Source organism: Sphingomonas sp. PP-CE-1G-424 (assembly GCF_004341085.1).
Classification (GTDB): Bacteria; Pseudomonadota; Alphaproteobacteria; order Sphingomonadales; family Sphingomonadaceae; genus Sphingomonas.
In genome coordinates this window covers 914,053-1,024,541 of record NZ_SLXW01000001.1, presented here as the reverse complement: position 1 = coordinate 1,024,541, position 110,489 = coordinate 914,053, and the positions used below count along the sequence as shown (strand labels likewise).

The following is a 110,489-nucleotide window of genomic DNA, read 5'->3' as shown; positions in this document are numbered from 1 at the left end:
TCTGTGGTTCTCGAACATTGGGGACCATTACAGAGTGCCGGACAGCTGCTTCGCCGACCGCGTCGGCGATCTCATCGACCTGTCGATGAACGAGAAGGCTGCGTTAGCGCGGTTGGAGGAGCGCCCGCGGGACTTGCGTCGCGGTGCCGTCCTCGTGCGCGAAAATGATCCGCAGGCCGAACTCTTCATCCTGCAGCGCGGCATGGCGATGAGCTATGTGCTGCTCGACGACGGCAGCCGCCAGATTCTGCGCTTCCTCTATGCCGGTGACATGCTGGCGGTCTCGGCGCTGGTGTACCGCGACTCCCCCGAAACGGTGGTCGCGCTGACCGACTGCACGGTGTGTTCGTTCGATCGCTCGGCGATGACCGGGCTCGTCACCGATCACCCGCGCCTGTCGGCGCTGATCATGGTGATGAACCAGATGGAGAAGGTCGCGCTCACCGACCGTCTCGCCGCACTCGGTCGCACCTCGGCCAAGGCGCGGATCGCGGCTTTGCTGCTCGAGATGCGCAACCGATTGCGGATGCGCGATCGCGCGATGGGGGACAGCTTCATGCTCGGCCTGACGCAGGAGGAGATCGGCGACGCCACCGGGCTTACCGCGGTCCACGTCAACCGCATGCTTCGGCAGTTGGAGGAAGACGGTCTGATTCGGCGGGAGACGGGCCGGGTTACGCTGCTCAACGAGGTGCAACTCGCGCAAGCCGCAAATTACATCGACCGGTTCGACGGGCTTGACCTGCGCTGGTTGCCGCCCGCGCGGTAAGAACGCCCTCTAATCCTCCCCCGCCAGGGGGAGGTGGCTGGCTCTTGCCAGACGGAGGGGGAGGACACGGAACCCAGGTTGGCGCAAGCCTCCCCCTCCGTCACCTTCGGTGCCACCTCCCCCTTGCGGGGGAGGATCAGCTTAGAGTGGGACGCTCACGCCTTCTCGAGCGTGCACTGTAGCGGGTGCTGGTTCTGCTTGGCGAAATCCATCACTTGGCTCACCTTGGTCTCCGCCACCTCGTAGCTGAACGTGCCACACACCCCGACGCCCTTCTGATGGACGTGCAGCATCACGCGAGTCGCGGCCTCCATGTCCATCCGGAAGAAGCGCTGGAGACACAGCACGACGAACTCCATCGGGGTATAATCGTCGTTGAGCATCAGCACACGGTACGGCGTCGGCTGTTTGGTCTTCGCGCGCGTCTTGGTCGCGATGCCGGCGCCGGTGCCGCCATTGCCATCCTCGCCACCATCGTCGCGGCGCTCGGCCATCTGCTCGCCCGTCCGCCGGGGAGTCGTCATTTCAGGGGTCAAAAGCATGCCGTCGAAATATGGCATGCCGGGGGGCAAGAGCAAGGGGGGCGCCCGCAAACCTCGCGCGAAATCCGCAACGCAAAAGGGGCGACCATCGCGTGACGGCCGCCCCTTTCGTGTCGCATCGCCCGAAGGCGGCGCTATCGACTTATGCCGAGATCTTCATCTTGTCGGTCGCGACCGCAACGCGGTTCGAGATCGGCTGCGCGAACTCGCCGAACATCTTCAGCAGACGCTCGGTCGAGCGCGAGCCCTCGGCGATCATCGTGTCGAACGCAGTACGCGCATAATCCCCCTGGAGCTTCATGAACTCGGTCGGCGACTTGGCGGCCGCGAGCGTCTTGGCGGCTTCGGTCGCACTCTCGAACGAGGTCTTGGCGTACTCGGCAGCTTCGTGGCCGAGCGCCTCGACGTTCTTCGCGGCGATCTTCGACGATTCGACCAGCGCCTCGATGTTGCCCTTGCCGAATGCGGTCATGTCCTCGACCATCTTCGCCGACTTCTCCATCGCGCCCTTGGCCTGCTCGCTGAATTCGCTGGTGGTGGTGCCGCTGAACCCATTGGTGAACAGGGCCTTGGTCTTCTCGGTGATGCTCTGGATCGTGTCCATCGTGGCGTCCTTTGTGTCGCTAGCTGGGATCCCCGTTGGCACGGTGGCCATAATCGGGGCGGGAGAGTCCGGTTGCGGCGATACAAAAGCAGCCGCGGGAGGTGTGTCGATCGCCGGCGTCTTTGCAACCGGCTTGGGTGCCGGTTGTGCCGGCTTGGCGACGGTCCGAGGAGCCTTCGCGGTGGCGACAGGCTTCGAACCGGCCTTGGCCGTCCGTTTCACGATATCCACCATCCACGCACCTCTCTTCGGAGTTATGTCGCGGCCCTTCTACACGATTCGCGGCGGCGCACAATGAATTTGTGCACTGCACCATGACGTTTACGTAAGGTAGCGCTACCGGGTTTTGACATACTCGCCGGGCGCATCGCCCAGCGCCGCGAGGGCCCCCTTTCCGGCATGCCTAACCCCTTTGGCTGCAACGGTTTTCGGATCGATTGCGCGGACCCATTCGACCCAGTCCGGCCACCAGCTTCCCTTGGTCTCGGTCGCCCCCTCGACGAAGTCCTCGAGCGTCGTATGCGGCGAGGGATTGGTCCAAAACTGATACTTGCCCGCGGCCGGCGGGTTCACGACTCCGGCAATGTGCCCCGATCCTGCCAGCACGAATTTCAACGGTCCCGCGAACAGCTGGGTAAGCTTCCATACGCTTTCCGCCGGCGCGATATGATCCTCGCGCCCCGCCTGGATATAGCTCGGCGTCGTCACCTTGGTCAGGTCGATCGGCGTGCCGTCCACCGTCATCGTCCCCGTCACCAGCAGGTTGTCGCGGTACAGGTCGGTCAGATAGCTCAGATGCCATTTCGCGGGCAGGTTGGTCGTGTCGCCGTTCCAGTGGAGCAGGTCGAACGGCACATAGTCCTGCCCCAGCAGGTAGTTCTGCGTGACGTAGTTCCAGATCAGGTCGCGCCCGCGCAAAAGGTTGAATGTCGTCGCCATGTAGCGTCCGTCGAGGACCCCCTCGGGCGACAGCGACGCTACCATCTTCAGCTGCTCGTCGTCGATGAAATGCTGCAGTTCGCCGGCCTGCGCGAAATCGACCTGGGCTGTGAAGAACGTCGCGCTAGCGACCTTCGCCTCCTCACCCCGCGCCGCCAGCAGCGCGAGCGTGGCGGCAAGCGTCGTGCCCGCCACGCAATACCCGATCGTATGCACCGCCGACACCTTCAGCGCAGTCCGCACCGTATCGATCGCCTCGACCTGCGCGCCGACATAGTCGTCCCAGACCACGTCCTTCATGCTCGAATCGGCCGACTTCCACGACACCATGAACACGGTGATGCCCTGCTCGACTGCCCAGCGGATGAAGCTCTTCTCGGGCGTCAGGTCGAGGATGTAGAACCGGTTGATCCACGGCGGGAAAATTAGGAGCGGCGTCGCGAGTACGCGGTCGGTGGTCGGGCTGTACTGGATCAGTTCGTAGAGCGACGTGCGTTTCACCACCTTGCCCGGCGTCATCGCCAGGTTGCGCCCGAGTTCGAACGCACCGTCGGGCGTATGCGTCACCTGCCCTCGGGCAAGATCCGCCATCATGTTCTGCAGGCCCTTCAGCAGATTCTCGCCGCGGGTCTCGATCGTCTTCTCGATCACCTGCGGGTTGGTCAGCGCGAAATTGGTCGGGCTCATCGCGTCGACGAACCCCTTGGTGGCGAACCGCAACTGCTCCTTCTGCTTGGGGTCGAGTCCGTCGACCGCCTCGACGCCGCGCAGCATGTGGTCGCCGATCAGCTCGTAACTCTGCCGGATCAGGTCGAACACCGGCTCGCGCCACTGCGGCGCCTTGAAGCGCTTGTCGGTGACGGGCACGGGATCGGGCGCCTTGGCCGGATCGAGAAACCGCTGCCACAACGTCAGGCTCTCGGCCCAGAAATCGCGCGCGCGCTCCAGCGTGGCGGGGTCGGTGAAGCCGGGAATCGCCGGGATTCCCTCGGGCTTGGCCTGCATCGCGGCGAGCCCCTGCTCCATCATCATCTGCTGCGCACGCCCCATCACCCACGTCCAATGCTGGAGATCGGGGAGGGTCGGAGCTTCGGGAGGAGTATCGGCCATGGCATCCTCTGCTTTTTCGGGAGCTTAACGCAGACACCGGTTCGGCGGAAGGACGTGTCGATTCAAGCGGGCCGCCCGCAACATTCCCACCCGTCATCCTGACGAAAGTCAGGACCCAGAGCCGCAAACGCCACTGCCCGTAACCCTGGGTCCTGACTTTCGTCAGGATGACGGAGGATGTGTGGGTAGCGGACCGTACACAAACTCCGTCACCCCAGCGAAAGCTGGGGTATCCCAATTGTCGAAGGGGGCGGCACGAACCGGGAGACCCCAGCTTTCGCTGGGGTGACGGCAATCGGGGATTGGGGTGACGCCCCCGCTCGCCTGCGGTACAGCACCCGCTCCTCCAGCTAGAGGCTGATCATGTCCGAAGACTTCTACCGCATCAAACGCTTACCCCCCTATGTCATCGCCGAAGTGAACGCGATGCGGGCGGCGGCGCGCGCGGGCGGGGAGGACATCATCGATCTCGGCATGGGCAATCCCGACCTGCCGCCGCCCGAGCACGTCATCGAGAAGCTCGTCGAAGTCGCGCGCAAGCCCAGCGCGCACGGCTATTCGCAGTCGAAGGGCATCCCCGGCTTGCGGAAAGCTCAGGCGAATTACTACGGCCGCCGGTTCGGGGTCGACGTCGATCCCGAGACCGAGGTCGTCGTGACGATGGGCTCGAAGGAAGGCCTCGCGAGTCTGGCCACCGCGATCACCGCGCCCGGCGACGTCGTGCTCGCGCCCAACCCGTCCTATCCGATCCACACCTTCGGCTTCATTATCGCCGGCGCGACGATCCGCGCGGTGCCGACCACCCCCGACGAAGCGTATTTCGAGAGCCTGGAGCGCGCGATGGCGTTCACCGTGCCCGCGCCGTCGGTGCTGGTGATGGGCTATCCTTCGAACCCGACCGCCGAAGTCGTCGACCTCGCCTTCTACGAGCGCGTCGTCGCGTTCGCGAAGAATCACAAGCTCTGGGTAATCTCCGACCTCGCTTATTCGGAGCTGTATTTCGACGGCAAGCCCACGCCCTCGATCCTCCAGGTGCCGGGCGCGAAGGACGTCGCGATCGAGTTCACCTCGCTCAGCAAGACCTATTCGATGGCCGGTTGGCGGATGGGCTTCGGGGTCGGCAACAAGACGCTGATCGCGGCGATGACGCGCGTGAAGTCGTACCTCGATTACGGCGCGTTCACGCCGATCCAGGCCGCCGCCTGCGCCGCGCTCAACGGCCCGCAGGACATCGTCGAGCGCAACCGCCAGCTCTATCACAAGCGGCGCGACGTACTCGTCGAGAGCTTCAGCCGCGCCGGCTGGGACATCCCCTCACCTCGCGCGAGCATGTTCGCCTGGGCCCCGCTCCCGCCCGCGCTCGCGCACTTAGGTAGCCTTGAGTTCACCAAACAATTGCTGACTCACGCGCACGTCGCGGTGGCCCCAGGGGTTGGCTACGGCGAAAACGGCGAGGGCTATGTGAGGATCGCGATGGTCGAGAACGAACAGCGGCTCCGCCAGGCGGCGCGCAACGTGAAGAAATATCTCCAGTCGATGGGCGTCAACACGCCCGCGCGTGGCGCTGGCTGACCTTCGCCAGCGTGGATATCAATCCGTTATATTCGGTGGCCGGCGTGCTCGTCGGCCTCATCGTCGGGCTGACGGGTGTCGGCGGCGGGTCGCTGATGACGCCGCTGCTGGTGCTCGTCTTCGGCTTCCACCCCGCCACCGCGGTCGGCACCGACCTGCTCTACGCCTCGGCGACCAAGACGGTCGGCACGACGGTCCACGGCTGGCGCGGTACAGTCGACTGGCAGGTCGTCCGCCGCCTCGCCACCGGCAGCGTCCCCGCGGCGATCGCGACATTGCTCGTGCTCAACCATCTCGGCGAGAAATCGTCCGACACCGGCCATGCGATCACCGTTGTGCTCGGCGTCACGCTGATCCTGTCGGCGGTTGCGACCTTCTTCCGCGGCAAGATCGTCGCGTGGCTGACCCCGCGGATCGGCGCGGTCGGCGGCGAGCGGCAGGCGATGCTGACGATCCTGCTCGGCGCAGTCTTGGGCGTGCTCGTTTCGCTCACCTCGGTCGGCGCCGGCGCGCTGGGCATGACCGCACTGCTGATCCTGTACCCGACGCTGCCGATCAACCGGCTGGTTGGCTCCGACATCGCCCACGCCGTGCCGCTGACGTTGCTCGGCGGGATCGGCCACTGGATCCTCGGCTCGGTGGACGTCGACCTGCTCGTGTCGCTGCTGATCGGGTCGATACCGGGCATCATCGTCGGCAGCCTGATCGCGACGCGCGTCTCCGACCGCGTGCTGGTCCCCGTCCTCGCGACCGTGCTGGCGCTGGTCGGCGTGAAGCTGATCTTCTGACATGCGGTCAGGGTTCGCCTTCTCGACCAGGTTCCGCGTGCGCTATGCCGAGATCGACGGCCAGCGCATCGTCTTCAACTCGCGCTATCTCGAATATGCCGACGTCGCGGTGACCGAGTTCTGGGAATGGACCGGGATCGCGGAGGCTCTGCCTGATCTGTGGCCGACCACCGAGTTCAACGTCCGCCGGACCGAGATCGATTACCTCAAGCCGTTCCGTCTCGGGGATGCGATCGAGGCGTTCGTGCGGATCGAGAAGCTCGGCACGACGAGCCTGACCAAGCGGTTCGAGCTCGCGCATGCAGAGACGGGGGAATTGCACACCGTCATCACTATGGTCAGCGTGCACGTCGACCTGGAGACCGGCCGCCCGGTGGCACTCCCAAATGCAATCCGCACGGTGCTAGAAACGCTACCGTCCTAACCTGACCTACCGCCGTCATCCTGACGAAAGTCAGGATCCAGAGCCATAAATGGCCGGCGTCCGTAACCCTGGATCCTGACTTTCGTCAGGATGACGAAACTTTACTCCGCCGCCTCAGCCTCCACCCCATCCCCCGCGACTTCTCCCGGAAGCGCCCAGATCAAATCCCCCTTCCCCAACACGCGCCCGTCATGCGACCGCACCGAGACCGGCTGCAACGGCCGCCGATCGCGTTCGTCGACCAAGATCGGGAACGCCGGAACGCACGTCTCCCATCGCTCGCCCCATTGCCTGAGCGCAATCATCGTCGGCAACAGCGCAAAGCCCTTGTCGGTCAGACCGTAGGCGATCTTCCGCCGATCCTCCGGGATAGGCTGCCGCTCCAGAATTCCATGCTCGACCAGCCGCGCCAGCCGGTTCGCCAGGATATTGCGTGCAATCCCCAGTTCCGACTGGAATTCCTCGAAATGATGCAGGCCGTTGAAGGCGGCACGCAGGATCAGGAACGACCAGCGCTCGCCCATCGCCTCCAACGCGGCGGGCAGGCTGCATTCCAGCAATGGTTCGCGTAATTTGCCCATCACGTCATCCTCGTCCGTCGGCGAGCGTACCGCATAACCCGCCGAAGCGAAACGCCCCGCTTATCCTGCGTTATGCCCCCCGCCCGCGAACGACTGACGCAGCCACTAGATCACAGTGATGCGACGCTTTTTGTTGCCAAAAGTCCCCGCCCGGCCCCATCTACGGTCCGTGCTGCGCCAATATGAACTGGTCGATCGCGTCCTCGACTACGATCCCGACGCCGACGAGGCGATGCTGAACCGCGCCTATGTCTTCTCGATGCAGGCGCACGGGTCGCAGAAGCGCGCGAGCGGCGATCCGTATTTCAGCCACCCGATAGAAGTGGCGGGTATTCTCACCGACCTGCACCTCGACGCGGAGACGATTGCCACCGCGATCCTCCACGACACGATCGAGGATACGGTTGCCACGCCCGAGGAGATCGAGCGACTGTTCGGCGCTTCGGTCGCGCGCCTCGTCGATGGTGTGACGAAGCTCAGCAAGATCGAAGCGCAGACCGAGAACGAGCGCGCCGCCGAAAATCTGCGCAAGTTCCTGCTTGCGATGTCCGACGACATCCGCGTGCTGCTGGTGAAGCTCGCTGACCGCCTGCACAACATGCGGACGCTCCATCACATCTCGAAGCCCGAGAAGCGCCGTCGCATCGCCAAGGAGACGATGGACATCTACGCGCCGCTCGCCGAGCGGATCGGCATGTACGAGTTCATGCGCGAGATGCAGTCGCTGGCGTTCGAACAGCTCGAGCCCGAAGCGTCCGAATCGATCAATCGCCGCCTCGAACAGCTTAAGCAGGGCGACGGCGACCGCATCGCCAAGATCGCGTCAGGCCTGAAACTGGTGCTGTCGCGCGCTGGGGTCGAGGCAGAGATTTCGGGGCGCGAAAAGCATCCCTATTCGATCTTCCGGAAGATGTCGGAGCGGCACATCAGCTTCGAGCAGTTGTCCGACGTGATGGCGTTCCGCGCGATCGTGCCGACCGAAGAGGATTGCTACCGCGTGCTCGGGATCATCCACCAGCGCTGGCCGATGGTGCCGGGCCGGTTCAAGGATTACATCTCGACGCCCAAGCGCAACGGCTATCGCTCGCTGCACACCTCGGTGATCCACGCCGACAGCGCGCGGATCGAGATCCAGATCCGTACCGCCGACATGCACGCACAGGCCGAGTTCGGGCTGGCGGCGCACTGGGCTTACAAGCAGCAGATCAACGGCAGCGACCGCCAGGTCAGCTGGATCCGCGATCTCGTCGAGATCCTCGATACCGCCGAGAGCCCGGAAGAGCTGCTCGAACACACGCGGATGGCGATGTACACCGATCGCATCTTCGCGTTCACGCCGAAGGGCGAGCTGATCCAGCTGCCCAAGGGCGCGACCTCGATCGACTTCGCGTACGCGGTGCACACCGATCTCGGCGACCAGGCCGTCGGCGCGAAGGTGAATGGCCGGGTCGTGCCGCTGTCGACGGTGATCGAGAACGGCGATCAGGTCCAGATCCTGCGATCGAAGGGCCAGTCGCCGCAGCCGCAATGGCTCAACGTCGCGACCACCGGCAAGGCGCTTGCCGCGATCCGCCGCCACCTCCGCCAGAAGGAGCGCGTCGAGCAGATCGCGCTCGGCCAGACCCTGTACGAGGATATCGTCACCCGCCTGCCCGCGCAGATCGGCACCGATGCACTCAGCCACGCGCTGAAACGGCTGAAGCTGCCCGACGATGCGTCGCTGATGGTCGCGATCGCGCGGCGAACCCTGTCCGATGCCGCGGTGATGGAGGCGCTGATGCCGGGCTCGGCCGGTGCGGACGTGACGCATGCGCTGGCCCCGCAATCGAGCGCGATCTCGATCAAGGGACTCACGCCGGGCGTCGCCTACGATCTCGCGACGTGCTGCCATCCGGTGCCGGGCGACCGCATCGTCGGGTTGCGCCGGCCCGATGCCGGGATCGAGGTCCACGCGATCGACTGCAAGGTCCTCGCCGAACTCGCCGAGCGATCGGAAAACGAGACCGACTGGGTCGACGTGGCCTGGGGCGACGAAACCGAGGGTGCGGTCGCACGCATATCGGTGATGGTGAAGAACGAGCCGGGTTCGCTCGGCATCGTCTCGACGATCATCGGCGGGCACAAGGCGAACATCATCAATCTGCGGCTCGATACGCGCGACAAGAGCTTCCACACCAACGAGATCGACGTCGAGGTGCATGACGTGCAGCAATTGATGCGGCTGATGGCGGGCCTTCGCGCGGCGGATGCGGTGCACACCGTGGAGCGGGTGTAGAAACATCCGACGATGACGGCGGGCGCGGTGGGCGCTAGACGGGGGCGATGAACCGTCCGTCCCTTTCGATTGTCGTCCCCTGCTATAACGAGGCGGCGTGCCTCGACATCCTGCATGCACGCATTTCCGGCGCGGCCAAGGTCGCGGTCGGCGACGATTACGAGATCGTCCTGATCAACGACGGCTCGCGCGACGACAGCTGGCCCGTGATGCAGCGCCTCACCGCCGCCGACCCGCGGCTGGTCGCGATCAACCTCTCGCGCAACCACGGCCATCAGCTCGCACTCACCGCCGGCCTGGACCTGTGCGCCGGCGAGCAGATCCTGATCATCGACGCCGATCTCCAGGACCCACCCGAACTCCTGTCCGACATGCGCGCGGCGATGGCGGCAAGCCATGCCGACGTGGTCTACGCGGTACGCCGCCAGCGCGCGGGCGAAACGGTGTTCAAGAAAGCCACCGCCGCCGCCTTCTACCGCCTGCTGACGCGGATGACCGAAACCCCGATCCCGCTCGACACCGGAGACTTCCGCCTGATGAGCCGGCGCGCGCTGGATGCGTTCCTGTCGCTCCCCGAGCAGGCCCGCTTCATCCGCGGGATGGTCGCCTGGATCGGCTTCAAGCAGGTGCCCTTCCCCTACGATCGCGCCGAGCGTCTCGCGGGCGAGACGAACTACCCGCTGGCGAAGATGATCCGCCTCGCGTTCGACGCCGTCACCGGCTTCTCGACCGCACCGCTGCGCTTCGCCAGCCACGCGGGGCTGGCACTGACCGGCGTGTCGCTGCTGCTGTTCGTCTACATCGCGATCGGCTGGCTCTCGGGCAGCGCGGTGCAGGGCTGGACCTCGACGATGCTCGTCACCGTGTTCCTGGGCGCGGTGCAGATGTTCGTGTTGGGGATGATCGGCGAGTATCTCGGTCGGCTGTACGTCGAGTCGAAGCGCCGGCCGTTGTATATCGTCGCCGATGTGGCGGGCCCGATCCAGGGGAAGGCGACGCTCGGGTTTCGTGCGGAGCCGGTCGACGTGGTGCGGTTGCCTGACGCGTCCCTTCCCATCCGCACAGACTGACGAACACCGCTCACCCCGATTCTCGCACCACCCCAATCCTCGAACCACCCCAATCCTCGAACCACCCCGGCAGAGGCCGGGGCCCAATTGGAAAGGTCGCAGTAACGAAGCGCAGGCTTCAGTTGGCGACGTCCCCCAATTGGACCCCGGCCTTCGCCGGGGTGGTGGTTGGAGGGGCCCTGCCTCCTCCCTCCGTTCGTGCTGAGCGAAGTCGAAGCACCTGCGCGCGAGGCCTGTCCTTCGACTTCGCTCAGGACGAACGGGTTAGGAAAAGGGAATATCGCGAAGCAAGCTTACCGCGGCACCGCCAGCGTCACGATCGAGACGCCCGGGGTCATCGGCATGCGACCGACCATGTGGCGTTCCAGGCGGAAGATCTTCTCGAACAGCGCGTTCACCAGCTTGGGTGGCGGGGAGTCGTCGCTGTCGTCGCGACCCGAAAGGCGTCCGACGATCCGGGCCACCGCCGCCAGCGGGAAGAGCAGCGAGTTGAAATAGCCGAGCTTTTCCGGCTTCAGGCCCGCCGTCTCGATCGCGGTCTTGAGCGTGGCCTTCGAATAGCGGCGGTGGTGGTGGTTCACGGTGTCGTGTGCGCTCCACATCCACTGGTGCGCCGGCACCGCGATCAGGATCTTGCCGCCGGGTGCGAGGCAGTCCGCCATCGCCTTCAGCGCGGCGACGTCGTCCTCGATATGCTCGACCACGTCGAGCACCGCGATCAGGTCGTAGTGCGCGCGGGGCACGCCAGGGAGTTCGGGCAACGGGGCCGCGCCGACCGGCTTGCCGAGGCGCTCGCTGGCGATCTCGCGCGCGGCCGGGTCGATCTCGATCGCGTCGATGCTGCCGAACGCGGCGAGCATCGGCAAATTGTGGCCGGTGCCGCAGCCGATCTCGAGGATCTTCGCATCCTTCGGCAACGCGCCGTAGCGGGTCAGGTAATCGGCGAGGATGTCGCGGCGCGCGCGGTACCACCAGTGGGTGGAGTCGTGGGCGGCCATCCGGTCGTAGACGATGCGGTCCATCAGTAAGTCGTCCAGTTCGTTGGCAGCATCAGTTGAAAACCCAGAGACGGTTGAGCACGAAACTCACGATCGCCGCGAGGAGCACGGCGGGGACGAGCGGGATCCACGGGTGCAGGTGGAACACCGCAGTGCCGACCCACGTGATCAGCGCGTTGAGCGCCAGACCTGCGCCCTGGACGATCACGAACTTCACATGCCGCCCGGCGCCCGGCTCCTTGGCGTGCCCCTTGAAGCTCCAGCGGCTGTGCAGGAAGAATCCGACCACGACGGCGACCACGAAGGCGAACGGCACCGCCGCCACCGCCTGGCGCGGCGGAAAGACATACGCGGTCAGCGGCAGGTAGACGAGCGAATACACCACGCTGGAAATCCCGCCGGCGATTCCGAAGCGCACGAGCTGGCCGAGCACGCCGCTCGCCCGCATCTGCTCCATCTGTCGCCAAATCGCCTGCATGCCCGCCTTGTTCTTTACCCTCCGGCGATCGCGCCGGTGCCTTGTTCTTTACGGACACCGCGATAGAGCGACGCTTGAGATACGCCCGCGCATCTAGAGTGCGTGCGGGCTGGAGGAAAGCGTTTTGGATCAGGCACCACTTCAGCGGCGGACGCTGCTGGACGAACTCGACCGGCATTGGATCGCGCTGACTCTGCTCGCCTGGGTGGCGGTGGCGGCGTGGTCGATGTTCGATCGCTGGGGCCAGATCCGCTGGCTGTCGCTCGGCGATACCGACGACAACATGCGGCTGATGCAGGTCCGTGCGCTGCTCGACGGGCAGGGCTGGTACGATCTGCGCAATTACCGGATGAACCCGCCGGTCGGGTTCGACATCCACTGGAGCCGCATCGTCGACCTGCCGATCGCCGGGCTGATCCTGTTCTTCCGCCTGTTCACCAGCAACAGCTGGGCGGAGCGGCTGGCCTGCGGGATCGCGCCGTTGCTGCCGCTGTCAATCGCGATGCTGGGGATCGGCGCGACCGTACGACGGCTGATCAGCCCTTACGCTTGGCCCCTCGCAGTCGTGATCATGGTCGGCGCGACCGGCACCATGCTGATGTTCATGCCCGAGCGGATCGATCATCACGGCTGGCAGCTCGCCATGCTGAGCCTGACGGTCGCGGGGCTATGCGATACGAACGGTCGACGTGGTGGCGCGATGGTCGGGCTCGCCAGCGCGGTGTCGTTGTCGATCGGGCTCGAGCTGCTGCCGTATGCGGCGATGGCGGGGGCGATCATCGCGCTGCGCTGGGTATGGGATCGGTCGGAGGCCGAGCGGTTGTCGATCTATGCGCTGACGCTCGGCGGGGGCAGCACGCTGGGGTTCGCGCTGTTCGCGTCGAACGCCAATCAGGCGATGCGCTGCGATGCGCTGACGCCGGTGTGGTTGAGCGTGATGATCGCGGCGGGGATGCTGCTGTTCCTGCTGGCGCGGTTCGGTCCGGCGTCGCGGGGCGCTCGGCTGGCGCTGGCGGTGGTCGCGGGTGCGGCGATCGTCGCGGGGTTCGCGCTGGTGTTCCCGCAATGCCTGGGGCGGCCCGAGGGCATTTCGCCCGAACTGCAGCGCAACTGGCTGGACAACGTCCGCGAGGCCAAGCCGATCTACAAGCACAGCTTCCGCGTCGGGTTCGCGCTGGCGACGCTGCCGATCATCGGCCTGATCGGGGCGATCCTTGCCGCCTGGCGCGCGCGTCGCGACGACCGGGCCGTGGGCTGGGCGGCGGTGGCGCTGTTCACCGCGTTCGCCTGCGCGATGCTGTTGTGGCAGGTTCGCGCCGGACCGGCGGCGCAGTTGCTGGCGATTCCGGGGGCGACCGCGCTCGGGTGGCTGATCCTGCCGCGGCTGCTCGGCAACCGGTCGGTGGCGGTGCGCGTGCTGGGGACGGTCGGTGCATTCCTGATCGTGTCGGGACTGTTTGCCGGAATGGTGATCCAGTATTTCCCGATCGACCGGCCGAAGCCGTATGAAAAGCGCGTCAACATGGCGACGGGCAACTGCCTGCGCACGACCGTGCTGCTCGCGCTGAACAAATACCCCGCGCAGACGATCTTCACTTTCGTCGACATGGGGCCGCGGCTGATCACGATCACGCATCACGACGCGATCGCGGGGCCGTATCACCGCAACGGCGACGCGATCCTCGACGTCCAGCATGCGTTCGGGGGGACGCCCGACCAGGCGCATGCGATCATCAAGCGGCATGGCGCGACGATGCTGCTGCTGTGCCCGAATGCGGCGGAGTCGACGAACTACAAGGCGCGCAGTCCCAAGGGGTTTTATGCGCAGATGGCGAATAACGAGGTGCCGGCGTGGCTGACGTCGCTCCCGCTGCCGGCGAAGTCGCCGTTGCGGTTGTTCAAGGTGGACTGAACCGCACCGCCGTCATCCCCGCGGAGGCGGGGACCCATATCCTCTGAAATCAGTGATAGATCGCACGGTCAGCCAGTATGGGTCCCCGCCTTCGCGGGGATGACGACTGGAGTTACGGCCGAGCTAGCGCAGCACCTCGGTCAGGCCGTCGATCACGAACTGCACCGCCAGCGCGGCCAGCAGCACGCCGAGCAACCGTGTGATCACCGCCTCGATCTTCGCGCCGAGGATCCGCATGATCGGGCCGGCGGCGAGCAGCGCGACCAAGGTCAGCAGCAGGATCGTCACCATCGCGCCGAGCACCACGGCCGAGCGCTCGAGCCCGCTGTTGCGGCTCATCAACAGCATCACAGACGCGATCGAGCCGGGGCCAGCGATCATCGGCATCGCCATCGGGAAGATCGAGACGTCCTCGACCTCGGGATCGCTCGCGACCTTGGCGGCACGGTCCTCGCGGCGCTCGGTGCGCTTTTCGAATACCATTTCGAGCGCGATCAGGAACAGCATGATGCCGCCGGCGATGCGGAAGCTGGCGAGGCTGATGCCGAGACCCTTGAGCAGCGCCTCGCCGAACAGCGCGAACACGAACAGGATCGCCGCCGCCACGCCGACTGCGCGCATCGCCATCGCGCGCTTCTGCACGGTCGAGGCACCGGCCGACAGCCCGGCGTAGATCGGTGCGCAGCCCGGCGGATCGATGACCACGAAGAACGTGATCAGCGACGAGATGTAGAGCTCGATCACAGGCCCGTCCGATCCAGTGCGGCCTCGTCGATGGCGACGCCTTCGCGACGGCCTGCGGAAACCAGCGTGTTGCGGAGCAGGCAGGCGATCGTCATCGGCCCGACACCGCCCGGCACCGGCGTGATCGCACCCGCGACCTCGACCGCGCTCGCGAAATCGACGTCGCCGACGAGGCCGGCATCGGTGCGGTTGATGCCGACGTCGATGACGGTCGCGCCGGGCTTCAGCCAGTCGCCCTTGATCATCTGCGGGATGCCGACTGCGGCGACGACAATGTCCGCGCGGCGGATGTGCGCGGGGACGTCCTGCGTCCGGCTATGGACGACGGTGACGGTGCAGCTTTCGCGGAGGAGCAATTGCGCCATCGGCTTGCCAACGATGTTGGAGCGGCCGACGACGACGGCTTCGAGCCCGCTCAACGACGGCAGCACGCTTTTCAATAGCATCACGCAGCCGAACGGCGTGCAGGGGACGAAGCCGGGCAACCCTGTCGCGAGGCGCCCGGCGTTGATCGGGTGGAAGCCGTCGACGTCCTTGTCGGGGTCGATCGCGGCGATGACCGCCTGCTCGTCGATATGCTTCGGCAGGGGCAACTGGACGAGGATACCGTCGATCGTCGGGTCAGCGTTGAGCGTTGCGATCAGCGCGAGCAGGTCTTCGGCGGGAACGTCGGCGGGGAGCCGGTGCTCGATGCTCTCCATCCCGGCCTCGCGCGTCGCCTTGCCCTTCGAACGGACATAGACGTTGGAGGCGGGGTCCTCGCCGACCAGCACGACGGCCAAGCCGGGCGCGCGGCCTGCCTCTGCTCGAAAGGCGGTGACGCCGTCTGCGATACGGGCCCGGAGGCCGGCGGCGAAGGCCTTGCCGTCGATGATGGTCGCGCTCATGCCCGCGGCCCATAGAGCGCGGACGCGATTTCCGCCAGTACAGTGGAGTCGCCGGCGATGTGCAGGCGCTTCAGGCGCGCGGTTTCGCCGGAGATGATGGTGACGGCGCTCTTGGAGACGCCGAATGTCTTGGCGACGAGGGCGACCAGTCCGGCGTTCGCGGCGCCATCGACGGGGGCGGCTGCCAGTCGCGCGGCGAAATGCTCGGGCGTTCCGGCGGCGAGTGCGTCGCGACCACCCCGCGGCGTTACCCGGACGGCGATCGTGAGGCCGTCATCGACCGACCGCCAGGCTGTCGGCCCGATCAATAGGCTGCGACGAGGTAGTTCTGCGCGATGTTCGGGATGACGATATTGGTCAGGATGTAGAGGATCAGCAGCACGACCAACGGCGACAGATCGAGCGCGCCGAAATCGGGGAGCACGCGGCGGATCGGGCGATAGAGCGGCTCGGTGATCTTCTGCAGCGCGTTCCACACCGTGCGGACGAAATCGCTGTGCGTGTTGATGACGTTGAACGCGATCAGCCACGACAGCACCGCCTGGATGACGATGACCCACCAGACGAGGTTGAGCAGCAACTGGACGATCTGAAGAAGGGCGATCAAGGCAAGGGTCTCCGCTGGTGTGGTCCGGATATAAGGTGGCCGAGGGAGAACGAGAAGGCCTGTGGTGTCGCTGGCCTGCGCCCGATGATTCGAGCCGCGTTGGACGCCCTCCGCCCCCGTCATCCTGGGCTTGACCCAGGATCCAGAGCCACGAAGGCTACCCTGTGTGACTCTGGGTCCTGACTTTCGTCAGGATGACGGGCGTGGGGGGCGACCTCCTACCGTGAGCGTCCGTTGGCGCTGACCAGCGTGCCTGCACCCTGCTTGGTGAAGATCTCCAGCAGCATCGCGTGGGGCACGCGGCCGTCGATGATGACTGCGGCGTCGACACCCGATTCGACCGCTGCGACGCAGGTGTCGAGCTTCGGGATCATGCCGCCGGTCACCGTGCCGTCGGCGCGCAGTTCGGCGATGCGCGCAGGGTCGAGGTCGGTGAGCAGTTCGCCCTGCTTGTCGAGCACGCCGACGATATCGGTCAGCAGGAAGAAGCGCGCCGCGCCCATCGCGGCGGCGATCGCGCCCGCCATCGTGTCGGCGTTGATGTTGTACGTGTGGCCGTCGGCGCCGATGCCGATCGGTGCGATCACCGGGATGATGTCGGCGGCGATCAGCGTGTCGAGGATCGTCCGGTCGACCGCGATCGGTTCGCCGACGAAGCCCAGGTCGACGTGGCGCTCGATCCCCTGAAGCTTGTCGGGCTCGCGGCCGTGGCCGACTTTCTGCGCGAGGACGAGGCCGGCGTCCTTGCCCGAGATTCCGACCGCGCGGCCGCCCGCCTGGCCGATCCAGCCGACGATTTCCTTGTTGATCGAGCCTGCCAGGACCATCTCGGCGATCTGTGCGGTCTCCGCATCGGTGACGCGCAAGCCGTCGACGAATCGCGATTCGACGCCCAGACGCTTGAGCATCGCGCCGATCTGTGGCCCGCCACCGTGGACCACCACCGGGTTGATGCCGACTGCCTTGAGCAGCACCATGTCCTCGGCGAAATCGCGCTGCAATTCCGGGTCGCCCATCGCGTGGCCGCCGTATTTCACGACGAACGTCTTGCCGGCATAGCGCTGCAGATACGGCAGCGCCTCGGTGAGCGTTTCCGCCTTGGCGAGCAGGGCGGGATCGGGCGTGTGATCGGTCAACTGACTTCCGTTCGTCTCGAGTAGCCATCGAGCACTCGTCGAGATGGCGTATCGAGAGACCTGTACCTCGATACGAGCCCTCGACAGGCTCGGTCTCTACTCGGCACGAACGGAAAAATCTAACATTATGCCCGGTCCAACCGCCGTCCCAATTTCACGAAGAAGGTGATCATGAACGGCACCAGCACGATCGACAGTATGACCTTGGTCAGCATCTGCCCCTCCATCAGCGCGACGATCGGCCGTTCGCCGAGGAACGAGATGGTGATGAACAGGATCGTGTCGATGATCTGCGAGATGATGCTCGCGATCATGCCGCGCAGCCACACCAGCTTGCCCTCGCCGCTGCCGACCTGTCCCGACAGCTTCGAGAAGATCAGCACGTTGAGCGTCTGCGAGATCCCGTACGAGATCAGCCCCGCGATCATCATCCGCGAGCTTTGCCCGACGACGATCGGAAACGCGTCGACCGCGGGCGGGTACATCCCCGGATCGTGTGGCAGGGCGAGCACCAGGTGAATCAGCGCGGCCGACACCAGCAGCGGGATAAAGCCGAGACGCACCAGGAACGTCGCAGTCTTCTGGCCGTGCAGCTCGGCGATCGCGCTGCTCAGCACTACGAGCAGCAGGAACCCGAAGATCCCTGCCTCGACCGCGAGCGGGCCGAGCGCGACCTGCTTCACCCCCAACACGCCGGCGATGCACACCATGCCGCCGTACAGGACCGAAAAAACGAAGAGCGAACGCGGAAACGCGGGAATAGGCTTATCCATCGCCGGGGACGCTAGCGAAAACGCGCGCGCCGTCAAATGACTAGCGCGCTTCAAATAACTGGCGAGCGCGCCGCTCGCGTGTCATGTCGGTCACTTGTGCCGCCGGGGGGCGGCGCGTGTCATCGCAAGAAAACGCAGGGCGTCCATGGAAAGACTCTTCATCGGTTTGGCGGGCATCGCCGTCATCCTGGGCATTGCCGTGCTGTTGTCGAGCGACCGCCGTGCGATCCGCTTGCGTATCGTCGGCGCCGCGTTCGCGTTGCAGGCTGGGATCGCGGTGCTCGTGCTGTATTCAAGCTTCGGCAAGGTCGTGCTCGGCGAGATGTCTGGCGGCGTCGCCAACCTGCTCGGCTATTCGCAGAAGGGCACCGAATTCCTGTTCGGCAAGATGGCGACGCCCGAGATCGGCGGCCAGAGCTTTGCGATCGCCGCGCTGCCGGTGATCATCTTCTTCGCTAGCCTCGTCTCGATCCTCTATTATCTCGGCATCATGCAGCTGGTGGTGCGCTGGGTCGGCGGCGGCATCGAGAGGGTCATCGGCGTCTCGAAGGTCGAATCGCTGTGTGCGGCGGCGAACATCTTCGTCGGCCAGAGCGAATCGCCGCTGGTGATCCGGCCGTATCTCGCAGGCCTCACCCCGGCGCAGCTGTTCACCGTGATGACCAGCGGCATGGCCGGCGTCGCGGGCACGATCCTCGCGGCGTACGCGTCGATGGGGATCCGGATCGATTACCTGCTCGCGGCGAGCTTCATGGCGGCGCCGGGCGGAATCCTGATGGCGAAGATCATCATGCCCGACCGCGTGATGCCACCCGAAGGCGAACTCGCGCTCGGCGACCTGCCCGGTGAATCGTCCGCGGGCGAACCGATGCCGCAGGCCACGCATGACGAAGAGAAGCCTGCCAATTTGATTATGGCGGCGGCGCAGGGCGCGCAGACCGGCGTGCGGCTGGCGGTTGCGGTCGGTGCGATGGTGCTGGCGTTTGTCGCGCTGGTGGCGCTGGCGAACGGCCTGCTCGGCGGGCTCGGCAACATGATCGGGCTGCCGGGGCTGAGCTTTCAGGGGCTGCTCGGCTATGTCTTCGCGCCGATCATGTTCCTGCTCAACGTGCCGTGGAGCGAGGCGGGAATCGCCGGCGGACTGTTCGGGCAGAAGATCGTGCTGAACGAGTTCGTCGCCTACATCTCACTCGGCACGCAGCAGGGGCTGAGCCCGCGGACGATCGCGGTCATCACCTTCTCGCTGTGTGGGTTCGCCAACTTCTCGTCGATCGCGATCCAGATGGCGGTGACCGGTAGCCTCGCGCCGAACCAGCGGCCGATGATCGCCAAGCTCGGTCTGCGGGCGCTGGCGGCGGGGAGTCTGGCGAACCTGATGTCGGCCGCGCTTGCGGGCCTGTTGATCGGCTGAACCTTCCCCTTTCGGCGTCATCCTGACGAAAGTCAGGACCCAGGGTAACAAGCGCTGCCCTTCGTGGCTCTGGGTCCTGACTTTCGTCAGGATGACGGAGGGGGTGAGATGACGGGACTGGGGCGACGGCGCCCAAACGCAATCGGGCCCGTCACCTCTCGGCAACGGGCCCGACAGAACCGCCTCGCAGGGGAACGCGAGGCAGCTATCTCTCGGCATCGCCGATTACGGCAGCATCACCGTGTCGACGACGTGGATCACGCCGTTCGACTGCATGACGTTGGCGATCGTGATGCGGCCCTTGTGGCCCTTGCCGTCCATGATGCCCCAGCCGGTGCCGACCTTCTTGAACATCAGCGGCTCGCCCTGCACCGTCGTGTAGGTCGCGGTGCCGCCATTGGCCTTCGCCTTGGCGGCGATGTCGGCGGCGGTGATCGTGCCGGGGACGACGTGATAGGTCAGGACGCTGGCGAGCTGCGCCTTGTTCTCGGGCTTGAGCAGCGTGTCGACGGTGCCGGCCGGCAGCTTCTTGAACGCCGCGTTGGTCGGCGCGAACACGGTGAACGGACCCGGGCCCGACAGCGTCTCGACCAGGCCGGCGGCCTTGACCGCGGCGACCAGCGTCGTGTGATCCTTCGAATTGACCGCGTTCTCGACGATCGTCTTGGTCGGATACATCGCGGCGCCGCCGACCATCGGGTTGGTCTGCGCTGCGACGATGGCGCTGCCGCTGACGGCAACGGCGGCCGCGACGATCGCGGTACGAATGAAGTGGTTCATGGCTTCTCTCCTGCGTGCGGAGCCGGTGTGCGGCGCCACTGCGGGGAGATACGCGCGCGCCGCGAGCGCGGACGCAGCCGGCGTTCAGATCGTCGCGAGAAGTCCCGCCCAGGCCGCGATCTCATCGTCGTGACGCCGCGTGACGACCAGGTCGCTCGCGGTTGCAGTGTCGAGATCGACCTCGATCGTGCCGGTCCACTCGAACGTCGCATTGCCCGACAGCGTCACCATCGCCGCCTCGCTCGCCTCGGCACGGACCAGACCGCCCTTGTTGAAGACAGTGGTTGGCGTGTCGTACGCGATCCGCCCGGTCAGGCACGCGGCATAGGTCGAGGCCGCCATCGCGCTGCCACAACTGTCGGTCAGGCCGACGCCGCGCTCGAACGTCCGCACGAACAGGTCGTGGCCACGGACCTCGACGAAACTGACGTTCGCGCGATTGGGCAGCCAGTCGGGCGCGGCCTCGCACGCCTCGCCGACGCGGACGAGCTCGGCCTCGTCGATGGCATCCACGAACGTCACGAGATGGGGGTTGGGCATCGCCACCGCCGTGAAGGCGCGGTCCGTGGGCAAGGGCGCGATCGGCGTATCGACGATGCGATCGGTCCCGACATGGATTGGCCACGCCGTGGCATCCAGAGATGCGGGGCCGGCGATCTCGCGAACGGTGAACACGCCCTCGGCAATATCCGCATCGCGCTGAACGGCCGCGTTGCTCGTCTTCAGCAGCGCCATAGCAGTCTCGGCACCCGTGGCCGCGAACCCCGCGCGCGCGACGCAGCGCAGGCCGTTGAGGCACGTCTCAGACTCGCTGCCATCCGAATTGAACATCCGCATGCCGAACGCATGGGTCGCGTCGCCGCCGGTCAGCAGCAAGAGCCCGTCACCACCAACCGGCCCGTTGCGATCCGCCAGCGCACGCGAGACGGCAGCCCAAGCCGCATCGCCGAGCGTCGACGCACGCGCGTCGATCAGCGGAAAGTCGTTACCGGAACCGTGGCATTTGATGAGGTCGAAGCGCATGCTCGACACTTAGTGCCACCCGCGCACCAATGCGAGCGCCTAACCGATCCCGTAATGCGCGGCCAACCGATCGAGCGCGAGCGTCAGCACGACCCGCCCCGCGCGCGCCGGCCATTGCAACGCCTTCTCGGCCACCGGCAGCCCCTCCCCCGCGCAAACCACCCGCCAAAGAATATCCGCCAGCCCCGGCCCCGCAGCCGCCAGCGCTTCGTCGAACCGACGCTTCGCCGCGATCTGCGCCGACGTCGGATCGAGCCCATCATGGCCTCCCCCATCGACGCGCTCCGCCCAGCGCATCGTCACGCTGGGCGCAATCGACGCGCGTTCGTAGTCCGCGCGCAACCGCTCCCCCGCCTCGAACTGCCTCGCGTCGATCAGCGCGCGCGACCGCAGCCACCCGAGCGGCGACTCCGCGAGGTTCACGGTGACGGTACGGCCGCGACGCGTGCCGGTCTGCTGTGGAACACCCTCCGAATCGACCGTCCGCTCTACCAGTTCGCGCATCCGCCATCTCCCGTTGCGCTTGGCGGTTGCCATATCTGCATGGTTGTAGGACAGAAGAATAACCCATCTGGTTTGGAGTCGTTCGATGATCGCATTGCAATGATCACCGCCATCCGCGAAGTCCGGCGCGCCAAGGGGCTGACGCTGGAGGACGTCTCCAGGCGTTGCGATCCACCGACCACGGCGCAGACTATCGGGCGGCTGGAGACCGGCACGCGCACCGTCTCGATCGGCTGGCTCAACCGGATCGCCGCGGCGCTGGGCGTCGAGGCGAGCGATCTCGTGACCTTGCCGGACCGTACCGACCCGCCCGTTGCCGCGATCCTGGACGACCGCGGCGCCCACGCACCGCGTCGCACCACGACGGTACCACCGCCTCAGGTCGCGCCGGGCCAGATCGCGATCACCGTCGCGGGCGGGGTCGGCGACTATCGCACCGGTGACGTGATCTGGTGCGCGATGCTGGCCCCCGCCGATTTCGCAACGGCGCTCAATCGCGACGTCCTCGTCCCGCAACCCGCAGGCCGGTTCGCGTTCGGCAGACTGGTCGCCGTCGGTGGCGCGGTGACGCTGTTACCGCCGAATACCGGTTCGCAATCCCTGAAGATCGAAGATCCCGGCTGGCTCGCAGTCGCAGTGCGACTGATCCGCGATCTTTGAGGGCGGTGGGCGATGGCCCTGCACGCGGGCCCGAGGAACAGCCTCGCCTTCTTAGAAATGGCGATTCAGTGCTTCTGGTTGCCTCTTGTGCGATCGGCTGCCTCCCTTGCCAGAACGGCCTGCCGCAATAAGCGGGATTTAGCGCTCGCCCGCACCGGCGTCGCATTGGTCCGCCTGCGTCTGGGGGAACGCGAAGGGGTCGTAAGGTTCCTCGCAGACAGCGTCGCGGGGCAAAGACCGCGCTCCGCTCCGCCCTCCGATGAATGGCCGAAGCGCCGGCCCCACCTCGACCAGATCAGACACGACACTGTTCCAGGCGTCCACCGATCGATAAGTTGCGGCATATCGCCACGACCTGCACGCCTGACAGGATCGGGAGTATCGTTTCGGCTAGCGCCGATCGGCAGCCGTCAGCTGACCGCGATCCTCTCGATTGTGGCGAAGGCCGGTCCCTGCGTTGGCGCGGCGACCAGCTCCGCTACGCTCGCCGCTGAGCGTTACTGGTGATTACAAATGCTCGGGTGGACGCCGATATCGTTTTTCAGGCGTTTGGCTATCGACGACCCCGACGACGAGAGCCCGATGACAGACGCCGCAGACATTCTCAACGACATGATACTGGAGCAAACCCGCGAGCCGATGACTCGGGCAGATGCAGAGGAGCTGGCCGATCGATGGTATGAGGTCGCTATCGGCAACGGTTCAAGCGCCGCAGAAATGGACGACGCTGCCGGAATGCCGGTCCCCGACTATATTCTGCAAACGTTCGGAGAAGCAGGTCAGGAACTGATACTGTAGTGCGCGCGAGACCCGCTCGACGTCGCACCGAAGCTCGGTGACCAAGTAGGTATCGATATCCCATCGCGTTGCCCGGCACCGCGCGCGCCGCCACCTTAGTCGTGAAGGTGATCTCGTTGCGGATGATCGCGTTGGCGGCGTTCGCCGCGTTGAACGTAAGCGTCCCGACCCTTCGAGACGGCAAACTCGCTTTGGCCCGGCGTCCGCACGAAGAGGATCGAGGCCCGGCCGACCGCGACCAACGGTAAAAATTCGCCGGAGTTCGTGTTGCCGGCCCATGCCGGCACTGACAGCGCAGCATGGTCAAAGGAAAAGGATGGTGGGCGATGACGGGCTCGAACCGCCGACATTCTCGGTGTAAACGAGACGCTCTACCAACTGAGCTAATCGCCCCTCTCGGGTGAATGTCCGATGCCAAAGCCGGGCGGCGGGGGCAAGCTAAAAGGGCGCGGACCGTCACGGAATCCGCAGGTCGGCGCCTCTGGTGGCCAGGATATACCCGCGCATCGCCTCGCTCGCGCGGTCCGACAGCACCATGAACGCGCGCCGCCGGTCGTGCAGGTCGGGGCGGCGTTCGAACAGCCCGGTGTCGGTCATCCGCGCGATCCAGCGCAACGCGGTGGTCGGCGCGACCGCGGCGGCGATGCACAAGCTGGAGACCGATACGCGTCCCCGCTCCAGTTCGGCGGCGTAGAGATCGAGCAGCATGTCCCAGCCCGGATCCTCGAACAATGCGGTGCCGAAGAACTGATCGCGCAGCCGCCGCGCCCGGATCGCCCGCCGGACATCGGCGGCGCTCGGCTCGGCCAGCGACGGTGGCGCGCCGTAGCGGTTCGTCCGATCGCCGACGATCGGCGCTGTGGAGGCATCGCCCTCGATCTCCGCGCGCGTCAGTCGTGCCAGCGCCTCTGCTATCCGTGCCACCTCGGTGTTAAGCCGTTCCAGCCGCGTCCCATCGGTCTCGCGCCCGACATCGAATACGCCCGCGGGACTGCGCACGCGCTCGGCGGCGACGACGATCGCCGCGACGCAGTCCGCCACGTTCGGATCGACCAGCAGGATCGTCCCGCCGCCGAGCGTCGCCGCCGCGACCGCGTCGATCTGGTCGCTCCCCATCGCGACCACCAGCCCCGCCTCCAGCACCGCGGCGCGTTCGACGATCCGCGGCAGGTGTTCGGCGAGGACCGTGACGTCCACCCCCGCGGTCTCGACCACGACGACCTGCGGTGTGGCGTGCAGGCCGAACGGCGCCTGCCAGTCGATCCTGCCGACCACGCGCCCCTCCATCGCGGCGAGTGCGGCGGCGAACCGGTCGGGCGCGTCCGCACTCGCGACAAGGACCGCGGCGATCCCGGTATCGTAACGCGTGTCGGCAGGATCTCCGCCCGGTAGGATCATGATCATCTCCGCTGTATCGCAAAGACTAACCTCGATCATCCTCAAAGCTACACGCGAACTGGGTCGAGTTTCGTTGGACTTTCACGCCTGCCCAGCAAGGTCGCGTTCGACCTAGTCGAGCGCCTTGACGATATCTTCGACCATCTTCTTGGCATCGGCGAGCAGCATCATCGTATTGTCGCGGTAGAACAGCTCGTTATCGACGCCTGCATAGCCGACGCCGCCCATCGAGCGCTTGATGAACAATACCGTCTTGGCCTTCTCGACGTCGAGCACGGGCATGCCGTAGATCGGCGAGGACTTGTCGGTCTTGGCGGCAGGGTTGGTCACGTCGTTCGCGCCGATCACGAACGCGACGTCGGTCTGTGCGAACTCGCTGTTGATGTCCTCGAGCTCGAACACGTCGTCATAAGGCACGTTTGCTTCGGCCAGCAGCACGTTCATGTGCCCCGGCATGCGCCCCGCGACGGGGTGGATCGCGTATTTCACGCGGACGCCCTCGGCCTTCAGCTTGTCGCCCATCTCGCGCAGGACGTGCTGCGCTTGGGCTACGGCCATGCCGTAGCCGGGGACGATGATGACCTGTTCGGCCTGGCTTATCAGGAACGCCGCGTCCTCCGCCGAACCGCGCTTCCACGGCCGATCGACGGCTGAGCCGCCACTTCCCGCGCCTGCATCGCTCGTACCGAAACCGCCGGCGATCACGCTGATGAAGCTGCGGTTCATCGCGCGGCACATGATGTAGCTGAGGATCGCGCCCGAACTGCCGACCAGCGCGCCGGTGATGATCATCGCGCTGTTGTGGAGCGTGAAGCCCATCGCCGCCGCCGCCCAGCCCGAATAACTGTTCAGCATGCTGACCACCACCGGCATGTCGGCGCCCCCGATCGGCACGATCAGCAGGAAGCCGATGACGAAGCTCAGGATCACGACCGTCCAGAAGATCCACGGTGCCTGGTCGGTGACGAAGTAGGCGATCAGGCCGAGGATGGCAGCGAGTAGCGCGAGGTTGATGACGTGGCGGCCGGGCAGCATGATCGGCTTGCCGCCCATGTTGCCGTTGAGCTTGAGGAACGCGATGACCGAGCCGGAGAAGGTGATTGCACCGATCGCGACGCCTAGCCCGAGTTCGATCCGGCTGACCGGATGGATGACCGCGAACGGCTGGCCGATCAGCGGAATGACGAGGTCGGAGATGCCGAACGCTTGCGGGTTGAGGTACGCGGCGACGCCGACCAGCACCGCGGCGAGACCGACGAGCGAATGGAAGGCGGCCACGAGCTGCGGCATCGCGGTCATCGCGATCCGTCGTGCGGTGACGAGGCCGATGACGGCGCCCACGCCGATGGCGGCGAGGATTTCGACGACTGTTATCAAATCCACCACGGGACGGTCCAGAATTGCACAACGACCGATACCGAGCGGGCAGCCGTTCATCCGCATCGGCACATGCGTCACCAGCGTCGTCACGACCGCGATCGTCATGCCGATGATGCCGAAGCGGTTGCCGCGCTGGCTCGACGCCGGGCTCGACAGCCCGCGCAGCGCGAGGATGAAACACACCCCCGCGACCAGATAGGCGAGCGATGCCCAGGGGCTGACCGTCAGTTCATGCATCGCGCGTTCCCCTCACGTCCGTATCGCTCACTTGCTCGTGGCAGGCGCGACCGGCCGTTCCTTTTTCTTGTACATCGCCAGCATCCGCGCGGTGACCGCGAAACCGCCGAAGATATTGATGCTCGCCAGCACGACCGCGAGCAGCCCGAGCGCCTTGGCGACGCCCGATCCGGCGCCGATGCCGGCCGCCGCTGCGGCGATCAGCGCGCCGACGATGATGACCGAGGAGATCGCATTGGTCACCGCCATCAACGGCGTGTGCAACGCAGGCGTCACCGCCCAGACGACGAAATACCCGACGAAACATGCCAGCACGAAGATCGACAGGATCGCGATAAAGTCCATTTAGTCCTCCCCGGCACGGGGAGGGGGACCGGCCGCAGGCTGGTGGAGGGGGCGGGCCGCGGACGATACGATCATCGTCACCACGGCCTCGATATCCCTCAGCACGTCGCCTGCTGCCACTCGCAGCACCCGGTGGCCATTCTGTTCGAAAAATTGATCGCGATCGGCGTCGCGTTGGGGACGGTCGCCGCGTCCGTGGAACTCGCCATCTACTTCGACCGCGAGCCTGGCGGCGGCGCAGTAGAAGTCGCAGACGTATGGACCGATGGGATGCTGGTGGCGGAACTTGACGCCGGTTTTCTTCCCCCGGAGGTGCTCCCATAGAAGCACTTCCGGGAGGCTCATTTCGCGCCGCAATTTGCGCGCTAGCGACACTTCCGAGCGTAGCGTGTGCGGGACGCCCCCTCCACCGGCTGCGCCGGTCCCCCTCCCCGTGCCGGGGAGGATTATCATGCCAGCAGCCTTGGGGTCACGATCTTGCCGCCTTGCGTCAGCCGGATCGCATCGCCGATCTCGGCGTCGAGCACGGGTCGCCCAGCCTCCTTGTCCCAGAAGGCGTTGAGGAAATTGTAGAGGTTGCGGCTGAACAACGCGCTGGCGTCGGCGGCGAGACGCGACGGTACGTTGCGGTGGCCGACGATCTTGACGCCGTTCACGACAACGACTTCGCCTGCGACCGAGCCCTCGACGTTGCCACCCTGCTCGACCGCAAGATCGACGATCACCGAGCCCGGCTTCATGCTTGCGACCTGCGCCGCCGAGATCAGACGCGGTGCGGCGCGTCCCGGGATCAGCGCGGTGGTGATGACGATGTCCTGCTTGGCGATATGCCCCGAGACGAGCTCGGCCTGCGCAGCCTGATATTCGGGCGACATCTCGCCGGCATACCCGCCCGTTCCCTCGCCCTCGATCCCGGCAACATTCTCGACGAAGATCGGCTTCGCACCCAGCGACTGGATCTGCTCGCGAGTTGCCGCGCGCACGTCGGTTGCCGACACCTGAGCGCCGAGCCGCCGTGCGGTCGCGATTGCCTGGAGTCCGGCGACGCCGACGCCCATCACGAACGCCTTCGCCGCGGAAATCGTCCCCGCCGCGGTCATCATCATCGGAAACGCGCGGTCATATTCGGCGGCGGCATCGAGCACCGCCTTGTAGCCCGACAGGTTCGACTGCGACGACAGGATATCCATCGACTGCGCGCGCGTGATCCGCGGCATGAACTCCATCGCCAGCGCCTCGTAGCCCGCCGCGGCATAGGCGTCGACGCGGGCGCGCTCTGCAAAGGGATTGAGGCTCGCGACGATCCACACCCCCGGGGCGACCCCGTCCAGCGTTGCAGGATCAGGTCCCTGCACCCCGAGCACGATCTCCGCACCCGCCAGCGTCGCCGCACGATCGCCGACCGATGCGCCCGCATCGGCGTACGCGGTATCGGCGATCGACGCCGCCTCGCCCGCCCCCGTCTCGACCGCCAGCGTCGCGCCCAGCGCGATGAACTTCTTGACCGTTTCCGGCGTCGCGGAAACCCGCCGCTCGCCGTCCGCTTGTTCTTTCAGGACGGCGATCTTCATGGGCTTAGTGGATCAGCCAGATGACGAGCGCGACGACCAGCGCGCATCCGACCGCGCCCCATTTCATCATCCCCGTCACGCTCGAATAGGTCGCCGCATGCGCCTTCATGTCCCCGTTGCCGGCCATGGTTCGTGCCCCAATCCTGTGAGTGTCATCCTCTATGAGCGCGACCTTAACCTGCACGACTGCTATCGCCAAGCCCGGCCGCGCAGTGCTTTTAAGTCGCTCTTTACCCGGCTGCGCTATTGCACGTGCCGGAACGGGACAGGATTCGCCATGACGCGCAACGGGCAGCGCCTTCTACTGCTGATCGACGAAGAGCCTGCGCAGCGACGGCTGGTGGCGGCGCTTGCCACGCGTGGCGGCTGGCGCGCGATCTTCGCGACCGACGGCGAGATGGCGATCGCGACGCTCGGAACGCAGGACGGGATGCAGCTCGACGCGATCGTCCTCGATCACTCGGCACCCGATGCCGACGCGACGGGTCTCATCGCCGCGTTGCGCGAACGTCGGCCGGCACTGCCGATCCTGATGCTGACCGCCAACGGATCGGTGTCTCACGCCGTCGCTGCGATGCGCGCGGGCGCCACCGACTTCCTGGTCAAGCCGCTCGCGCCCGACCGCTTTCTCGCCGCGCTCGATACCGCCGTCGGCGCCACGTCGACCGGCGAACTCCGTCCCCTTACCGAAAAGATACCTGCGCTGCTCGGGTTCGACGAGATCGTCGGATCGTCGCCGGATTTCCGTGCCGCGCTGGCCATCGCCGCCAAGGCTGCGCGGGCACGCGTCTCGGTGTTGCTGGAAGGCGAGATCGGCGTGGGCAAGGACGTCATCGCCGAAGCCATCCACGCCGCCTCGCCCCGCGCCAAGAAGCCGATGATGAGCGTCAATTGCGGTGAGGTCTCGGCCAACCTCGTCGAATCGGAGCTGTTCGGCCACGAAATGGGTGCGTTCACCGGTGCGTTCGAGCGCAAGACCGGCCGCTTCCGGGAGGCCGACGGCGGGACGCTGTTCCTCGACGAGATCAGCGAAATGCCGCTCGAGGCGCAGGCCAAGCTGCTCCACGTCCTCCAGACCGGCGAGGTCCACGCGATCGGCGCGCGCCATCCGCACGACGTCGATGTCCGGGTCATCGCCGCCAGCAACACGCCTTTGCTCGACGAAGTCGAGGCCGGCCGGTTCCGCGAAGACCTGTATTACCGGCTCAACGTGGTCCAGGTCATGATCCCGCCGTTGCGCGAGCGGACCGGCGACATTCCTGCCCTGGCACGCCATCTGCTCGCGCGGATCGCCGAACAGCCAGGGTTGCGGTCGCTGGGCATTACCGATTCCGCGCTGGCGCTGCTGGTTCAGTACGACTGGCCGGGCAATGTTCGGCAGTTGCAGAACGCACTTTTCCGCGCAGCCGTGCTCTGCGAGGACGCTGCGCTGACCGAAGACGATTTCCCGCAGATCGCCGCGCTGGGCAATCGGCGCCGTATTCCCGCGACGGTTGCGGCGGGCGGCGGCGGCGTGACGCTCTTCCGCGCCGACGGCAACCTTCGCGCGCTCGAGGAGATCGAGGCCGACGTGATCCGTCTGGCGATCGGCCATTATCGCGGTCGGATGACCGAAGTCGCACGACGGCTCGGGATCGGACGATCGACACTGTATCGCAAGCTTGGCGAACTGGGCATCGACAACGCCGCCTGACGTGCGCCTCGTCTTGGCAGGACGCTGTCGCCAGTCTCGGTGCGTCTCGCGCGCCGCATCCGAGGCACTTCGAGATTTGGCGGCGCCCGCTTAGGCCGCAAATGTACGTCGGTGCATGCCTGCGAAGAGCGTTACCAGAGCACGCCCTTGTCAGGCGTCAGCGGCTCGGGCGCTGGATCGCCGATCGCCTGGAGCAGGTCGATCTCGATAGTCCGGCACATCGCGTTCAGCGGCACGTCGTGGATCGTGTCCGCGAACGGATCGACCAGATCGTCGCCGATCTGCAGCACGGCGAGGAACATCAGTCCGGCGATCGTCGAGCCGACCGGCGTCGCATAGCCCAGCGTCTCCACCAGGCCGATCGGCAGCAATACGCAGAACAGTCGCGTGAACAGGCTCGGGAAGAAGCGGTACTGATTGGGCAGCGGCGTGTTCTTGATCCGCTCCATGCCGCCCTGCGCATTGGCGATATCGACGAGAATGGACTCGAACTGCATCTGCTGGATGGTGTCGATCCAGCCGTTGCGGCGCGCGATGTCGATCCGGCGGCCCGTGCCGTCGAGCAGGCCGTTGGCGATATTGGTGCGCTCTAGCGCGAACGACGCCTCCTCCTTCGACAGGAAGCGCAGGACCTCGGGCGGTGCGGGCTGTTTGCGCAACTGGCAGCGTAGCGCGTTCACATACGCGATCTGGCGGAGCACGATCGTCCGCTTCATGTCGTGGCCCTCGGGCTCGGGCAGCATGTTGCGCGCCATACGCGCGAGGTTGCGCGAGGCGTTGATCATCAGGCCCCAGAGACCGCGGCTTTCCCACCAGCGCTGATACGCCGAATTGTCGCGGAAGCCGAGGAACAGCGCGAGTGCGGTGCCGAAGAGGGTCAGGGGCAGCGCGGGCGCGTGGAACGGCAGGACGTAATAGGTGATCGTGACGATCACATCCCAGACGAACAGGCCGAGCAGTGGGCGCCAGACTTCGCTCAGGATCTGACTGAAGCGCGGTGTTGCAGTGACGATCAAACGAAAGCTCCCTTGTTTACAGGGCTTTTAATGCGCGAAGAGACGTTTCGCTGCAATGCAGCGACGATCAGCCGCCCCGCTTAGCCGCCAACGAGCGATTGATCGCGCAGGCCACGCCAGATCTTCACCGCCTGCACCATTTCGGCGACGTCGTGGACGCGGAGAATCTGGACGCCGGCTTCCGCCCCTTTCAGCGCCAGGGCGAGCGAGCCGGCGAGGCGCTGGTCGACTGGTGCTTCGTTCGAGAGCGCGCCGATCAACCGCTTGCGGCTGGCGCCGAGCATGATCGGGCAGCCGAGCCCGTGGAAGATCGCGAGGCCGTTGAGCAGCGCGAGGTTCTCGGCGAGCGTCTTGCCGAAGCCGATGCCGGGATCGACGATGATCCGCGATCGGTCGACACCGCCGGCGACTACCGCGGCGATGCGGGTTTCGAGCCAGTCGAAGACATCGGTCAGGACGTTGCCGTACCCTCCATCGCCGTGGCCGCCTTTCTTGGGGTCGGGTGAGTGCATCAGGACGACGGGGCAGCCACTTTTTGCGACCACATCGAGCGTACGATCGTCCCAGAGGAGTGCGGCGACGTCGTTGACGATGTGCGCGCCGGCGGCGAGCGTGGCTTCCATGACGGCGGCTTTGCGCGTGTCGACCGAGACGATCGCGCCGGCGCGCGCGAGGCGTTCGACGACGGGGACCAGGCGCGCGATCTCGTCGCCTTCCCATACTGCGGGAGCGCCGGGGCGGGTGGACTCGCCGCCGACGTCGATCAGCGTCGCGCCGGCGGCGGCCATGTCGATGCCGGCGGCGGCCGCTGCGGCGGGGTCGTCGACGTGCTTGCCGCCGTCGGAGAAGCTGTCGGGGGTGACGTTGAGTATGCCGGCGACGATCGGCTGGTCGAAGCGGAGCGTGCGTTCGCCGAGCTGGAGGGGGGGGCGAACGGCGGTGATGGCGGCGTGGAGGTGCGCGGCGTGCTCGCCGAGCGTCGCGATTTCGGCGACGGGGATGGTGCGGCGGGTGCGGGCTTCGATCACCTCGTAGGCGGCGAACCACTGCAGGCCGCCAGCCAGGCGCGCGACGCTGCCGTCTGCGTGGTCGATCGGGGTGTCGACGAACTGGACGGGGCGGAGGTGGAGGCTGGTCATGATCCTCTTTTCCTCAAATCCACCGTACGTTCAAACCCACCCCGTTCGTCCCGAACAGGCATCGAGCTTGTCGAGATGGCGTATCGAAGGACCTGTACCTCGATACGAGCCCTCGACTACGCTCGGTCTCTACTCGGCACGAACGGGACTTTGCTCAGACAGTCGTCGCCAGCAGGTACGTCTGGCGGAGGTCGTCGATCGGCTTCAGGCCCTTGTCGCTTTCGTAATGCCAGAAGCTCCAGCCGTTGCAGGCGGGGGCGTTCTGGAGCGTCGAGCCGAGCTTGTGGATTGAGCCGATCGTGCCGCAGTCGCTGAGCAGCGAGCCATCCGCGCGGACCGTCGCGCGCCAGCGGCGCTTCGAGTCGGTCAGCACCGCGCCGGGGGCGAGATACGCGTTCTCGACCAGCACGCCGAACGCGACCTTGGGCTGCGTGCGGGGGCTCATCATCGTCGCAAGTGCCGACTCATCGAGCGGCAGTGCAGCCTCGATGCGTTCCTGCGCGGCTTCGATGTAATCGCCTTCACGGTCGATTCCGATCCAGCTGCGGCCGAGACGCTTGGCGACCGCGCCGGTGGTGCCGGTGCCGAAGAACGGGTCGAGCACGACGTCGCCGGGCTTCGTGCACGCGAGCAGGATGCGGTAGAGCAGCGCCTCGGGCTTCTGCGTCGGATGCACCTTGGTGCCGTTCTTCTTCAGCCGCTCGCCGCCGCCGCAGGTCGGGAATTCCCAGTCGCTGCGCATCTGGAGCTCGTCGTTGAGCGTCTTCATCGCGCGGTAGTTGAAGTGGTATTTCGCCTTCTCGCCCTTCGATGCCCAGATCAGCGTCTCGTGCGCGTTGGTGAAGCGGGTGCCGCGGAAGTTGGGCATCGGGTTGGTCTTGCGCCAGACGATGTCGTTGAGGATCCAGTAGCCGAGATCCTGCACGGCGGCGCCAACGCGGAAGATGTTGTGATAGCTGCCGATGACCCAGAGCGCGCCGTCGTCCTTGAGGATGCGGCGTGCTTCCTTGAGCCAAGCGCGGGTGAAGCGGTCATAGGCGGCGAAGGTGTCGAACTTATCCCAGTCGTCGGTGACCGCGTCGACGTGGCTGCCGTCGGGGCGATAGAGTTCGCCGCCGAGCTGGAGGTTGTAGGGCGGGTCGGCGAAGATCATGTCGATCGAGTTCGACGGGAGCGCCTTCATGTGCTCGATGCAGTCGCCACGCAGGATCTGGTCGAGTGGAAGGACGGCTTGAACCGCCGGCTCCACTGTCTTTTTCGCACGCGGCCGTGCGATCGTGTCGATCAAACCCATGTTTTCCGCCCCTTATCGACGCCCATAGCGGCGGAATTGTCCGACTCCGTCAAGCAAACATTCGTTAACGGCGTTTTCGCGAGAATCCGCGGCTGCGACCAATCGAGTCGCCGTTGCCCAGATGTTGAGTCGTGGGAGACTCGCGGCTCAAGCCCTTGGGGTGTGGCGCGAAAGACTCAGCTCGTCGTTTCCTGTGCGAAAAGTCCCTCGCGCGCCAGATAGGCGGCGGCGACGGGCGCGAAACTGCGGCGGTGAATCGGCGTGGGGCCGTGATCGCGGAGCGCCTTCATGTGATGCGCGCAGCCATAGCCCTTGTTCGAATGCCAGTTATATTCGGGATGCACGTCGGCGGCGGCGATCATGATGAGGTCGCGCGTGTGCTTGGCGACGATCGAGGCGGCGGCGATCGACAGCGATTTTGCGTCGCCGCCGACGAGGGGGGTCGCGGGGTAAGTCCAGCGGGGCAAGCGGTTGCCGTCGACGAGGACGTGGCCGGGCGCGTGGCCGAGTTCGACCGCCAGCGCGTCGACGGCGAGCGTCATCGCCTTCATCGTCGCCCAGTAGATATTGAGCGTGTCGATCTCTTCCGGCTGGACGATGCCGATGCCGACGATCGCGCAGCCTTTGAGGCGGGCGCAGAGCCGTTCGCGCTCGGAGGCGGAGAGCTTCTTCGAGTCGTCGATGCCGCGGGGGACGCCCTTTGCGGGCAGGATCACGGCGGCGGCTACAACCGGTCCTGCGAGCGGACCGCGACCGGCTTCGTCGACACCAGCGACCGGGCCGACGCAGAGCTTTTCGTGTTTCATGCCGGGCATCAGAGGTCTTTCAACTGGTCGAACGGGCTGTTGCCGAGGGCGTGCCCCATTGGGCCGTGGCCTGCGCCTAGCCCGGGTGCGTTGGCAAGCGCGGCGCGGACGAACGTGATGGCGCGCTCGATTGCGGCGTCGAGCGGCAGGCCTTGGGCAAGCCCGGTCGCGATGCCGCTGGCGAGCGTGCAGCCGGTGCCGTGGGCGTGGCGGGTTTCGATGCGGGGGTTGGTCCAGCGGGTTTCGCTGGCGTCGGTGACGAGGCGGTCGGTGATGTGGGGGCCTTCGGCGTGGCCGCCTTTTACGAGGACGGCTGGGCCTAGTGCGCGAATTGCGAATTCCCCGCCGAGTGCTGCGAGTTCGGGGAGGTTGGGGGTTACGAGCGTGGCGATCCGCATGAGGCGGGTGAAGGCGGCGATGGTGTCGCTGTCCGCGAGAACGGAGCCGGAGGTTGCGATCATCACCGGGTCGAAGATGATGGGGATGCGTGCCGAGTGATGGTGCCCTGCCCTTCCTTGTTCTCCCGCGAAGGCGGGAGTCCAGTCTGGGCTCCCGCCTTCGCGGGAGAACAAGGAGGTCAGGTAGTCAGCTACGGCATTGGCGGTGTCCGCCGAGCCGATCATGCCGATCTTTACGGCGTCTACACCGATGTCCGAGACGACCGAGTCTATCTGCGCGAGGACCATGTCGGTCGGGACCGGGTAGACCGCCTGCACGCCGAGCGTGTTCTGTGCGGTGATCGCGGTAACGGCGGTCATCGCGTGGCCGCCGAGCATGGTTACCGTCTTGATATCCGCCTGAATTCCTGCGCCGCCGCCCGAGTCGGAGCCGGCTATTATGAGAACCCGCGCTGTCATAAAGTGTCCGAAATCGGGGCGAAGTGCACGAAGTGCAGACGCTGGCGCGGGTCTGCACTTTGCCTGAGGCGGGGTTGGACTGGGGATGCCGGACTGGGGTTGGCGCGGTTGGCGGTCATATGGTGGGCTATGTCATGATCGGTAGGATGTAGGACAGGGATACGCTCTCCTCTCACCACCCCGGCGGAGGCCGGGGCCCAGTTGGGGGACGTTGCTGACTGAGGGTTGCGATCTGTTACCTGGACCTTTCCAACTGGGCCCCGGCCTCCGCCGGGGTGGTAGAAGGGTTGGGGTGGTAGAAGTGGTTGGGTGGCGCTTACTCGCACCGTTCCTCTCGAACCGCGCCTAGTGCCGTCTGCCCGCTGCCGGCTTTTGCGGCGGCGCCTCGCCCAGCCTTGTCGGGCGATCCAACAATTCGCCACCGCAGTTCGGACACCGCTCGTCGAGCGCGTCGGCGCATTCCGCGCAGAAGGTGCATTCGAACGAGCAGATGAACGCGCCGGGTGCATCGGCGGGCAAGTCGGTCGTGCAGCGTTCGCAGGCGCGGCGCATCTCCAACATCAGGCGGCGGCCTTTCGTACGGCGTCGCAGATCCGGTCGACGATCTGTTCGACTTGGGCAAGATCGTCGCCCTCCGCCATCACGCGGATCACCGGTTCGGTGCCCGATGGGCGGATGACGAGCCGTCCCTTGCCGGCGAGTTCGGCTTCGGCTTCGGCGATCACCGCCTTGACCGCGTCGTGATCGAGCGGCTTGCCGCCGGCGAAGCGGACGTTCTTGAGCAACTGCGGCAGGGGCTCGAAGCGGTGGAGCACTTCGCTGGCCGGGGCGCCCGAGCGCTTGACCTCGGCGAGGATCTGCAACGCCGCGACGAGACCGTCGCCGGTGGTCGCATAGTCGCTGAGGATGATGTGGCCCGACTGTTCGCCGCCGACATTATAGCCGCTGGAGCGCATCTTCTCGAGCACGTGGCGATCGCCGACCGCGGTGCGGACGAGGCCCAGCCCTTGCGCCGCGAGATGGCGTTCGAGGCCGAGGTTAGACATCACCGTCGCGACCAGACCGCCGCCGGCGAGCCGCCCCTGGCGTGCCCAGCTGGCGGCGATCGTCGCCATCAGCTGGTCGCCGTCGACGATCGTGCCGGTCTCGTCGACCACGATTAGCCGGTCGGCGTCGCCGTCGAGCGCGATGCCGATGTCCGCGCCGCTGGCGACCACCGTCTCGGCAAGCGCCTGCGGGGCGGTCGAGCCGACGCCGTCGTTGATGTTGGTGCCGTTGGGCGTGACGCCGATCGCGACGACGTCCGCGCCGAGTTCCCACAAGGCCGACGGTGCGACCTTGTAGGCGGCACCGTTCGCGCAATCGAGCACCACGCGCATCCCGTCGAGGCGGAGATTCTCCGGGAAGGTCGATTTGGCGAAATGGATGTAGCGGCCCTGCGCATCCTCGATCCGGCGCGCGCGGCCGATCTGGCCCGAGGGGACGAGCGGTATCTCACCGTCGATCAGCGCCTCGATCGCTGCCTCGGCCTCGTCCGACAGCTTGTAGCCGTCGGGGCCGAACAGCTTAATGCCGTTATCCGCGTACGGATTATGGCTGGCGGAGATCATCACGCCGATGTCGGCGCGCATCGACTGGGTGAGCATAGCGACTGCAGGCGTCGGCATCGGACCGACCATGACGACGTCCATGCCGACGCTGGTAAAGCCCGCGACCAACGCCGATTCGAGCATGTAGCCCGACAGCCGCGTGTCCTTGCCGATGACGACGCGGTGGCGGTGATCGCCGCGCTGGAAATACGCGCCGGCGGCCATGCCGACCTTCATCGCCATTGCCGCGGTCATCGGCGAGACGTTGGTGGCACCACGAATGCCGTCGGTGCCGAAATATTTTCTTGCCATCGCGCGTGCTTTCCGTCCCGTATCGGTGTCCGATCCGTTTGATAGCGCGGTACATCACGAAGGGCGAGCATGTCGCAGACTACACGGATTCTAGCGGCCCTGATCGGCGGCATCGCGATGGGCATCGCCGCGGCGGCCTGGTCGCCGGCGAACGCGATCGCGGCGACGGCGGTGACCCAGCCGATTGGCTCTGCATGGCTGCACGGGTTGCAGATGGTGATCGTGCCGCTGGTCGTCGGGCTGCTCGTGACCGGGATCGGCGCGACCACCGAGGCGGCGCGCGCCGGGCGGATTACCGTGCGCGCGATGGTGATGATCGTCGTCATCCTGTGGAGCACGACGATCATGTCCGCGCTGGTCATGCCGTTGATCCTCGATGCCTTTCCGTTGCCGCACGCGCTCGGCGCCGCGCTGCGGGCCGCATTGACGGGCGCCGCGCCGGTCGGGCCGGTGCCGGGGATCGGCGCGTTCTTCGATACGATCGTGCCGACCAACATCGTCGCCGCAGCCTCCAGCGACTCGTTCCTGCCGCTCACGGTCTTCGCGCTGACCTTCGCCTTTGCCGTGACGAAGCTGCCCGACGATCGTCGCCGCATACTGACCGGCTTCTTCCAGGCGGTCGTCGACGCGCTGTTGATCATCATCAAATGGGTGCTGAAGCTCGCACCGATCGGCATCTTCGCGCTCGCCTACGGGGTCGGTGCGCGCACCGGTACGGCGGCGTTCGGCGCGCTGCTCCACTATATCGTCTGCGTTTCGGCGATCGGCTTCATCGTCCTGCTGTCCGCCTATCCGATCGGGATGATCGGCGGGCGGGTCGGCTTTGGCCGGTTCGCGCGCGCGGTCGCGCCGGCGCAGGCGGTGGCGATCAGCACGCAGTCGTCGCTCGCCTCGCTGCCGGCGATGCTGAAGGCCTCGACCGATCTCGGTGCGTCGCCCGCCACCGCCGGAATCGTCCTGCCGCTGTCGGTCGCGGTGTTCCGCGCGACCAGCCCGGCGATGAACCTAGCCGTGGCGCTGTACGTCGCGCACTGGCTGGGGCTGCCGATCGGGCCGGGGCAGATGGCGGCGGGCGTGGCGACCGCGGCGATCACGACGATGGGGTCGATCTCGCTGCCCGGTACGATCAGCTTCGTCGCGTCGGTCGCGCCGGTGGCGCTGGCGATGGGCATCCCGCTCGAGGTCCTGGGTCTGCTCATCGCAGTCGAGACCATACCCGACCTGTTTCGCACCGTCGGGAACGTGACGATGGACACCGCCGTTACCATCTCCGTCGCAGCGCGGTCCGATCGCGTCGGCGCTCAGGAGAACACCCATGAAGTATCGCACGCTCGGCCCTGATTTCGAGGTTTCCGCGCTGGGTCTCGGCTGCATGCCGATGGCCGGCATCGGCAAGGGCATGTACGGCGAGGCGAACGCCGACGAGAGCATCGCCACGATCCACCGCGCGATCGAGCTCGGCGTGACGCTGTTCGACACCGCCGAGATCTATGGTCCGCTGGTCAACGAGGAACTGCTCGGCAAGGCGATCCGCGGCAAGCGCGACGGCGTCGTGATCGCGACCAAGTTCGGCTTCCGCTACGACGAGAATGGGATGACGGGGGTCGATTCCACGCCGGCCAATGTGCGGCGGGCGTGCGAGGGATCGCTGAAGCGGCTCGGGGTCGAGACGATCGACTTGCTGTACCAGCACCGCGTCGATCCGGGCGTGCCGATCGAGGATACGGTCGGCGCGATGGCGGACCTCGTTCGCGAGGGCAAGGTGCGGCATCTCGGGCTGTCGGAGGCTGGGCTCGATACGATTCGGCGAGCGGCGGCGACGCATCCGATCGCGGCTTTGCAGAGCGAATATTCGCTTTGGGAGCGGGACGTGGAGGACGCGATCCTGCCGCTGTGTCGTGAGCTTGGGATCGGGTTCGTGCCGTATTCGCCGTTGGGGCGGGGCTTCCTGACGGGGCAGATTACCGCGCGGTCGGACCTGCCCGAGGGCGATTACCGGCGGAATGACCCTCGCTATTCGGAGGAGAACTTCGCCAAGAACATGGAGATGGTGGCGGTGGTAAAGGCCATCGCCGACACGCATGGGGCTTCGCCTGCGCAGGTGGCGCTCGCGTGGTTGCTGGCGCAGGGCGCCGACATCGTGCCGATCCCGGGGTCGAAGCGTCGGGTTACGCTGGAGGACAGCATGAAGGCGGCGGATATCGCGCTGTCCGCGGACGATCTGGCGAAGCTGGATGCGGCCGCGCCGCGTGGTGGGACGGCTGGGCCGCGCTACGGCGAGAAGGCGCTGTCGATGACTCGGATTTAACTGCTCCCCTCCCGTTTACGGGAGGGGTCGGGGGAGGGGCGTGCCTCATAGACCGGACGCCGGTACGTACGTCGCGCCCTCCCCTAACCCCTCCCGCAAGCGGGAGGGGAATTTCTGCGTCAGCCTCGCGGTACCTGCTCGCCGCGGGTGTCGAGGCCGGCAGCGCCCGGCTCGCCGAGTTCGTTCTGGCCGGCCATCGCGTGATCGACCGCGCCCATCTGGTCGAGATGCATCAGCTTGGTCACGAACGGCGCGAGCACCAGCACGACCACGCCGACGCCGATCGCGAACCAGCCGATCCGACCGTACACTTCGAGCACCCGCCCGACGCCAGCCCCCTCGCCGCCGGTCGCCTGCGCGATCAGGCCGGCGAGGAAATTGCCGCCTGCAGTCGCCAGGAACCACGTGCCCATCATCAGCCCGGTCATGCTCGGCACCGACAGCCGCGTCATCGACGACAGGCCGATCGGCGAGAAGCAGAGCTCGGCCATCGAATGCAGCATGTAGAGCAGTACGACGAAGATCGCCGGGGTCAGGCCCTGGGCCGGCGCACCGAGCGTCAGCACGAAGAAGCCCGCGCCGACCAGGATCAGGCCGATGCCGAACTTGAACGGCGCGCTCGGCTCTAGCCCCGACTTGCCGAGCCTGGTCCAGATCGCCGCGAACACCGGCGCCAGCGTGATGATGAAGAACGGGTTGACCGACTGGAACACCGAGGCGGGGATAGTCCAGCCGAACACGACGCGGTCGACCGACTGATCGGTGTAGACGTTGAGCGACGACCCGGTCTGCTCGAACAGCGCCCAGAACAGCGGCGCCAGCGCGATCAGGAACAGCGCGGCGAAGATCCGGTCGCGGTCGACGCGCGGCAGCTTGGCGACCGCGGTCCACAGGATGTAGCCGACGGTGACGAGCGACGCGACGATCAGCGCGGTGCCGACGACGCCCTGGCTGCGCACCAGCCACCACGAGACGGCGACGCCGACGATCCCGCCGAGATAGATCAGCCATTCGATCGACAGCCCGGCAACCGGCTTCGATGCGAGCACGGCAGCGTCGGGCGCCTCGCCGACACCGTGCAGTTCGCGCTGGAACAGGATGAACATGATCAGCCCGAGCGCCATGCCGATGCCCGCGGCGCCGAAACCGTACGACCAGCCGACCGTCTCGCCGAGGATGCCGACCGCGATCGGGCCGACGAACGCGCCGGTGTTGATCCCCATGTAGAAGATCGAGAACGCCCCATCGCGCCGCATGTCCTCGCGGGCGTAGAGCTTGCCGACGAGCACCGAGATGTTCGCCTTCAGGAAGCCGGTGCCGACGATGATGAAGGCGAGACCGAGATAGAAGCCGTTGAGTGCGGCGCCGTGCACGCCCTGCGGCGCCTCGACGATCGCCAGCAGCAGATGGCCGAGCGTGATGAAGATGCCGCCCGCGAGCACCGCTTTGCGCGGCCCCAGGAAGCGGTCGGACAGGTAGCCGCCGATGATCGGCGTGATGTACACCATTGAGGTATACGCGCCGTAGATCGCGTAGGACGGCTCATCGCCAAACAGGAAATGCTTGGTGAGATACAGCACCAGGATCGCCCGCATGCCGTAGAACGAAAAGCGCTCCCACAGCTCGACGAAGAACAGCATGAACAGCCCGCGCGGGTGCCCGAAAAACGTCTTCGCATCGGCAGGAACGCCGCTGCCCCTGATCGCGTGGGGATTGGCCATGTGGTGATGAAGCTCCTTGGTGCGCTGCTGACGGGCGCTCGATCGCGCGCAACTTAACGACAAAGCCCGGACTGTAAATATCGCACATCAGGGCCTATCTGCCGGAGCATGCTCAACGATCGCTCCACGCCGCTCTCGCTGCTCGCCACCCGCCGTTCGGGCAAACCGCGCGATTTGATCGCGCCCGGCCCCGATTCCTACCAGCTGGCGACGATCCTCGAGATCGCGGCGCGGACGCCCGATCACGGCAAGCTCGCGCCGTGGCGGTTCGTCGTCGTGGGTGACGAACACCGCGCGGCGCTGTCGACGCTGATTACAGACGCGTATCTGGCGGAGCGGCCTGCGGCGTCGCGGACCGAACTCGAATCGCTCGACCAGTTCGCGCACCAGGCGCCGACGCTGGTGGTCGTGCTGTCGTCGCCGAAGGAGAGCAAGATTCCGCTTTGGGAACAGGAGCTTTCGGCGGGGGCGGCGTGCATGAACCTGCTTCACGCGGTGCATGCGGAGGGGTTTGCGGGCGGTTGGCTGACGGGGTGGCCGGCCTATTCGGACTTGGTGCGCGATGCGTTCGGGACGGCGGCGGAGCGGATCGCGGGGTTCATGTTCATCGGCACGCCGTCGCGGGCGCTCGACGAACGGCCTCGCCCGGATATGGCACGGCTCGTAAGCCATTGGGCCTCGTAAGGCTCGACTTTGGAGCTAATTGCTGTATTAGAACAGCATGACAGCGCTCAGCAGCGACGACAGCCCCGTATATATCCGCCTCCGCAGCACGATCGCCGCGGGGATACTTCGCGGCGACTATCGCGCGGGCGACCAACTGCCGTCGGTCCGCGCGTTCGCCGCCGAGCAGGGCGCGAACCCGCTGACGGTCGCCAAGGCGTATCAGAGCTTCCAGGACGACGGCTATGTCGAGGTGCGACGCGGCGTCGGGATGTTCGTGATGCCGGGTGCTGCGGAAGCTTTGCGTGTAGCGGAGCGCGAGAATTTCGTGACGACGCAGTGGCCCAGGATCTTGGGGCATATCGATCTGTTGGGGCTGGATGCGCATGATCTGCTGGAGCGGGAGCGGGCGTAAGTCGCTGCGAGCGAATTCCTTCGCCTCCCCTGCCCCTTGCGTTTGTCCTCACCCTCTCTCGTTCGTACTCCCCCTCCCCCGTTCGTCCTAAGTAGTCATCGAGTAGTGGCGAAGCCGCGTATCGAGAGGACGTATCGAAGGACAGGTTGGCGCGTGGAACCCAAGCTTCGATACGCACCCTCGATACGCTCCTGACGGAGCTACTCGGTCGCTACTCAGCACGAACGGAGTGGATTGAACTTCAGAACAATCCGAGCGCGGCGACATCCTCGACGCTCAGGTCGATCCCGAACAACAGGCTCATGCGGATGCGGTAGACGCGCGGATCGGTGATCTCGCCGACGGTCGTATCGGTCCCCGAACGTCGGCGGTAGTTGCGGCCGATCAGCGATGCGAAGCCATTGGGCAGGACGATGCTGGCGATCGGCGTGTGCGTGAAGCGGCTGGACGGCGCGGTCGAGGTCCAGTGGTTCGACAGCGCCAGATCTGCGTCGAACACCTGCGCGAGCGTGAAGCTGTATTGCGGCTGGAATCCCTCGCCGATCCCGCGACCGTCGGTCGTCATCGGATCGCCGTCGCGGAGCAGCATCCAGCCGCTTTCGGTCGCTTCGAGGCGGAAACGGGCGCCGTCGGGGGCGGTGCCCTCCGCACCATCGGCTAGCGGAAGGACGGGCGTGTAGCTGCCGCCGAAACCGGTATCGGCGATCCAGTCCTGGCCGTCGATCGTCACCAGCGCGAAGGTGTGCGTGAGCGGTGGCGGCAGGTCGGTCGCGGCGTACCAGACGCGCGCGAGCAGCGGGCGGGCGGTGAAGCCGAGATCCGCAAGCGCGTCGAGGAAGAGGCGGTTGTGCTCGAAGCAATAGCCGCCGCGCCGTGCGGTGACGAGCTTGGCGAACACCGATGTGGTGTCGATCGCGATGCCGCGGCCGAGGACGACGTCGAGATCCTCGAACGGAATCGAGAGACGGTGCGCGTGTTGCAGGCGGCCGAGACCGATCGAGTCAAGCGTCGGGCGCGCGGGCATGGCGACACGGAGGAGATAGGCGTCGAGGTCGAACATCGGTCGGGCTTTCAGAGATTTCCGCCTACCCATACCGTTCGTTGCGCGGGGCCGTCGAGTGGTTGGGAACCAGATGTTGCGAGCGATGCAGCGCGCCCCTCCCCCGTTCGTGCTGAGCGAAGTCGAAGCGCTTATGAATTGGGCATGCCCTTCGACTACGCTCAGGGCGAACGGACAAGGGGCGCCATCCCTGCTTGTTCCGTCACCCCGGGCTTGTTCCGGGGACCAACGTTCCGCGTTCTCATTTCCCTCGGATCTGCGGAAGGGTGGATGCCGGAACGAGCCTGGCATGACGGCGTGGTTTGGCTGTCGTGACCAGTGGCGTCCCTCGCGATCCTCCCCCGCAAGGGGGAGGTGGCTGGCGCTTGCCAGACGGAGGGGGCGGTAAGGCATCACTGCCGTTGCGTAGCCCTCCCCCTCCGTCACCTTCGGTGCCACCTCCCCCTTGCGGGGGAGGATCAAGGGGGGACGGCGCGTTTGCACGAATGGGCAGGAGGCCGGCATTCCAATTTCGTCATCCTGGGCTCGACCCAGGATCCAGAGCCAAAGGGGCTAACGTGCTTGGCTCTGGATCCTGACTTTCGTCAGGATGACGGGGGAGTGAGGACAAGATCAGGCCGCGAACAGGTCCGCTTCGATCGAGTACAAGACGGCCGCGCTCGCGTTGGCGGCGGCGTTGAGGCCCATCGCCTCGGGGACGATCTGGTCGAGGTAGAAGCGCACCGCCGCGGTCTTCATCCGGCCGAAATCGTCACTGCCCGCGACGCCGCCCTGCCGCTCCATCAGCCAGCCGCAGGTGGCGACCGACAGCATGGTGAGGAACGGGTAGCTTGCCGCCAGCTTGTCGTCGGCGTCCGCGGTGGCGAGCTTACGCCCGATCGCTTCGCACGCGTCGACCAGTGCCAAGAGCCGATCGTCCTTCGCCTCCGCGCGAATGTCGGCGATCAGCGCGGCGAACGCGCCGCCATTGTCGAGACCGAGTTTCCGCCCGACCAGATCCGCCGCCTGGATGCCGTTGGTGCCCTCGTAGATCGGAGTGATGCGGGCATCGCGGAAATACTGCGCGGCGCCGGTTTCCTCGACATAGCCCATGCCGCCATAGACCTGGATGCCGAGCGACGCGACCTCGTTGCCGAGATCGGTGCCGTGCGCCTTGGCCAATGGCGTGACGAGTTCGAGGCGGTTGCGCGCGGCATGGTCGCCGAGATTGGCGCGATCGACCTGCCCTGCCGCGTAGTAGACGAGCGCGCGTGCGGCCTGGGTCTGCGCCTTCATCCGCATCAGCATGCGACGGACGTCGGGATGCTCGACGATCTTGACCGAGTCCTTGTTCGGCGAACCGGCGCGCGCCGACTGGACGCGGTCGAGCGCATAGGCGACCGCGCCTTGCGTCGCACCTTCGGCGACCTGGACGCCCTGGAGGCCGACGTTCAACCGCGCGTTGTTCATCATCGTGAACATCGCGCGAATGCCGCCGAGCTCCGCGCCGATCAGCTCGCCGATGCAGTCGTCATTGTCGCCGAAGCTCAGCACGCAGGTGGGGGACGCGTGGAGGCCCATCTTGTGCTCGATCGAGACGACGCGGACGTCGTTGAAGTCGCCCGGCGTACCGTCTTCCTGAAGGCGGAACTTGGGGACGAGGAACAGCGAGATGCCCTTCGTGCCTGCCGGTGCGCCCGGTGTCCGCGCGAGGACGAGGTGGACGATGTTCGGCGCCATGTCGTGATCGCCGAACGAGATGTAGATCTTGGTGCCCTTGATGCTCCATTTGCCGTCGCCGAGTGGCGTGGCGGTCGCACGCAGCGCACCGACGTCGGAGCCCGCCTGCGGCTCAGTGAGGTTCATCGTGCCGGTCCATTCGCCGGTCGCGAGATGGGGGAGGTAGAGCGCCTGCTGCTCAGGGCTGCCGTGATGCTGGAGCGCCTCGATCGCGCCGACGGTCAGCGTCGGGCAGAGCGCGAAGCCCATGTTGGCCGAGCCCAATGTGTCGAGCACCGCGGTCTGGATCGCGAACGGCAGGCCCTGCCCGCCCCATTCTTCCTCGACGCCGATTCCGCCCCAGCCGCCCTCGACATAATCCTTGTACGCCTGCGCGAAGCCGTCGGGCATGACCACGCCGTCCGGGGTCCATTTCGCGCCGACGGTGTCGCCGGTGCGGTTGAGCGGGGCCCATTCGCCTGACGCCAATTGCCCGACGCCTTCGAGGACCGCATCGACGACGTCGTCGCTGGCGGCGGCATAGCGTTCGGTCGCGGCGATCTCGCCGATCCGCACGACATGGTCGAGCACGAAACGCTGTTCGGTGGTTGCTGGAGTGAAGGCCATCGCATCCTCTTATCGCTACGGTTTGGACCCGCTATACGCCTGTGGAATGACCCGTCCACACCCTCGGATTTTACCCTACGGCACGGCCGCGATCGCCGAGGCGGCTGCGCTGATTCGCGACGGCGGTATCGTCGCGGTGCCGACCGAGACGGTGTACGGGCTGGCGGCGGACGCGACCAATGCGGAGGCGGTGGCGCGGATTTATGCGGCCAAGGGGCGGCCGAGTTTCAATCCGCTGATCGTGCATGTGGCGGACTTGGCGGCGGCGGAGCGGATCGCGGTGTTCGATGCGGAGGCTCGGGCGCTGGCCGAGGCGTTTTGGCCGGGGCCTTTGACTCTGGTGTTGCCGGTAAGGGAGGATTCGGGGATCGCTTCGCTGGTGACGGCGGGGTTGGATACGATCGCGGTTCGGGTGCCGCGGCATCGGGCTATGCAGGCGTTGATCGTGGCGTCGGGGCGGCCTTTGGCGGCACCTTCGGCCAATGCGAGCGGGGGGATTTCACCGACTACCGCGGCGCATGTTGCGGGAAGTCTGGGGGGGAACGTGCCGTTGATTATCGACGATGGGGCTACCGAGGCGGGGTTGGAGTCGACGATCGTGGCTGGGCGGATAGTGCTGCGGCCGGGGCCCGTTACGGCTGAAGCGATCCGCCAGCACCTCCAACACCCCCCCGGCGAAGGCCGGGGCCCAATTGGAACGTCGGATGTAACCGGGCGCAGCGCTGATCCCGAGCGTCCCCCAATTGGGCCCCGGCCTTCGCCGGGGGGGAGTGAGCTTGGGGTTACCGCGCCGGGGCAGCTGGAGAGCCATTATGCGCCGAGCAAGGCACTCCGGTTGAATGCGACCGAAGCTGCCGTGGGCGAGTGGTTGATCGGGTTTGGTGACGTCGGGGGAGACGTCACGCTATCTGGCACAAACAACCTAGTCGAAGCCGCGGCGAAGCTGTTCGACCTGCTTCACGCCGCCGATGCGAACGATCACCCAAGGATCGCGATCGCGCCGATTCCATTCGACGGCATCGGCGAAGCGATCAACGACCGCCTTCGCCGTGCTGCGCATCGTTAGAATAAGACTAGTTCACGCGAAGGCGCAAAAGCGCGAAGAGATTTTCAATCTTTCGATAGGCCGGAACGGGCATATCAGCTCTCATCACCTTTGCGCCTTCGCGGGAACCCATTCTGTCTTACGCGTTAACCGCCGCCTTCGACCGCGCGGCGAAGCTCTTGCGCAGCTTCTGCAGCTTCGGCGGGATCACCGCCATGCAATACGGGTTCGAGCGGCCGGAGGTTTCCCAGTAATCCTGGTGATAGCCCTCGGCCTCGTACCACGTGTCCATCGGCTCGATCGTCGTGACGATCGGCTTGGGCGAATCCGCCTGCGCCCGCTCCAACGCCGCCTCCATCTCCGCCTTCTGCGCATCGTCCGCCGGGAACATCGCCGAGCGATACTGCGTGCCGACGTCGTTGCCCTGCCGGTTGAGCGTCGTCGCGTCGTGCGTCGCGAAGAAGATGTCGAGCAGGTCGCCGAGCTTCAGCTGCTCCGGATCGAAGCCGATGCGGATCGCCTCGGCATGGCCGGTGTCGCCACCGCACACCTGCTTGTAGCTCGGGTTCGGCACGTGGCCGCCGATATAGCCGCTCTCGGCGCTCTTCACGCCGATCACGTCCTTGAATACCGCCTCGGTGCACCAGAAGCAGCCGCCGGCGAGCGTTACATAATCCGTCATCACGATCTCCTTTCTCCCAAGATAGGAAGTCGCTACCGCGCAACAAAGAGGAGACGCGTATGATCGACGGTAAGGTTATGGTCACCGGCGGCGCCGGGTATATCGGCAGCCACGCGGTGCTGGCGCTGCTCGACGCGGGATATGACGTCGTCGTGCTCGACAATCTGGTCACCGGGTTCGACTGGGCGGTCGACGCCCGCGCCGCACTCGTCGAGGCGAACGTCGCCGACGATGCGAAGGTCCGCGCGGCGATCCGCGAGCATAACGTCAAGGCAATCATGCATTTCGCCGGCTCGGTCGTCGTCCCCGAGTCGGTGAGCGATCCGCTCAAATATTACCGCAATAACACCGCCGCGAGCCGCGCACTGATCGAGAGCGCGGTGGTCAAGGGCGTGCCACACTTCATCTTCTCGTCGACCGCCGCGACCTATGGCACGCCCGAGAAGGTGCCCGTCGCCGAGGGCGATCCGACCGTGCCGATCAACCCGTACGGCATGTCGAAGCTGATGACCGAGGCGATGCTGCGCGATGTCGCCGCGGCGCACCCGATGAACTATGCGGCGCTGCGCTATTTCAACGTCGCCGGCGCGGATCCGCAGGGGCGTAGCGGCCAGTCGACGGTCGGCGCGACGCACCTGATCAAGATCGCGGTCGAAGCCGCGACCGGCAAGCGTGACGCGGTCGGCGTCTACGGTACCGATTTCGACACGCCCGACGGCACCGGGGTGCGCGACTACATCCACGTCACCGACCTTGCCGCCGCGCATGTCGCTGCGCTCGACGTGCTGATCGCCGAACCGACCAAGAGCCACACGCTCAACGCGGGCTATGGCAAGGGCTTCTCGGTGCTCGAGGTGCTCGATGCGGTCGACAAGGTCACCAACCGGACGATCGAGCGTCGTCTCGAAGGGCGTCGCGCGGGCGATCCGGCGATGCTGATCTCGGACAATCGCGCGATCCTCGAGACGCTCGACTGGACGCCGCGGCACGCCGATCTCGACGGGATCGTCCGCGATGCGCTGGCGTGGGAGCGCGCGCTCGCCGAGAAGGGGCGGTGAGACTCCGCTCTCTGCTGTTCGTGCCGGGCGACCGGCCCGAGCGGATGGTCAAGGCGCTCGGGCTCGGGGCGGACGCGCTGATCCTCGACCTGGAGGATTCAGTTGCGCCCGCCGGTAAGGTGGCAGCACGCGAACATGTGGCGACGTTCCTCGCCGAGCCTCGGACGGTGCCGCTGTTCGTGCGGATCAACCCGCTCGACTCCGGGCTGTCGGACGACGACCTCGCGGCGGTGCTTCCCGGCAAGCCCGATGGCATCGTGCTGCCCAAGGCAGAGGGCGGCGCATCACTAGCCGCGCTCGACGCCAAGCTGGGCGACGACATCGCGATCCTGCCGATCGCGACCGAGACGCCCGCGGCGATGTTCGCGCTAGGGACCTATGGCGGCGTCACGGACCGGCTGGTCGGGCTGACCTGGGGTGCCGAGGATCTGCCCGCGGCGATCGGTGCGGCGACGTCGCGCGAGGCGGACGGATCGTACACCGCGCCGTACCACCTTGCCCGGTCGCTGACGCTGTTCGGCGCGCATGCGGCGGGGGTGGCGGCGATCGAGACGGTGTATCCCGATTTCCGCGATCTGGACGGGCTTGCCGCCTATGCCGCACGCGGGCGGCGCGACGGGTTCACGGGGATGATGGCGATCCACCCGAGCCAGGTTGCGGTGATCAACGCGGCCTTCACACCGTCTCCCGAAGAGCGCGCCAAGGCGCAGGCGATCGTCGACCTGTTCGCTGCCAATCCGGGTGCGGGTGCGCTCCAGTTGGAGGGCAGGATGGTCGACGCGCCGCACTTGAAGGCGGCGAAGGCGCTGCTAGCGCTCGCCGCCGATTGATTCGCGCACGCGCGCGGTGGCGAGCCACCAGGCGAGCGCCCAGAGCGTGCCGAAGCTCCACCCGGCCAACACGTCGCTTGGCCAGTGGACGCCGAGATAGACGCGGCTGCAACCGATCGCGCCGACCAGCAGGATCGCGACGATCAGCAGATAGCGCCGGGTCGCGCGGTTCTCCGTCACCTGCGAGGCGAGGCCGGCGAGCGTGAGATAGACGATCGCGCTGTTGGCCGAATGCCCGCTGGGGAAGCTCATGTTGGTGACGGTGACGAGGTGCTCGACGATGTCGGGGCGCGGGCGGTTGACCTGCGCCTTGACGAAATCGACGATCAGCCCGCCGGTGATGCTGGCGGCCAGCGTCGCCAGTGCGGTCAGCCATAGCCGCTGGACGATCAGCAGACCGGTGACGACGACCACCACGATCGTCAGCACGATGCCGCCGCCGAGCGCGGTGACGTCGATCGCGACGTTCGGCAGCCAGGACGGCCCGTGCCATGCGCGCAAGCCGAGGATGATCGCGCGATCGAATGCGAACGGCCAATGATCTACCGCGAGACCGACCAGCAGGATGAAGATGATGCCGACGGCCGCGACCGATGCGCCCGCGAGAATCGCCGGGACATGCCGCCGCCTGCTCGGCGCAACGCCCGAGGCATCGATGGTGGGTCCGCCGGGGCTCGAACCCGGGACCTCTCGATTAAAAGTCGCTTGCTCTACCAACTGAGCTACGGACCCCCGCCATCGTGGACCGCGCACCTAATCGCGTGGCCGCTTTCGGTCAACCGATTGCGCCAATTGCCGGATCGTTCGTCCGGTCAGCGGATCGCGCCATTGCGGGATCAGGCTGGCGAGGGGGCCGAGGACGAAGCTGCGGGTGCGGAACGCGGCATGGGGAACGGTGAGCCCGGGTGACGACCACGCGCCCCCCGACCAGAGGATGATGTCGAGGTCGATGACGCGGCTGCCCCAGCGGCGACCGGGGCGGCGGCCGAACGTGCGCTCGATGTGTTTGAGGCGGACGAGCAATGCGGCGGGGTCCTCCTGCGTTTCGATCAGCGCGACGGCGTTGGCGTAGCGGCGGTTCGAGGGGCCTAATGGTGCGCTGGCGACGGTCGGCGATCGTGCGACGACAGTGCCGAGGGTTTCCAAAGCGGCGGCGATCTCGTGTTCGGGGCTCCCGTTACGGCCGCGTCGGTTGGAGCCGAGCGCGATCGCGTAGGTGGTCGCGGCCTGCGCGATCGGCGGGAGCGGGGTTGCAGGCGACATTTGGTCCGCCTAGCGCAATCCCATGGATTCCACACCTTACACCTCCGAGCTTCCCGAAACCCTCGAAGAGACCGGCGAAGTCGACGTCACGACCGTCTTCGCGCCTGTCTCCGCGCTGCCCGAGACCGAGCCGCCGCATGACTGCCCGCTCTGCCCTCGCCTCGTCGCCGTGCGCGAGCAGTTGCGGACCGAGTTCCCGACCTGGTGGAACGCGCCGGTTCCCGCCTTTGGCGATCCGGCTGCTTGGCTCGGCATCATCGGCCTCGCGCCTGGCAAGCATGGCGCGAACCGCACGGGCCGCGCGTTCACCGGCGATTATGCGGGGCAGTTCCTGTACGACACGCTTGGGCGGTTCGGGCTTGCGACCGGGACTTATGGTGCGAAGGCCGAGGACGGGCTGGCGCTGGACGGCGCGATCATCCTCAACGCCGTGAAATGCCTGCCGCCCGAGAACAAGCCGACGCCGGAGGAAATCCGCACCTGCCGGCCGTTCCTCGAGACGCAGGCGGATGCGGTGCCGACCGCACGGGTGTTCGTGGCATTGGGGCATATCGCGCATCAGTCTGCGGTGAAGATGCTCGGGGGGCGGTTGCCCAAGGCTCGGTTCGCACATGGCGCGGAGCATGTGATGCCCGATGGCCGCGTGCTGATCGATAGCTTCCATTGCTCGCGGTACAACGTGAATACGGGCGTGCTGACGGCGGAGATGTTCGACGCGGTGTTCAAGCGGGCGCTGGAGTTGCGCGGGGCGGTTTGAAACGCTCACTTAAATCCCGGGACCGCAACACGTCAGTGCCTCTCGCAGTAGAAAGACGCACCTCCCCGGCGGAGGCCGGGGTCCAGTTGGTGAGGCCGTAGTAACGGGACGCAGTGGTTAATTAGCGGTGTTTCCCAACTGGACCCCGGCCTCCGCCGGGGAGGTGCAAACGGTGGGTTCCTGTGTAACTCCGGGGATTGGGCGCTACTCGATCACCCAGGGCTCGCCGGCCTCTGGCGTACGGAAGCGGTTGGCGCGAATGTGTTCGCGGATCAGAGCGGCGCGGAGATGCTCGGGTGGTTCGTTGATACCCTCTGACGTCAGCTCGAACGTGCCCCAGTGGACGCCGATCGCGTACGCCGCGCCGAGCTGTTCGAACGCGGTCACCGCCTGGTCCGGGCCGATGTGGTTGTCGGTCTCGTGCCCCGCGAAATGATACGCGCCGATCGGCAGGATCGCGAGGCGGACCGGGCCGGCTGCGCGCGCCTCTGTTGCCCAGCGCATGTCGCCCGGTCCGGTGTCGCCCGCGAAATACAGGTTCCCACCGGGTAGCGTCACAGTGAAGCCCGCCCAGAGCGTCTTGTCGCGGTCGCCGGGGTCGTATTCGCTCCAGTGATGCGCGCGGTCGACGATCACGTCGATGCCCGGACGCAACGTCACGCGCCCGCCCCAGTCTCGCGCGACCGCACGGACGCCGCTGCGCGCGAGGATCTGGTCGTTGCCGAGGCCGGTCACGATCAGCGGTTTGTCGCGGTGCCAGAGCGTTCGCATCGCACGCATGTCGAGATGGTCGCGGTGGTCGTGGCTGAGCAGGATCAGGTCGATATTGGGCAGGTCCGCAAGCCGCACGCCCGGTTGGCGGACTCGCTTCACGCCGAGCAACTGGACCGGCGACGAGCGCTCGAGCCACATCGGATCGGTGAGGATGTTGAGTCCTTCCGTCTGCACCAGCACGGTCGAATGGCCGATCCAGGTGACGCGCATCGTCTGGCCCTCGACACGGGCCGGAGGCCGCGTCGGGGTAACGGGTACCTTGGGCCAGCTTCGGTAGGGCGGCTTTACCAGATTGCGGAGCAGCGCGACCGGGCCCTGCTTCTGCTCGCCGGTACTGCCCTGCACGCCGTCGGGGTTGAAGAAGCGCGTTCCGTTGAAGTGATCGCTTGGTGGAATGGTCTTCACCGACGGCGTTGCGCAGCCGGCGAGGAGCGTGAAAGCTAGCAGTATAGAGCGAGGGCGGATCATGACGCGCTGACGAATATGTCACTCGATCATCAGGGTCCAGTCACGCGCGGAGGGCCAGAGCAACGAGCATGGACGATGATTTCGAAGTGCGCGGGTTGCATGAGCAGCTATCGGAGGAACGCGCGGCCGGCGGGGAAGCGTTCGACCAGCGGATCGCTTTGTTCACCGCGATCCTGGCGACGCTGGCGGCGGTGACCAGCTTCCTCGGCGGGCATACGCAGAACGAGGCGCTGCTCCACAAGAACGAGGCGGTGCTGATCAAGGCTCAAGCGTCCGATGCGTGGGGCTATTACCAGGCGGAAGACCTGAAGCGGCATATCGCGCAGATGGAGGTCGACCTCGCGCCGCCCGGGTTCGGTGCGACGCAGATGGCGACGCACCGGGCGGATATCGCGCGGTACAAGGCGCGGGGGACGGCGTTGAAGCGGGAGGCGGAGACGCTCGATCGACGCTCGGCGGCGGCGGATGGGGAGTCGGATGAGGCTCTGCGGCCGCATACGAAGCTGGCGCTGGCGGTGACCGCGATTCAGGTGGCGATCGCGCTGGCGTCGATCACGGCGCTGACCGGGCGGCGGTGGTTGCTTTGGGTTGCGGGCGCGGCTGCGCTGGTGGGGGCGGTGTTGGCGGGGTCGGCTTGGTTCTGAGCTCTCGATCCTCCCCCGCCAGGGGGAGGTGTCGCCGAAGGTGACGGAGGGGGAGGACACGGAACCTCGGTCACCCTTTCCTCCCCCTCCGTCTGGCAAGCGCCAGCCACCTCCCCCTGGCGGGGGAGGATCGAGAGGTCAGATGTCCTGGACCAGACGGCCGTACAGGTCGGGGCGACGGTCGCGGAAGAAGCCGAACGCGGCGCGGTGGCGCTTGACGATGTCGAGGTCGATCGTCGCGGTGATCACGCCCTCGTCGTCGCGGCCTAGCTCCGCCAGGATGTCGCCGCGCTCGTCGGCGATGAAGCTGGTGCCGTAGAAGGTCTGGCCGTGCTCGACGCCGACGCGGTTGGCGGCCACGATCGGGACGACGTTGCTGACCGCGTGGCCGACCATGGCGCGGCGCCACAGTCGCGCGGTGTCGAGCGACGTGTCGTGCGGCTCGCTGCCGATCGCGGTCGGGTAGAACAGAATTTCCGCGCCCATCAGCATCATCGCGCGCGCCGTCTCCGGGTACCACTGGTCCCAGCAGACGCCGACGCCGAGCGTCGTCCGCCCGGCCTCCGACGCATGCGGCCAGACCTTGAAGCCGGTGTTGCCGGGGCGGAAGTAGAACTTCTCCTCGTAGCCGGGGCCGTCGGGGATGTGGCTCTTGCGGTAGACGCCCTGCACGTTGCCGTCGGGGCCGATCATCGCGAGGCTGTTGTAATGGTGCGGGCCGTCCGCCTCGAAGAAGCTGGTCGGGATGGTGACCTTGAGCGCCTCGGCGAGCCCCTGCATCGCGAGCACCGCCTTGTGCTCGCCTACGGGTGCGGCGTTGGCGAAGAGCCCCTCGTCCTCGACGCGGCAGAAATACTCGCCTTCGAACAGCTCGGGCGGCAGGATGACCTGCGCGCCCTTCGCGGCGGCCTCGTGGACGAGGCGCGAGACGTTGGCGATGTTGCGGTCGATGTTGGGCGTGAAGCCCAGCTGCAGCGCGGCGACGGTGATCTCGGTCATGGGCGCTCACATAATGGGGCGAGGCGCGTTGTGCGAGCCCTTGGCGTGAGACCGGCTCATTCCTCCGTCATCCCAGCGAACGCTGGGATCCAGAGCCAAACGGACGGCGTTCGCGGCTCTGGATCCTGGGTCGAGCCCAGGATGACGGCTTTGGGGCAACGGCGATTGACACTGCCCTGCCCTGTCCGACATGCGGCGGGGATGATCGATCATACGCTCCCCGCAAGCTGGCAGGCGCTCACCGCCGAGTTCGACGCGCCGTACATGCGGGCGCTGGGTGCCTTTCTGGACGCCGAGCGGGCGGCGGGGGCTCGGGTGTTTCCGGAGGATGCGGATCGGTTTCGCGCGTTGGAGCTGACGCCGCTAGATCAGGTGCGGGTCGTGATCCTGGGGCAGGATCCGTACCACGGCGACGGGCAGGCACACGGCCTCAGCTTCTCGGTGCGGAAGGGCGTGCGGACGCCGCCTAGCCTGGTGAATATCTACAAGGAGCTGGAGGCGGATCTCGGGATCCCGCGGGCCCGCCACGGCATGCTCGATCACTGGGCCGCGCAGGGCGTGCTGTTGCTCAACGCGGTGCTGAGCGTACGGATGGGGGAGGCTGCGTCGCACCAGAAGCGGGGGTGGGAGCGGTTTACCGATGCGGTGATCGCGGCGGTGAACGCGCAGGACAAACCGGTCGTGTTCCTGCTGTGGGGGGCGTATGCGCAAAAGAAGGCGGCGTTCGTCGATGACGTAGCGAAGGGCGGGCGACATCTGGTGATCCAGTCCGCGCACCCGTCGCCGCTGGCGGCACGGACCGGGTTCTTCGGATCGCGGCCGTTCAGCCGGGCCAATGACTTTCTCGAAACCAAGGGCCGCACCCCGATCGACTGGGCGCTGCCGGAGACCGACCGATGAGCGACGAATATGTGTACGACGAAGCGACCGGCGAATGGGTTGCGGGCGATGCTGCGACCGCGGTTGCAGCGGATGACGGCGCGGTGGTGGTGCGCGATTCGGTCGGCAACGTGCTGGCGGACGGCGACCAGGTGACGCTGATCAAGGACCTGACCGTGAAGGGCGCGGGGCAGACCTTGAAGCGCGGCACGCTGATCAAGTCGATCCGGCTAACCGGCGACGCACAGGAGATCGACTGCCGGTACGAGGGAATCAAGGGACTGGTGCTGCGCGCGGAGTTCGTTCGGAAGCGGTGAGTCGTGGTAAAACCCTATCTCGAGCCCTTGCGTTAGCGCCCCTGCTGTATTCGCGTGGCGTATGCGCTGTTGATGTAGCTCGACTTCAAAGATTCGGTTCAATATGACTGAAGTAGATTTCGACAATATGTACTGATTCATCAGCCGCATACTATGCGGTATACGCAAGGCGTTCCTAATAACCCTCGAATCGGAGCAGTCTTAAGGGGGCGGCGGTTTGCCAACCTTTCTTGATCCTGCGCCTAATCGAATCGCGGCGCGGGATCGAGTGTTCCTATCCAGACAAGCCCGCATGCAAAGCAGCGCGCTATCCGGTGTCGATAGATCCAGCCTGATCAAGACGCGCGGCATTTTGGAGAGGGAGCAAGACCGTCATGCTACGCATCGAAATCGACATGTTTTCGGGTCGGCCTAACCCGACCTGGCTCGTCACCGAGGACGAGGAGGTGAAACGAGTACTGGGCTTGGCCAGTGAAGCCCGGGGCGCCGTCACGGAGCCTGGCGAGGGCTATACAGGACTGGGGTTTCGCGAAGTCCGCATCGCGACGATGTTGGACGACGCCGACTCCGGCCGCGAGCTTACGATGCCCTTCGCGCTCGGATCATCGGGGGCGAGCGATACCAAGGTCAGTGGCGAGATCGCGCGAAAACTGATCGAAGCGATGCCGATCCGTTCCGAAGTCCGCCTGCTTGAGCACGCATTGACCCCGCTCGATGCCAAGCTGCGCGACGTCGCGCTCGAATGGATGGACCTGACCGCGCGCATGCCGGCGCCTCCGGAATCGCTCCCCTCACCGCCGCCCGCGCCGCCAAAGCCCGGATCGAACCCGTTGATCAGCACGATCCACGATCCGAAATGCGATAAATGCGAGTATGAGGTCAGCAAGTTCAATCCCGCGTTCTGGAACACAAGCGCGACCCAGCCCTACAACAACTGTTATAATTACGCGCGCAACTGGCGCACCAACACGTTCGCGCAACCAGGGCGTGCGCACGGCGCGATGACGTCGACAATGGCGTGCAACACCGTCACCACCGCGGCGATGGCGGATGGCCTGAAGCATCGTTGCGAGTGTTTGCCGGCCACCCAGTTCCCTCGCCGCCTGATGGCGCTGGTGATCGCGCCGGGCTGGGATTACCACTGGTATCGGCATCAGCGCGAAGGGTTCTGGGCCCACAAGCCGGGCGGTACCGCCGCGCGCAACTTCGACAGCAACGGCGTCGTGATCACCAATCCGGAAACCTGCGCGCGGGGCCCCTACACCAATTTCTGCAGCTACTTCTATGCCGGCAAGTCCGTCGTCATAAACTAAAGCTAGGCCTGCAGCATGCGCGTCGAGCTCGACATCTTCAGCGGCCGGCCAAACCCGGTCTGGGAGCTCGACGCGCCTGGTTCTACGGCCCTGGTGACACGGCTGGCCTCGTTAAGCGAGCACGCGCCACGGGTCGTCGATCTCCCGGATCTCGGCTATCGCGGTTTCGTCTTTCATGCCGAGACGCAGACGGGCCGGGCCTGGCGTGGTTTCATCGATACGAACGGCAGGACCCTGTACGACCCGACGTTCGCGGTCGAGCGGCTATTGGCGTCGTATCTGCCCGACATTTGGCAAGAAGTACGAACGATCGTCGAGCACATCTTGCTCGGCAGCGCGTGATCCTGCGGGGTACGGATTTGCCCCGCAGAATACGCATCACTCCGCTGGCAGGTAGATTTCGCTGCCCTTTTCGCGGAAGCGCTCGCTCATGTCGGCCATGCCCTTTTCCGCATCGGCATGGCTGCCCTTGGCGAAAATCGCTCGGTCTGTGTCGGTCTGATCGACGTCCGCCGCGAGGAACGTATCCGCCGGCGCATTCTGCTTTGCCGCGAAGTCCCTCACCTCTTGCGTGATCTTCATCGAGCAGAATTTTGGGCCGCACATCGAGCAGAAGTGGGCGGTCTTGGCGCCTTCGGCTGGGAGCGTCTGGTCGTGGTAGTGTTCGGCGGTGTCGGGGTCGAGGGAGAGGTTGAACTGGTCTCTCCAGCGGAACTCGAAGCGGGCGCGGCTCAGGGCGTCGTCGCGCATCTGGGCGGCGGGGTGGCCTTTGGCGAGATCGGCGGCGTGGGCGGCTAGTTTGTAGGTTACTACGCCGACTTTCACGTCGTCGCGGTCGGGGAGGCCTAGATGCTCCTTCGGCGTGACGTAGCAGAGCATCGCGGTGCCGTACCAGCCGATCATCGCGGCGCCGATGCCGCTGGTGATGTGGTCGTAGCCGGGAGCGATGTCCGTCGTCAGTGGCCCCAGCGTGTAGAAGGGGGCTTCGCCGCAGACTTCGAGTTGCTTGTCCATGTTCTCCTTGATCTTGTGCATCGGCACGTGGCCGGGGCCTTCGATCATGACCTGGACGTCGCTCTTCCACGCGCGGTGGGTGAGTTCGCCTAGCGTGTAGAGTTCGCTGAACTGCGCTTCATCGTTGGCGTCGGCGATGCTGCCGGGGCGCAGGCCGTCGCCGAGGCTGTAGGCGATGTCGTACGCCTTCATGATCTCGGTGATCTCGTCGAAGCGCTCGTAGAGGAAGCTCTCCTTGTGGTGGCTGAGGCACCATTTCGCCATGATCGAGCCGCCGCGCGAGACGATGCCGGTGACGCGTTTCGCGGTCATCGGGATGTAGGCGAGGCGCACGCCGGCGTGGATCGTGAAGTAATCGACGCCCTGCTCGGCCTGCTCGATCAGCGTGTCGCGGAAGATCTCCCAGGTGAGGTCCTCGGCGACGCCGCCGACCTTTTCGAGCGCCTGATAGATGGGGACGGTGCCGATCGGGACGGGCGAGTTGCGGAGGATCCATTCGCGGGTGTCGTGGATGTTGCGGCCGGTGCTGAGGTCCATCACCGTGTCCGCGCCCCAGCGGATCGACCAGACAAGCTTGTCGACTTCGGCGGCGACGTTGCTGGCGACCGCGGAGTTGCCGATGTTGGCGTTGATCTTGACGAGGAAGTTGCGGCCGATCGCCATCGGTTCGGATTCGGGGTGGTTGATGTTGTTGGGGATGATCGCGCGGCCGCGGGCGATCTCGTCGCGGACGAATTCGGGGGTTACGAAGTCGGGGATGCTGGCGCCGAAGGATTCGCCGTCGCGCCTGTAGTCTTTGAGCATGGCGCGGCCGAGGTTTTCTCGGGTGGCGACGTATTCCATTTCGGGGGTGATTATCCCACGTCGCGCGTAGTGCATCTGGCTGACGTTGGCGCCGTCGCGCGCGCGGAGGGGGCGTTTGATGGTGGCGGGGAACTGGGGGACGCCGCCGGAACGGTCGGGGCCTAGCTGGCCGTTGTCTTCGGGGCGGAGTTCTCGGGCTTCGTAGGATTCCACGTCGCCTCTGGCTTCGATCCAGGCACGGCGGAGCTGGGGGAGGCCGGCGTTGATGTCGATTTGCGCGCGGGGGTCGGTGTAGGGGCCGCTGGTGTCGTAGACGCGTAACGGGGGCTCGCTGCACGACGGGTCGAGGACGATCTCGCGCATGGCGACGCGGACGTCGGGGCTGGTCGGGACCGCGACGTGGATTTTCCGGGAGCCTCGGATTGGGCCGGTGGTTACGCCGATGTCGGTCGTGGGTTGCGTATCGATGGCCATGCGCTTGCTCCTATGGGTCTCGGAGCAAAGGCTTACGGTTCTGTGGCGACCGCTCCCTCCCTCCGCCGGTATCAACCGGATCAGGTTCAGCGGGTCGAAGGCTCCTGCCTTCCTCTCAAGCGCGGATAAGCGCTCCCCCGGGGTGGGGTGAGCATAGGCGGCTGGGAGTGGGGTGCAATGGGGAATTTGGTGGTGGGGGTGCGCGGGCGTGATGGGGTCGGCGCGATCTCGTGCAGTTCGCGTGCGCCACCCCGGCGGAGGCCGGGGCCCAATTGGCAAGGTGGATATGACGAAGGACCGTCTATCGTTACCGCCGTCCCCCAATTGGGCCCCGGCCTTCGCCGGGGTGGTGTTTGTTGCTGGGGTGGGAGGCTCTAACGAGAAAGGCCGCTGCCCTGGGTGGAGCAACGGCCTTTCCTGTTACTCCGCGCGCCGTCAGTCGTAGCAAAGCTACGCCTTGTGGCGTGCTGTGCTGCGCTGGCCGCGCTTGGGCGAGTCTTGCGCCAGCTTGGCGCAAGCCGCCCTACGCGTTTGCCGCAGACGTTCGGATCGAGCCGTTGACGCCGGCGGGGAAGAAGCCGCCGAGCGAGACCGCGGCCTTGCTGAGATAGACGATGTTGAGCACCTGGCCGGTCGACCGGCTGTAGGCGAGGCCGTTGGCGTCGGTCGGGACGATGTTCGAGATCGTCGCGTCCGACCCGGTGATGCCCTGGTCGTCGTCGCCGATCACGCCGGTCGTCGCGTTGGTGACGGTGCCGTCGAGGCTGTCGCGCGCGTCGCTGATCTTGTTGGCGCCGGTGATCAGTGCAGTGATCGGGTTCGGCGTCTGCAGACCCTTGCGGTAGAGGATCGTGCGGATCAGGCCGGCATGATAGGCCTCGGCGGCGAGGATGCCGGCAGCGGCCTCGAGATAGGTCTTGTTGCTGATCAGCGGGGCCGCGCCCTTGTAGGCCGAGACGCCGACGTCCTCGAAGATGTACGCGCCGAGCAGGAAGCTGTTGTCGTCCGCATAGGGATCGAACACGCCGGTGTTCGCATCGACCACGCCTGCCGCGCGGGCCGCGAGGCTGAACGCGCCAGGGGCGGCGGCGGTGCCGCCCGAGATGTTGATCGCGGGCTGGGCGGCGGCCGATGCACCGAGCGCACTGCGCAGGAACGCGACGTGCGCGACTTCGTCGATCGCGATCTCACGCGCGTATTGCTGGACGACGACGTCCTGGAAGGCGACCTGGCGCGGGAAGCCGGCACCGGTGCCGGTGACGACCGCGCCCTGCGTGCCGACGCCGGTCAGCAGGCTGGCGTTGAGGCCGACGCCGAACGCGGCATAGGCGTAGAACTGCGCTTCGAGATATTCCAGGTTGAGCGCGAAGTTCAGCACGTCCGGGTCGGTCACGCCGGTCGCCGGGGTCGGCGTGGGGGTCGGCGCCGGCGTCACGCTGTCGTTGTCGTCACCACCGCAGGCGGCGAGCAGCGAGGCGCCGCCGAGCGCGACCGCGCTGCCGCCGGCGAACCGGAGGAAGCTGCGGCGTTCGTTGCGGCGGGTTTCGATCGCGTCGAAGATCTCGAGCGTATTCTTGATGTCGGTCATTGGGTTAATCCCCTGAATAGCGAAGAAAGCGAAGGGCGTTGGGCTGGATCAGCTCGCCGCGACGCTCGTCTTGATGTTGCCGTTCATGCCCGACGGGTAGAACCCGCCTGCCGAGGCCGCACCGCTGTTGAGATACACGATGTTCAGCACCTGGCTGGTCGAGCGGCTGTACGCGATGCCGTTCGCATCGAGCGGCACGATGTTCGACGTCGTGACGGCGGCCTGCGTCGTCGCGAGGTTGGTCGGCGTCTGGCTGTAGGGCGAGATGCCCTGATCGAGATCGCCGGCGCCGAACATCATCGTGTTCGCGCCACCGCCGTCGAGGCTGTCGCGCGCCTTCGAGATCGCATCCGCCGAGGTGCGCAGCGCCGGCGTGTCGATACCCTTGCCGTAGAGCGTCGTGCGGACGATCGCGGCGTGATACGCCTCGACCGCGAGCAGGCCGGCGGCAGCCTCGAGATACGCCTTGCTGGTCAGCAGCGGGGCGGCGCCCTTGTAGGCGGTCACGCCGACGTCCTCGAAGATGAACGCGCCGAGCAGGAAGTTCTCGTCGGAGAAATAGGGGTCGAACGCGGTACCGGCGGGGACGAGACCCGCAGCCTGCGCGGCGGTCGAGAACGCGCTGGTCGGCGAGACGCTGACGTCGATCGCGGGCTGCGCGACGGCGGCGGTGCCGAGCGCCGAGCGGAGGAACTTGACGTGGGCGATCTCGTCCTGCGCGATCTCACGCGCATATTGCTGGACGATCGGGTCGGTGAAGGTGACCTGACGACCGCCGAGAACCGCGCCCTGCTGGCCGGTGCCGGACAACAGGCTGTTGTCGAGACCGGTGCCATAGGCCGCGTACGAGTAGAACTGCGCCTCGAGATATTCGAGGTTCAGCGCGAAGTTCAGGACGTCCGCGTCGGTGATCGTCTGTGCCGATGCCGAACTGGAGAAGGACAGCGCGGTCGCGCCGGCCGCGGTGATCGCCGCCGCGCCGAGCGCGTTCTTGAAGAAATCCCGCCGCTCGCTGCGTCGCTCTGCGCGAGCATCGAGGGCTTCGATCAGGTGCACGCTCTCGGTCATGTCAGGGTCCTCCCCTTGTGGGTGATACGGTCGGGTATCGTATTGTTCTTATTGACTTAATCGCGACGTATGACGGTTTAAGGTCGGTAATCGCAAAGTCCAGTCCACAACGAGGTACGCACGAAAAACCCGCCCGGATGCGCCGGGCGGGTGATTTATTCGCAAGACCTGCGAGCCTGTCGAAACAGACCGGCGGGCGTGGAGGGATCAGAAGGTGTAGGTCAGTCCAACCGCGCCCAGCCACTGATCGGCATCGCCGACGTCGGCGACGATCGGGGTGTCCTTGTACTTGCCGACCATGCGACCGTAGAGCACGCCCGCGCCGACGCCGAGGCCGTGGCGGAGATCGCCCGACAGGCTCTGCACCACGAACAGCGACGCGTTGACGCGGCGGAAACCACTGTCGTTGACATCATAGGTGCGCAGGCCGCTGTTCAACGAGCCGATCGGCGTCACTGCCGCATAGGTCCGGCCGAAGCCCTTGCCGGCATAATCCGCCGACACGCCGAGCGAGACGAGCGTCCGCACCGACAGCGGCGTGGTGTAGTTCACCTGCGGCGTGACGACGTAGCTGTCATAGGTGCCCGAAACGTCGTGGACGTAGGCGACGCGCGCGGTGAGCGTGTCGTAGTCGCTGGTGATGACGCCGGTCCGGGCGATGCCGACATAGCCGCCGAGCTCATAGGCGGTATCGATCTTGCCGAGCGCGCGCACCTGGCGGTTGTCGATATCGCCGGTACGATCGCGACGGATGCCGCCGATGACGCCGAGTTCGAAATTGGTGCCGACTGCACCGGTGTTCGGGATCAGGTTGAAGTACAGCTGCGTCCCGCGCAGGAAGAAATCATGGCCGCGCACCGTGCCGACAACGGCACCGGCGGGCGTGAAGGAATTGCTGTCCGCGCCTTCGTAATCGGGCATCGACACCACACCGAGCGCGACCGTGACACGGTTGTTGTCGGCAGGATTGGTGATCGGCGGCGACGGGTTGGGATCGGTCTGTGCGAGAGCGGGAGTGGCGGTCGCGAGTACCGCGGATGCGGCAGACAGAAACAGAGTGAATGCGCGCAAGGACGTGCTCCGGACAAAAAGGTTCCACGGCGAAACGCGGGGAAACCAATTTCGGTCCGTTACGATTCGTCAGAAGATGTAACGCATTTTCACCTGTTGCATATCGGCATCACCGGCGAGCGTAAACTCGGCGGCGGAAAAGCGCGGCGGGCCGAACCGGACCGCGGCGTTGCGCGAGAAGCCATAGCCCTCGCGCGGGATGCCGGCGATCGTATCGAGCTTGGCGTTGTTGTTCTCGTCGTGGATGATCGCGAGCGCATAGGCGCGTTGCGGCAGACCGGGGAAGCTGGTCGCATGGACGCTGGCCGGGATCGACCGGGTCATCGCGTTGGCATCGTCGACACAGGCCGGGAAATTATCGGGATCCGCGGTGAGGCAGATCCGGATCGTGCCCTTCGCCGAGCGCAGATTGTCGACTTCGACATCGAGCCGCGTGACCGGCGCGGTCGCGGCCAGCATCATCCACACCGCGCCGAGACCCGCCGCGCCGTACAGCCGCCGCGGCATGGTCCGCCCAGTCTTCAACACCGCGTTCGCCGGTGTCGCAGAGCCGATCCCAGGTTCGGAAATGATGGCCATGTTTGCACCCGTATCGTTCATGATGTCGCCGATGGCGACCGACCGTGATCGGCCGTATCCCCATTGCTCTCCGCCACATGAACCGCGGGAAAACCTCCCGCACCACATGATAGCCTCCGCCCATACCCGTCGCGACCGCCATCGCCAAACCTGGCATGCCGACGGCGATCGGAATTGCCGGGACCCGTAGCGCAAGTACCACAGCTTCCGTTGGCAGTCGGTCGGGAGCGGGTCGCCTGGATCAGGGCGGCGAACAGCGCGTGCCCTCCGGCGCGAGGTGCGTCCTCGGCCCGGTCGGCACTCATACCGATCGGACATAGTCACGCGTTCCGACGCCGTCACTCCCGCCGCTTGCTCTCCCGCGAAGGCGGGAGCCCAGTCTGGGTCCCCGCCTTCGCGGGGAAACAAGGCTTTAAGTCGAGAGGGGCAACCGCCGAATTTCCGGCATGAAAGAGCAATTTCGGCACTGTCATGAGTCCCGAGCGCCGAATGTTGATACGTCGCTAGTTTGCTAAACCGGGCGCAATTCCGGGCCGCAGGAAGCGGAGTTGCGGGACATTATGACTATCGCCAAGGTGACGGGCTTGAACCACGCGGTTTAGGCGCAGTCCCAAGAGAATCCGTTGGCGTTGCAATAGGCTCTATGCAGTGGGTCGAATCCTGATAGCTTCCTTCCCCAGAGCAGGATGACCTGCCAATTCGGAGAGTGATGCATGGCAAACCATAGCGCCGCGCGCGGGGATACGGGGCGAAACATTGGCCGCGATACGGGCAAGGACCACAAAAAGCTGATCTACGTGATCGCCGGCAGCATCCTGGCCTTGGGGCTGGTGTTGATGACGTTCTATGACCGGGCGGGCGATCCGATGCCGATCGCATCGGTGCAGACGCCGGTCGTCACCGCACAGAAATAGCGCCGGGCGCGGTGCGGTCGAGGATCAGGATCGGCGCGTCTCGGTACGTGCCCGTCGTGCGCAGGCGGTAGCCGAGGCGCTCGGCGAGCCGGATCGAGGGGGCGTTGGCGGGGTCGATGATGCACGTCGTCGCGGGTATGCGCGCGTCGGTCCAGGCGAGGATCGCGGCGAGCGCTTCGGAGGCGTAGCCCTTGCCTTGCGCGTCGCCGGTGAGCGTCCAGCCGACTTCGGGCGTCGCGTCGATCGAGGGCGCGATTGCGCGGCGGGCCTCGATCAGGCCCAGTTCGCCGATCAGGTTGCCTGTGGCGGTGTCGCGGGCGATCCAGCTGCCGTAGCCGAACAGCGTCCATTGGCCGATCGAACGGAGGAGGCGGATCCAGACGTCCTCGCGGGTGCGCGGCTGGCCGGTAAGCATTGCATAGACGCGGGGGTCGGCCGCCATCGCTGCGCAGTCCTCGAGATCGGCGGCGGTGTGGGCGGTTAGCGTGAGGCGCGCGGTGGTGAGCGTGGGGGCGGATGTGGGCGCGGGCATCCGTGCTGTCTAAGGGTGATTGTGATCGAGGGGTATCCGTTGCTGGACCCGCTCCCCTTTTTGGAGGGAGGGGTATCGTTGCCACGTACTCCCCCTCCCTGGAAGGGCGGGTATCTGTTCCGCGTGCTCTCCCCTCCCTGGAAGGGAGGGGTCGGGGGTGGGTCGGCTAGCTTGAGCCACTCGCGTGCGGGTATGCCGACGCCGACTCACCCCCAGCCCCTCCCTTCCAGGGAGGGGGGCAAGAGCGGCTTTCTTCCTTCGCACGGCGCGAACGGCGCGATTCTCGATCGCTCGATCCTCCCGCGCCTTGGGGAGGTGACGGAGGGGGAGGATGCGGAACCTCGGTTTCCCTGTCCTCCCCCTCCGTCAGGCAAGCGCCTGCCACCTCCCCCTTGCGGGGAGGATCGGTAGGTTAGCCTTTCCTGTCTGCCGCCCCGCCTCCCTCGCCTCCCCCATGCTCCCGGCAACGCAGGTTGTCTTCGGCCGCGATTGCTTCGGAAAGCCTGTTTTCGTGCTCGCTCCTTTGCGCTAGTCCGAGCGGATGGCATCGACGATCTCCTGCGACGTCGCGATCGTCGGCGCGGGCCTGGCCGGCGGGATGATCGCGCTGGCGCTCAAGGCCAGGCACCCGGCGCTCGACGTGCGGCTGATCGACTCCGCAACGGTCGTCGGCGGCAATCATCTCTGGTCGTTCTTCGGCAGCGACGTGGCTCAAGGGGATCGCTGGATCGTCGCGCCGCTCGTGGTGCATGCCTGGCGTGGGTACGACGTGCGGTTTCCGGCGCATGCGCGGACGATCGACGCGACCTATTATTCGATCGAGAGCGAGCGGCTCGACCGTGAAGTGCGCCGCGCGCTGCCGCCGCATGCGCTGATGCTCGGGCGGAAAGTGTCGGGCGCGAGTCCGACCGCCGTGGTGCTGGCGGATGGCGACCGGATCGAAGCCAAGGGCGTGATCGACGTGCGGGGCCCGGGCGACCTGTCGCTGCTCGATCTGGCGTGGCAGAAGTTCGTCGGGCGCGAACTGGTGCTGAAGGCGCCGCACGGCAGCCCGACGCCGATCGTGATGGACGCGACCGTGCCGCAGATCGACGGCTATCGCTTCGTCTATTGCCTGCCGCTCGCCGCCGACCGGATGTTCGTCGAGGACACCTATTACAGCGACACCCCCGAGCTGGACGTCGAGACGCTCACGACCCGCGTCCATGATTATGCCGAGGCGCGCGGCTGGGCGGTGGCGCAGGCGGCGCGCGTGGAATCGGGCGTGCTGCCGGTCGCGATGGGTGGCGATTTCGAGGCGTATTGGCGCTCGGGTGGCGCGCATGTCGCCAAGGCCGGGATGCGCGCGGGGATGTTCCATCCGACCACGGGGTACTCGCTGCCCGATGCGGTGCGGACCGCTTCGATGCTGGCGGGCCTCGGCGATTTCTCGGGCGCGAAACTCCACGACGCTACGCATGCGATGGCGCGGGCGACGTGGAAGTCGCGCGGTTTCTATCGGATGCTCGACACGATGTTGTTCCGCGCCGCCGAACCCGAGGAACGCTACCGCATCCTCGAACGCTTCTACCGCCTATCCCCCTCGCTCATCGGCCGTTTCTACGCCGGACGCTCGACGCTTTCCGACAAGGCGCGCGTTCTGACCGGCAAGCCCCCCGTCCCCATCGTGCGCGCCGTCCGCGCCATCGCAGGCAGTATGTCATCATGAAGACCGCAATAGTCATCGGCGCAGGTTTCGGCGGACTGGCGCTCGCGATCCGGCTGCAATCCGCGGGCGTGCAGACGACGATCGTCGAAAGCCGCGACAAGCCGGGTGGCCGCGGGTATTTCTGGGAGCGCGACGGATTCACGTTCGACGCGGGGCCGACGGTCATCACCGATCCGGACTGCCTGCGCGAGCTGTGGGCGCTGACCGGGCGCGACATGAGCGAGGACGTGACGCTCGATCCGGTGCTGCCGTTCTACCGGCTGAACTGGCCCGACGGGACGAATTTCGACTATACCAACGACGACGTGCAGATGCGCGCCGAGATCGAGAAGCTGCATCCCGGCGACTGGGCGGGATACGAGAAGTTCCTGCAATATTCGGCGGGTGTGTTTCACGAGGGCTATGAGAAGCTCGGCCACGTCGCGTTCCTCGACTTCGGGTCGATGATCAAGGCGGCGCCGGCGCTGGCGAAATACCAGGCGTGGCGGTCGGTCTATTCGATCGTGTCGAGCTTCGTGAAGTCGGAGAAGCTGCGCGAGGCGTTGAGCTTCCATACGCTGCTGGTCGGCGGCAACCCGATGACGACAAGCGCGATCTATGCGCTGATCCACAAGCTGGAGCGCGATGGCGGGGTGTGGTTCGCACGCGGCGGGACCAACCGTCTGGTGGCGGCGCTGGTGACTCAGTTCGAGCGGCTGGGCGGGGTGCTGCGGCTCGACGATCCGGTGACGTCGATCGAGACTCTGGGCGACCGCGCGACCGGCGTGACGACGGCGAGCGGCTGGTCGGGCCGGGCGGATGCAATCGCGGCGAACAGCGACATCATGCACACGTACCGCGACCTGCTGGCGACGTCGCGCAGTGCCAAGCGCAAGACCGGGTCGCTCGAGCGGAAGAAATATTCGCCGTCGCTGTTCGTCGTGCATTTCGGGATCAAGGGCACCTGGCCGGGCATTCCGCACCACATGATCCTGTTCGGGCCGCGCTATAAGGGGCTACTCGAGGACATTTACGACCACGGCGTGCTGTCGGAAGATTTCTCGCTGTATTTGCATCATCCGACCGTGACCGATCCTTCGCTGGCGCCGGAGGGGCATTCGACGTTTTATGCACTGGCGCCGGTGCCGCATCTCGGGAAATTCCCGGTGGATTGGGACGAGATCGCGCCGATCCTCGAGAAGCGCATCCTCGACGAGATCGGGCGGCGGCTGATCCCGGATATCCATGAGCGGATCGTGACGAAATTCTCGTACGCGCCGAAGGATTTCGCGCAGGATCTTAATGCGCATCTGGGGAGCGCGTTCTCGCTGGAGCCGGTGCTGACGCAGAGCGCGTATTTCCGGGTGCATAATCGCGACGAGCATATTCCGAATTTGTACTTCGTGGGGGCCGGGACTCATCCGGGGGCTGGGATTCCGGGGGTTGTGGGGAGTGCGAAGGCGACTGCTCGGTTGATGTTGGAGGGCGAGAAGTAAGAATTTTTCGCGCAGAGGCGCAGAGGACGCTGAGGTGTTGCGCGTGTCGCGGAGCGACTTTCCGCCAAGTTGGGGGGAATGTTGATGCCCGTCCCGGGCGATTCTCCTCCGCGCTCTCTGCGCCTCTGCGCGAACAAAATCTTTTCTTGCAGCCGCCCGCCGCCATCCCCTAGCGGTGCAGGATGAAGAGACTTGCTGTGTATTGCGGGTCGGCAACGCCGGCTGATCCTATCTATATCGAGGCCGCGCGCGCGCTCGGGCGGACGTTCGCCGAGCGGGGGATTGGCCTCGTTTATGGCGGCGGGCGGACCGGGCTGATGGGTGCGATCGCGGATGGCGCGCTTGAGGGCGGCGGCGAGGTTATCGGCGTCATTCCGCAGGCGCTGGTCGATGCCGAGGTCGCGCATCGGGGGCTGACCGAGTTGCACGTCGTCAGCGGCATGCATCAGCGCAAGCAGATGTTCACCGACCTGTCCGACGGGTTCGTGACGATTCCGGGCGGAACGGGGACGATGGACGAGCTTTGGGAGGCGCTGAGTTGGGCGCAGCTTGGCTATCATGCGGATCCGGTCGGACTGCTGAATACCGCTGGGTATTACGATCACCTGATCGCGTTCTGGGAGAAGATGGGTGAGGTTGGGTTCTTGCGGCCGCAGCACCGGGATCTGCTGATCGTGGCGGATACGCTGGACGTACTGCTCGACCGGATGGCGGAGCATGTGCCGACGCAGCCGATCGTGCGGATGAACGCGTCGGATTTGTGAGGGTCTTCGGATCGCACCCCGACACCCTGCTCCACCCCGGCGGAGGCCGGGGCCCAATTGAGGGCCGTGAATTGGTTTGCGTTGCGCACAGTTACTTCAACCTTTCCAATTGGGCCCCGGCCTTCGCCGGGGTGGTGCCTGCAATGGTGGTAGCGCTGGGGGGTAGGTCGTGACCCACCCCGTCCCCTCGCGCGAGGCGATCGTCGCTACCGCGCATGAGTCGATCTCGCGCGGGTCGAAGAGCTTTGCCGCTGCCAGCCTGTTGTTCGACAAACCGACGCGCGAGCGCGCGTGGCTGTTGTACGCGTGGTGCCGGCGGTGCGACGATATCGCCGATGGGCAGGATCATGGGCACGGGATGACCGTGGTCGACGACGCGCCGGCGCGGTTGGTGCAGTTGTCGGCCATGACTGAGCAGGCGCTAGCTGGCGAGGTCGTTGGCGAGCCGGCGTTCGATGCGCTCAGGATCTTCGCGGCCGAAACGCGGCTGCCGAAGCGGTTCGCGCGCGATCTGGTCGAGGGGTTTGCGCTGGATGCGCGCGAGTGGCGGCCGCGATCCGAGAACGACCTCTACAAATATTGCTACCATGTCGCGGGCGTCGTCGGGTGCATGATGGCGATCGCGATGGGCGTCGATCCCGACGACGAGGATACGCTCGATCGCGCGTGCGACCTGGGAATGGCGTTTCAGCTCGCCAATATCGCGCGCGATGTCGAGGAGGATGACCGGGTCGGGCGGTGCTATCTGCCCGAGGAGTGGTTGGTCGAGATGGACTTTCCGCCGGGGCAGCACATGAAACCGCCGTTTCGCTCACGGCTCGCGGTGTTGACGAAGCGGATGGCGGATCGGGCTGCGGCGTTCGAGGCTAGTGCGCGGGAGGGGACGCCGGCGCTGTCGTTTCGATCGGCCTGGGCAGTGTTGTCGGCGGCGGGGATTTATGGGGCGATCGGACGGACCGTGGCGGCGCGTGGGGAGCATGCGTGGGATCACCGGGTGACGACGTCGGGGATGCAGAAGCTGGGGTTTATCGCAACGGCGGCGCGGGAGGCGGCTCGGCGGGAAAAACTGTATCCACGCACGGTACGAGACGCCCGGCTGTGGACGCGGCCTCGCTGATTACCGGCGTCTAGCTTGTTCTCCCGCGAAGGCGGGAGTCCAGTCTGGGTCCCCGCCTGCGCGGGGAACAGTTTAGCCCTGCGACTTTACCTTGCCGGTCTTCGCCATCAACTGGCCCTGAGCACGGCAGTTAGCGCCGATCATTGGATACGGAACGTCTGTGTTCTGCGCCAGCTGATCGGGCAACGCCGCTCGGCACTGCGCCATCGTCTCGTACCGCGCCGGGATCACCCGCGCCTCGATGCAGTTCAAATTGCCGTCACCGCAGCCCATGATGGCCATGACGTAGAACAGCGGTTCCATTTCATTCTCCAGTGGCGCGCGGTGGCAGGCGACGTGCCCGACATCGGACACGATAACAAAAGCGACGAAGTGGCAGGATTGTTCCCCCAACTGCTTTCGCCGGGGCTTGACTACGCCTACATCGCTTCGATCCATGCCACCCGATACGTACACCTCCACCCGCGCGGACCAGCCTCTGCTGCCGACGCTCCGCCGCTTCCTGCCGTTCCTGTGGCCGGCAGGGCAGCCCAAGCTGAAGGCGCGGATCGTCGTCGCGATGCTGCTCGTGATCGCGTCGAAGCTGATCCAGGTTTTCGGCGCCGCGTTCACGCTGAAATACGCGGTCGACCGGATGGCGGGGAACGATCGCGGGGCGCTGACGCTCGTCGTGCTGCTGGTGGTTGGATACGCCGCCTCGCGGTTCGGGACGACGCTGTTCGACAATCTGCGCAACGCAGTGTTCGAGCGCGTCGGGCAGGACGCGTCGCGGCGGCTGGCGGCGCAGGTGTTTCGCCATCTGCATGCGCTGAGTCTCGATTTTCACCTGTCGCGGCGGACGGGTGCGGTCACCAAGGTGGTCGAGCGCGGGACCAAGAGCATCGATACGATGCTGTATTTCCTGCTGTTCAATATCGCGCCGACCGTGTTCGAACTGGTGCTGGTGCTCGGGCTGTTCTGGACCAAGTTCGGCTGGCCGCTGGTCGTCGCGACCGTGGTGATGGTGGTCGGCTACATCCTTTTCACGCGGATGGTGACCGACTGGCGCAATGCGCTGCGCGCGCGGATGAACGACCTCGATACCGGCGCGGTCGCGCATGCGGTGGATTCGCTGCTGAACTTCGAGACGGTGAAATATTTCGGCGCGGAGGAGCGCGAGGCGCGGCGCTACGACAGCGCGATCACGGCCTATTCCGAAGCGGCGGTGAAGAGCGAGAATTCGCTCGCGTGGCTGAACCTCGGCCAGGCGCTGATCACCAATGTGATGCTGGCGGGCGGCATGGGGTTCGTCGTGTGGCGGTGGAGCCGGGGCGAGGCATCGGCGGGCGACGTCGTGTTCGTGTCGACGCTACTGGCGCAGCTGTTCCGGCCGCTCGACCTGCTGGGGATGGTGTATCGCACGATCCGGCAGGGTGCGCTCGACATGGCGGCGATGTTCGACCTGATCGATACGCCTGCCACGGTCGTCGATGCGCCGGGTGCGCCTGCGCTGGCGGTGAGCGCGGGGCATGTGCGGTTCGAGGGGGTGTCGTTCGGATATGACGCGGGGCGGCCGATCTTGCGCGATCTGGAGCTGGATGTGCCGGCTGGGTCTACGCTCGCTGTCGTTGGGCCGTCGGGGGCGGGGAAGTCGACGCTCGCGCGATTGCTGTACCGGTTCTACGACCTGACGGGCGGGCGGATTACCGTTGACGGGCAGGATATTTCGGAGGTGCGGCAGGCGTCTTTGCGCGCCGCGATCGGGATCGTGCCGCAGGATACGGTGCTGTTCAACGACACGATCGGGTACAACATCGCCTATGGCCGCGAGGGGGCCGAGATGCCTGAGGTCGAGGTTGCGGCGAAGGGCGCGGCGATCGCCGGGTTTATCGAGCGCCAGCCGCTCGGGTATGAGACGCGTGTGGGCGAGCGTGGGTTGAAGCTGTCGGGCGGCGAGAAACAGCGCGTGGCGATCGCGCGGACGCTGCTGAAGAACCCGCCGATCCTGATCCTGGACGAGGCGACGAGCGCGCTGGACAGCCGGACCGAGGCGGAGATCCTCGATACGCTGGAGGCGATCGAGCGCGGGCGCACCACGATCGTGATCGCGCACCGGCTATCCACCGTGGTGCATGCGGACCAGATCGTCGTGCTGGAAGCGGGGCGGATCGTCGAAAAGGGGACGCATGCCGAGTTGCTGCGGCAGGGTGGCGTGTATGCGGAGATGTGGAACCGGCAGGCGCAGGAGCGCGCGGGGGATGATGATGGGGCGTTGGCGGCGGAGTAGGTTGGGCAGCCGTGTGTAGCCATCGGTTCTCACCGCTTCCCACGCCCACGACGCCGCTCCCGCAGCGTCGGACGTGTTCTGTGCTCATAGCGTAAAGCAAGTACGGCAGCCGCTTTCGAATGATAGCTTCCCCTTCCTTGTTCTCCCGCGAAGCCGGGAGCCCAGTCTGGATCCCCGCCTTCGCGGGGAAACAAGCTTGCGGCAGCTTCTCGGAACTTGTGCGTTCCCCCATCTGACTCCCACCCCGGCGAAGGCCGGGGCCCAATTGGGGACGTTGCTAACGGAGGGCACCGCGTCGTTATTGCCACCTTTCCACTTGGGCCCCGGCCTTCGCCGGGGTGGTTGTGGTTTGGGTGCTGGGTAGAACACCAGAGGCAGACGGCGGGGGCTAGGCAGCGATTACGCCGGGATCGATGGGTCCAGTTCGCGCAACCTTGCCTCGATCGCGCTCGGATATTGATAGATATGCGTCAGGTCTGACAGCAGATGCCGCGTTTCGTCCTTGCCGGCGAACATGCCGAGATACTTGGTGGTGATGCCGTTGAAGTGCATCCGCGCGACCGTTTTCCGGTTGTTGTCGTCGAGCAGGATCGCGCAATACGACTTCGCATCGCGGACGATCACGCGTTTCGGGTCGACCAGCCGCGATGCGATCGCCTGGATGATGTGGAAGCCGGAAATCTCCTCCTGCGTGGTGACGATGCCGTCGCCATCGGAGGGGTCGTCGGACGCCCCCGGCGGCAGGTCCTCGACCGGGCTCGACGCCTTCAGTGCGGACGACAGGCGTTCGTTGACGAAATCGCGGATCAGCGCGGCGATCGCGGGCGCGAGGAGTTTGGCGAACCCGTCCTTGATCGCGGGCGTCAGGCGTCCGCCATGGACGCGCTGCGCCATCATCCGGACGAACTCGTCGGAGGGCTCGGCGAACTCCTTCTCCAGTTCGAGACGGATCAGCGACTGCGTCTTGAGGTTGCCGGCCTCCTGGACGATCTTGTCGATGTCGAATGCGGCCTTGGTGAACTTCTCGAGCGTGCGGATGTCGCCGGGCTTGATCGCGTCCATCGTGAAGGTGAAGAAGGGCTTGTCGTCCATCTTGTTCGGGCGCTCGATGTCCGAATAGAATTGGTAGACGACGCCGTTGGTCAGCACCGCGAGGCGCGCATCGGTGACGCTGAAATAGCGGAACAGCTGGCCCGCGTGGTTGACGTTGAGCTGCACCGACGAGGGTTTGCACTCGATCAGGATCGACACTTTCCCGCCGGCGCAGATCGCGTAGTCGACCTTCTCGCCCTTCTTGGTGCCGACGTCGGCGGTGAATTCGGGGACGACTTCGGACGGGTTGAACACGTCGTAGCCGAGCGACTGGAGGAACGGCATGACGAGCGCGGTCTTCGCCGCTTCCTCGGTCAGCAGAACCTCGCGGTGTTCGATCGTCCGCTTCTGTAGCTCAGCCAGCCTGATACTCAGTTCCATGCGCGTCCCCCCGGATTGAACGGGGGAGGATGCAGGCACGGAGGGTCGCGGTCCATGATCGGACCGTGACAGACTGGCCGGATCTCGACCGAGTGCGCTTACCCGCAGGTGAGACGGACCTGCTTGGCGGGTTTGTCGAAGACGATGGTGGAGCAGCGATCGAGCAGGTCGGCGCCGATCGTCAGGCGGTCGCGCTTGGGGTCGCGCTTGCCCTTGGCGGTGACGACGATCTCGTCGGGGTCGGGCGGTGCTGCGTCGGCTTCGGGGATAGACGCAGCGCTGCCGACGTCGCTGGTGCGGACGCCAAGCGTCGACAGCAGCAGCGGCCCGACCGCGAGCGGGGTGGCGAGCGTCATCGTCCGTACCGGCCGCGTGATGCCGAACGCGATTTCGACTGGCTCGGCGACGCCGGTGAGTGTGCCGCGCTGCGCCTCGGCAATCAGTGCCGCGGCGTTGGCGGTGACCGTGGTGCGCGGGTGATAGGGATCGAAGCGGACGCGGACGGGCTGGCCGCCGATCACGATCTGCGCGAACTCGCCCGACAGCCGCCCGAACAGCCCGCCGCCATCGACCATCGGCAGCGCGATCGTCCGTTCGCCGGGACGGGGCGTGCGCAGCGCGATGCGGACGACGGGTTCGGGCAGAGACCCCGGCCCGATGCTCCCATCGCCGACAGTCGCATAGGCGCGCCCGATCCAGCGCCCGTCGGCGGAAGCCTTTCTGCGACTGGGAAAGCCGATCCGGCGCTTCACGGGGGCGCTACCGAACGTCATCGGCCGCACCGTCGTGGCCTGCATCGCGCCGTGCCCGCCGACCGAATAGCCGAGCTCCATCATGCCGCCTTTCAGCCCGAGCCGTTCGGCGGCGGCAGTGGTCATCAGGACGAGCCCGGGAGCGCCAGGATCGACGCGCAACGTGACCGGCGTGCCGTCGATCGTCGCGGAGATCATGCCGTCGATGGGTACGTCGCGAACTGGCGCTGATTTATCCGCGGCAAAGGCTGCGCTGCCGATCAACACAAGCGCCACGGCACCCCCACGCAAAATCGATCCTGTCATACCATCTCCACCAACCCACGCGCAGGGTGTCGCACATGGTTGGAGGGTCGCAACGCCTTTCCGCGCGAGTATGAATGTATTCGCGCCCTCGACGCCACGACATGCGCGCCCTAGATCGCTTGGCAATGGCACTCGACCCCCTTCCCGATCTCCAGCGCATCTTTGGCTTTCCTGATTTTCGTGGCGTGCAGCGCGATGTCGTCGACCGGGTGCTCGCGGGGCAGCGGACGCTGGCGGTGATGCCGACGGGGGCGGGGAAGTCGCTGTGTTACCAGTTGCCGGCGACGATGCTGGAGGGGACGTGCGTGGTCGTGTCGCCGCTGATCGCGCTTATGCACGACCAGTTGCGGGCTGCCACCGCGGTGGGGATCAAGGCGGCGACTTTGACGAGCGTCGATACGAACCGCGAGGAGACGATCGCGCGGTTTCGGGCGGGGGATCTGGACCTGCTGTATGTTGCGCCGGAGCGGGCCTCAAACGAGAGTTTCCGCAACCTGCTCAGCCAAGCCAAGCTCAGCTTGTTTGCGATCGACGAGGCGCATTGCGTCAGCGAGTGGGGGCATGATTTCCGGCCGGACTATCGGTTGCTGCGGCCGTTGCTCGACAGTTTTCCCGACGTGCCACGGCTGGCGCTGACCGCGACTGCGGACGCACATACGCGGGCGGATATCCTCGAGCAGCTGGGGATCTCGCAGGACGGGCTGATCGTCTCCGGGTTCGACCGGCCGAACATCCGCTATGCGATTTCGGGGCGCGACAACGTCAATCGGCAGATCGCGGATATCCTCGAGAAGATTCCGGGACCGGGGATCGTCTACGCGCAGACGCGCGCGGCGACCGAGAAGCTGGCGGAGGCGCTGGGGCGGAGCGGGCGGCCGACGCGGGCCTATCATGCCGGGCTCGATCCGCAGGTGCGCGCGAAGAACCAGGCGGATTTCGTCGCGAGCGAGGACATGGTGATCTGCGCCACGGTCGCGTTCGGGATGGGGATCGACAAGCCCGACGTGCGGTTCGTGGCGCATGCCGGGCTGCCGAAATCGATCGAGGCCTATTACCAGGAGACGGGGCGCGCGGGACGCGACGGCGATCCGGCGATCGCGCATCTGTTCTGGGGTGCGGAGGATTTCGCGCGCGCTCGGCAGCGGATCGGCGAGGTCGAGCCCGAGCGGCAGGCGGGCGAACGCCAGCGGCTGACCGCGATGGGCGGGCTGGTCGAGACGGCGGGATGTCGGCGGCGGATCCTGCTCAAGCATTTCGGCGAGGAACGGCTTGAGGATTGCGGGAATTGCGACAATTGCCTTGGTAATGTTGATGCGGTGGATGCGACCGAGACCGCGCGGAAATTCCTGTCGGCGGTGTTCCGGACCGGGCAGATGTTCGGGGTCGGGTATATCGAGGGTATCCTGACCGGGGTGTCGTCGGAGCGGAGCCTGATGAACGGGCATGAGGCGCTGTCGGTGTACGGGATCGTCGATGGCGATGAGGTGGCGTTGCTGAAGCCTGTGTCGCGCGCGCTGATGCTGAAGGATGCGCTGCGCACCAATCCGCATGGCGGGCTTGAGTTCGGGCCGGCGGCGAAGGCTATCCTCAAGGGCGAGGCGGCGGTGTCGATCGTCGTTCCGCCCAAGCGCGAGCGGCGGCGGAAGGGTGCGGTTGGCGCTACGCCGAACCCCGTGGACGATCCGCTGTTCGAGGCTTTGCGCGTGCGGCGGCGCGATCTGGCGAAGGAAGCGGGCGTTCCGCCGTATGTGATCTTCCACGATTCGGTGTTGCGTGACATTGCGCGGCAGCGGCCATCGTCGCGGGCCGAGCTCAGCCTGTTATCAGGCATTGGCGCGCGGAAACTCGACGCCTATGGGGATGCCTTCCTCCAGGTCATCCGCGAGTCCGCATGATACGGCACATCAACGAAAGTATTTCGGTCGCGCCGCAGATCGCGGTCGAGCAGGTCGCGGAGATCGCCGCGGCGGGCTTCAAGACGATCGTCAACAATCGGCCCGATGACGAGGATGCGGGGCAGCCTTCGGGCGACGCGATCCGCGCGGCGGCGGAAGCGGCCGGGCTGAAGTACGTCTCGATTCCGGTGACGCATGCGGGGTTCTCGCATCCGCAGATCGACGCGATGACGCAGGCGCTGACGGAGTCGGACGGGCCTGTGCTCGCCTATTGCCGGTCGGGGACGCGGAGCTGCAATTTGTGGGCGCTGGCGGCGGCGAAGGCGGGGCGGAACCCGAACCTGCTGCTCGCGCAGGCCGAGGACGCCGGGTATGACCTGCGCGGAATCCGACCGATGCTGGACGCGCTCGCAGGGCCGCGATGAGCCCGGTTGCGATCGGGCCCTATCTGGTCGGACCCTATGCGATCGGCGGCTCGATCGTGGCCGTGCTGGTGATCGTTGGTCTCGTCGTTGCCTGGGCGTTCGTTCGGGCGCGGCGGGTGGTCAAGATCGAGACACCGGAAGAGGCGGCGGACGCGGCGCAGGCGCAGTTGCACGGGTTCGCGGTGGCGGGCGCCGTGGTCGGCGCGGATGGCCAGGGTGCGCTGGCGGTGGCGGACGACGGGCGCGTCGCGGCGGTGAAGCGGGTCGGCAAGCGGCTAGCGGTGCGCGAGGTCGCGTGGCGAACGGTGCGCGCGACGCACGAGGGGATCCTGGTCGAGACCGGGGACAAGATGCTCGGCGCGGTGATGCTGTCGCGGGTCGATGTGCTCGATATCCGGCGGTTGGCGCCGAAGGGCGTGCGGGTTTAGGCGCGGGCTTTTGTTGGGGTCGCCGCTTATGCGCTCCCCCGTCTTTCGCCCCGCTCCCCCTCCCCGTTCGTTCTGCGTAGCTGCTGAGCTTGTCGAAGCGGCGTATCGAAGGAGGGGGTGGCACACGGAACCCATGCTTCGATACGCGCCCTCGATACGCTCCTTACGGAGCTACTCGGTCGCTGCTCGGCACGAACGGGTTGGGGGTGTTTGCGCTGGTCGTATCGGGGCTCCGCCGGCGAAGTGCTGGCGCATAGGACTTGAGTACCGACCGATGCGGGAGACGGCACTCTTCTGCTCCCCTTCCGCTCGCGGGAGGGGTTGGGGGAGGGGTTAGCCTCATGGGCCGGACGCCGGTACGTACGTCGGCCCCTCCCCCTAACCCCTCCCGCAAGCGGGAGGGGGATTTAACCCGGGTCGCTTTGCTGGGTCCTGGGCTCCCGCCTTCGCGGGAGAACATAGTAGGTGTGCTCCCCCACAAACTCGATCGAAGTCCCCCTTCGGTCGACCAAAAAAATGGCCCGGTGTGTTGCCACACCGAGCCAAGGTTGTCCGCAGGAGGAACGTCGTGGGTGCGGGCTCGGGTGGCCCGCTACCGAACTAGTCGTAGGCGCGTTCGCCGTGCTCGCCGAGATCGAGGCCTTCGCGCTCGACTTCCTCGGAGACCCGCAAGCCGGTCAGCGCCTTGGCGATGTAGATCGCGATGACGGTACCGATCGCCGCCCAGACGATGGTCGTGGCGACCGCCGCGACCTGAACGAAGAGCTGGTGGCCCATGTCGAAATCGGGCTTGCCGGGACCGCCGAACGCTGGCGAATAGACGATGCCGGTGCCGATCGCGCCGATCATGCCGCCGATGCCGTGGATGCCGAACGCGTCGAGCGCATCGTCATAGCCGAGCTTCGGCTTCAAGACCGTCACCGCGTAATAGCAGACCACCGAGGCGACCGCGCCGAGGATGATCGCACCGAACGGGCCCGAGTTGCCCGCAGCCGGCGTGACCGCGACGAGGCCGGCGATGATGCCCGAGCAGAAGCCGAGCGCAGACCCCTTGTGACCGTTGACGCGCTCGACCAGCATCCAGGCGAGGCCCGCCGAGGCGGTGGCGACGAAGGTGTTGAGCATCGCGAGGCCCGCAGAACCGTTCGCCTCGAGTGCCGAGCCGGCGTTGAAGCCGAACCAGCCGACCCAGAGCAGCCCGGTGCCGATGCCGGTCATCGTCAGCGAGTGCGGCGCCATGCGATCGGTGGGATAGCCGATCCGCTTGCCGAGGATCAGCGCCGCCACCAGCGCCGAGACGCCGGCGTTGATGTGGACGACGGTGCCGCCGGCGAAATCGAGCGCGCCCATCTTGAAGAACTTGCCGCCCGATGCCCACACCATGTGCGCGACCGGGAAGTACACGATCGTCAGCCAGACGATGGCAAATACCATCACGGCCGAGAATTTCATCCGCTCGACCACCGAGCCGAGCACCAGCGCGACGGTGATCGCGGCGAACGTCATCTGGAAGCAGATGAAGACATATTCGGGGATCGCGACGCCCGCGGTGAAGGTGGCCGCGGTCGAGTCGGGCGTGATGCCGCGGAGCAGCGCCTTGCCGAAGCCCGAGATATACTCGCCGCCGCCATCGCCGAACGCCATCGTGTAGCCGTACATGACCCACAACAGCATCGCGAGACACGCGACCGCGCCGATCTGGGTCATCGTCGACAGCATGTTCTTGGCGCGGGTGAGACCGCCGTAGAACAGCGCGAGGCCGGGGACGATCATCATCAACACTAGCAATGTCGACGTCATCATCCAGGCGGTGTCGCCCTTGTTCACGATCGCGACCACGGGCGCGACGACCGGGGCGACGGGTGCCGCGACGTCCTGAGCCCAAGCGGGTGCGGCGGCGATCATCGCCGCGCCGAACCCCAGAACCGCCGAGGCGGCTGTCTTCATGTCATGCTTCATCATGTCCCCCCTCACGTCGTTCATCTTCAGAGCGCTGAATCGTCGGTCTCGCCGGTGCGGATGCGTACCGCCTGGCCGACGTCGAGCACGAAGATCTTGCCGTCGCCGATCGCGCCGGTGTTCGCCGAGGCCTGGATCGCCTCGACCACGCGGTCGGACAGGCTGGCGGCGCAGACCACCTCGATCTTGATCTTCGGCACCATGTTGGTGCTGTACTCGGCCCCCCGATAGATCTCGGTCTGGCCCTTCTGACGGCCGAACCCCTTGACCTCGGTGACCGTCATGCCCGCCACGCCGATCGTGGTGAGCGCTTCGCGCACCTCGTCGAGCTTGAACGGCTTGATGATGGCAATGACGAGTTTCATCGCGCCCCTTCCCCTTGTTACCAGGGGCGCCTCGCAATGTGCGTGCCAGTTGCGGTGCGGAGAGGTGAGGTGTGCTCGCGGGGAGCAGCGGGGGTTTTCCGGTTAAAACTTGTGCAGTGCGGTGCTGGTGCCTGTTTTATGGGCAGCACACCAACACCCGTCATTCCCGCGGAGGCGGGAACCCATACTGGCTGGCTTTGGAGATAATCGCGGAGGTTCGCCAATATGGGTCCCCGCCTTCGCGGGGATGACGGTAGTGGTGAGTGTCGAACTCAGTGGCGGAAGTGGCGCATGCCGGTGAAGACCATCGCGAGGCCGGCTTCGTCCGCCGCCGCAATCACGTCGGCGTCGCGGATCGAGCCGCCGGGCTGGATCACCGCAGTCGCGCCCGCTTCCACCGCCGCGAGCAACCCATCAGCGAACGGGAAGAACGCATCCGACGCGACCGCCGAGCCGATCGTGCGCGGGGTGGACCAGCCGGCCTTCTCCGCGGCGTCCTTCGCCTTCCACGCGGCGATGCGTGCGGATTCGAGGCGGTTCATCTGGCCGGCTCCGATGCCGGCGGTGCTGCCGTCCTTGGCGTAGACGATCGCGTTGGACTTGGTGTGCTTGGCGACGGTCCAGGCGAAGCGGCAGTCGAGGAGTTCCTGCGGCGTCGGCTGGCGCTTGGTGACGACCTTCAGTTCGCCGGGCGTGCCGTTGTCGCGACCCTGGACGAGCCAGCCGCCGGCGATCGATTTCGCCGTCAAGCCGAGGCGAGCGGGATCGGGGAGGTCGCCGGTGAGCAGCAGGCGGAGGTTCTTCTTGGCCGCGAACAGCGCGATCGCCTCCTCGTCGGCATCGGGGGCGACGACGACTTCGGTGAAGATGCCCGTTATCTGGCGCGCGGTTTCGGCGTCGAGCGTGCGGTTGACGGCGATGATGCCGCCGAATGCCGACACGGTGTCGCAGGCGAACGCCGCGGCATAGGCTTCGGCGAGCGTGGCGCCGGAGGCGACGCCGCAGGGGTTGGCGTGCTTGACAATCACGACCGAGGGCGCGGCGTCGCGGAATTCGGCGATCAGCTCGAGCGCGGCGTCGGCGTCGTTGAGGTTGTTGTAGCTGAGCGCCTTGCCCTGGAGCTGGCGGGCCTGGCCGATTCCGCGGACCGTGCCTGTCGCCGAGTAGAAGGCGGCGGACTGGTGCGGGTTCTCGCCGTAGCGGAGCGTGTCGCCGCGCTTGAGCGTGATCGGCAGGGTGGCGGGGAATTCCTCGGCCTGATCTACCGTGCCGAACCAGGTCGCGATCGCCGAGTCATAGGCCGCGGTGGTGGCGAACGCCTTGGCGGCGAGTTTCTTGCGGTCGTCGAGCGTGGTGGTGCCGCCCGATACCAGCGCATAGTCGGCGGGGTCGGTGACGATCGCGACATAGGCGTGGTTCTTGGCGGCCGAGCGCACCATGCTGGGGCCGCCGATGTCGATGTTCTCGATCACGGTGTCGCGGTCGGCACCCTTCGCGACGGTGGCCTCGAACGGGTAGAGATTGACGATGACGAGGTCGATCGCGCCGATCTTGTGCTCGGCCATCGAGGCGGCGTGGCCGGCGTCGTCGCGGACCGCAAGGAGGCCGCCGTGGACCATCGGGTGGAGCGTCTTGACGCGGCCGTCCATCATTTCGGGGAAGCCGGTGAGTTCGCTGACGTCGCGGACTTCTAGCCCGGCTGCGCGGAGGGCGGTGGCGGTGCCGCCGGTGGAGACGAGCTCGACGCCGTGGCTGGCCAGCGCCTTGCCGAGATCGACGATCCCGGTCTTGTCGGAGACGGACAGGAGCGCGCGCTTGATCGGGATGCTGGTCATGGGGGTCTTTCGTGGAGTCGCCGTGCGGCGGTGCCTTAGCGTTGGTTGACGTTGGGGAACAGGCTCCTTTGCTCTGTCCAGCCTCTCAACAAAGGTAGTTCCTCCCCGGCGAAGGCCGGGGTCCAAGTGGAAAGGTGGCAATAACGGAATGCCGCCCCCGGTTAGCGACGTTTCCCAATTGGGCCCCGGCCTTCGCCGGGGTGGCGCGCTAGTCTCGATGGTGTGGCAGTCAGGCCTTCTTCAGCGCCCAGCTTACGCTCGCGCCGCCGGCCGCCGCTTCACCCGTGATCATCAATTGCTGCGTCGCGACCGGGCGGCCGTCGGCGTCGATCCAGACGCTGTCCTCGACCACCAGCGCGCCGCCGCGGCAGCGGAATTGCCACAAGGGGCCGCCGGGGAGGCGGAGGATCGCGCCGAGGCCGTCCGCCGTGGGGGAGACCTGCACGCCCTCCCCCAGGTGGAAGCGGATCGCGAACAACGAAAGCCCCGCACGGCGCTTGCGGCCCTGCGGCAACAGCGCGTCCTCGCCGCGGAGCTCGCGGCCGTCGCCGGTGAGCATCAGCTGGCGGCGGTGGAGGAAGCCCCAGCGGCGGACATAGCCGTCGTGGCTCGCCTCGATCCGGCTGGCGGCGTCCGATTCCTGGCGGCTCAGTTCGACTTCGCCAACGCCGCGGCCGAGCGTGCCGTCGGTGAGGATCGCGGTGGAATTGCTGTCGGCGATCGTCAGCGTGGAATGCGCGGCAGTCGAGCGCAGGCCTTCGACCATCGCGGGCGGGAGTTGCGCGATGCCCGCTCGCGCGCCGCCGCAGTTGACGACGATCCGCGCCGGGCCATCGGAGAATTCGAACGCGAGCGTCGAGGCGCAGCCGCCTTCGACGAGGCGCGCGATCGGCGGCGGGGCGGCGTCGACGATCAGCACCGCGGTGCCGGCGGCGAGCCGTTGATAGCCCCAGTCGCGCGCCTGGCGCAGCGGGCGGGTGCGGACGCCGCTGGCTTCGACGACCGCGGCGACCTGCGTTTCGCTGGCCGGACCGCCACCCTGCCAGCTCGACAGGCCACGATCGGCGTGGGCGACACCGAGCAGCGCCGCGACCATCCGGGTGAGCGTGACCGCGACCGTCTCGGGGAGTTCGGCGCTGCGGGCGGCGTAGCTTTCCTGGAGGAGCGTGAGCAGCTGGATCGAATCGAGCAGCATCGCCGGGCTGCGCGAGACTGAGCCGCCGTCGTCGAACAGGCCTGTGCCGAGCGCGCGGAGGAGGCCGGCCTCACCAAAGGCCTGGCGTGGCTCGCCGCCGGGTATCAGCAGCCCGGCCGCGACGACTCCGCACCAGGCGGCGATGCGGGGGGCACCCGCGGGCGCCTTGTCGGCAGTGCGATCGAGGTGGAGTGCGCCCTTTGCGAGCGCGTTGAGCACCTTCGAGCGATAGATCTGGTCGGACGACGACAGGATCAGCGGCGCGTGCGCGGTCCAGGCGAGGATGCGGCGGCCCCACATGTCGGGGCGCCACGCGATCCCGCCCTGCGTGTCGGCGTAGGCGGTCAGCCAGAGCCCCATCAGGTATTCGGCGATCGGTGCGCCCCGCGCGCGGGTGGCGACGGTCGACAGGTCGCGCAGCCAAGCGAAACTGTGGAGGTATTCGGCGAACGGCTTGGGGAGCGGTTTGGCGAGGTCGAGCGTCTCGATGTCGCGTGCTTCGCCGCGGCACGAGAGGACGCCTTCGAGCAGCATCGTGCCGCGCGCAATGTCCCCGAGGATCGGGTCGTCGGGGACCGCGATCAACTTCAGCGGATAGCGGCCCTTGAGGCGGAGCGTGTGGAGCGGGGTGCGCCACGTCAGGCGGTGGAAGCGCTCGGCCAACCGGTCGGCGAGCGACAGCCCCTTGTCGCCGCCGAGACGGATCAGGCGGCGGCCTTCGTCGATCCCGTCGGGGGCGGGATCAGTTACAAGATCAGGGGCTTCGTTCACCCCCGCAACGCGGCGATGTTGGCGGCGTATTGCGATGGTCCACCGCGGAACACCGAGGTGCCAGCGACCAGCGCGTCGGCGCCGGCCTCGATGCAGCGCTTGGCCCATTCGGCATCGACGCCGCCATCGACTTCGAGATCGATCGCGCGGCCGCTCTTTTCGATCATCGTGCGGATCGCCGAGATCTTCTTGAGCTGGCTGGGGATGAAGCTCTGGCCGCCGAAGCCCGGGTTGACGCTCATCACCAGCACGAGATCGACCATGTCCATGAGGTAGTCGAGCATCTTCGCCGGGGTGCCGGGGCAGATTACGATTCCGGCGCGCTTGCCGAGACTCTTGATGTGCTGGAGCGAGCGATGGATGTGCGGGCCGGCTTCGTAATGCACGGTGATGCAGTCGGCGCCGGCCTCCGCGAACGCGTCGAGATACGCGTCGACGGGCGAGATCATCAAATGGACGTCGAATGGCTTGGTCGTGACGCCGCGGACCGACTTCATGACCGCGGGCCCGAACGAAATGTTGGGGACGAAATGGCCGTCCATCACGTCGATGTGGATCCAGTCGGCGCCGGCCGCGTCGATGGCGCGGACCTCCTCGCCGAGTTTCGAGAAATCGGCGGAGAGGATCGAGGGGGCGATGCGGACGGGTTGCATGAAAATGTCCTAGCGCGGGATTCGTGCGGTGCGAAGGCCTTGGTTTTCGCCCCTCCCTGGAAGGGAGGGGTTGGGGGTGGGTCGGGTTCCGCGTGGCCGAACCGTTGGGGCTCGATCGGGCCTACCCACCCCCGGCCCCTCCCTTCCAGGGAGGGGGGAAGAATTTAGGTGCGCTTCAGTCTCGCGATGAAGAAGCCGTCGCAGCCGCCTTGGTCCGCCAGCATGCCGGGAAGCGTACGGATCGTGCCGGTTTCCGTTGGCGTGATACCGGCAGGGAGTTCGGACTGGTCTACCGGGGCGATCGTGTAATCGCTGCGGGCGGCGAGGAACGCGTCGAGCTGCGCTTCGCCTTCCGACGGTTCGAGCGAGCAGGTGGCGTACACCAACGTGCCCCCGGGCTTCACCCAGTCTGCCGCGCGCGCGAAGATGCGCGCCTGCAACGCTGCGGTTTCGGCGATGATCGAGGGGCGGACGCGGTGGAGAACGTCGGGGTGGCGGCGGAAGATGCCCGTGGCGCTGCACGGCGCGTCGATCAGGATCGCGTCGGCGGGCTCGCTCGGCGCCCATTCGAGGATGTCGGCGTTGACGACCTCGGCCTTCAAGTGCGTGCGATACAGGTTCTCGCGGAGGCGCTTGATCCGGCTCTGCGAATTATCGACCGAGGTGACCGTCCAGCCGGCGCTCGCGAGTTGCAATGTCTTGCCGCCGGGCGCCGCGCAGAGATCGAGGACATGCCCCTCTCCTTTGCCGAGCAGCCGCGCGGGGAGCGAGGCGGCGATGTCCTGCACCCACCACGCGCCGTCGCCGAAGCCGGCCATGTCGGGGACCGAATCATGGTCGCCCAGACGCAGATGCCCCGGCATGAAGCTCTCGCCGCCGAGCTTCTCGCGCCAGCCTTCAGTCTCGGACGGGTCGGCGATCGTCAGGTCGAGCGGCGGCACCTGCGCGATCGCGCGGCCGGCGGCGTCGACCATCTCCTCACCCCATGCGGCTTCCCAGCGCAGTTCGACGGGGGCCGGCAGCGTCGGCACTTCGGGGAGCAGCATGTTGGCGCGGAACAGCGTGCCGAACACGCCGTGCACCAGTTTGCGCGGGCCGCCGTCGACCAGCGGGAGCACGGTCGAGATCGCGGCGTGCGAGGGCGTACCGAGGATCAGCACCTGGACCAGCGCGATCCGCAGCGCCATCCGCGCCTTCGCGTCATCGGGCAGGTTGGTCTTGGTGACCGAATCGATCATCGCGTCGAGATCGGGAAGGCGACGCAGCGTCTCGGCGGCGATCGCGTGCGCAAGGCCACGGTCGGGGCCGTGGATCGCGCGGGTCGCGGCGGGGAGTGCGGATTCGAGCGACTCGCCGCGGCGCAGGACGGCGTCGAGCAAGCGGAGCGCGGCGCGGCGGGTCGGGACGCCGAGCGGCTCGGGGGCGTGGGTGTAGTCGGGCATATGAAGGTCCTTCGCGTTCGGTTTGTCGCGCGGCTGTTATGGCAAAGCGGCGCGACAGGGCCCATGTGGTGGTTACGACGCCAACACGCAAATCCGGAGAGCCGCGATGGGCCAGCGCCCCGATCATCTGAAGCCGCCAGAATACCTTGCGAAGAATACGCCGGTGCCGAAGCCCGAGGCGATCGTGCCCGACAAGGACCCCGAGCCGCGCGATCCTACGCGCTATGGCGATTGGGAGCTGAAGGGCATGGCGATCGATTTCTGAGGGGCGCGACCCACCTTACCACCCCGGCGGAGGCCGGGGCCCAAGTGGAAAGGTGGTCGTAACGTGGCGCCGCCCCTTGTTAACGACGTTGCCCAATTGGGCCCCGGCCTTCGCCGGGGTGGTGCAAGGGCTAGGCCGAACGGATGTAATCTGCGCAGCGGTCCTGACGCAGGCGGAACGATTTCCCCGGCGGCGCGTCGCCGCTATGATGAGGGGATTCTTTCGCAAACGCTGGGTTAAAGTCACCGGCATCGTCGTCGCGAGCGTGCTCGTGCTGGGGCTGGTGGGGCTTGCCGCGTTTCCGTGGGGATCGTTGAAAGGCGTGATCGAGCGGCAGCTGACCGCGCGGTTCGGGCGGCCGGTGACGATCGGCGGGATCGAGCGGGTCGATGCGTTCGGGTTCAATCCGACGATCCGGATCACGAACGTGCGCATCCCGCAGGCCGACTGGGCGGGCAAAGGCGATTTCGTGCAGTTGCGCGAGGCGGAGGCGACGTTTTCCGGGCTCAGCTTGCTGAAGGGCGCGTTCGGGCCGCGCGACGTGAAGGCGCGGGGGCTGCATCTGGTGCTGGTGCGCGACAAGGACGGTCGGACCAACTGGGAGCGGCCGGGCAAGCCCAAGGGCGGCGGGAGTTCGACCGATCTCGACGGGCTGACGATCAGCGACAGCGTGATCGAGTATCGCGACGACAAGCAGGACCGCTTCGTCACGGCGCGGTTCGTGTCGGATCCGGTGCACGGCATTCGCGCGAACGGGTCGGGCACGATCCGCGGGGCGGCGGTGCGGATCGCGGTGGCGGGGCCTTCGGTGGAGACGTTTCAGGGCAAGCCGTGGCCGTTCACCGCGTCGATCGATGGCGATGCTCTTTCGATTGCCGCCAAGGGGCTGATGGACCGGCCGCTCGATACCGACGCGATGAGCCTAGACGTGACGGCACGCGCGACCGATCTCAAGTTGATCGACGCGGTGATCGAGGCGGGGCTGTTCCGCACGCAGCCGGTGTCGTTCAGCGCGCACGTCCGCCACGACCAACCGAAATGGACCGTCACGCAGTTGAAGGGCGTGGTCGGGCGCTCCGATTTCGCGGGGCACGTGACCGTCGACAAGCAGGCGGGGCGCAGCAAGGTCGATGGCGACATCGTCTCGCGGCAGTTCGATTTCGGCGATCTGGCTTCGGACGAGGGCAAGGCGGAGGGCGCGGCGCTGGAGCGCGCGATCGGGCCGCGACTGGTACCCAACACGCGGATCGATATCGGCAAGATCGACAGGACCGACGCGCGGATGGGGTTTCGCATCGGCCGGATCGTGAGCGGCAACGGCGCGTCGCCGATCCTGTCCGCCAAGGGCGTGCTGGCGATCGATCATCAGCTGCTGACGCTGAGCGAGCTGGTCGCGCGGCTGTCGCATGGCAACGTCACGGGCACGGTGACGGTCGACCAGCGCGGCGACCGGAAGGTGCCGACGGTCGATATCGACCTCAGGTTGCGCGGCAGCAGCGTGCAGGCGCTGGCAGGCGGCGGTGGCGATTTCAGCGGCAACGTCAGCGCGCGGGTGCGGCTGAAGGGACCAGGCGAGACGATCCGGGCGGCGGTCGGGCGGTCGAACGGGACGATCGGGTTCGTCGCGCGCGATGGGCAACTGCCGCAGGGGATCGCCGCGGCCTTGGGCTTCGATGCGGCGCGGGCGTTGCTGGCGAAGGATGGCGAGCGGGCGGGGTTGCGGTGCGTCGTGCTGAAGCTCGATGTGACGCGCGGGCAAGGGCGGGTCGATCCGATGATCGTCGATACTACCGCTAGTCAGTTGCGGGGACAGGGGAGCGTGGTGTTTCCGGGGGAGACGCTGAACATTCGGCTGACGGGCACGCCGAAACAGCATGCGCTGCTGCGGCTGCCGGGGTCGGCGTACATGACCGGGACGATCGAGCGGCCGGATGTGACGATCCCGCCCGAGGTGAAGTCGGTGGGAAATATCTTCAAGGCGATCGGGCGGGCGATTACCGGGAAGCAGGGGCCGACGGCGGGGAATGCGGATTGCTCAGGGTTGGCGGCGCGGGTGTTGCGGTGATTTCTGATCCTTCCCCGCCAGGGGGAGGTGGCTGGCTCTTGCCAGTCGGAGGGGGAGGTAAGGGCAACGTAGGTTCCGTGTCCTCCCCCTCCGTCACCTTCGGTGCCACCTCCCCCTGGCGGGGGAGGATCGCGAGGTCAGCCCTTCCTTGTTCTCCCGCGAAGGCGGGAGCCCAGTCTGGATCCCCGCCTTCGCGGGGAAACAGTTTTGGGGGTTAGCCCGCCTCGCCCTTTAGCGGGCGCGCCAGGAGGTCGCCGATGACGTCGCTGACGGGGGCGCCTTCCAACAGGCGGCAAACGGCTTCGGTGATCGGTATGTCGACGCCGGCGTCTCGCGCGGCTTCGCGGAGGACGGGGGCGGTGAAGGCGCCTTCCGCGACGGTGCGACGGTCGGCGAGCAACGTTGCAGCGGAGTCGCCTCTCCCCAAACCGACGCCGAGCGAGAAATTGCGCGAGCTGGTCGAGGAGCAGGTGAGGACGAGGTCGCCCAGTCCCGATAGCCCGGCGAGCGTTTCCGCGCGGGCGCCTCTGGCGAGGCCGAAGCGGGTCATTTCGGCGAATCCGCGCGCGATGAGGGCGGCGCGCGCGTTCTGGCCGAGCCCTGCCCCCTCGACGACGCCGCAGCCGATCGCGAGGACGTTCTTCACCGCGCCGCCGATCTCCGCGCCAGCGACGTCCGTGGAGGCGTAGGTGCGAAAATGGCGCGCGGCGAGACGCGTCGCGAGACGTTCGCCGAGGTCGGCATCCTCGCAGGCGAGCGTGACGGCGGTGGGGAGGCCGGCGGCAACTTCGTGCGCAAAGGTGGGCCCGGAGAGGACGGCGATCGGTGCGTTCGGATGAACGGCGCGCGCCACTTCGCCGACGAGACGCTTGCTGCCCGCCTCGATGCCTTTTGCGCAGAGGACGAGCGGGATGCGGCCGACCGGGGCGGCGGCCAGGACGCTGCCGACGTGCTGCGCGGGGGCGACGACGAGGATCGCGTCCATGTCGGCGAGCGCGGCGAGGTCTTCGGTCGCGCGGATCGTCGGGGAGAGCGCGACGCCGGCTAGGAACAGGCTGTTCTCGTGGTGCGCGTTGATCGACTCGACCACCGCGGTTTCTCGCGCCCAGAGGACCACCTCGCGACCTTCGTGCGCGGCGACCTGTGCGAGTGCAGTGCCCCAGGCACCCCCGCCGATGACGCCGATTTTCATGCCTTCACTCCTGCGCCACGCACCGCTTCGGCGTTGGGATCGAGCGGCCAGCGTGGGCGGGCGGCGACGTCGAGCGGGTCGGTGAGCCCGGCGGCGAAGCGCTCGGCGCCTGCCCAGCCGATCATCGCGGCGTTGTCGGTGCAGAGCCAGAGCGGCGGTGCGACGAAGCGGAGGCCGTGGGCGCTGGCGAGCGTCTGCAACGCGCCACGAACCGCGGTGTTCGCGGCGACCCCACCCGCGACGACGAGCGCGGTGGCGCCGTGCGCGGTGCGGAGTGCCTTGGTCGTGCGATCGATCAGGCAGTCGACGACCGCGGCCTGGAACGAGGCGGCAAGGTCCTCGGGCGAATATTGGCCAACGACGCGCGCGACCGCGCTCTTCAGGCCGGCGAACGAAAAATGCGGTTCGGGCGAGCCTTTGAGCGGGCGTGGCAGCGGGACCGCCTTCGGGTTGCCGAGCGCGGCGGCGCGTTCGACCGCGGGGCCGCCGGGGAAGCCGAGACCGAGCAGCTTGGCGGTCTTGTCGAACGCTTCGCCTGCCGCATCGTCGATCGTCGTCGCCAACCGCCGATACGCGCCGACGCCCTCGACCAGCAGCAGCTGGCAATGGCCGCCTGATACCAGCAGCAGCAGGTACGGAAATTCGAGATCCGGGTCGGACAGCCGCGGCGAGAGCGCGTGGCCTTCGAGATGGTTGACCGCGATCAGGGGCTTGCCGGCCGCGTGCGCGAGCGCCTTGCCCGTCACCAGCCCGACCATGACGCCGCCGATCAGCCCCGGCCCGGCCGTCGCGGCGATCGCGTCGACGTCGGCCAGCTTGAGCCCTGCATCGGCTAGGGCTGCGACGATGAGTGGTTCGAGCGCCTCGACATGCGCGCGCGCGGCAATTTCGGGGACGACGCCGCCGAACGGGGCGTGCGCGGCTTCCTGGCCGAGCAGCCGGTGCGCGAGGACCTGACGGTCGCCGGTGACGAGCGCGGCGGCGGTTTCGTCGCAGGAGGATTCGATGCCGAGGATGATCATCAACTACCCCTATCGCGCCGCGCCAAGCTTGTCGAAGCCGCGCGGTTTCTGCATGGCGCGGTGATGAATCGTTTTCGGCTCGGTACGCGCGGTTCGCCGCTGGCGCTCACCCAGGCGGGCATGGTGCGCGAAGCACTGTGCGCGGCGCATGGCTGGTCGCCCGACATGGTCGAGATCGTCGTGATCCGCACCACCGGCGACCGTGTGCAGGATCGTGCGCTCGCCGAGATCGGCGGCAAGGCGCTGTGGACCAAGGAACTCGATCGCGCGCTCCATGACGGCGACATTGACGGCGCGGTGCATTCGATGAAGGACGTCGAGACGATCCGCCCCGCGACGTTGAGGATCGCGGCGATGCTGCCACGTGCCGATGTACGCGACCGGCTGATCGGCGCGGAAACGCTCGCCGATCTGCGGCAGGGCGCGGTGGTCGGGACGAGTTCGCCGAGGCGGCGCGCGCAGATGCTGCGACTGCGGCCCGACTTGGAGATCGTGCTGATCCGCGGCAATGTCGACACGCGGCTCGGCCGGGTGGCGAGCGGCGAGATGGATGCGACACTGCTGGCGGCGGCGGGACTCGACCGGCTCGGGCGCGACGACGGCCACGCGATCCCGACCGACGTGATGCTGCCGGCGCCTGCCCAGGGTGCGGTCGGGGTCGAGGTGCTCGCCGGGAGCGCGGCGGGCGAGATCGTAGCGGCGATCGACCACCACGATACGAGTGCGTGCGTGCTGACCGAGCGGGCGTTGCTCGCGCGGCTGGGGGCGGATTGTCATTCGCCGGTCGCGGCGCTCGCGTCGCTCGCGGGCGAGACGCTTACGTTGCGCGCCGAGCTGATCGCCGAGGATGGCGCGTGCGATGTCGCGGGATCGATCGAGGGGACGGTCGAGGATGATCTCGGCACGGCGTTGGCGGAGGATCTGCTCGCGCGCGCGCCGGCCAGCGTCCGGCGGTTGTTCGCCGCATGAAACCCGTCGTGGTGCTGCGGCCGGAACCCGGCAATACGCGCACCGCGACATCCTTGCGAGCGCTTGGGCTGGAGGCGCGGCAGATTCCGCTGTTCGGCGTCGTACCGGTCGACTGGACGCCGCCCGATCCTGCGGGGTTCGACGGGCTGTTGCTGACCAGCGCGAACGCGGTGCGGCATGGCGGCGCCGGGCTCGACGCGTTCACGCGGTTGCCGGTCGTCGCGGTCGGTGCCGCGACCGCGGCGGCGGCGTCGAAAGCCGGGTTCGCGGTCGCGGTCACCGGTTCCGACGACGCGCGGGCGGTGGTGGCGGACGCGCGTGACCGCGGCTTTGCGCGGCTGCTCCACCTCGCCGGACGCGACCGGCGCGAGACCGGCGACGGCGTCGAGGCGATCACCGTCTATGCGAGCGACACCGTGCCGCTCGGCTCCGAGATTGCGCGATCGTTCGAGGATGCGATCGTCTTGCTCCATTCGGTGCGCGCCGCGGAACGGCTGGCCGAGCTGGTCGATGCGGCGGGTACGGCTCGCCAAGGAATCGCGCTCGTCGCCATCAGCCAGGCGGTCGGCGACGCGGCGGGGCTCGGTTGGGCCACCGTCGCGATCGCCCCGCAACCGACCGATTCGGCGGTCGTCGCGCTCGCTGCTGCGCACGCGAACACGCGCGCGATTGACCAGCGCGCGCGCGGCGGGGATAAGCACGTCATGAGCGACTACGTGCCGACCGATCGCCCACGGGCACGCGGACCCAAAATGGGTGTGATCCTTGCCCTTGTCGGCCTCGCGTTCGTCGCGGGGCTGGGCCTGATGGGCTATGCCGCCAAGCGACTGCCGTGGTTCGGCGGGCATGCGACGACCGCCGGGACGACGACCGCCGCGCAGAAGGCGGCGGCGGGCAGTTCGGGGTATATCCCGTCGCAACCGCTCGGCCCGAACGGCGAGCCGCAGGCCCCCGCCCCGATCGATACCGCCGTGCTCGCGACGCGCGAGGCGACGCTGGCGGCGCAATTGACCGCGCTGGAAACGCGCACCGCGACGATCGCCACCGATGCGTCCGCCGCCGCTGGCCAGGCGACCCGCGCGGAAGGCCTGCTGGTGGCGTTCGCCGCCCGGCGTGCGCTCGATCGCGGCGTGACGCTCGGCTATCTCGAGGAGCAATTGCGGTTGCGGTTCGGTCAGGCGCAACCGCGCGCGACCACCACGCTGATCCAGGCGGCGCGCCAGCCGGTGACGCTGGAGGACCTGCGCCAGGGGCTCGATACGATCGCGCCGGACATTACGTCGACGACCGGAGACGGCTGGCTCGACACGATCCAGCACCAGATCGATTCGCTGGTCGTGCTGCGCAAGGCCGGCACGCCGTCGACGATGCCCGCCGATCGGCTCGCCCGCGTCCGGCGTCTGCTCGAAGCGGGCCAGGTCGAGGCGGCCCGCGCGGAAGTCGCACGGCTGCCGGGCGCGAACCAGGCGAGCAACTGGATGGAAGCCGCAGGCCGCTACGTCCAGGCGCGGCATGCGCTCGACGTGATCGAGAACGCCGCGCTGATCGGCCAGGCCGGGCAACCCCAGCCCGCGCCGGTCGTGATGCCCTCGGCCGTCACCGAAACATCGACGGTGACCGACGAAAGCGCCGGATCGCAGGCTGCCGTGCCGAAGCCGGCCGGGCAAGCGACGGGCCAGTAACGGCGGGCGATTTCAAATACTGTCGACGATGCTATCGCAGCGTACCGCGCATGATGTTATCGCTGGTCATCTTGTCGAGTTCCGCAGCCTAGGATCTGTGCGCGGATAAGGTTCGACTGTTGCAACCGATGATCTGACGCCGGCGCCCATCACGGATGGAATGGAAGCTTTCGGCGCTGCCATTAAAGCAATAGCCGCCGTCCTGCAGCGTCACCGGCCTTTCCTAAATACGATTGAGAAATAGGCTACCACTTGTTGGCAAACAACGGCGCGATAAGGAAAAGATGAGAGTCCGGTTTTGAAAGGAAGGCGCCTATAGCCGACATTGCGTAGCCTGCACTGCTTCAGGCGCGCGCTGAAGTCGAGCTGGCAACAGGGGGCACGAATGCTGCGACACTTCGGTGAAGAGATATGGATCGCTGATGGGCCGACAGTGTCCGTCGCCGGCTTCGCCTATCGCACGCGGATGATGGTCATCCGGCTGTCCGATGGCAATGACGGTCGCGATGCAATTGCCCATGCTTTCGAATGGTTGCTCCGCAAATAGCGCCTTTTTCCGATAAGGATCAGATTGCCCGATAAGGATCAGATTGGTTGTCACGCTTACCAGTGAGTGGGTATTGGCAGACCTTGGTGACTGACCGGCAGTTCGACGGTAGCCAAGCAGAAAATCGTAGATCGTCAGCCTGGATCAACGGGAACTGCGAGACGCTTCATTGGAGGTAGATCACGCAATGTTCAGTCGAGTAATTGCCATTTTCCTGCTGGCGTCGACCGCGCCATCGGCCGCAACTGATCGTCCTCTTGAACGAGCATCCAACGGCGAGATGACGGCCATTTTCAACGCGAACCAGACAGCGCGACAAGACCCGAACATCGATTGGGCGCTCGAGGCGGCACCACCCGCGAGACGGTTCGAAACCACGCTGCGACCGGTAAAGTGCGCTGCCATCGCCGGGGCGGACATGCTTCTCGGTCGCTCAAATCTTCGCTGGATCGTAGTCGGCGAAATGCACGGCACCCGTGAAACACCAGAGATCTTTGTTGATCTCGCATGCTTGGCCTCGTCGTCCCATCCGGTAACCGTCGCAGTCGAGCAGGCGACAGTTGATCAGGCGGCTATCGACGATTTCATCGGGTCCAGCGGCGATGCAGCGGCAACATCACGGTTCCTGACGAGCAGACTATGGACCCAGCCCATGAAGGACGGCAGGTCCAGCGAGGCATATTTCCACCTTTTCCAAAGATTACGCGCGTTGCGGGCGGCGGGGCAGATCACCAGCGTCGTTGCTTTCCAGCCTTTGTACAATCCCGGCCCCGCCGGATTTAAGGCTGGCGACTACGAGAATGCACTCGCCTCGTCATTGGTGAGCAGAGCAGGACCGAACGCTAGCGTGCTCGTCCTGGTCGGGAACATGCACGCGATGCGAACGGCGCCCGCCTGGGCCAAGTCAGCCTATCTGCCAATGGCCGGCTATCTTCCCGCCGAAACCAGCATCAGTCTCGATGCAAGATGGAATGGAGGATCATATTGGGCCTGTCCGTCGGACACCAGTTGCGGTCCGCAAACTGCGGCTTCGTCAGAACCGACGCCGGCTCGTGGGATAATTATGGACGGTCCCGGTGGACCTTATGACGGCGCACTGAACCTTGGTGTCCGGGTGACAGCCTCACCGCCGCAACCTCAGGCTGCAACTGGACGTGTCCTAAAGCCATAACGAGCTTGTTTTGCTCCGCCCCGGTGCGATTGGAACGGCCAAGCCTTCGCGTAAGCGACGAGTAACGGGAAAGCGCCCGTGCCCGTTGCACAAACGACCTTTCGCAAAGGGCCGCTTTCCTGAACCCTGTTCCCGAACACCGAACGAGTGGTCTTGGCCTATCCGATACCGACGTCGATCTTATCGCGCATCGCGCAACGCGACGTACGCGTAGCCGATCAGCATCACGCAAGCCGCGCCCGCGACGAGATAGGGTAGCGAGTGCTGGGCTTCGTACAGGCCGACGCCGATCGACGGGCCTAGCACGAAGCTCGCGCCGTTGATCGACGTCACCTTGCCGGCGACCGAGCCTTGGGCGTTCGCGCCTACCGCCAATGACGAGCCGGCGGTGAAGCCCGGGCGCGTGAAGCCGAAGCCGAGGCTGGCCAGCGCATAGGCGGTCGCGATCGTGTAGAGCGACGTCGCGATCCCGGTCAGGGCGGTACCGGCCGCCGCCAGTACCAGTCCGGTCAGCACGAGTTGCCGCGGCGTCATGTTGAGGCGGGGGATGATGCCCCATTGCGCGAGCAATGCGGCGCCGGCGCCCATCATCAGGACGATGCCGGTCGGCTCGAGTGCGAGCGCGGGCGCCAAATGGAGGCGGTCGATCACGAGGAAGCCGATCGCCTGGCCCGTCATCGCCTGCGCGTGGCCCATTACCAGCCCGGCGATCATCCAGGCGCGGATGCGGGGATCGGTGTAGCCGACATGCTCGACATGCGATCCGGTGGCGGCGGCGACCGAGGCGCCGGTCGGGGCGCCGCCGATCGAGGGGTAGGCCGAACTCGCGCCGTGCGTCTCGTGCGGGGCGACGATCTTGTCGTCGGGCAGCATCCGCCGCACCGTGATCCACACCGCCACGCCGAACACCGCGAACAGGAACGCGGGGCCGGCGAGGCCGATCTCGACTCCGCCGATCGACCCGAGGATCAGGTACGGCGCGATCGCGGGGCCAAGGATGGTGCCGAGCCCGAACGCCGAGGCGAGCAAGGTCAGCGCCTTGGTCCGTTCCTCGCGCGTCGTCTCGCCGGCGACGAGCGCCTGCACCGCGGGCGGAGCGGCGGCGCCGAACGTACCGTAGATCAGCCGCCCGCCGATGAAGCACAGGAACGCGGTCGTGCCACCGATCCACGCGTTGATCCCCGCGAGCAGGAACACGCCGCACAGCGTCAGCGAGACGCTGAACCCGCCGACCCCGAGCAGGATCATCGCGCGCCGGCCGTGCCGGTCCGATCGGTTCGCCCAGAACGGCGCGGCGATCACCCACAGCAGCGCCGAGACCGAGAACGCCGCCGCCACCGCGCTGTCGGCGACGCCGAGCGACCGCCCGAGCGCGGGCAGCACCGATTGCAATGCGGTGTTGCCCGCAGCGATCGTCAGCATGACGAGGAACATCAGCGCGAAACGGCGGTCGATCTTCGGGCCGTCCGTCGAGGCTTCGATCATGACCGCGTCCAGGCATAGGCGCGTTCGACCCGGGTCACGGTCACCGAATAGTGGTCGTACCAGAGTGCCCGCCCGCGCTCGCGAATCGCGGTGTGCTCCGGATGGTCGCGCCAGGCGATCGCCGCGGCGTCGTCGGCCCAATAGCTGACGGTGATCCCCATGCCGCCTGTATCGCGCGCGCTGTCGACGCCGCGATAGCCGGGCTGTGCGGCGGCCAGCGCGTCCATCGCCGCCGCCGCCTCGCCATAGCCGGCGGCGTCTGCGCCGTTACGGATCGACGTGAAAATAACCGCAATCTGGCCTGTACGATCGTCGTTCATGATCCGTGCTTAAGCGATGCGGTACGCTTGGCAAGCTAAGGGGCAAGCCAGGGGTTGAGGTCACGACAGGGCGGGCGGAACCGCCTGGTGCGGCACGACTTCGCCTTCGGTTCGTCGCCCGATGCAACCCGCGGCCTTGAAACGCGTTCGGAATTCGTGCGACGGGAGGGCCAAAGCCTCGCCAGCGTGCGGGACCCCTGACCGTAAGGAATGCGATGCCCAGTTCGACCACCGCCACCCGGCGTGCGCGCAGCCGCCCTGCAGGCGTGCCGTCCCCGTGGCAGATGTTCTTTTCGGGGTTCCTGAAGCACCCCGTCATGGTCGGCTCGATCGTGCCGTCGTCGGACAAGCTGATTCGGAAAATGCTGGGGCCGGTCGACTGGGCGAACTGCAAGCTGTTCGTCGAATACGGCCCCGGCGTTGGTACGTTCTGCCGGCCGATCCTCGACCGGATGGCGCCCGATGCGACGCTGATCGTGATCGATACCAATCCGGAATTCATCCAGTATCTGCGGCACACGATCACCGATCCGCGGTTCGTTGCGGTGCTGGGCTCGGCGGACGCGGTCGAGACGATCGTCGCCGACCACGGCTTCGAAAAGGCGGATTACGTGCTGTCGGGGCTGCCGTTCTCGACGCTGCCCGCTGGCATCGGCCCGGCGATCGCGGCGGCGACGCATTCTGTCCTGCGCATCGGTGGCGCATTCCTGGTCTATCAGTTCTCGCCCAAGGTGAAGGACTTCCTGACGCCGCATTTCGAGTCGATCGATCACGACATGGAGTGGTGGAACGTGCCGCCCGCGCAACTGTATTGGGCGTGGAAGGCCTGACGCAGGCGCGGCCACGCCCGCGCCGCTGCGCAAAGCGATAGCGCCGCGCAGCGTCAGGCCCGGGCGGCGGGTCGGCTGGATAGCCGAACCCGTCCGACGGCGGCTTTGCCGGCGGCGCTGATGTGGTCCAAGTAGGACCCAGGGGCGCTAACGCTGTTCTGTTTGGCTCTGGATCCTGACTTTCGTCAGGATGACGGAAGGGGGGTGAAGTCCTTGCCCCCCTTACTCGTCGATCCCGAAGTTCAGCCCGCGCGACAGGCTCGGGTCCACCACCGCGACCAGGAAATACGCGCCGAGCTGTTTCAGGCGCTGCACCCATCCGGTGTTCGCCTTGTACAGCGCCGCGGTCACCTCGACCGATTTCGCGACCTCGCCGTCGACATAGCGCCGGACATGGCCCGCGAACGCCGCGTCCTCGATCCGCAGCATCAGCTCCATGTTGATGAACAGGCTGCGCATGTCGAAGTTCGCCGAGCCGATATGGACCACGTCGTCGATCACGTAGAGCTTGGTATGCAGCTTGGTCGGCTGATATTCGAACAGCCGCACACCCTTGCGCAACAGCCCCGCATAAGTGAACCGCGCCGCGGCGATCGTCGCGTTGTTGTCCGATTTGCTCGCGGTGACGACGCGGACCCCGGCGTTGCGACGCCCGGCGTGATCGAGCCGCCGCAACAGCGCGGGGCTTGGCGTGAAATAGCCCGCGATGACGTCGATCCGCCGGCCGCGCCGCATGTCGTCGCGCACCGCGCGTGCCCAGGGCGACAGCTTTCGCGTCGGGCCGCCGATCAGCCAGCGCGTCGGTCCTTGAGTCTCGCTCCACTTCGCCAACGCTGCCGTCAGGTGTCGCAGCTTGCCTTTGGGCTCGTGGATCCAGTCCTTCAGCGCGTCGAAATAGCCGGCCAGTCGACCCGCCGCGGGACCCTCGACCAGCAAGCCCAGGTCGCGCCATGCCTGGTCGGCGGCGGTGCCGAAATAATCGTCCTCGATGTTGAAGCCGCCGATGATGATCCGGGTCTCGTCGGCGAGCGCGAGCTTCTGGTGGTTGCGCAACAGATAGCGTCGACCGAACCGGGCGGAAAACCGGCAGACCGACACGTTGGCGGCTTCGAGCGGCTCGAAGAACGCGTGCGGCGCATCGTCGCTGCCGAAGCCGTCGACGATCAGCGCGACCTCGACCCCGCGCTCGGCGGCCGCGATCAGCGCGGCGTTGACGCGCTTGCCCGAGTCATCGTCGGCGTAGATGTAGTATAGTATGCGTAACGTGCGCTCGGCGCCGTCGATCAGCGCGAGCACCGCGTCAAGCCGCCGGGGGCCGGTGTCGAGCAGCGTCAGCCGGTTGCCATCGACGGTGAAGCGCGGTTGTTCGGCGGGATCGTCCATGCCGCGCGTGATGGACATGGGGGGCGTCGGTGGCAACCCGCGGGCGCGTCCCCCGCATTTCTTGACTTTGCGGGGTATCGCCCGTAGGCGACGCATTCTCATTCTATCGTTGTTACGAAGGAAGCCGCATGGCGCGCGTTACCGTCGAGGATTGTGTCGACAAGATCCCCAACCGGTTCGACCTGGTGTTGTTCGCGGCCCAGCGTGCGCGCCAGATCTCGGGCGGCGCAGAACTGACGCTCGAGCGCGACCGCGACAAGAACCCGGTCGTCGCACTGCGCGAGATCGCCGACGAGAACGTCAAGCCGGCGCATCTCAAGGAACAGGTCATCCAGGGCCTGCAAAAGGTTCGCGTCGATGACGACGACGAGGTCGACGCAGTCGGCAGCCTGTCGGCATCGGCCGAGGCGCTTCGTCTGACTGCCGCTGCGCCGCCGCGGAACCAGAATCTGGGTGCCGATTACGAGGGCTGATCGGCTCTTGGGATTGGTATCGTGAAAAGACCCGCGGCACGCCGAGTGCTGCGGGTCTTTTCGTATCTGGTGCTGTGAGACGGCGTGAAGGCGTTCACGAACCCCTTCCGTCATCCTGACGAAAGTCAGGACCCAGGGTTACGAACGATGACGCCGGCGGCTCTGGATCCTGACTTTCGTCAGGATGACGGAGGCAGAGGTGGTGCCAGTTGGCGCGCCGTCGGCAAAGCCGTCGTCGGACGGTTCGGCTTAGCCGACCGCCGGCCGTGCCGGGCGCTGCCCGCTTTTAGCGGGCATCGGCTCGGGCGTGGCCGCGCCTGCGCCCGTCAGTCAAACAGGCTCGACACTGACGTCTCGTCCGCAATCCGCTTGATCGCCTCGCCCAGCAATGGCGCGATCTGGAGATGGCGGATCTTGCCGTGTGCGCCTTTGATCACGTCGTGGTTGCCGATCGAGTCGGTGATCACCAGTTCGCGCAGCTCCGAGCCCTCGACGCGCGCGACCGCGCCGCCCGACAGCACGCCGTGCGTGACATAGGCGACGACGTCCTCCGCGCCCGCTTCCTTGAGCGCCGCCGCCGCGTTGCACAGCGTGCCCGCCGAATCGACGATGTCGTCGACTAGGATGCAGAAGCGCCCCTCGACCTCGCCGATGATGTTCATCACCTCCGACTCGCCCGCGCGCTCGCGGCGCTTGTCGACGATCGCGAGCGGCGCGTTGTCGAGCCGCTTGGCGAGAACGCGCGCACGGACCACGCCGCCGACGTCCGGCGACACGACCATCAAGTTCTTGCCCTTGAACCGCGCGAGGATATCCGCGGACATCACCGGCGCCGCGTAAAGATTGTCGGTCGGGATATCGAAGAAGCCCTGGATCTGGCCGGCATGCAGATCGACGGACAGCACGCGGTTGGCGCCCGCGACGGTGATCAGGTTGGCGACGAGCTTGGCCGAGATCGGCGTGCGCGGGCCGGGCTTCCGGTCCTGCCGCGCGTAGCCCATGTACGGGATCACCGCGGTGATGCGCCGCGCGGACGCACGCTTGAGCGCGTCGATCATGATCAGCAATTCCATGAGATTGTCGTTGGCGGGGTAGCCGGTCGACTGGATCACGAACACGTCCTCGCCGCGGACGTTCTCGTTGATCTCGACGAAGACCTCCTCGTCCGCGAACCGCCGCACGCTGACGTCGGTCAGCGGCGTTTCGAGATAGGCGGCGATCTCCTGCGCGAGAGGCAGGTTCGAATTGCCGGTCATCAGTTTCATGAAAGTCTTCCCCGCTCGATCACGCGAACCCCTTAGGCGTACGAATCGTGTGGTGGAAGGGTTTGCCCGCCGCCGCACTCCCACTAGAGCGGCGGGATGACCGTGATCACCCGTTTCGCCCCCTCGCCCACCGGCCGGCTGCATGTCGGCAATATCCGGACCGCGCTCCACAACTGGATGTTCGCGCGGGCCAATGGCGGGAAGTTCGTGCTGCGGATCGACGATACCGATCCCGAACGCAGCGAAGAGCGCTTCGTCGACGCGATCCGCGCCGATCTCGACTGGCTCGGGATGACGCCCGACGCGGAAGAGCGGCAGTCGGCGCGGTTCGCTTTGTACGAGGCGCGGTTCGCCGAGTTGGTCGCGAGCGGGCATGTCTATCCCGCGTACGAGACGTCGCAGGAGCTCGACCTGAAGCGGAAGATACAGGCCGGGCGCGGGTTGCCGCCGATCTATGATCGTGCTGCGCTTGCGTTGGACGACGACGCGCGGGCGAAGCTGGAAGCGGACGGTGTGAAGCCGCATTGGCGGTTCAAGCTCGATCACGACTCGGCGATCGCATGGGACGATCTGATCCGCGGCGCGGCGCATTTCGAGGCGAAGACGATGAGCGATCCGGTCATCCGGCGTGCCGATGGGTCGTGGCTGTATATGTTGCCGTCGGCGATCGACGATGCCGAGATGGGGGTGACGCACGTGGTGCGCGGCGAGGATCACGTGTCGAACACCGCGCTCCAGTTGCAGATGTTCGCGGCGCTCGGCGTGACGCCGCCGCGGTTCGCGCACGAGGCGTTGCTGACCGGGGCGGAGGGGAAACTGTCGAAGCGGCTCGGCTCGCTCGGCGTCGATCATTTCCGCGAGGTCGGGATCGAGCCGCAGGCGGTGCGCGCGCTGCTCGCGCGGATCGGGACGAGCGACCCGGTCGAGCCAATCGCCGATGCCGCGCCGCTGATCGCGGGGTTCGACTTTGCGCGGTTCGGGCGCGCGCCGGCGCGGTTCGACGAGGCGGAACTGGCAGCGTTGAATGCGCGAATCCTGCATGCGCTGCCGTATGAGGCGGTGGCCCAGCGGTTGCCCGAGGGCATGGATGTGGCGGCTTGGGAAGCGGTGCAGCCGAACCTCGTGACGCTGGTGGATGCGGCGGATTGGTGGGGCGTGATCAAGGGGCCGGTTGCGGCCGAGGGCGATATCGACGCGGCGTATCTCGACCAGGCGCTGGTGGCGGCTGGGGAGATCGACTGGTCGAGCGATCCCTGGCACGCGCTGACGGCTCGGCTGAAGGCGGAGACGGGGCGCAAGGGCAAGGCGTTGTTCCTGCCGCTGCGGCGCGCGCTGACCGGGCGCGATCATGGGCCGGACATGGCGGCGCTGCTGCCACTGATCGGGCGGGAGCGGGCGCTGGAGCGGTTGGCGGCGCGCTGATACAGCCTCCCCAAAGTTCGCCCGAAAAAGCATGTTCTCCCGCGAAGGCGGGAGTCCAGTCTGGGCTCCCGCCTTCGCGGGAGAACAAAGACGGGCGGGCCGCGGTGGAATTGACCGCAACGGACTATACTGTGCAGGCGGTCACTTTGCCCGCGCTCGAAAAAGCACCGCCTTTCCCTCTCACCACCACCCCGGCGAAGGCCGGGTGAAGCAGGTCGAGCGGGTCAGTGCGACCACCGACGCGTTCTACCGCGCGACGTTCGACCGCGCGCTGGCGAAATGGCGGTTCAAGCCCGCGACGCGCGACGGCGTTCCGGTCGAGGCGTGGCGATCGATGGCGCTGACGTTCGTGCTCCAGAACTAAAGCTTGCGAGGTGCGGGGCTGGCCTAGCCGGCTCCGCCCCCCTATCTTGGCGCGTATGGGCTTTTTCAGTCGTTTCACGCCGATCGTCGCCTATCGCGACCTGCGGCTCTTCCTCAGCCAGCGCCGGCCGTACGAACTCATCTTTCTCGTGGCGGCGCTCTGCGTCACCAGCTTCCTGATCTACGCGTTCATGAAGGATTCGTACGTCGAGAAGGAATACCGGCCGAAGATCATCTACGTCGAGCAATGGCCCGCGGATCGTACCGATGCGCAGATCATCGCCCAACAGAAGATCGACGCGCCGATCAAGGCAAAGGCGCTCGCCGAGCAGAAGGCGCGCGAAGACGCACAGCGCGCGTCGTTCAAGCGGCTGGACGACAAGCTGAAGGCCATGGGGATCTGACCCAGGCTGACGCGCGCTTGATGGGCGCCGCGCTGGCACTGGCCGAGCGCGGCCGCGGACGGACCGCGCCCAACCCCAGTGTCGGCTGCGTGATCGTGCGCGAAGGCCGCGTGGTCGGGCGCGGCTGGACGCAGGCGGGCGGACGTCCGCATGCGGAAGCGATGGCGTTGGCCGAGGCCGGTGCGGAAGCGCGAGGGTCTACGGCCTACGTCACACTCGAACCGTGCGCGCATCAGTCCCCGCGGGGCCCCGCATGCAGCGACTTGCTGATCGAGGCCGGCGTTGCGGGTCTCGTTGCCGCCCTCGAAGACCCCGACGCACGAACGGCAGGCAAGGGTTTTAGCCGGCTGGAGGCCGCTGGCATCGCGGTGACGCGCGGTGTTCGCGCGAACGAAGCCAGACGTTCGATGGCCGGCTTTCTCACGCGGCAAGCGCTCGGCCGTCCGCACGTCACCCTGAAGCTCGCGACGTCGCTCGACGGCTGCATCGCGATGGCGGACGGGTCGAGTCGCTGGATCACTGGTCCGCAGGCGCGGATGCACGCGCATCTCGAGCGGAGTCGGCACGAGGCGATTCTCGTTGGCCGCGGTACGTATGACGCCGACGCTCCGCGACTCGACGTACGGTTGCCGGGTCTGGAAGCTCGCGGACCATTGCGTGTGCTTTTATCCTCGACTGTCCGAAACGTGCCCGGCTGGACCGTCATCGACGAGCCACATGCCATCGCCACGCTCCCAAGCGTCGACCACATCCTCGTCGAAGGCGGCGCGGCCGTAGCGTCGGCGTTCCTTGCGGCCGATCTGGTCGACCGCCTTCTCCTTTACCGCGCGCCTATCCTGATCGGCGGCGGCAAGCCCGCACTGCGCGACATCGGCCTCGTCGACCTGGCAAACGCGCATGGTCGCTGGGCGATCGTCGATGCGCGGCAACTTGGCATGGACCGGCTCGAGGTCTACGAGCGCGAACGAAACGAGGCATAATGTTCACCGGAATCATCACCGACATCGGCACGGTCGCGCGCGTGGAGTCGCCCGGCGACACGCGCATCATCGTCCGCACCGCCTACGATACCGAGACCGTCGATCTCGGCGCGTCGATCTCGTGCTCGGGCGTCTGCCTGACCGTCGTCGACAAGGGCACCGATGCCCAGGGGGGCTGGTTCGCGGTCGACGTCTCGGGCGAGACGATCAGCCGCACCGCCAAGGACCAGTGGACCGAGGGGCGCCAGTTCAACCTCGAACGCGCGATGAAGCTCGGCGACGAACTCGGTGGCCATATCGTCACCGGCCATGTCGACGGCCTCGGCACCGTCGTGGCTGTGAGCGAGGACGGCGGCTCGCACCGCGTCACGATCCGCGCCGGCGCCGACATCGCGCCGTTCATTGCCCCCAAGGGTTCGGTAACGATCGACGGCGTTTCGCTCACGGTGAACAGCGTCCGCGACGTGGATGGACAGGTAGAGTTCGGCCTCAATATCATCCCGCATACCTGGAGCGTCACCACGCTCGGAACGATCCACGTGGAACAATCGGTCAACATCGAGATCGACGTCCTCGCTCGCTACCTCCAAAGAATGGAGCATTACCGTGCCGCTGCCAGCTGAACGTACCGCCGAACTTGGGCGCCTAAAGCACGGCTATCTGTCGAGCCCCGAAGAGATCATCGACGAGGCGCGGAACGGCCGGATGTTCATCCTGGTCGACGACGAGGATCGCGAGAACGAGGGCGACCTCGTCATCCCCGCGCAGATGGCGACGCCCGAGAAGATCAACTTCATGGCGAAGTTCGGTCGCGGCCTGATCTGCCTCGCGCTGACCAAAGATCGCACCGAGGAGCTCGGGCTCGAGCTGATGAGCCGCAACAACGGCACGCGGCACGAGACCGCATTCACCGTGTCGATCGAGGCGCTCGAAGGCGTCACGACGGGCATCTCCGCCGCGGATCGCGCGCGCACGATCGCGGTGGCGGTCGATGCGACCAAGGGCAAGCCGGACATCGTCACCCCCGGCCACGTCTTTCCGCTGGTCGCGCGCGACGGCGGCGTGCTCGTGCGCGCCGGTCATACCGAAGCGGCGGTCGACGTCGCGCGGCTCGCCGGGCTCAACCCCTCGGGCGTGATCTGCGAGATCATGAACGAGGACGGCACGATGGCGCGGATGGACGACCTCGTCACCTTCGCGCAGTTCCACAACGTCAAGATCGGCACGATCCGCGACCTGATCGCGTACCGCCGCCGCCACGATCACCTCGTCGAGAAGCGCGCCGAGGCGAAGTTCACCTCCGAATGGGGCGGCGACTGGAGCGCGCTGACGTTCTGGAACAAGGCGACCGGCACCGAGCAGGTCGCGCTGGTCAAGGGCAAGATCGACCCCGCCAAGCCGACGCTCGTCCGCATGCATGCGCTGTCGCCGTTCGCGGACATCTTCGGCGAATCGGGTGATCGCGGCCGGATCCTCGCGCGCTCGATGCAGATGATCGCAGACGAAGGCGCGGGCGTCATCGTCGTCATCAACCGTCCGCGCAGCAACACCTTCACCTCCGCGGTCATGAAGAAGGCGGGTGCTGAGATCACCCCGGACATGGAGGAACTGCGCGACTACGGCGTCGGCGCGATGATCCTGACCGAACTCGGCGTCCACGACATGGTGCTAATTACCAACACGCATCACACGCTGGTCGGCCTCGACGGCTATGGCCTGTCGATCGTCGGCGAGCGCCCGATCGCCTCCCTGAACACGGAAAAGAGCAACTGATGGCGCATCTCCTCATCGTCGAAGCTCGGTTCTACGATCACCTCAACGACCTTCTGGTCGAGGGTGCGAAGGCCGCGATCGAAGCCGCCGGCCACACCCACGAGACGATCACGGTGCCCGGCGCGCTCGAAGTCCCTGGCGCGATCGCGCTGGCGGCCGAGAGCGAGACGTTCGACGCGTATGTCGCGCTGGGCGTCGTGATCCGCGGCGAGACCTATCATTTCGAGATCGTCGCGGGCGAGAGCGCGCGCGGGATCATGCAACTGACGATGGACGGCTTGGCCGTCGGCAACGGCATCCTGACCACCGAGAACGAAGCGCAGGCGCTCACGCGCGCAAAGCCCACCGAAGGCGACAAGGGCGGCGGTGCGGCCAATGCGGCGCTGGCGATGCTGGCGCTCAAGGACCGCTTCATCGCATGACCGCGCCGGTGCTCCTGACGGAGCGCCTGTTGCTCCAGCCCTTGGGACCGGAGGATGCCGAGGCGTGGTATGCGTTCCACGCCGATCCCGTCACGATGCGCCATCTCGGTGGTGTGCAGTCGCGCAGCGTCGCCTGGCGTGGTCTGTGCGCGATGGCAGGCGCGTGGAGCATCCGCGGCTTCTCGATGTTCGCGGTGACGCTGCGCGATACCGGCGAATGGATCGGCCGCGTCGGTCCGTGGCAGCCCGAAGACTGGCCGGGGACGGAGATCGGCTGGGGACTCGCATCGCAGTTCGCCGGTCGCGGGTTCGCACGCGAGGCTGCGACGGCGACGATCGACTATGCGGTGGATGTGCTCGGCTGGACCGACATCATCCACACCATCGCACCCGATAACGTGGAGTCGATCGCGCTCGCGCAGCGGCTCGGGTCGACCAACCGCGGCCCAACGACGCTGCCCCCGCCGCTCGAATCGCTGCCGGTGGACGATTGGGGCCAGAGCGCCGCCGACTGGCGAGCGCGGAGAGCAAGGCATGGGTGACGTAGTCAATCTGCGCCTCGTTCGAAAGCAGCGGACTCGCGAAATGGCTTCGTCGAAGGCGGATCAGAACCGCATCCTGTTCGGGCGGACGGCGTCGGAGAAGGCAGTGGACGCTGCTGTGAAGGCCCGGACCGAGAAGACGCTCGACGGTGCGCGGCGCGATGATCGCAAGCCCGACACACCTATCACATAATCTCACCCTTCCCTCGGTGAAGACGACGGCCTCGCGCTGACCCGACGCCGGAACGTCACGCCCCCCGCGCCGTTATGCCCCCGTAACAAAGGGGCTGTGATGATCTCGGATGCGAATGCGACATTGCTCGCCAAGCTCGGCTTCGCCGCGCGCGGCGTGGTGTATCTGCTGGTCGGGTGGTTCGCGGTCGATGCGGCACTCCGCGGTGGTAGGATTGCCGACAACCAGGGCGCGATCGGGTCGATCGCGGACGAGGCGTTCGGCCCGGTGCTGCTCGCGATCGTCGCCGCCGGCCTGCTCGGCTACGCGATCTGGCGGCTGACCGAGGCGGCGGCCAATCCCGAGCAGATCGGCAGCGACGTCAAGGGCAGCCTCAAGCGGATCGGTCACGTCGTCAGCGGGATCGCGCACCTGATCCTCGCCTGGACCGCCGCGAAGCTTGCGATGAAAACCGGATCGCGCGACGCCGCCGTCTCGCCCGGCGACGAGAGCGCGCGCGACTGGACCGCGTTGCTGCTCGACCAGCCCGCCGGACGTGTGCTGGTCGGCGCGGTGGCGGTCGGGATCCTCGTCGCGGCGTTTCAGCAGGCTCAGAAGGCTTGGCGCGGCGACTTCATCCACGACCTGCGCGGCGATGCGCCGGCCCCCGGTTACGTCTGCACGATGGGCCGGATCGGCTACGGCGCGCGCGCGCTCGTGTTCCTGATCGTTTCCGGGCTATTCGCGCTCGCCGCCTGGACCGCGCATGCGAGCGACGCGGGCGGCGTCGCGGAGGCGCTGGAGCGGCTGCAATCGCAACCGGGCGGCAAATGGCTGCTCGCGCTGACCGGGATCGGGCTGGCGCTGTTCGGCGCCTACAGCCTGGTCGAAGCGCGATTCCGGCGGATCCACGTCGATCTTCCCGGTACCAACTAAAGTGAAAGATAACATATCGTTAAGCTACCTGCGCTATCGACGATGAGCATGTACACGATCACCTTCGACGTTCCGAGCAAGACGCTCACCATCGTCACCGAAGGGTTCTGGTCGGTCGCGACCACCGCGGCGTTCTCCGCCGAGCTGCTCGCGCGCGGTACGGCGGCCCGGCTGTATCATGGTCGGTTCGTCGTGCTGGCCGACCTGCGCAAGGCGGCGATCCAGCCGTTGAAGGTCGTCGATGCGCTGGAGGCGATGATGCCCAAGGCGCTCAAGGTGACGTCGGCACCGATCGCGGCGGTGGTCGCGTCGCATCTGGCGAAGCTCCAGACCGAACGCTATCTGAAGGCGGAGAACTGCCGGACGTTCCTCGATATCGACGAGGCTAAGGCGTGGCTGGCCGGGGATCGTACCGCCACCTGACTCCTAGTCCTGCGGGGCCGTTTCGAGCAACGCCGCCTCGACCTCTTCGATCGTGATGCCGAACGCGCCGGCAAGCCCCGCCACCGACGCGCCGCGATCGGCGAGCGTGCGGATCCGCGCGGTGTCGACGATCGTCTTGTAGCTACGGGTATCGCGGTCGGTCTTCGATTCCTCGCCGCTGCGCGCGAGCGCGCCCGAGCGTCGGCGTTTGGAAATCTTCAACGCCTCGACATCGTTGGTCGGCGGCGCATCGAGCCGCGCCTTGATCCGCTGATCCTCTTCGATACGCCGGCTTTCGCGGGCGCGTTCGCGTTCCTGGGACTGGAGATCGCGTTGTGCGGCACGCGATTCGGATCGCTGTTCGGACGCGGCAAGCCGCTCCTTCGCGCGCTGCTCGCGGCCGTTGGCACGCTCCTCCGCGCGCTTTGCGGCCCGGTCGGCGGTGCCGGGCATGAGCGGCCCCGTTCCCCTGCCGCCACTCGGCCAGCCGTCGGTCATCACACATCCTGTCACCGGTGCGCCACCAGTGACGCGGAAGCGCGCTGCTAAGCGATGGCAGCGCGGGTGACTAGGCCGAGGATCACATTGAATGGCGAGCAACCAGCTTCGTCATGCCGGGCTTGTTCCGGCATCCACCCTTCCGCAAAATCGATGGGATCGATCGTGCGGAGCAGTGGGCCCCGGAACAAGCCCGGGGTGACGGGGTGGTTTGGGCAATCCGGGCGGATCAACGCTCGACGTCGATCCGCCTTGAAAGCTTAGGCGTTGGCGGTCTCGAGCGCGGGGTAGTCGATGTAGCCCTCGGGACCCTGGCTGTACCACGTCTTCGCATCGTCCTTCGCGAGCGGCGCGCCGGTGCGCAGGCGCTCGGGGAGGTCGGGGTTGGCGATGAACGTGCGACCGAAGGTGATCGCGTCCGCATTGCCCGAATCGAGCTCGGCCTGTGCCTCCTCGACGGTCGTGTAGTCCGAGTTCACGATGAGCACGCCCTTGAACACTTTCCGGATCGCCGGGCTGAGCTTCGGTACGTCGGTCTTGCCGAAGGTGCCGTCGGGGCCGGGCTCGCGCAGTTCGAGGAACGCGATGCCGAGGTCGGACAGCGCCTTCGCCGCTGCGGTGAACAACGCCTCGGGGTTGCTGTCGTCGACACCCTGCGAGTCACCGTTCGGCGACAGGCGGACGCTGACGCGGTCAGCCCCTGCGACCGAGATCACGCGCTCGGCGACTTCACGGAGCAGGCGGACGCGGTTCTCGATTCCGCCACCATATTCGTCGGTGCGGAAGTTCGCGTTGTCGCGCAGGAACTGGTCGATCAGATAGCCGTTCGCCGCGTGAATCTGCACACCGTCAAAGCCGGCCGCGAGTGCGTTCTTCGTCGCCAGCTCGTAGTCGGCCAGCAAACGCGGGATCTCGTTGGTCTCGAGCGGACGCGCGACCTCGAAATCCTTCTTGCCCTCGAACGTGTGCGCCTGGCCTTCGGTCGCGGTGGCCGACGACGACACCGGCTGCGTCTCGTACACCGACGAATGGCCCTGGCGACCCATGTGCCACAGCTGCGCGACGATCCGGCCGCCAGCGGCGTGGACCGAGTCGGTGACGGGCTTCCAGGCGGCGACCTGTGCGTCGGTCCACAGGCCCGGCGCGAACGGCCAGCCAAGGCCTTCGCGGCTGATGCCGGTGGCTTCCGAGATGATCAGGCCGGCGCTCGCACGCTGCGTATAATACTCGACCATGATGTCGGACGGCACCGCATCCCTGTCGGCACGCCCGCGGGTGAGCGGCGCCATGATGATGCGGTTCGGCGCTTCGACGGCACCAAGGGTAATCGGATCGAAAAGGCTAGGCATGGGGGCTCCTTATTGGCCTGACGGGCGGAAGATAGGAGGCTACAGGGCGGCATGCATCGCCCCGACCCGCAAAGATTATCTAGCGTGCCCGATACGCCGCACGGTTTGACGCCGGTTGCGGAAAGTGTTGCCGCGCCGGGACTTATCGCCTTTGCGGCGCTGGTGGTGGCGAACGTCGCGCTGGCGTTCGGGCCGTGGTTCGTGCGCGCGACCGAGGTCGGGCCGGTGGCTGCGGGGTTCTGGCGGCTAACGCTGGCCGTGCCATTTCTGGTCGTGCTGGCGGCCCAGCAGGGCGCGCGACCGATGCGGCTCGGGTGGAAACTATGGGCCGGGCTGCTCGCGGGCGGGGTGTGCTTCGCGGCCGATCTCGGCACGTGGCATCTCGGGATCCTGCGCACGACGCTCGCCAATGCGACGCTGTTCGGCAATGTCGCGACGCTGATCTTCCCGATCTACGGCTTCCTGATCGCGCGCAGCTGGCCGACGCGGACGCAAGGGTTCGCGCTGGCGCTGGCGGCGGCGGGCGGCGCGTTGCTGCTCGGGCGGTCGTATCAGCTCGATGCGAAGAACCTGGCGGGCGATCTGTTCTGCCTGCTCGCGGGGCTGCTCTACACCGTGTATTTCATCTTGATGGCGCGGGTGCGGGCGACGCTCGCGCCCTTGTCGGCGCTGACGCTGGCAACGACGGCGGGGATCGTGCCGCTGCTCGTGTTCGCGCTGGCGATGGGGGAGCGGGTGGTGCCGACGCATTGGGGGCCGCTGATCGGGCTCGCTCTGTGCAGCCAGGTGCTCGGGCAAGGCCTGATGATCTATGCGCTCGGGCGGTTCACCCCGCTGGTGATCGGGATCGCGCTGCTGATCCAGCCGGTGGTCGCTGGCGTGGTCGGCTGGCTGGTCTATGGCGAGCGGCTTGGCGCGGCGGATCTGGTCGGCGTCGTGATGGTGGCGGTCGCGCTGGTGCTCGTCCGTCGGGGACCGCCCCCGATCGCGCTCCCTCTTGAAGACGCGCTTGATACGCCTGATTTTGAACGGCAGGAGACGGTATGACCCAGGACCTTACGCTCGACGAAATCCGCGCCCTGCTGGCGCCCGGCATCGCTGCCAACGCAGCGTTCGACGG

The 110,489-nt window shown here is 66.6% G+C and carries 114 protein-coding genes, 2 tRNA genes and 1 riboswitch (1 of these 117 running past the window's edge); of the genes, 55 read left to right on the top strand and 61 right to left on the bottom strand.

Annotation, left to right across the window (positions count from 1 at the left end; all coding sequences use genetic code 11):
- The first annotated feature begins 85 nt into the window (after window positions 1-85).
- Window positions 86-769: a Crp/Fnr family transcriptional regulator gene (locus tag C8J43_RS04730; protein WP_243645425.1), complete on the top strand. Its 684-nt coding sequence runs from the start codon at window positions 86-88 to the stop codon at window positions 767-769.
- A gap of 155 nt (window positions 770-924) precedes the next feature.
- On the opposite strand, the gene clpS is transcribed toward C8J43_RS04730, so the two are convergent.
- From clpS to phaC, 3 genes are all read right to left on the bottom strand, one after another.
- Window positions 925-1,263 carry an ATP-dependent Clp protease adapter ClpS gene (gene clpS, locus C8J43_RS04725; RefSeq protein WP_056053421.1) on the bottom strand — a complete coding sequence of 113 codons (339 nt, stop codon included), beginning with the start codon at window positions 1,261-1,263 and terminating at the stop codon, window positions 925-927.
- A 190-nt stretch (window positions 1,264-1,453) separates the two neighbouring features.
- Entirely contained in the window at window positions 1,454-1,915 is a 462-nt protein-coding gene (locus C8J43_RS04720) for a phasin family protein (RefSeq protein ID WP_165899545.1), read from the bottom strand.
- A 336-nt stretch (window positions 1,916-2,251) separates the two neighbouring features.
- Window positions 2,252-3,964: a class I poly(R)-hydroxyalkanoic acid synthase gene (gene phaC / locus C8J43_RS04715; protein ID WP_133029892.1), complete on the bottom strand. Its 1,713-nt coding sequence runs from the start codon at window positions 3,962-3,964 to the stop codon at window positions 2,252-2,254.
- A gap of 363 nt (window positions 3,965-4,327) precedes the next feature.
- Between phaC and C8J43_RS04710 the strand changes: the two genes are divergently transcribed.
- From C8J43_RS04710 to C8J43_RS04700, 3 genes are read left to right on the top strand one after another with little or no spacing between them, the layout of a single operon-like run.
- Window positions 4,328-5,536, top strand: coding sequence for an LL-diaminopimelate aminotransferase (locus C8J43_RS04710; protein ID WP_133029891.1), 1,209 nt, complete (start codon window positions 4,328-4,330; stop codon window positions 5,534-5,536).
- Window positions 5,537-5,547: 11 nt separating this feature from the next.
- Complete coding sequence (locus C8J43_RS04705) at window positions 5,548-6,324, top strand: sulfite exporter TauE/SafE family protein (protein ID WP_133029890.1); 777 nt, start codon at window positions 5,548-5,550, stop codon at window positions 6,322-6,324.
- Between the two features lies 1 nt (window position 6,325).
- Window positions 6,326-6,748, top strand: coding sequence for a thioesterase family protein (locus tag C8J43_RS04700; protein WP_133029889.1), 423 nt, complete (start codon window positions 6,326-6,328; stop codon window positions 6,746-6,748).
- A 101-nt stretch (window positions 6,749-6,849) separates the two neighbouring features.
- On the opposite strand, the gene C8J43_RS04695 is transcribed toward C8J43_RS04700, so the two are convergent.
- The gene (locus C8J43_RS04695) at window positions 6,850-7,329 is read right to left on the bottom strand and encodes a helix-turn-helix domain-containing protein (protein ID WP_133029888.1); all 480 of its coding nucleotides are present in this window, start codon (window positions 7,327-7,329) and stop codon (window positions 6,850-6,852) included.
- A gap of 169 nt (window positions 7,330-7,498) precedes the next feature.
- On the opposite strand from C8J43_RS04695, the gene C8J43_RS04690 reads away from it, so the two are divergent.
- On the top strand, window positions 7,499-9,604 hold the full coding sequence (locus C8J43_RS04690) for a bifunctional (p)ppGpp synthetase/guanosine-3',5'-bis(diphosphate) 3'-pyrophosphohydrolase (RefSeq protein ID WP_133029887.1): 2,106 nt from the start codon (window positions 7,499-7,501) through the stop codon (window positions 9,602-9,604).
- Window positions 9,605-9,651: 47 nt separating this feature from the next.
- Entirely contained in the window at window positions 9,652-10,674 is a 1,023-nt protein-coding gene (locus tag C8J43_RS04685) for a glycosyltransferase family 2 protein (RefSeq protein ID WP_133029886.1), read from the top strand.
- A gap of 293 nt (window positions 10,675-10,967) precedes the next feature.
- Here the strand turns inward: C8J43_RS04685 and C8J43_RS04680 are convergent, their stop codons facing one another.
- Window positions 10,968-11,696 carry a class I SAM-dependent methyltransferase gene (locus C8J43_RS04680; RefSeq protein WP_133029885.1) on the bottom strand — a complete coding sequence of 243 codons (729 nt, stop codon included), beginning with the start codon at window positions 11,694-11,696 and terminating at the stop codon, window positions 10,968-10,970.
- Between the two features lie 28 nt (window positions 11,697-11,724).
- A complete protein-coding gene (locus C8J43_RS04675) occupies window positions 11,725-12,150 on the bottom strand; it encodes a GtrA family protein (protein ID WP_200912556.1) in 426 nt (141 codons plus the stop codon).
- A 124-nt stretch (window positions 12,151-12,274) separates the two neighbouring features.
- Here C8J43_RS04675 and C8J43_RS04670 point away from each other — a divergent pair, with 124 nt between their 5' ends.
- The gene (locus tag C8J43_RS04670; protein WP_207893319.1) at window positions 12,275-14,062 is read left to right on the top strand and encodes an AcrB/AcrD/AcrF family protein; all 1,788 of its coding nucleotides are present in this window, start codon (window positions 12,275-12,277) and stop codon (window positions 14,060-14,062) included.
- A 123-nt stretch (window positions 14,063-14,185) separates the two neighbouring features.
- On the opposite strand, the gene C8J43_RS04665 is transcribed toward C8J43_RS04670, so the two are convergent.
- The 6 genes from C8J43_RS04665 to C8J43_RS04640 all read right to left on the bottom strand — a co-directional run bounded on the left by C8J43_RS04665 (window position 14,186) and on the right by C8J43_RS04640 (window position 18,209).
- Entirely contained in the window at window positions 14,186-14,806 is a 621-nt protein-coding gene (locus C8J43_RS04665; RefSeq protein WP_056053460.1) for a MarC family protein, read from the bottom strand.
- Window positions 14,803-15,693 carry a bifunctional methylenetetrahydrofolate dehydrogenase/methenyltetrahydrofolate cyclohydrolase FolD gene (folD, locus tag C8J43_RS04660; protein ID WP_133029884.1) on the bottom strand — a complete coding sequence of 297 codons (891 nt, stop codon included), beginning with the start codon at window positions 15,691-15,693 and terminating at the stop codon, window positions 14,803-14,805. The genes C8J43_RS04665 and folD overlap by 4 nt, the downstream gene beginning before the upstream one ends.
- Window positions 15,690-16,001 (bottom strand): DUF167 domain-containing protein, encoded by a 312-nt coding sequence (locus tag C8J43_RS04655; protein WP_243645402.1) that lies wholly within the window; start codon window positions 15,999-16,001, stop codon window positions 15,690-15,692. The genes folD and C8J43_RS04655 overlap by 4 nt, the downstream gene beginning before the upstream one ends.
- Window positions 15,998-16,300 (bottom strand): YggT family protein, encoded by a 303-nt coding sequence (locus C8J43_RS04650; protein WP_060526004.1) that lies wholly within the window; start codon window positions 16,298-16,300, stop codon window positions 15,998-16,000. The genes C8J43_RS04655 and C8J43_RS04650 overlap by 4 nt, the downstream gene beginning before the upstream one ends.
- Before the next feature lie 218 nt (window positions 16,301-16,518).
- Window positions 16,519-17,436, bottom strand: a complete 918-nt coding sequence (gene argB, locus C8J43_RS04645) for an acetylglutamate kinase (RefSeq protein WP_060526005.1) — start codon at window positions 17,434-17,436, stop codon at window positions 16,519-16,521.
- Window positions 17,437-17,561: 125 nt separating this feature from the next.
- Window positions 17,562-18,209, bottom strand: a complete 648-nt coding sequence (locus tag C8J43_RS04640; RefSeq protein WP_133029882.1) for a queuosine precursor transporter — start codon at window positions 18,207-18,209, stop codon at window positions 17,562-17,564.
- A gap of 145 nt (window positions 18,210-18,354) precedes the next feature.
- Between C8J43_RS04640 and C8J43_RS04635 the strand changes: the two genes are divergently transcribed.
- On the top strand, window positions 18,355-19,620 hold the full coding sequence (locus C8J43_RS04635) for a nucleoside transporter C-terminal domain-containing protein (protein WP_133029881.1): 1,266 nt from the start codon (window positions 18,355-18,357) through the stop codon (window positions 19,618-19,620).
- Window positions 19,621-19,845: 225 nt separating this feature from the next.
- Here the strand turns inward: C8J43_RS04635 and C8J43_RS04630 are convergent, their stop codons facing one another.
- The 3 genes from C8J43_RS04630 to C8J43_RS04620 form a co-directional block, all read right to left on the bottom strand.
- On the bottom strand, window positions 19,846-20,400 hold the full coding sequence (locus tag C8J43_RS04630; RefSeq protein WP_133029880.1) for a fasciclin domain-containing protein: 555 nt from the start codon (window positions 20,398-20,400) through the stop codon (window positions 19,846-19,848).
- 84 nt (window positions 20,401-20,484) lie between these two features.
- Window positions 20,485-21,423, bottom strand: a complete 939-nt coding sequence (dapF, locus tag C8J43_RS04625) for a diaminopimelate epimerase (RefSeq protein WP_133029879.1) — start codon at window positions 21,421-21,423, stop codon at window positions 20,485-20,487.
- Window positions 21,424-21,462: 39 nt separating this feature from the next.
- Window positions 21,463-21,927, bottom strand: coding sequence for a DUF6456 domain-containing protein (locus C8J43_RS04620; RefSeq protein ID WP_133029878.1), 465 nt, complete (start codon window positions 21,925-21,927; stop codon window positions 21,463-21,465).
- Window positions 21,928-22,026: 99 nt separating this feature from the next.
- On the opposite strand from C8J43_RS04620, the gene C8J43_RS04615 reads away from it, so the two are divergent.
- The 3 genes from C8J43_RS04615 to C8J43_RS04605 all read left to right on the top strand — a co-directional run bounded on the left by C8J43_RS04615 (window position 22,027) and on the right by C8J43_RS04605 (window position 23,633).
- Entirely contained in the window at window positions 22,027-22,587 is a 561-nt protein-coding gene (locus tag C8J43_RS04615) for a helix-turn-helix transcriptional regulator (RefSeq protein ID WP_133029877.1), read from the top strand.
- Between the two features lie 549 nt (window positions 22,588-23,136).
- On the top strand, window positions 23,137-23,385 hold the full coding sequence (locus C8J43_RS04610; RefSeq protein WP_207893318.1) for a hypothetical protein: 249 nt from the start codon (window positions 23,137-23,139) through the stop codon (window positions 23,383-23,385).
- Window positions 23,386-23,453: 68 nt separating this feature from the next.
- Window positions 23,454-23,633 (top strand): hypothetical protein, encoded by a 180-nt coding sequence (locus tag C8J43_RS04605; protein WP_133029875.1) that lies wholly within the window; start codon window positions 23,454-23,456, stop codon window positions 23,631-23,633.
- Window positions 23,634-23,702: 69 nt separating this feature from the next.
- Here the strand turns inward: C8J43_RS04605 and C8J43_RS04600 are convergent.
- The 7 genes from C8J43_RS04600 to C8J43_RS04570 all read right to left on the bottom strand — a co-directional run bounded on the left by C8J43_RS04600 (window position 23,703) and on the right by C8J43_RS04570 (window position 28,500).
- A tRNA-Val gene (locus C8J43_RS04600) sits at window positions 23,703-23,778 on the bottom strand.
- 63 nt (window positions 23,779-23,841) lie between these two features.
- Window positions 23,842-24,789, bottom strand: a complete 948-nt coding sequence (locus C8J43_RS21800) for a MarR family winged helix-turn-helix transcriptional regulator (protein ID WP_165899544.1) — start codon at window positions 24,787-24,789, stop codon at window positions 23,842-23,844.
- Window positions 24,790-24,894: 105 nt separating this feature from the next.
- Entirely contained in the window at window positions 24,895-26,400 is a 1,506-nt protein-coding gene (locus tag C8J43_RS04590) for an NAD(P)(+) transhydrogenase (Re/Si-specific) subunit beta (protein ID WP_133029874.1), read from the bottom strand.
- A gap of 27 nt (window positions 26,401-26,427) precedes the next feature.
- Window positions 26,428-26,745 carry an NAD(P) transhydrogenase subunit alpha gene (locus C8J43_RS04585; RefSeq protein WP_056487475.1) on the bottom strand — a complete coding sequence of 106 codons (318 nt, stop codon included), beginning with the start codon at window positions 26,743-26,745 and terminating at the stop codon, window positions 26,428-26,430.
- The gene (locus C8J43_RS04580) at window positions 26,746-27,090 is read right to left on the bottom strand and encodes an endonuclease domain-containing protein (RefSeq protein ID WP_243645424.1); all 345 of its coding nucleotides are present in this window, start codon (window positions 27,088-27,090) and stop codon (window positions 26,746-26,748) included. It lies immediately after the preceding gene.
- A gap of 104 nt (window positions 27,091-27,194) precedes the next feature.
- Window positions 27,195-28,316, bottom strand: coding sequence for an NAD(P) transhydrogenase subunit alpha (locus C8J43_RS04575; protein WP_133029872.1), 1,122 nt, complete (start codon window positions 28,314-28,316; stop codon window positions 27,195-27,197).
- Between the two features lie 4 nt (window positions 28,317-28,320).
- Window positions 28,321-28,500 carry an aa3-type cytochrome c oxidase subunit IV gene (locus C8J43_RS04570; protein WP_347812495.1) on the bottom strand — a complete coding sequence of 60 codons (180 nt, stop codon included), beginning with the start codon at window positions 28,498-28,500 and terminating at the stop codon, window positions 28,321-28,323.
- Window positions 28,501-28,593: 93 nt separating this feature from the next.
- Here C8J43_RS04570 and C8J43_RS04565 point away from each other — a divergent pair, with 93 nt between their 5' ends.
- Window positions 28,594-30,009, top strand: a complete 1,416-nt coding sequence (locus C8J43_RS04565; RefSeq protein WP_056053510.1) for a sigma-54 dependent transcriptional regulator — start codon at window positions 28,594-28,596, stop codon at window positions 30,007-30,009.
- Between the two features lie 131 nt (window positions 30,010-30,140).
- Here the strand turns inward: C8J43_RS04565 and C8J43_RS04560 are convergent, their stop codons facing one another.
- The 7 genes from C8J43_RS04560 to glmM form a co-directional block, all read right to left on the bottom strand.
- On the bottom strand, window positions 30,141-31,025 hold the full coding sequence (locus C8J43_RS04560) for a bestrophin family ion channel (RefSeq protein ID WP_060526015.1): 885 nt from the start codon (window positions 31,023-31,025) through the stop codon (window positions 30,141-30,143).
- Between the two features lie 80 nt (window positions 31,026-31,105).
- Window positions 31,106-32,164, bottom strand: a complete 1,059-nt coding sequence (gene folP / locus C8J43_RS04555) for a dihydropteroate synthase (RefSeq protein ID WP_133029871.1) — start codon at window positions 32,162-32,164, stop codon at window positions 31,106-31,108.
- 154 nt (window positions 32,165-32,318) lie between these two features.
- The gene (locus C8J43_RS04550) at window positions 32,319-33,458 is read right to left on the bottom strand and encodes a site-specific DNA-methyltransferase (protein ID WP_133029870.1); all 1,140 of its coding nucleotides are present in this window, start codon (window positions 33,456-33,458) and stop codon (window positions 32,319-32,321) included.
- A gap of 176 nt (window positions 33,459-33,634) precedes the next feature.
- Window positions 33,635-34,273, bottom strand: coding sequence for a ribonuclease HII (locus C8J43_RS04545; protein WP_133029869.1), 639 nt, complete (start codon window positions 34,271-34,273; stop codon window positions 33,635-33,637).
- On the bottom strand, window positions 34,273-35,121 hold the full coding sequence (locus C8J43_RS04540) for a bifunctional hydroxymethylpyrimidine kinase/phosphomethylpyrimidine kinase (protein WP_133029868.1): 849 nt from the start codon (window positions 35,119-35,121) through the stop codon (window positions 34,273-34,275). The genes C8J43_RS04545 and C8J43_RS04540 overlap by 1 nt, the downstream gene beginning before the upstream one ends.
- A 345-nt stretch (window positions 35,122-35,466) precedes the next feature.
- A complete protein-coding gene (locus tag C8J43_RS04535) occupies window positions 35,467-35,682 on the bottom strand; it encodes a DUF1272 domain-containing protein (RefSeq protein WP_133029867.1) in 216 nt (71 codons plus the stop codon).
- The gene (gene glmM / locus C8J43_RS04530) at window positions 35,682-37,022 is read right to left on the bottom strand and encodes a phosphoglucosamine mutase (protein WP_133029866.1); all 1,341 of its coding nucleotides are present in this window, start codon (window positions 37,020-37,022) and stop codon (window positions 35,682-35,684) included. Before glmM ends, C8J43_RS04535 begins: the two co-directional genes overlap by 1 nt.
- Before the next feature lie 69 nt (window positions 37,023-37,091).
- Here glmM and C8J43_RS04525 point away from each other — a divergent pair, with 69 nt between their 5' ends.
- Window positions 37,092-38,363, top strand: a complete 1,272-nt coding sequence (locus C8J43_RS04525; protein WP_133029865.1) for a cation:dicarboxylase symporter family transporter — start codon at window positions 37,092-37,094, stop codon at window positions 38,361-38,363.
- Entirely contained in the window at window positions 38,338-39,330 is a 993-nt protein-coding gene (locus C8J43_RS04520; protein ID WP_133029864.1) for an aldo/keto reductase, read from the top strand. The genes C8J43_RS04525 and C8J43_RS04520 overlap by 26 nt, the downstream gene beginning before the upstream one ends.
- A gap of 119 nt (window positions 39,331-39,449) precedes the next feature.
- On the opposite strand, the gene C8J43_RS04515 is transcribed toward C8J43_RS04520, so the two are convergent.
- Entirely contained in the window at window positions 39,450-41,051 is a 1,602-nt protein-coding gene (locus C8J43_RS04515) for a peptide MFS transporter (protein WP_133029863.1), read from the bottom strand.
- Window positions 41,052-41,159: 108 nt separating this feature from the next.
- Between C8J43_RS04515 and C8J43_RS04510 the strand changes: the two genes are divergently transcribed.
- Both C8J43_RS04510 and C8J43_RS04505 read left to right on the top strand, forming a co-directional pair.
- Window positions 41,160-41,735: a nitroreductase gene (locus tag C8J43_RS04510; protein ID WP_133029862.1), complete on the top strand. Its 576-nt coding sequence runs from the start codon at window positions 41,160-41,162 to the stop codon at window positions 41,733-41,735.
- A gap of 37 nt (window positions 41,736-41,772) precedes the next feature.
- Window positions 41,773-42,129 carry a GntR family transcriptional regulator gene (locus tag C8J43_RS04505; protein ID WP_056053547.1) on the top strand — a complete coding sequence of 119 codons (357 nt, stop codon included), beginning with the start codon at window positions 41,773-41,775 and terminating at the stop codon, window positions 42,127-42,129.
- Between the two features lie 241 nt (window positions 42,130-42,370).
- On the opposite strand, the gene C8J43_RS04500 is transcribed toward C8J43_RS04505, so the two are convergent.
- Window positions 42,371-43,189, bottom strand: coding sequence for an arylamine N-acetyltransferase (locus C8J43_RS04500; RefSeq protein ID WP_133029861.1), 819 nt, complete (start codon window positions 43,187-43,189; stop codon window positions 42,371-42,373).
- Window positions 43,190-43,801: 612 nt separating this feature from the next.
- Window positions 43,802-45,514, bottom strand: a complete 1,713-nt coding sequence (locus C8J43_RS04495) for an acyl-CoA dehydrogenase (protein WP_133029860.1) — start codon at window positions 45,512-45,514, stop codon at window positions 43,802-43,804.
- A gap of 46 nt (window positions 45,515-45,560) precedes the next feature.
- Here C8J43_RS04495 and C8J43_RS04490 point away from each other — a divergent pair, with 46 nt between their 5' ends.
- Complete coding sequence (locus C8J43_RS04490) at window positions 45,561-46,580, top strand: L-threonylcarbamoyladenylate synthase (RefSeq protein ID WP_133029859.1); 1,020 nt, start codon at window positions 45,561-45,563, stop codon at window positions 46,578-46,580.
- 118 nt (window positions 46,581-46,698) lie between these two features.
- On the opposite strand, the gene msrA is transcribed toward C8J43_RS04490, so the two are convergent.
- Complete coding sequence (gene msrA, locus C8J43_RS04485) at window positions 46,699-47,241, bottom strand: peptide-methionine (S)-S-oxide reductase MsrA (protein WP_133029858.1); 543 nt, start codon at window positions 47,239-47,241, stop codon at window positions 46,699-46,701.
- A 59-nt stretch (window positions 47,242-47,300) separates the two neighbouring features.
- On the opposite strand from msrA, the gene galE reads away from it, so the two are divergent.
- Both galE and C8J43_RS04475 read left to right on the top strand, forming a co-directional pair.
- Window positions 47,301-48,299: a UDP-glucose 4-epimerase GalE gene (gene galE, locus C8J43_RS04480; RefSeq protein ID WP_133029857.1), complete on the top strand. Its 999-nt coding sequence runs from the start codon at window positions 47,301-47,303 to the stop codon at window positions 48,297-48,299.
- Window positions 48,296-49,129, top strand: coding sequence for a CoA ester lyase (locus C8J43_RS04475; RefSeq protein WP_133029856.1), 834 nt, complete (start codon window positions 48,296-48,298; stop codon window positions 49,127-49,129). Before galE ends, C8J43_RS04475 begins: the two co-directional genes overlap by 4 nt.
- On the opposite strand, the gene C8J43_RS04470 is transcribed toward C8J43_RS04475, so the two are convergent.
- From C8J43_RS04470 to folK, 3 genes are all read right to left on the bottom strand, one after another.
- Entirely contained in the window at window positions 49,109-49,630 is a 522-nt protein-coding gene (locus C8J43_RS04470; protein ID WP_165899543.1) for a phosphatase PAP2 family protein, read from the bottom strand. The genes C8J43_RS04475 and C8J43_RS04470 overlap by 21 nt on opposite strands.
- A 155-nt stretch (window positions 49,631-49,785) precedes the next feature.
- Window positions 49,786-49,861: transfer RNA gene (locus C8J43_RS04465), tRNA-Lys, on the bottom strand.
- A gap of 21 nt (window positions 49,862-49,882) precedes the next feature.
- Window positions 49,883-50,392, bottom strand: coding sequence for a 2-amino-4-hydroxy-6-hydroxymethyldihydropteridine diphosphokinase (gene folK, locus C8J43_RS04460; protein WP_133029854.1), 510 nt, complete (start codon window positions 50,390-50,392; stop codon window positions 49,883-49,885).
- 22 nt (window positions 50,393-50,414) lie between these two features.
- Here folK and C8J43_RS04455 point away from each other — a divergent pair, with 22 nt between their 5' ends.
- Complete coding sequence (locus C8J43_RS04455; RefSeq protein WP_133029853.1) at window positions 50,415-51,149, top strand: uracil-DNA glycosylase; 735 nt, start codon at window positions 50,415-50,417, stop codon at window positions 51,147-51,149.
- A 204-nt stretch (window positions 51,150-51,353) separates the two neighbouring features.
- On the opposite strand, the gene C8J43_RS04450 is transcribed toward C8J43_RS04455, so the two are convergent.
- Window positions 51,354-52,391: an MBL fold metallo-hydrolase gene (locus C8J43_RS04450; RefSeq protein WP_133029852.1), complete on the bottom strand. Its 1,038-nt coding sequence runs from the start codon at window positions 52,389-52,391 to the stop codon at window positions 51,354-51,356.
- Between the two features lie 68 nt (window positions 52,392-52,459).
- On the opposite strand from C8J43_RS04450, the gene C8J43_RS04445 reads away from it, so the two are divergent.
- Entirely contained in the window at window positions 52,460-53,035 is a 576-nt protein-coding gene (locus tag C8J43_RS04445; protein ID WP_133029851.1) for a DUF4337 domain-containing protein, read from the top strand.
- Window positions 53,036-53,173: 138 nt separating this feature from the next.
- On the opposite strand, the gene aguB is transcribed toward C8J43_RS04445, so the two are convergent.
- Complete coding sequence (gene aguB, locus C8J43_RS04440) at window positions 53,174-54,034, bottom strand: N-carbamoylputrescine amidase (protein WP_133029850.1); 861 nt, start codon at window positions 54,032-54,034, stop codon at window positions 53,174-53,176.
- A gap of 201 nt (window positions 54,035-54,235) precedes the next feature.
- Here aguB and ung point away from each other — a divergent pair, with 201 nt between their 5' ends.
- The 4 genes from ung (at window position 54,236) to C8J43_RS04420 (ending at window position 56,885) form a co-directional block, all read left to right on the top strand.
- Window positions 54,236-54,934: a uracil-DNA glycosylase gene (ung, locus tag C8J43_RS04435; RefSeq protein WP_133029849.1), complete on the top strand. Its 699-nt coding sequence runs from the start codon at window positions 54,236-54,238 to the stop codon at window positions 54,932-54,934.
- Window positions 54,931-55,230, top strand: a complete 300-nt coding sequence (locus tag C8J43_RS04430) for an alkylphosphonate utilization protein (protein ID WP_133029848.1) — start codon at window positions 54,931-54,933, stop codon at window positions 55,228-55,230. The genes ung and C8J43_RS04430 overlap by 4 nt, the downstream gene beginning before the upstream one ends.
- A gap of 374 nt (window positions 55,231-55,604) precedes the next feature.
- On the top strand, window positions 55,605-56,543 hold the full coding sequence (locus C8J43_RS04425; protein WP_133029847.1) for a hypothetical protein: 939 nt from the start codon (window positions 55,605-55,607) through the stop codon (window positions 56,541-56,543).
- A gap of 15 nt (window positions 56,544-56,558) precedes the next feature.
- The gene (locus C8J43_RS04420; protein WP_133029846.1) at window positions 56,559-56,885 is read left to right on the top strand and encodes a hypothetical protein; all 327 of its coding nucleotides are present in this window, start codon (window positions 56,559-56,561) and stop codon (window positions 56,883-56,885) included.
- A 36-nt stretch (window positions 56,886-56,921) separates the two neighbouring features.
- Here the strand turns inward: C8J43_RS04420 and thiC are convergent, their stop codons facing one another.
- The 5 genes from thiC to C8J43_RS04395 form a co-directional block, all read right to left on the bottom strand.
- On the bottom strand, window positions 56,922-58,835 hold the full coding sequence (gene thiC / locus C8J43_RS04415) for a phosphomethylpyrimidine synthase ThiC (protein ID WP_133029845.1): 1,914 nt from the start codon (window positions 58,833-58,835) through the stop codon (window positions 56,922-56,924).
- A 40-nt stretch (window positions 58,836-58,875) separates the two neighbouring features.
- Window positions 58,876-58,985, bottom strand: a riboswitch (TPP riboswitch).
- A gap of 373 nt (window positions 58,986-59,358) precedes the next feature.
- Window positions 59,359-60,423, bottom strand: coding sequence for a ferritin-like domain-containing protein (locus C8J43_RS04410; RefSeq protein WP_133029844.1), 1,065 nt, complete (start codon window positions 60,421-60,423; stop codon window positions 59,359-59,361).
- 48 nt (window positions 60,424-60,471) lie between these two features.
- Window positions 60,472-61,491, bottom strand: a complete 1,020-nt coding sequence (locus C8J43_RS04405; RefSeq protein WP_133029843.1) for a ferritin-like domain-containing protein — start codon at window positions 61,489-61,491, stop codon at window positions 60,472-60,474.
- 207 nt (window positions 61,492-61,698) lie between these two features.
- On the bottom strand, window positions 61,699-62,562 hold the full coding sequence (locus C8J43_RS04400) for a MipA/OmpV family protein (RefSeq protein ID WP_133029842.1): 864 nt from the start codon (window positions 62,560-62,562) through the stop codon (window positions 61,699-61,701).
- Between the two features lie 69 nt (window positions 62,563-62,631).
- Window positions 62,632-63,141 (bottom strand): DUF2141 domain-containing protein, encoded by a 510-nt coding sequence (locus C8J43_RS04395; protein WP_243645401.1) that lies wholly within the window; start codon window positions 63,139-63,141, stop codon window positions 62,632-62,634.
- A 713-nt stretch (window positions 63,142-63,854) separates the two neighbouring features.
- Here C8J43_RS04395 and C8J43_RS04390 point away from each other — a divergent pair.
- The gene (locus C8J43_RS04390; RefSeq protein ID WP_133029841.1) at window positions 63,855-64,055 is read left to right on the top strand and encodes a hypothetical protein; all 201 of its coding nucleotides are present in this window, start codon (window positions 63,855-63,857) and stop codon (window positions 64,053-64,055) included.
- Here C8J43_RS04390 and C8J43_RS04385 read toward each other — a convergent pair.
- Window positions 64,039-64,587 carry a GNAT family N-acetyltransferase gene (locus tag C8J43_RS04385; protein ID WP_133029840.1) on the bottom strand — a complete coding sequence of 183 codons (549 nt, stop codon included), beginning with the start codon at window positions 64,585-64,587 and terminating at the stop codon, window positions 64,039-64,041. The two genes, C8J43_RS04390 and C8J43_RS04385, sit on opposite strands and share 17 nt — an antisense overlap.
- Before the next feature lie 541 nt (window positions 64,588-65,128).
- Here C8J43_RS04385 and crtY point away from each other — a divergent pair.
- From crtY to C8J43_RS04360, 4 genes are all read left to right on the top strand, one after another.
- Window positions 65,129-66,295, top strand: coding sequence for a lycopene beta-cyclase CrtY (gene crtY, locus C8J43_RS04375; RefSeq protein ID WP_133029838.1), 1,167 nt, complete (start codon window positions 65,129-65,131; stop codon window positions 66,293-66,295).
- Entirely contained in the window at window positions 66,292-67,770 is a 1,479-nt protein-coding gene (locus tag C8J43_RS04370) for a phytoene desaturase (protein ID WP_133029837.1), read from the top strand. The genes crtY and C8J43_RS04370 overlap by 4 nt, the downstream gene beginning before the upstream one ends.
- A 182-nt stretch (window positions 67,771-67,952) precedes the next feature.
- Window positions 67,953-68,534, top strand: a complete 582-nt coding sequence (locus C8J43_RS04365) for a TIGR00730 family Rossman fold protein (protein WP_133029836.1) — start codon at window positions 67,953-67,955, stop codon at window positions 68,532-68,534.
- Between the two features lie 169 nt (window positions 68,535-68,703).
- Window positions 68,704-69,651 (top strand): phytoene/squalene synthase family protein, encoded by a 948-nt coding sequence (locus tag C8J43_RS04360; RefSeq protein ID WP_133029835.1) that lies wholly within the window; start codon window positions 68,704-68,706, stop codon window positions 69,649-69,651.
- Between the two features lie 72 nt (window positions 69,652-69,723).
- Here the strand turns inward: C8J43_RS04360 and C8J43_RS04355 are convergent, their stop codons facing one another.
- Window positions 69,724-69,954: a hypothetical protein gene (locus C8J43_RS04355; RefSeq protein ID WP_133029834.1), complete on the bottom strand. Its 231-nt coding sequence runs from the start codon at window positions 69,952-69,954 to the stop codon at window positions 69,724-69,726.
- A gap of 133 nt (window positions 69,955-70,087) precedes the next feature.
- On the opposite strand from C8J43_RS04355, the gene C8J43_RS04350 reads away from it, so the two are divergent.
- Window positions 70,088-71,917, top strand: coding sequence for an ABC transporter ATP-binding protein/permease (locus tag C8J43_RS04350; RefSeq protein WP_133029833.1), 1,830 nt, complete (start codon window positions 70,088-70,090; stop codon window positions 71,915-71,917).
- A 399-nt stretch (window positions 71,918-72,316) separates the two neighbouring features.
- Here the strand turns inward: C8J43_RS04350 and C8J43_RS04345 are convergent, their stop codons facing one another.
- Window positions 72,317-73,390, bottom strand: a complete 1,074-nt coding sequence (locus tag C8J43_RS04345; protein WP_133029832.1) for a type I restriction endonuclease — start codon at window positions 73,388-73,390, stop codon at window positions 72,317-72,319.
- A gap of 98 nt (window positions 73,391-73,488) precedes the next feature.
- A complete protein-coding gene (locus C8J43_RS04340) occupies window positions 73,489-74,448 on the bottom strand; it encodes an aspartyl protease family protein (protein ID WP_133029831.1) in 960 nt (319 codons plus the stop codon).
- 125 nt (window positions 74,449-74,573) lie between these two features.
- On the opposite strand from C8J43_RS04340, the gene recQ reads away from it, so the two are divergent.
- The 3 genes from recQ to C8J43_RS04325 are packed head-to-tail and all read left to right on the top strand — an operon-like array spanning window position 74,574 to window position 77,196.
- Window positions 74,574-76,343, top strand: coding sequence for a DNA helicase RecQ (recQ, locus tag C8J43_RS04335; protein ID WP_133029830.1), 1,770 nt, complete (start codon window positions 74,574-74,576; stop codon window positions 76,341-76,343).
- Window positions 76,340-76,768, top strand: coding sequence for a TIGR01244 family sulfur transferase (locus C8J43_RS04330; RefSeq protein ID WP_133029829.1), 429 nt, complete (start codon window positions 76,340-76,342; stop codon window positions 76,766-76,768). Before recQ ends, C8J43_RS04330 begins: the two co-directional genes overlap by 4 nt.
- Window positions 76,765-77,196, top strand: a complete 432-nt coding sequence (locus C8J43_RS04325; protein ID WP_133029828.1) for a hypothetical protein — start codon at window positions 76,765-76,767, stop codon at window positions 77,194-77,196. The genes C8J43_RS04330 and C8J43_RS04325 overlap by 4 nt, the downstream gene beginning before the upstream one ends.
- 600 nt (window positions 77,197-77,796) lie before the next feature.
- Here the strand turns inward: C8J43_RS04325 and C8J43_RS04320 are convergent.
- The 6 genes from C8J43_RS04320 to C8J43_RS04295 form a co-directional block, all read right to left on the bottom strand.
- A complete protein-coding gene (locus C8J43_RS04320) occupies window positions 77,797-79,143 on the bottom strand; it encodes an ammonium transporter (RefSeq protein WP_243645400.1) in 1,347 nt (448 codons plus the stop codon).
- A gap of 38 nt (window positions 79,144-79,181) precedes the next feature.
- A complete protein-coding gene (locus C8J43_RS04315; RefSeq protein WP_056053652.1) occupies window positions 79,182-79,520 on the bottom strand; it encodes a P-II family nitrogen regulator in 339 nt (112 codons plus the stop codon).
- A gap of 272 nt (window positions 79,521-79,792) precedes the next feature.
- Window positions 79,793-81,355, bottom strand: coding sequence for a bifunctional phosphoribosylaminoimidazolecarboxamide formyltransferase/IMP cyclohydrolase (purH, locus tag C8J43_RS04310; protein WP_133029826.1), 1,563 nt, complete (start codon window positions 81,353-81,355; stop codon window positions 79,793-79,795).
- Between the two features lie 229 nt (window positions 81,356-81,584).
- Window positions 81,585-83,321 carry a heparinase II/III family protein gene (locus C8J43_RS04305; protein ID WP_243645399.1) on the bottom strand — a complete coding sequence of 579 codons (1,737 nt, stop codon included), beginning with the start codon at window positions 83,319-83,321 and terminating at the stop codon, window positions 81,585-81,587.
- A complete protein-coding gene (rpe, locus tag C8J43_RS04300) occupies window positions 83,318-83,974 on the bottom strand; it encodes a ribulose-phosphate 3-epimerase (protein ID WP_133029824.1) in 657 nt (218 codons plus the stop codon). Before rpe ends, C8J43_RS04305 begins: the two co-directional genes overlap by 4 nt.
- Window positions 83,975-84,138: 164 nt before the next feature.
- Complete coding sequence (locus C8J43_RS04295) at window positions 84,139-85,416, bottom strand: transcription antitermination factor NusB (RefSeq protein WP_133029823.1); 1,278 nt, start codon at window positions 85,414-85,416, stop codon at window positions 84,139-84,141.
- Window positions 85,417-85,522: 106 nt separating this feature from the next.
- Between C8J43_RS04295 and C8J43_RS04290 the strand changes: the two genes are divergently transcribed.
- Both C8J43_RS04290 and C8J43_RS04285 read left to right on the top strand, forming a co-directional pair.
- Entirely contained in the window at window positions 85,523-85,681 is a 159-nt protein-coding gene (locus tag C8J43_RS04290) for a DUF1674 domain-containing protein (protein WP_082441494.1), read from the top strand.
- A 208-nt stretch (window positions 85,682-85,889) separates the two neighbouring features.
- Window positions 85,890-87,746, top strand: a complete 1,857-nt coding sequence (locus tag C8J43_RS04285; RefSeq protein WP_133029822.1) for an AsmA family protein — start codon at window positions 85,890-85,892, stop codon at window positions 87,744-87,746.
- Window positions 87,747-87,960: 214 nt separating this feature from the next.
- Here C8J43_RS04285 and C8J43_RS04280 read toward each other — a convergent pair whose 3' ends face one another.
- Window positions 87,961-88,938 (bottom strand): NAD(P)H-dependent glycerol-3-phosphate dehydrogenase, encoded by a 978-nt coding sequence (locus tag C8J43_RS04280; protein WP_133029821.1) that lies wholly within the window; start codon window positions 88,936-88,938, stop codon window positions 87,961-87,963.
- The gene (gene tsaD / locus C8J43_RS04275; protein WP_133029820.1) at window positions 88,935-89,963 is read right to left on the bottom strand and encodes a tRNA (adenosine(37)-N6)-threonylcarbamoyltransferase complex transferase subunit TsaD; all 1,029 of its coding nucleotides are present in this window, start codon (window positions 89,961-89,963) and stop codon (window positions 88,935-88,937) included. Before tsaD ends, C8J43_RS04280 begins: the two co-directional genes overlap by 4 nt.
- Window positions 89,964-90,023: 60 nt before the next feature.
- Between tsaD and hemC the strand changes: the two genes are divergently transcribed.
- The 4 genes from hemC to C8J43_RS04260 all read left to right on the top strand — a co-directional run bounded on the left by hemC (window position 90,024) and on the right by C8J43_RS04260 (window position 94,329).
- The gene (gene hemC, locus C8J43_RS04270; protein ID WP_133029819.1) at window positions 90,024-90,929 is read left to right on the top strand and encodes a hydroxymethylbilane synthase; all 906 of its coding nucleotides are present in this window, start codon (window positions 90,024-90,026) and stop codon (window positions 90,927-90,929) included.
- The gene (locus C8J43_RS22285; protein WP_243645398.1) at window positions 90,926-92,611 is read left to right on the top strand and encodes a uroporphyrinogen-III synthase; all 1,686 of its coding nucleotides are present in this window, start codon (window positions 90,926-90,928) and stop codon (window positions 92,609-92,611) included. Before hemC ends, C8J43_RS22285 begins: the two co-directional genes overlap by 4 nt.
- Window positions 92,612-92,996: 385 nt before the next feature.
- Entirely contained in the window at window positions 92,997-93,158 is a 162-nt protein-coding gene (locus C8J43_RS21795) for a hypothetical protein (protein WP_165899512.1), read from the top strand.
- A gap of 187 nt (window positions 93,159-93,345) precedes the next feature.
- Window positions 93,346-94,329 carry a hypothetical protein gene (locus tag C8J43_RS04260; RefSeq protein WP_133029818.1) on the top strand — a complete coding sequence of 328 codons (984 nt, stop codon included), beginning with the start codon at window positions 93,346-93,348 and terminating at the stop codon, window positions 94,327-94,329.
- A 180-nt stretch (window positions 94,330-94,509) separates the two neighbouring features.
- Here the strand turns inward: C8J43_RS04260 and C8J43_RS04255 are convergent, their stop codons facing one another.
- The gene (locus tag C8J43_RS04255; protein WP_133029817.1) at window positions 94,510-95,814 is read right to left on the bottom strand and encodes an MFS transporter; all 1,305 of its coding nucleotides are present in this window, start codon (window positions 95,812-95,814) and stop codon (window positions 94,510-94,512) included.
- Window positions 95,811-96,134 carry an antibiotic biosynthesis monooxygenase gene (locus C8J43_RS04250; RefSeq protein ID WP_133029816.1) on the bottom strand — a complete coding sequence of 108 codons (324 nt, stop codon included), beginning with the start codon at window positions 96,132-96,134 and terminating at the stop codon, window positions 95,811-95,813. Before C8J43_RS04250 ends, C8J43_RS04255 begins: the two co-directional genes overlap by 4 nt.
- Window positions 96,135-96,349: 215 nt before the next feature.
- Here C8J43_RS04250 and C8J43_RS04245 point away from each other — a divergent pair, with 215 nt between their 5' ends.
- Window positions 96,350-96,964 (top strand): hypothetical protein, encoded by a 615-nt coding sequence (locus C8J43_RS04245; RefSeq protein ID WP_056053681.1) that lies wholly within the window; start codon window positions 96,350-96,352, stop codon window positions 96,962-96,964.
- 222 nt (window positions 96,965-97,186) lie between these two features.
- Here the strand turns inward: C8J43_RS04245 and C8J43_RS04240 are convergent, their stop codons facing one another.
- A complete protein-coding gene (locus tag C8J43_RS04240) occupies window positions 97,187-98,347 on the bottom strand; it encodes a phosphatidylserine/phosphatidylglycerophosphate/cardiolipin synthase family protein (protein ID WP_133030042.1) in 1,161 nt (386 codons plus the stop codon).
- Between the two features lie 128 nt (window positions 98,348-98,475).
- On the opposite strand from C8J43_RS04240, the gene rpoZ reads away from it, so the two are divergent.
- Window positions 98,476-98,820, top strand: coding sequence for a DNA-directed RNA polymerase subunit omega (rpoZ, locus tag C8J43_RS04235; RefSeq protein ID WP_056053686.1), 345 nt, complete (start codon window positions 98,476-98,478; stop codon window positions 98,818-98,820).
- A 326-nt stretch (window positions 98,821-99,146) separates the two neighbouring features.
- Here rpoZ and C8J43_RS04230 read toward each other — a convergent pair whose 3' ends face one another.
- Window positions 99,147-100,085, bottom strand: coding sequence for a ribose-phosphate pyrophosphokinase (locus C8J43_RS04230; RefSeq protein ID WP_056053689.1), 939 nt, complete (start codon window positions 100,083-100,085; stop codon window positions 99,147-99,149).
- Between the two features lie 96 nt (window positions 100,086-100,181).
- Here C8J43_RS04230 and gltX point away from each other — a divergent pair, with 96 nt between their 5' ends.
- The 11 genes from gltX (at window position 100,182) to C8J43_RS04180 (ending at window position 107,522) form a co-directional block, all read left to right on the top strand.
- Entirely contained in the window at window positions 100,182-101,507 is a 1,326-nt protein-coding gene (gene gltX, locus C8J43_RS04225) for a glutamate--tRNA ligase (protein ID WP_133029815.1), read from the top strand.
- Between the two features lie 205 nt (window positions 101,508-101,712).
- Window positions 101,713-101,871: a hypothetical protein gene (locus C8J43_RS21790; protein WP_165899542.1), complete on the top strand. Its 159-nt coding sequence runs from the start codon at window positions 101,713-101,715 to the stop codon at window positions 101,869-101,871.
- Between the two features lie 55 nt (window positions 101,872-101,926).
- Entirely contained in the window at window positions 101,927-102,274 is a 348-nt protein-coding gene (locus C8J43_RS04220) for a hypothetical protein (protein ID WP_056053696.1), read from the top strand.
- On the top strand, window positions 102,271-103,254 hold the full coding sequence (ribD, locus tag C8J43_RS04215; RefSeq protein WP_133030041.1) for a bifunctional diaminohydroxyphosphoribosylaminopyrimidine deaminase/5-amino-6-(5-phosphoribosylamino)uracil reductase RibD: 984 nt from the start codon (window positions 102,271-102,273) through the stop codon (window positions 103,252-103,254). The genes C8J43_RS04220 and ribD overlap by 4 nt, the downstream gene beginning before the upstream one ends.
- On the top strand, window positions 103,254-103,877 hold the full coding sequence (locus C8J43_RS04210) for a riboflavin synthase (protein ID WP_133029814.1): 624 nt from the start codon (window positions 103,254-103,256) through the stop codon (window positions 103,875-103,877). The genes ribD and C8J43_RS04210 overlap by 1 nt, the downstream gene beginning before the upstream one ends.
- Window positions 103,867-105,027, top strand: a complete 1,161-nt coding sequence (ribB, locus tag C8J43_RS04205; RefSeq protein WP_207893331.1) for a 3,4-dihydroxy-2-butanone-4-phosphate synthase — start codon at window positions 103,867-103,869, stop codon at window positions 105,025-105,027. The genes C8J43_RS04210 and ribB overlap by 11 nt, the downstream gene beginning before the upstream one ends.
- Complete coding sequence (gene ribH, locus C8J43_RS04200; protein WP_120300777.1) at window positions 105,027-105,449, top strand: 6,7-dimethyl-8-ribityllumazine synthase; 423 nt, start codon at window positions 105,027-105,029, stop codon at window positions 105,447-105,449. Before ribB ends, ribH begins: the two co-directional genes overlap by 1 nt.
- Entirely contained in the window at window positions 105,446-105,991 is a 546-nt protein-coding gene (locus C8J43_RS04195) for a GNAT family N-acetyltransferase (RefSeq protein WP_133029812.1), read from the top strand. The genes ribH and C8J43_RS04195 overlap by 4 nt, the downstream gene beginning before the upstream one ends.
- A complete protein-coding gene (locus tag C8J43_RS04190; protein WP_121904878.1) occupies window positions 105,984-106,184 on the top strand; it encodes a DUF4169 family protein in 201 nt (66 codons plus the stop codon). Before C8J43_RS04195 ends, C8J43_RS04190 begins: the two co-directional genes overlap by 8 nt.
- A gap of 99 nt (window positions 106,185-106,283) precedes the next feature.
- Window positions 106,284-107,099, top strand: coding sequence for a DUF1206 domain-containing protein (locus tag C8J43_RS04185; RefSeq protein WP_133029811.1), 816 nt, complete (start codon window positions 106,284-106,286; stop codon window positions 107,097-107,099).
- Between the two features lie 48 nt (window positions 107,100-107,147).
- The gene (locus C8J43_RS04180) at window positions 107,148-107,522 is read left to right on the top strand and encodes a hypothetical protein (RefSeq protein WP_056053716.1); all 375 of its coding nucleotides are present in this window, start codon (window positions 107,148-107,150) and stop codon (window positions 107,520-107,522) included.
- A gap of 3 nt (window positions 107,523-107,525) precedes the next feature.
- Here C8J43_RS04180 and C8J43_RS04175 read toward each other — a convergent pair whose 3' ends face one another.
- The gene (locus C8J43_RS04175) at window positions 107,526-108,020 is read right to left on the bottom strand and encodes a hypothetical protein (RefSeq protein WP_243645397.1); all 495 of its coding nucleotides are present in this window, start codon (window positions 108,018-108,020) and stop codon (window positions 107,526-107,528) included.
- 260 nt (window positions 108,021-108,280) lie between these two features.
- Window positions 108,281-109,369 carry an alkene reductase gene (locus C8J43_RS04170; RefSeq protein WP_133029810.1) on the bottom strand — a complete coding sequence of 363 codons (1,089 nt, stop codon included), beginning with the start codon at window positions 109,367-109,369 and terminating at the stop codon, window positions 108,281-108,283.
- 51 nt (window positions 109,370-109,420) lie between these two features.
- On the opposite strand from C8J43_RS04170, the gene C8J43_RS04165 reads away from it, so the two are divergent.
- The gene (locus C8J43_RS04165) at window positions 109,421-110,416 is read left to right on the top strand and encodes a DMT family transporter (protein WP_133029809.1); all 996 of its coding nucleotides are present in this window, start codon (window positions 109,421-109,423) and stop codon (window positions 110,414-110,416) included.
- Window positions 110,413-110,489 carry the beginning of a COQ9 family protein gene (locus C8J43_RS04160; protein WP_133029808.1) on the top strand. Its footprint extends 577 nt past the window's final position, so 77 of the gene's 654 nt are visible here — the first part of the coding sequence; it begins with the start codon at window positions 110,413-110,415; the stop codon falls past the right edge of the window. The genes C8J43_RS04165 and C8J43_RS04160 overlap by 4 nt, the downstream gene beginning before the upstream one ends.

Excerpts from the sequence above, each read along its gene's own strand:
- C8J43_RS04730 (WP_243645425.1), top strand. The coding sequence starts at position 86 with ATGAACGAGAAGGCTGCGTTAGCGCGGTTGGAGGAGCGCCCGCGGGAC.
- clpS (WP_056053421.1), bottom strand. The coding sequence starts at position 1,263 with ATGGCCGAGCGCCGCGACGATGGTGGCGAGGATGGCAATGGCGGCACC.
- C8J43_RS04720 (WP_165899545.1), bottom strand. The coding sequence starts at position 1,915 with ATGGACACGATCCAGAGCATCACCGAGAAGACCAAGGCCCTGTTCACC.
- phaC (WP_133029892.1), bottom strand. The coding sequence starts at position 3,964 with ATGGCCGATACTCCTCCCGAAGCTCCGACCCTCCCCGATCTCCAGCAT.
- C8J43_RS04710 (WP_133029891.1), top strand. The coding sequence starts at position 4,328 with ATGTCCGAAGACTTCTACCGCATCAAACGCTTACCCCCCTATGTCATC.
- C8J43_RS04700 (WP_133029889.1), top strand. The coding sequence starts at position 6,326 with ATGCGGTCAGGGTTCGCCTTCTCGACCAGGTTCCGCGTGCGCTATGCC.
- C8J43_RS04695 (WP_133029888.1), bottom strand. The coding sequence starts at position 7,329 with ATGGGCAAATTACGCGAACCATTGCTGGAATGCAGCCTGCCCGCCGCG.
- C8J43_RS04685 (WP_133029886.1), top strand. The coding sequence starts at position 9,652 with ATGAACCGTCCGTCCCTTTCGATTGTCGTCCCCTGCTATAACGAGGCG.
- C8J43_RS04680 (WP_133029885.1), bottom strand. The coding sequence starts at position 11,696 with ATGGACCGCATCGTCTACGACCGGATGGCCGCCCACGACTCCACCCAC.
- C8J43_RS04675 (WP_200912556.1), bottom strand. The coding sequence starts at position 12,150 with ATGCAGGCGATTTGGCGACAGATGGAGCAGATGCGGGCGAGCGGCGTG.
- folD (WP_133029884.1), bottom strand. The coding sequence starts at position 15,693 with ATGAGCGCGACCATCATCGACGGCAAGGCCTTCGCCGCCGGCCTCCGG.
- C8J43_RS04640 (WP_133029882.1), bottom strand. The coding sequence starts at position 18,209 with ATGGATAAGCCTATTCCCGCGTTTCCGCGTTCGCTCTTCGTTTTTTCG.
- C8J43_RS04635 (WP_133029881.1), top strand. The coding sequence starts at position 18,355 with ATGGAAAGACTCTTCATCGGTTTGGCGGGCATCGCCGTCATCCTGGGC.
- C8J43_RS04630 (WP_133029880.1), bottom strand. The coding sequence starts at position 20,400 with ATGAACCACTTCATTCGTACCGCGATCGTCGCGGCCGCCGTTGCCGTC.
- dapF (WP_133029879.1), bottom strand. The coding sequence starts at position 21,423 with ATGCGCTTCGACCTCATCAAATGCCACGGTTCCGGTAACGACTTTCCG.
- C8J43_RS04620 (WP_133029878.1), bottom strand. The coding sequence starts at position 21,927 with ATGCGCGAACTGGTAGAGCGGACGGTCGATTCGGAGGGTGTTCCACAG.
- C8J43_RS04615 (WP_133029877.1), top strand. The coding sequence starts at position 22,027 with ATGATCACCGCCATCCGCGAAGTCCGGCGCGCCAAGGGGCTGACGCTG.
- C8J43_RS21800 (WP_165899544.1), bottom strand. The coding sequence starts at position 24,789 with ATGATCATGATCCTACCGGGCGGAGATCCTGCCGACACGCGTTACGAT.
- C8J43_RS04590 (WP_133029874.1), bottom strand. The coding sequence starts at position 26,400 with ATGCATGAACTGACGGTCAGCCCCTGGGCATCGCTCGCCTATCTGGTC.
- C8J43_RS04585 (WP_056487475.1), bottom strand. The coding sequence starts at position 26,745 with ATGGACTTTATCGCGATCCTGTCGATCTTCGTGCTGGCATGTTTCGTC.
- C8J43_RS04580 (WP_243645424.1), bottom strand. The coding sequence starts at position 27,090 with ATGAGCCTCCCGGAAGTGCTTCTATGGGAGCACCTCCGGGGGAAGAAA.
- C8J43_RS04575 (WP_133029872.1), bottom strand. The coding sequence starts at position 28,316 with ATGAAGATCGCCGTCCTGAAAGAACAAGCGGACGGCGAGCGGCGGGTT.
- C8J43_RS04565 (WP_056053510.1), top strand. The coding sequence starts at position 28,594 with ATGACGCGCAACGGGCAGCGCCTTCTACTGCTGATCGACGAAGAGCCT.
- folP (WP_133029871.1), bottom strand. The coding sequence starts at position 32,164 with ATGACCAGCCTCCACCTCCGCCCCGTCCAGTTCGTCGACACCCCGATC.
- C8J43_RS04550 (WP_133029870.1), bottom strand. The coding sequence starts at position 33,458 with ATGGGTTTGATCGACACGATCGCACGGCCGCGTGCGAAAAAGACAGTG.
- C8J43_RS04545 (WP_133029869.1), bottom strand. The coding sequence starts at position 34,273 with ATGCCCGGCATGAAACACGAAAAGCTCTGCGTCGGCCCGGTCGCTGGT.
- C8J43_RS04540 (WP_133029868.1), bottom strand. The coding sequence starts at position 35,121 with ATGACAGCGCGGGTTCTCATAATAGCCGGCTCCGACTCGGGCGGCGGC.
- C8J43_RS04535 (WP_133029867.1), bottom strand. The coding sequence starts at position 35,682 with ATGTTGGAGATGCGCCGCGCCTGCGAACGCTGCACGACCGACTTGCCC.
- glmM (WP_133029866.1), bottom strand. The coding sequence starts at position 37,022 with ATGGCAAGAAAATATTTCGGCACCGACGGCATTCGTGGTGCCACCAAC.
- C8J43_RS04525 (WP_133029865.1), top strand. The coding sequence starts at position 37,092 with ATGTCGCAGACTACACGGATTCTAGCGGCCCTGATCGGCGGCATCGCG.
- C8J43_RS04520 (WP_133029864.1), top strand. The coding sequence starts at position 38,338 with ATGAAGTATCGCACGCTCGGCCCTGATTTCGAGGTTTCCGCGCTGGGT.
- C8J43_RS04515 (WP_133029863.1), bottom strand. The coding sequence starts at position 41,051 with ATGGCCAATCCCCACGCGATCAGGGGCAGCGGCGTTCCTGCCGATGCG.
- C8J43_RS04510 (WP_133029862.1), top strand. The coding sequence starts at position 41,160 with ATGCTCAACGATCGCTCCACGCCGCTCTCGCTGCTCGCCACCCGCCGT.
- C8J43_RS04505 (WP_056053547.1), top strand. The coding sequence starts at position 41,773 with ATGACAGCGCTCAGCAGCGACGACAGCCCCGTATATATCCGCCTCCGC.
- C8J43_RS04500 (WP_133029861.1), bottom strand. The coding sequence starts at position 43,189 with ATGTTCGACCTCGACGCCTATCTCCTCCGTGTCGCCATGCCCGCGCGC.
- C8J43_RS04495 (WP_133029860.1), bottom strand. The coding sequence starts at position 45,514 with ATGGCCTTCACTCCAGCAACCACCGAACAGCGTTTCGTGCTCGACCAT.
- C8J43_RS04490 (WP_133029859.1), top strand. The coding sequence starts at position 45,561 with ATGACCCGTCCACACCCTCGGATTTTACCCTACGGCACGGCCGCGATC.
- msrA (WP_133029858.1), bottom strand. The coding sequence starts at position 47,241 with ATGACGGATTATGTAACGCTCGCCGGCGGCTGCTTCTGGTGCACCGAG.
- galE (WP_133029857.1), top strand. The coding sequence starts at position 47,301 with ATGATCGACGGTAAGGTTATGGTCACCGGCGGCGCCGGGTATATCGGC.
- folK (WP_133029854.1), bottom strand. The coding sequence starts at position 50,392 with ATGTCGCCTGCAACCCCGCTCCCGCCGATCGCGCAGGCCGCGACCACC.
- C8J43_RS04455 (WP_133029853.1), top strand. The coding sequence starts at position 50,415 with ATGGATTCCACACCTTACACCTCCGAGCTTCCCGAAACCCTCGAAGAG.
- C8J43_RS04450 (WP_133029852.1), bottom strand. The coding sequence starts at position 52,391 with ATGATCCGCCCTCGCTCTATACTGCTAGCTTTCACGCTCCTCGCCGGC.
- C8J43_RS04445 (WP_133029851.1), top strand. The coding sequence starts at position 52,460 with ATGGACGATGATTTCGAAGTGCGCGGGTTGCATGAGCAGCTATCGGAG.
- aguB (WP_133029850.1), bottom strand. The coding sequence starts at position 54,034 with ATGACCGAGATCACCGTCGCCGCGCTGCAGCTGGGCTTCACGCCCAAC.
- ung (WP_133029849.1), top strand. The coding sequence starts at position 54,236 with ATGATCGATCATACGCTCCCCGCAAGCTGGCAGGCGCTCACCGCCGAG.
- C8J43_RS04430 (WP_133029848.1), top strand. The coding sequence starts at position 54,931 with ATGAGCGACGAATATGTGTACGACGAAGCGACCGGCGAATGGGTTGCG.
- C8J43_RS04425 (WP_133029847.1), top strand. The coding sequence starts at position 55,605 with ATGCTACGCATCGAAATCGACATGTTTTCGGGTCGGCCTAACCCGACC.
- C8J43_RS04420 (WP_133029846.1), top strand. The coding sequence starts at position 56,559 with ATGCGCGTCGAGCTCGACATCTTCAGCGGCCGGCCAAACCCGGTCTGG.
- thiC (WP_133029845.1), bottom strand. The coding sequence starts at position 58,835 with ATGGCCATCGATACGCAACCCACGACCGACATCGGCGTAACCACCGGC.
- C8J43_RS04410 (WP_133029844.1), bottom strand. The coding sequence starts at position 60,423 with ATGACCGACATCAAGAATACGCTCGAGATCTTCGACGCGATCGAAACC.
- C8J43_RS04405 (WP_133029843.1), bottom strand. The coding sequence starts at position 61,491 with ATGACCGAGAGCGTGCACCTGATCGAAGCCCTCGATGCTCGCGCAGAG.
- C8J43_RS04395 (WP_243645401.1), bottom strand. The coding sequence starts at position 63,141 with ATGGCCATCATTTCCGAACCTGGGATCGGCTCTGCGACACCGGCGAAC.
- C8J43_RS04390 (WP_133029841.1), top strand. The coding sequence starts at position 63,855 with ATGGCAAACCATAGCGCCGCGCGCGGGGATACGGGGCGAAACATTGGC.
- C8J43_RS04385 (WP_133029840.1), bottom strand. The coding sequence starts at position 64,587 with ATGCCCGCGCCCACATCCGCCCCCACGCTCACCACCGCGCGCCTCACG.
- crtY (WP_133029838.1), top strand. The coding sequence starts at position 65,129 with ATGGCATCGACGATCTCCTGCGACGTCGCGATCGTCGGCGCGGGCCTG.
- C8J43_RS04370 (WP_133029837.1), top strand. The coding sequence starts at position 66,292 with ATGAAGACCGCAATAGTCATCGGCGCAGGTTTCGGCGGACTGGCGCTC.
- C8J43_RS04365 (WP_133029836.1), top strand. The coding sequence starts at position 67,953 with ATGAAGAGACTTGCTGTGTATTGCGGGTCGGCAACGCCGGCTGATCCT.
- C8J43_RS04355 (WP_133029834.1), bottom strand. The coding sequence starts at position 69,954 with ATGGAACCGCTGTTCTACGTCATGGCCATCATGGGCTGCGGTGACGGC.
- C8J43_RS04350 (WP_133029833.1), top strand. The coding sequence starts at position 70,088 with ATGCCACCCGATACGTACACCTCCACCCGCGCGGACCAGCCTCTGCTG.
- C8J43_RS04345 (WP_133029832.1), bottom strand. The coding sequence starts at position 73,390 with ATGGAACTGAGTATCAGGCTGGCTGAGCTACAGAAGCGGACGATCGAA.
- C8J43_RS04340 (WP_133029831.1), bottom strand. The coding sequence starts at position 74,448 with ATGACAGGATCGATTTTGCGTGGGGGTGCCGTGGCGCTTGTGTTGATC.
- recQ (WP_133029830.1), top strand. The coding sequence starts at position 74,574 with ATGGCACTCGACCCCCTTCCCGATCTCCAGCGCATCTTTGGCTTTCCT.
- C8J43_RS04330 (WP_133029829.1), top strand. The coding sequence starts at position 76,340 with ATGATACGGCACATCAACGAAAGTATTTCGGTCGCGCCGCAGATCGCG.
- C8J43_RS04325 (WP_133029828.1), top strand. The coding sequence starts at position 76,765 with ATGAGCCCGGTTGCGATCGGGCCCTATCTGGTCGGACCCTATGCGATC.
- C8J43_RS04320 (WP_243645400.1), bottom strand. The coding sequence starts at position 79,143 with ATGAAGACAGCCGCCTCGGCGGTTCTGGGGTTCGGCGCGGCGATGATC.
- C8J43_RS04315 (WP_056053652.1), bottom strand. The coding sequence starts at position 79,520 with ATGAAACTCGTCATTGCCATCATCAAGCCGTTCAAGCTCGACGAGGTG.
- purH (WP_133029826.1), bottom strand. The coding sequence starts at position 81,355 with ATGACCAGCATCCCGATCAAGCGCGCGCTCCTGTCCGTCTCCGACAAG.
- rpe (WP_133029824.1), bottom strand. The coding sequence starts at position 83,974 with ATGCAACCCGTCCGCATCGCCCCCTCGATCCTCTCCGCCGATTTCTCG.
- C8J43_RS04295 (WP_133029823.1), bottom strand. The coding sequence starts at position 85,416 with ATGCCCGACTACACCCACGCCCCCGAGCCGCTCGGCGTCCCGACCCGC.
- C8J43_RS04290 (WP_082441494.1), top strand. The coding sequence starts at position 85,523 with ATGGGCCAGCGCCCCGATCATCTGAAGCCGCCAGAATACCTTGCGAAG.
- C8J43_RS04285 (WP_133029822.1), top strand. The coding sequence starts at position 85,890 with ATGAGGGGATTCTTTCGCAAACGCTGGGTTAAAGTCACCGGCATCGTC.
- C8J43_RS04280 (WP_133029821.1), bottom strand. The coding sequence starts at position 88,938 with ATGAAAATCGGCGTCATCGGCGGGGGTGCCTGGGGCACTGCACTCGCA.
- hemC (WP_133029819.1), top strand. The coding sequence starts at position 90,024 with ATGAATCGTTTTCGGCTCGGTACGCGCGGTTCGCCGCTGGCGCTCACC.
- C8J43_RS22285 (WP_243645398.1), top strand. The coding sequence starts at position 90,926 with ATGAAACCCGTCGTGGTGCTGCGGCCGGAACCCGGCAATACGCGCACC.
- C8J43_RS21795 (WP_165899512.1), top strand. The coding sequence starts at position 92,997 with ATGCTGCGACACTTCGGTGAAGAGATATGGATCGCTGATGGGCCGACA.
- C8J43_RS04260 (WP_133029818.1), top strand. The coding sequence starts at position 93,346 with ATGTTCAGTCGAGTAATTGCCATTTTCCTGCTGGCGTCGACCGCGCCA.
- C8J43_RS04255 (WP_133029817.1), bottom strand. The coding sequence starts at position 95,814 with ATGATCGAAGCCTCGACGGACGGCCCGAAGATCGACCGCCGTTTCGCG.
- C8J43_RS04250 (WP_133029816.1), bottom strand. The coding sequence starts at position 96,134 with ATGAACGACGATCGTACAGGCCAGATTGCGGTTATTTTCACGTCGATC.
- C8J43_RS04245 (WP_056053681.1), top strand. The coding sequence starts at position 96,350 with ATGCCCAGTTCGACCACCGCCACCCGGCGTGCGCGCAGCCGCCCTGCA.
- C8J43_RS04240 (WP_133030042.1), bottom strand. The coding sequence starts at position 98,347 with ATGGACGATCCCGCCGAACAACCGCGCTTCACCGTCGATGGCAACCGG.
- rpoZ (WP_056053686.1), top strand. The coding sequence starts at position 98,476 with ATGGCGCGCGTTACCGTCGAGGATTGTGTCGACAAGATCCCCAACCGG.
- C8J43_RS04230 (WP_056053689.1), bottom strand. The coding sequence starts at position 100,085 with ATGAAACTGATGACCGGCAATTCGAACCTGCCTCTCGCGCAGGAGATC.
- gltX (WP_133029815.1), top strand. The coding sequence starts at position 100,182 with ATGACCGTGATCACCCGTTTCGCCCCCTCGCCCACCGGCCGGCTGCAT.
- C8J43_RS04220 (WP_056053696.1), top strand. The coding sequence starts at position 101,927 with ATGGGCTTTTTCAGTCGTTTCACGCCGATCGTCGCCTATCGCGACCTG.
- C8J43_RS04210 (WP_133029814.1), top strand. The coding sequence starts at position 103,254 with ATGTTCACCGGAATCATCACCGACATCGGCACGGTCGCGCGCGTGGAG.
- ribH (WP_120300777.1), top strand. The coding sequence starts at position 105,027 with ATGGCGCATCTCCTCATCGTCGAAGCTCGGTTCTACGATCACCTCAAC.
- C8J43_RS04195 (WP_133029812.1), top strand. The coding sequence starts at position 105,446 with ATGACCGCGCCGGTGCTCCTGACGGAGCGCCTGTTGCTCCAGCCCTTG.
- C8J43_RS04190 (WP_121904878.1), top strand. The coding sequence starts at position 105,984 with ATGGGTGACGTAGTCAATCTGCGCCTCGTTCGAAAGCAGCGGACTCGC.
- C8J43_RS04185 (WP_133029811.1), top strand. The coding sequence starts at position 106,284 with ATGATCTCGGATGCGAATGCGACATTGCTCGCCAAGCTCGGCTTCGCC.
- C8J43_RS04180 (WP_056053716.1), top strand. The coding sequence starts at position 107,148 with ATGTACACGATCACCTTCGACGTTCCGAGCAAGACGCTCACCATCGTC.
- C8J43_RS04175 (WP_243645397.1), bottom strand. The coding sequence starts at position 108,020 with ATGACCGACGGCTGGCCGAGTGGCGGCAGGGGAACGGGGCCGCTCATG.
- C8J43_RS04170 (WP_133029810.1), bottom strand. The coding sequence starts at position 109,369 with ATGCCTAGCCTTTTCGATCCGATTACCCTTGGTGCCGTCGAAGCGCCG.
- C8J43_RS04165 (WP_133029809.1), top strand. The coding sequence starts at position 109,421 with ATGCATCGCCCCGACCCGCAAAGATTATCTAGCGTGCCCGATACGCCG.